The sequence below is a fragment of the Cephaloticoccus capnophilus genome (assembly GCF_001580045.1).
In the GTDB taxonomy this organism is placed as follows: Bacteria; Verrucomicrobiota; Verrucomicrobiia; order Opitutales; family Opitutaceae; genus Cephaloticoccus; species Cephaloticoccus capnophilus.
This window is the reverse complement of record NZ_LSZP01000004.1, coordinates 1-81,009: the sequence shown is the minus strand read 5'-3', so window position 1 is coordinate 81,009 and position 81,009 is coordinate 1. Positions and strand designations below refer to the sequence as shown.

Here is an 81,009-nt window from a genome sequence, read left to right as displayed (position 1 = left end):
GGGGGGGGGGGGGGGGGGGGGGATTTGCGTATGACAGAGTGACAGTAATACACTGCGTAATAAAAAGCATCAGAAAACTTCTGATAGTATGAGCCGTTAGCATGCGCCCAAGAAGCGCCCAGGCCGCCCGATATAAAATCGAAACAGGCTACCTAGTTTAGCTCACTAAATTCTAAAAAACCGCATCGTAGTTCCTGCTCCCGGCCTATCGCCTTTTCCCACTACGCGTGGGGCGGCAGCCGCAGGCTGTTTTATTTGGCGGCGGGCGTTTACTGGTGATTTTTCCCACATCGCCCAAACGGGTTATCACTCTACTTTCCCCTCCCTGTCGCAACGCGACAGGGGGAATGCTTTCAAATTTGGGACTTCGCTTTCGCGCGATAGCGCGATGCGAAATCCCAAATTAAATGGAAGCGGTCACTGACCGCCGCCCCACGCGCAGTGGAGGTCTGTGACCTCTGACATTTACCTGGCGGACAAGATGCGGCGCGCAAATCAAACTAACCCAGCTAGGGTCTGCTCGCGTTTAGAAATCCTGCAAACGCGGCTCGGGGGCGCGCTCTGGCGGGGTGAGACGCGCGAGGACTTCGCCGATGAGGTAAATCGAGCCAGTCACGACAAGCACATCCTCCGCCCTACCTGCCGTGCACTGGCCTGCGGCGGGAAAAAGCTGGGCAACGGTATCGGGAACGACCTTCCCCCGAAAGTCTGGCGGCACTAGGCCCATCAGTTCATCCAGACTGCATGCGCGTGCTTGGTCAGGCACGACGAGGTGGAGTGCGCTCGCGTGCCGCGAAATCGTTTCGAGTAAGGGCCGCGCGCGCGCCGCCCCGAGCACGCCCGCAATCACCACGGGCCGCCGCCCCGTTTCGGCGACGAGCCTGGCGAGGTTGGCGTCGAGCACGCCCGCTCCTTCTGGATTGTGCGAAGAGTCCAAAATTAAAAGCCGCCCGCCGACTTGCACGCGCTGCCAACGCCCCGGCCACGCCACCTGCGCAAGCCCTTCGCTGATGCAGCTAGGGGTGAGTGCCCAGCGCGGGTTCTGCGCCATCAGCACGCGTGCTGCGAGCGTGGCGGTCGCCGCATTCCAGCGCTGGTAATCGCCCTCCAGGTTTGTCTGCGGATATGCCGCCCAATCCCCCCGCCCATCGCCTTCGCCAAAAACTTCGCGCACGCTGTGCACTGGCGCAGCGAGCTCGGCAGCCAGTGCACGGACAACGGCCTCCGCCGCAGCTGGCAGCCGCCCGATAACGACGGGGACTTGCGGCTTAATGACTCCGGCCTTTTCGGCGGCGATTTCCTCGAGCGAGTGCCCGAGCATCTCGCAGTGATCCATGCCGATGGAGCTAATGATACTCAGCTCGGGCGTGACGATGTTCGTCGCATCAAGGCGCCCGCCCAAGCCCACTTCTACGAGCCCGATGTCGCAGCGTTGGCGGCCAAATTGCAGCAAGGCCATCGCGGTCATGAACTCGAAAAAGCTCGGGCAATCTTCAGCGTTTCCGCCGCCTACTCGCTCCGCGAGCGGCCGTAACTCGTCCACATACGCGACGATCTCCTCAGGGCGCAGCGCGTGCCGCTGCACCTGCACACGCTCGCCGAGCATCACTAGGTGCGGCGAAGTATACATCCCCACGCGCCAGCCTGCCGCGCGGAAAATCGAGTCGAGCATCGCGACGACTGAGCCCTTCCCATTTGTGCCCGCGACATGCACGAGCGGAAGCGCCGCTTCGGGATTCCCTAGCGCAGCGGCAAAGCTGCGCATCCGGTCGATTCCAAACTTGAGCCCGTGAGTCGCTTTTAGGCCAAAGAGGTAGGCGCATACTTCCGCATAACGCGCGGTTAAAGAAGCAGAGGAGTCGGACGGCATTTGGGGCGACGCTCGTTAAGAGTGCGGGGACGGGGAGCGGATGCAGGCACGGGTCAAGCCAGGCGCGCGGCCTCACTTCTTGGCCGCTTCCGCCTCAGGCCTTTTCCCCACATAAAGCGCCTGCAAGAGTGCAGCGATCTGTGCGCGCATTTGCGGGCGCGGCACGATTAGGTCGATCAGCCCAAGGTTTAGCAAAAACTCCGAAGTCTGAAATCCCTCCGGCAGCGTGACCTTGGTCGTATCCTTAATCACGCGCGGCCCGGCAAAGCCAATCAATGCCCCCGGCTCGGCGATAATCACATCGCCCAGTGTCGCATAGCTCGCCGACACGCCACCGGTGGTCGGATGCGTGAGCACCGAGATGTAGGGCAAGCCCGCTTCGGCGAGGCGCCCTAGTGCGGCACTCGTCTTCGCCATTTGCATCAGCGAAAGGATCCCTTCCTGCATCCGTGCGCCGCCCGAAGTGCTAAAAATGATACAGGGGATTTTGCGCGAAATCGCCGTCTCGATCGTACGCGTGATTTTCTCGCCCGTGGCCGAGCCGAGCGTCCCGCCGCAAAACCGGAAATCCATCACTGCGATCGCGACCTCAATGCCTTGAATCGCGCCCACTCCGCAAATCACCGCCTCCGAGAGGCCGCTCGCTTTTTCGTATTTGCGCAAGCGGTCGGGGTACGCAATCGAGTCTTTAAACCCGAGCGGGTCGGCACTGCGCAGCTTGGCATCGCTCTCGACGAAGCTGCCCTCGTCCATCAGAAAGCCGAGCCGCTCGCGTGCGCCGATGGGCAGGTGGTGGCCGCTGCTGGGGATCACCATCTGGTTCTCGACCACGTCCTTGGTGAAGAGCGTTTCGCCAGAGACCGGATCCTTAATGTAGAGCCCGTGGCCAATCTCCTTTCGGCGTGTGCGCCGCACCGAGTAAGTGGGCTTGTCGAAAGTCGCTACAATGGGGCTGATCGACTCAGCCATATCGTCTAGGGGAGAGGAAGTCATCAAAGTTAAGCTTCGGGAAAGGCGCGGAACACGCGGGCGCAGGCGGCACCGAGTGTGTGTGTGGCTAGCGGTTTTGGAGGCCCACAGGTGGGCCCAACACTTCGCGCAGGACGACTGCGTATTTGAGTCCAGCAGGATCGCGAAGCTGCGCGCGAATAAAGCCGCCGCGCCGCGCCGAGCCAGAGGCAGCGCCGCCTCTTTGAGGCGAGGTCGCCTGGGCACTTTGTGCGCCGGCCCGGATAGCCTCTGCTTGGAGGCGGGCTTCGGCGAGTCGGCGCTGCTCGGCCGCGAGGCGCCGCTGTTGCTCGGCGAGTGCCGCGTAGAGGTCGGGCCGCGCAGCCGCACTACTGGACACATTTGGGCGAGCGGGGGCGCGTTGCGGTTGGGCAGCGGGGGCGCGCGCAGGCTGGGGACGCGGGGCGGCGGCAGGGCGCCGCGACGGATGGACGACGGGGCCGCCTTGGCGCTCGGCAATTTTGCGCTGGATCTCTTCGCGGATTTGGCGGGCCCGCTCGGCCCGCTCGCGAGCCGCACGTTCTTCGTCGTGAAGCTCGGCTTGGGGCTGCCCGCCCTGCCCCTCCGCTTCGTTTTCGCCAGCAGCTTTCTGATGCTGGCGCGCGCTCAGCCAGTAGGCAAAGCCCGCTGCCACAGCGATGACGAGTTGGAGGTGGTCGAGAATCCAGTCCACAGGAGGAAGGGCGAGAGAGGGCGAGGAATTACGCGGGAAGCAGAGCAGCCAGCGGCTACGGCGTGACCGGAGCGAGTCGCTTATTGCGACTCGCCGTTGTCGGAGGAGATGGACTTACGCATGTCGGTGTCGGCTTGGACGTTTTCCATGCGGAAGTAGTCCATGACGCCGAGGCGACCACTGCGGAAGGCATCGGCCATCGCGAGCGGCACTTCGGCCTTCGCGGCGACGACCTTCGCCTGCATTTCTTGCACTTTGGCCTTCATTTCCTGCTCGAGCGCGACGGCGGCCGCGCGGCGGATTTCGGCCTGGGCTTGGGCCATGTTTTTGTTGGCCTCGGCTTGCGCTTCTTGAAGCTTCGCGCCGACGTTGTCGCCCACGTCTACGTCGGCGATATCGATGGAGAGAATCTCGAAGGCAGTGCCGACATCGAGGCCGCGAGAGAGGACGGTTTTGGAAATACTGTCGGGCGTTTCGAGGACGACTTTGTAGCTATCCGCCGAGCCGATCGTGGTCACGATACCTTCGCCGACGCGGGCGATGACCGTCTCCTCCTTCGCACCGCCCACGAAGCGGTCGAGGTTGGTGCGCACGGTGACGCGGGCCTTTACTTTGACTTGGATACCGTCCTTGGCGACACCGTCGATCGTAGTGCGCCCACCTTCGGGGTTGGGGCAATCAATCACCTTGGGGTCGACGGAGGTGCGGACCGCTTCCTCGACGCTCTTGCCCGAGCCCTTGGTCGCAAGGTCGATCGCACACGCGCGCTGCCAATCGAGCTCGATGCGCGCTTTCTGCGCGGCGATCAGCGCTTGGACACAGGCAATGACATTACCTCCGGCGAGGTATTGGGATTCGATTTCGTTGATTTCGAGTTGGATGCCCGCCTTCACCGCGCGGATGCGCGCCTCGACCATGATACCGTAGGGCACACCGCGCAGGCGCATCATAGCGAGGTTTACCAGGCTCACGTAAGCACCGGATAGCCAAGCCTTTAGCCAGACATTGAAAAACGAGATAACGATACCGAGGACGATCAGACCGGCGACCACCGCCGCGATCATGATGACGAGTGTTAAGTTCATAATTGGGGAAAAACGAAAAGAGAGGGCGAGAGACTGTGGAGGAAAGCGCTAAGGGCTAGGGCGTATTTTCTAAGATGACGATGAGGCGAAAACTCTCGGCAGCGACAACCTTTACCGGCTTTCCCGCCGAAATGAAACCGCTGCGAGAAAAGGCTTCGTGCTGGCGACCGTCAATGAGCACGTAGCCGCTCGGCGCAAGCGTTGTGATCGCCTCGCCACGTGCCCCGACGAGGCTTTGCTGCGGCTCGGCAGTCGCCGTGCCGCTGACGCTGCCTTCTAAGAAGAGGCTTCGCCCGAGTGCCGTCTTCGGAAGGATCTTAAACTCGATAAAGAGCACCGCCACGACGAGCACGAGTGCAGCGACAAAGGCGAGCGCGCCGCCGTTAACTCCGTAGTCGTGAAAACTCAGCCCGACCGCGCAAAGCAGCGCGACGCCGCCAATCGTGCCGAGTATCCCGCCGGGCACTACAACCTCGAAGCCAATCAGGAGCGAGCCGATCGCGAAACAAATTAAAATAGCGGTCATGCGCGCAGGCTCCCTTCGGCGTTACTCGCGGCGGGCGAGGCTGGGGCGGCAGCAGCGTTTTGCGGGCTTTCCGCTTGGGCGAGAGGCTCGGTTGACGGGCTTGCAGAGGCATTTGTCTCGGCAGCGGCGCTTACGTGAAACGGGGGCGGCGAATCGGCACGCTCGACGAGCAGCTCGAATTCGCGCCGCGCGCGGACACGCACGCGTTCGCCCGCATCGACCGTGCCCACGGCGACGCGCGCCTCGTAGCGCCGGCCGTCGATTTCGATTTGGCCGCTCGGGAAAAGCGCGGTGGCGGCCACGCCTTCGCGGCCGATCAAGCTCTCCTCCTCAATCTCGGGCGCACTGGTGCCAGTCGCCGCGGCCGCGAGCACGACACGATCCCAGAACATGCCTTTAGGTAAAAAGCGCAGCAGTGCCAGCCCCCCAAAAATCGCGAGCGCGAGACCGGTGCCGAGGTTCATCAGCGGGCTGAGGAAGACGTCTGCCGAAATCGTCAGCGGCTCGTTTGGCCAAATGTCGGCCATCGACCAGAGCAGCGAGCCGAGCAGCAGCAGGATGCCGCTAAGCGCGAAAACGACTGTGCCGGGGAGGAAGAAAAGCTCGACCGCGACAAGGATTAGCCCGAGCGCAAAAATCAGAACCGGCTCGTGACCTGAAAGCCCGGCGACGAAGTTGCTTAAGAAAACGAGCCCGAGCAGCGTCACCCCCGCGATGCCGAAAATCCCGAAGCCCGGAGTTTTGAACTCGATGAAGAGCGCCAGCAGGCCGAGCCCGAGCATGAGGGGCACAAGCCCCGAGAGCCACACGGCGAGTTGCTCCGACCAAGTCTCGTCGAGCCGCGTGAGGGCGTAGCCCTCTGAGCCGAAACGACTGTCGAGTAACGAAGCGATATCGTCGGCGACTCCAGCGGCGAGTAAGGGCGTGGGCGGATCGCCGTAGAGCGCGATCGCCTTTTCCGCAGTGAGTGTGAGCAGCTCGCCCTTCTCTTTGATAACCTGCCCGTCGAGCTTGAACTCGAATTCGGGGATGCGCATCGCTTTGATCACGTCAGCCCGGCGCGGCGCATGCGTCGTGTAGCTCTCGATTTTGGCGGAAAGATAGCTGTCGATCTTGCGCTTCATCCCAGCGGGGATGTCCCCACCGCTGCCGGTCACGACATCCGCCGCCCCCATCACACCGCGCGGGGCGAAGTAAATCTCTTCGCTCACCGAAGCGATAATCGCCCCCGCCGATATGGCCTCGCTGTTTACGTAAGTGAGTTTTTTCCCAGGGAATTTGTCGAATGCCTCCATGATTTGGAGCATCGCCCCCGCCTCGCCGCCCGGCGTGTCCATGTCGATCAGGACAATGTCCGCGCCAAGCTCGATCGCCTCTTTTAGCCCGCGGCGCACGACATAGAGCACCGGCTTACCGATAGCCTCACGGATGGGAATGACCGCCACTTTGAGCTGCGCCGCGCTCGCCGCCGGGGCGGGCTGAGTTTCGCTCGGCACCGGCTCACCGACTTCGCTTGGCGCGGCCAGTGCAGACGGAGGCGCCGATTCGCTTTCCTCTGCGCGTAAATTCGCCGCACCAAAAACGAGCAGGGCAAAAAATCCGATAAGGGTGAGGGCCTTGGGCAACATGTAGAGGTAGACTAGGCGGCGAGCCTCCCCACGCAAGCGTAGTGACCACAGCGCGCGCACTTTAAATTTACATGTGCCGCCCGAGCCATTCACAGTGCCCGCCCTCCCATGTACGCCCCGTCGTTCACCACTCACCTCGCCTTCATCGAAGGACTCGGCGGCCCCGAGCTCATGATGATTCTCTTTGTGGTGCTGCTCCTCTTTGGCGGGGAAAAACTGCCCGAGTTTGCACGGGGGCTCGGCAAAACCATGCGCGAATTCCGCAAAGCGGCGAGCAACGTCGAAGACGAGTTCAAACGCGCCATCGACGACGTAGAGCGTAACGCGGCGGGCGAGGCCCACTTGGACGACACGCCTGCGCCCCGCCACGCAGTGCCGCCCCCGACTTACGCGTCGCAAAGCAAGGCCCCACCTTCCCCACACCATGACAACCCCAACCCCAGCGACCAAACTCCCCCAGAACGCCGCGCCGCCGCCGCCCCCAGCGACACGCCAAACTGATCAGCCTGCGCTCACTCAACTGCACCTCGGGCTCGGCTCCTTCCACCGCGCCCACCAAGCCGTTTACCACCAACGGCTGCTCGACCTCGAAACAGCCGCCTCCACGGGCACAGCACGCGATGCGCCCGCAAAAAACGGCTTTCCGGCTTGGCAACTCATCAGCGCAAACATTCGCCCCGACCCGAGCGCTGCGGTCGAAGCCCTCGCCGCCCAAGGGGGGCACTACACGCTCGAAACGATCGCCCCAGACGGGACAACGCACTACGAGCGCATTCACGCCCTGCACGAAGTCATCCCCTACGAAGTGGGGCTCGCCACCGTGATTGCACGCGGCAGCGCGGCGACCACGCGCGTCATCTCCTTCACCGTCACTGAAGCGGGCTATTACCTGGATGGCCGCGGCGCACTCGACCCGCAAATGCCCGAAGCTGCCGCCGCAATCGCGCACGCGCGCAACACCCAAGCCCGCGAGCCGGGCGACACGCTTTACGGCGCAATCTGCGCCATCCTCCAAGCCCGCCGCGCTAATGGCAGCGGGCCCGTCACCCTGCTCAACTGCGATAACCTCCGGCACAACGGCGGCAAGTTTCGCGCCGCACTCTTGGAATTCATGCGACTCGCGGGGCTCGACGCGCTGCGCGCGTGGGCGGAGCAAAACACGACTTGCCCGAATGCCATGGTCGACCGCATCACCCCGCGCCCACCGCCCGAGCTGCGGGCGCGCATCCACGCCGCGACCGGCTGGGCAGATGCGTCACCCGTCATGGCCGAAAGCTTTCTTCAATGGGTGATCGAGGACGATTTTATTGCAGGCCGCCCGGCTTGGGAGCGTGTAGGCGCCGAGCTCGTGCGCGACGTCGCCCCGTACGAGGAGGCTAAAATCCGCATCCTCAATGCCAGCCACAGCGCGATCGCTTGGGCGGGCACGCTACGCGGGCTAAGCTATATCCACGAGGGAACGGCGCAGCCCGACATCCGCCAAATCGCCTACGACTACGTCACGCGAGACGTGATCCCCTGCCTTACTTCGCCCTCGGGTGAGCCCAGCCCGGTAGACCTACCCGCCTATCGCGACGTCGTGATCGCCCGCTTCGCCAACCCCGCCATTCGCGACACCAATCAACGCGTCGCCGCAGACGGGTTTTCAAAAATCCCGGGCTTCATCGCGCCCACCGTGCGCGAATGTTTGGCGCGCGGCGCGAGCATTGAGGCGACGGCTAAAGTGCTCTGGCTCTTCCTCGTGTTTTTACAACGCTGGCATCACGGGGCGCTACCCTACCGCTACCAAGACCAAGCGATGGACGAAGTGCGGGCGCACGCGATTTGCGCAGCGGCGGACCCCGTCGCCGCATTTTGCACAGAGCCCGCGTTGTGGGGCGAGCTCGCGGGCGACCCGCGACTCGTCGCTGCCCTGCGCAGCGCGAGCGACGAAGTGAAGAACCCCGGCCTTGCGTCCGGGGCTTCTCCTCCACCAGTTGGCGGAGCCTTCGGCTCCATAGAACAACTGCCTCGCTTGACCTCGCCATGAATGGCGAGGCTTGCGCTTTGGCGCGTGGTCAGCGCCACAGCGGCCAACGCCGGGTAATCCTTCAGCGCCCTCGCGCGGGTAGCGATGGGGAGCACCCGCGCGGGCGATTGGTCGCGTTTACGCGCTCAACTGCGCGGCCCACTCCGCTTGCCTAAACCCGACGAGTGCGACGCAGCGGCCTTCGTGCTCGCCGATCAGGAAGGGCCGTTTAACGAGGTTTCCATTTTGCCCGAGCAAAGCGAGTGCCTCGTCCACGCTCATTTCGGGTAGCTTTTGCGCGAGCCCTTGGGCGCGGTAGTCCATGCCCGAAGTGTTAAAAATCCGGCGCAGTTCGGATGGGCCACCATAGGCCGCAAGCATCGTGCGCAGCTCCGCAGGGCTCGGCGCTGTCTCGCGAATCGCGTGTTCGGTAAAAACGATGCCGCGCTCGCGCAGCCACTTCACTGCATTTCGGCAAGTGCTGCATTTCGCGTAAGTGTAGAGTTTTAGGGACATGGGCACAGAGTGAATGAGCTTAGCGCGCGGACGGCGAGCGGTGAAATCGCGCGGACAGCGAGCCAAGGAGCGAGCCGCGCTGCTGTTCAATAAAAACGCTCTGCGAGCGCTATTTCACCCAGCTCGGGTCGCGAATGACAAATTGCCACCTGCCGCCGTACTGGCCGAGCTCGCCGTAAAACTGGACGCTCGCGCCCGCCCGCCACCGCTGCCGCAGCCGGTCGCGCAGCTCCTTTTCGGGAATCCAGACGTCGAAACTTTCGCCATCGATAAGGACCGCGAGGCGGCTGCCCGCAGCACGCCGACCGACGACGCGAATGATGCGGCCTTTGAGTGCGTCGTCGCGCAGGGCTGCAGCCCCGCCGAGCTCGCTCAAGCGCAGGGCGACGCGCTCGATATCGATTTTAGAAAAATCAACCCAGTTCACATGCCCAATCCCCTCGTTTGCTGAGGGGTTTTTCAGCCAAATGCCGCGTTCTGTGTCGCCGTCATCGACTGTGATAAACTTCGCGTAAATCGGCAGATGGTCGGAGAAGCCCGAGCCGCGCGGCCCTGCGAAACTCCAACGTTTGGGTAGGCCGTTATCACTCACGTTTACGCCGGGGAGCCGCGCGACGCCAAATGAGTTATCCACATACTGAACGCCGCGATAATCGTAGAGCCCGCGCGTGAGTAGCATCTGCATGAGTGTGCCCCACTCGCCTTGATAGGCGTCGCTGGCGCGCTCCTCCGGCGGCAACTCAAACCACAAGTTATAAAGTGCGCGCGGCCAGCGGCGGCGTATCGCAAGCTCGTCGCCCTGCGAGCCCAACACGTCGCCAAGCGCGGTCGTCCCCATCTGCGGGTAACGCTGCTTTTGGTTGTGCTGCGAATTAAAATCGCCCGCCACGATAATGTCCGCACTCGGGTCCTCGGCTAAAATCGCGTCGAGCCGATCGCGTAAGGTTCGCGCGTTGGCGATACGCGTCTGCTCCTCGGCGAGGCTACCCGCGCCGGATTTCCAGTGGTTGTTAAATAAATAAAGCCGCGCGCCATCGACCTCGACTTCCACTTCGAGAATCGCCCGCGCGTTGAGCGTCGGGTGCGAGGCCGCGCGGCGCACGGGGAAGCGCGTAAAGGTGACATTCTTCTGAGCGAGAGCCCGCACAGGCTCCAGTTGCACAGCCTCGCCGCGCACGACGGTGTACCCCGTCATGCCGCGGTCCGCCATTGCCTTGAGCAGGAGTGCTTCGGCAGGCAGATCGGCCACCGCCGCGTCAAAGCGCTCGCCCAACATGTCGCGAATCGTCGTGTGCGCATAACGCCGGAGGATCGCATCGTAGTCGGGCACTGGCTCGCCGTTCGTCTGATCGACCTCAATCTCTTGAAACAAAATGATGTCGGGCCCGCGCCCTCCCTCGAACTGGCTTACGACATGCGTGATTGATTCGAGCTTGGTGAGGACATGCTGGCGCGTGTAATGCGGCGGCTGATAATCGCGAAACAGTGCCTGCGAATCCGCATCGAAGAGGTTTTCGACATTGTAAACTAAGACAATAAAGGGCCGCGCCAGAAGCGCGCACGGCAACACGAACACCAGCAGCGCGAGCCGCAGAAAACAAAGTGCCCGGCGGCTGGTTGGGCATTTTTCGCGAGATGAAATCATGGCGCGCCTCTTTTCCGCCGCCACGCTACTCGCAATCCGCCCAGAGGCCAGGGTCTGTTTCCGTCTCAAACGCGAGCCGCCCTGAAGGCAGATTTCCCACTACGCGTGGGGCGGCAGCGTGTCGCTGCACCCATTTACAGAGCCGCTTGGCTGCTGTGCATTCGCACAGCGGCCAAGCGGCTCTGTAGAAAGGAGCCCAGACTTGGAGGCGGGAGTTTACTGGTGATTTTCTCCACTTCGCCCAAGCGGGTTATCACTCTACTTCCCCTGTCGCAACGCGACAGAGGGGAGTGATTTCAAATTTGGGATTTCGCTTTCGCGCGATAGCGCGTTGCGAAATCCCAAATTAAATGGAAGCGGTCACTGACCGCCGCCCCACGCGTAGTGGGAAATCAGCCCCACGCGCAGTGGGAAAAAGCGCATCAACCAGCCTCTAATGAGCGACTCGCATTTTTGGGGCACGCGTCTTCAGTCCCTGTTTTTTCCTAAAAGCCCAAAGGGCCAGTCCTACTAAGCCGAAAATTGCGCCGTAGGTCGTGGGTTCGGGGAAGGGGGTGATGCGTATGAAATGTTCGTCGAAAGGGGCGAAGCGTGCCGGGCCGTAGTCGGCGAAAATGATTTGCCCGAGGGCCACTGCGCTCGCCGATGTGCGGCGGATGAGCAGGTAGTCGGCTTGCTCGACGTATTTGCGGATAAGAAGCCGCGAGTCCGCGTCGGCAAAGGTCAGGTGGTTGAGGTACAGGTAGTTTGCCCGCGTCACTTCGCCGCCTGCGAAGTTTATGACGCCGCGTCCTTCGATGTGCAGTGTATCAAAGGCCTCGCGCACGCCGGGCAGCACGTTGCCGTTATTCAGCTGCAAGATGCCCTCGTGGAAGCCGCCAAAGTCGGTCGGCTGCTTAGGCCACACGCCGCGTAGCGTCACCTTGGCCGTGTCGGCGATTTGGTGGCTGGCCGCAATAAGGAGGAAGTCTTCGCCGGCGAAATCGCCCACCACGATGTCGCCCACGATCGCGTTTCCGCCGCCGGTCTTGTGGAGGGCGAGGATGCCTCCGTTTACATAGGTCGTGCCGGTGTAGGTGTTGGCCTGCTGGCCCCAGAGGAGGAGTTTTCCCTCTCCGCTTTTTACGAGTTTCGCGCTCCCAAAAATCTCCGACGAGATGTCGAGCTGGGTATTAACGGTCGGCGAAGGGATGTGGATATGAAGCACATCGGCACTGGTGGTCACTCGGCCAAACTGCATGTAGCCGCCGTTTGCGGCGAGGAGCCCACCCGAAATAATATCGAGCACGGTCGATGCGTTGGGGAATTGGAAGTTGAGCTGGGCCCAGTTTCCGAAGCGCAGCGAGTTCACCTTAAGTTGGCCGATACCGTAGTAAAATTGGTCAATCGAGACGTTGTCGGTCGCCGTCCAAGTCGAGGGCGCAGTGGTTTTGTAATCGCTCTCGCTGTAGGCGACGAGGTAGCGGTCGCTAGTCACGGTCGCCCAATGCGTCCCAAAACTACCGTCGGTCACAGTCGCCCAGGGCAAGATGCCGCCGCTGAGTGCGGGCGCAGTGGCGAATCGCAAGCGCGGACCGGGAGCCGTGGCCGTGTAGCGCCCGATGCCCGCCGAGTTCGTAAAGCGAATCGTCGCGGTGTCGTCACTACGGGTGAGCGAGGCGAGGTTAAGCGTCGCCGATCCGCTCGCGCCGCTGCTGCGGTTAACTACGTCTATCGTGTTATCGCCGCCCGCGAGCGTCACCGCGCCAATCGTCTCCGACGAAACCGCGTCCGCGGCATCGCTCCCCCAAAAGCGAAATGAGCCCGCATCGAGCGTCACCGTCGCCGCATCGCGCACGCGGTCAGTCAGGTTTACCCCGCCGGTCGCGGCAGTGTTCGTGCCCGCGTTATCGAGGGTAATGATGCCGCTGCGCTCGGCTCGCAGCGCGCTGATTGCGCTCAAGCTGCCGCCTTCGTTTAGACGCAGCTCGGCGTCCTCGACGGTCACGCTGCCCTCGAGTTCGTCGTTGGCGACCGCCATGTCCGCGCGCCCATCGCCCACGAGTCGCAAGCTGCCGTTTCTCAAGGCCTGGGTAAACTTAAGCTCGGCGTAGAGCGGCCCCGGTCCAAACTGCGCAATCCCATCGATCACGCGAATCGTGCGCTCGCCGCCCGCGAGGTTGAGCGCAGTATCAAGGATGAGTGCCGGCGAGTTATCGCGGTGGCCGAAAATGAGTGTGTTATCGAGCCCGACAAAATACTCCTGCCCCCAAGTAATCTCAGCCTGCGAACCATTGAAGCGCAGCGTCTGCACTAACCCGCCGAAGACGGTAATCCCGCCGTCTCGCCCCGCCTGCCACTGCACTTGCCCCGCCCCCGCACCGAGATTCACAGCAGTCTCGCCTATAGTCCCAGAGCCGGCGAGCATGATTGTGCCGCCCCCGAGCTGAAAGTTGGTGGCGATCGCCTGATTCTCCGGAACGATGAACGCGCCCTCGCGAATCACGGTCGGCCCCGTATAGAGGAGCCCGCCGCGAATCATTAACAGGCCATCGCCTGTCTTAATCAGACCGCCATTGGTAAAGTTGCCGATAAAAGACCCGACACTGTTGCGGTGGACGTTTATCTCGCGCTGGCCACCGGCGAGGTCGACCGCGTTTCTCAACTCCACGGTTCCTGCCGAATACTCCGAGCCAAAGAGAAACGCGGACCCAAACGGCACGAAGCCACCCTGCCCCCACGTGAGCTTTCCTCCTGCGACGCCGTCCTCGTTGGTCAAGGTAAGGTAAGCCGCATTCCCCGTGCCCGTCGCCGAAAACCCGCCGCTGCCCGTCCACTGGATTTGGCCCGGGCCGGTCCCAAGCTGCCGTTTAAATTGATAAGGACTGGTCTGAAACACCAGCACGCCGCCAGCGAGCACGATGTTGGTGCCCGTATCCGTTTTATCGAAACCGCCCGGTAGCGCCGCTTCGCTTTCTATCAACAGCCCGCCCTCGCGGATAATCGTCGCGCCCGTGTAGGCGTTACCCGCATTGGCGAGTGAGACAATGCCCCGGCCAAGCTTCGTCAGCGAGCCGTTGCCCGTCACTGCCCCCGTGAGCCGCAGGGTATCCATGCGCGCGCCAATCGCCGCGTCGCCCATCAGCACGATGTCGCCCGCAAAACTGTTACGCCCGCCGTCGCTGTAGAGCGCACCCACATTCCCAAAGCCCCAACGCCACACGCCCTCACCTGTGAGGTGCAGCGTCTTCGCACTCGTGTAGTTCAACAGTAGCCCTTCGCCCAAATTCGCTTGGCGAAAGGCGAGTGTCGCCCCGTCCGCCACGCGCGTGACAAGGGCGGTGCTGCCGAGTGCGCCGTTGGCCGTGACGACCGCCATACCCGCATCAATGTTAATCGTCCCCGCCCACGCAGAATTATCCGCCGCGAACACTGCGGGCCCGCCACTCATAGCCACGCGCAACTCACCCGCCATCCCCGCGGCCCCCGAAATCGCCCCCGCAAAGCGCAGCCCAGCCGTCCCCTCGACCAGAATCGTGTGCCCGCCCGTGTTGAAGCTCCCGTTAAAACGCAGCCCGCCCAAACTCTCGTTATAAATGCGAAACACGCGCGTGGGGTTGAGCGTGGAAACGTTCACCGCGCTGTTAATCACGATCTCGCTGTGCCGCCCCTCGCGGTTGAGCACCGTGATGAGCCGCCCGTCATCCGCGAGCGTGTCCCCGAGCCAGAGCGACTCGCCGCTAAGCGTATAATCGAAGCCGCTCTCAAACCATAGCGCGCGCAGCTTCCGGTTCGTAAGCGAGTTCTCGACCAGCTTGGCCTCCCCCGCTGCGCCACTCGGCACATTGCCGAAAAGCACCTCCGACTCATCCGGCGGCACCACCCCGCCAAGCCAATTTTGGGGATCCGTCCACGCACTCGTCCCTGCGCCCCCACTCCACTGGTAAGCAGTCGCAGGGGGCAAGATTTGCGCAGAAGTTAGCCCTACTCCGCCGCCCAGAAACACAGCGATCACAGCAACAAAGGCCCCTGCGGAGCCCACGCACTTCCCTCGCGCAACACGATTTCCTAGAGCTGCCGAGGCCCGCTGGGGCTGGGATTGGGGCGTATCCATAATATCACGACACCGCTAGGAGCGCCTATCTTGCCCGCAAGTCTATTGAGCACCTTTTGGCATAAACTAAGAAAAGATACGTATCAAAATCCAACTACTCGTATTCGGAGTGCTTAGTGCCTCGACGAAGCGCCAAATAAAGCAGAGCGGCCAAATGAAGGCACACGACTGTTTTGTGTGGATTTTCCTAAATGCATCTGGCAACAACGGCCGCACTGTGGCCTCGCGAGGCTGCAGAAACACTCGTCGGATGCTTAGCTCAGTTGGTTAGAGCACCTGCTTCACACGCAGGGGGTCACTGGTTCGAGTCCAGTAGCGTCCACGAAGTAAGGAAAGGCCCCGCCACTCGCGGCCGCCGCGCCTCAGCGCCCACTCACCCCATCTCGGCTGCGCCAAAGTGTTTCGCCCCCGAGTCACAGCCCGCGCCAGTCAGTCCCGCCGCGGCCCCAGCCTCCGCGCTTCGCCCCGCCCGCGCCCCTCTCGTGCAGCGCCCCCACCCGCAAGGCACGCGTCCTGCACTCCCCAAAAGCATCATGGACTTTAACAAACTCACCCAAATGTCGCGCCAAGCGATCACCGAGGCCCAATCGCTCGCCCGCCGCCACTCGCACAGCGAAGTCGAGACCTGGCACCTACTCGCCGCGCTCCTCGCCCAAGAAGGCGGCCTCGTCCCCGGCCTGCTCGAAAAGCTCCACATCACGCCCGCCGCCCTCACGCTCGCGCTCACCCGCGAGCTCGACCGCCTCCCCAAAGTCAGCGGCAGCGTAGACACCTCGCGCGTCTACGTCACCCAAGCGTTTAACGAAGTGCTCACCCGCGCCGAGGCCGAGACCGCCGCGCTCAAAGACGATTACACCTCCGTCGAGCACCTCTTCCTCGCACTCCTCGACGTCGGCAAACCCGAGCCCCTCAAAAAACTCCTCGCAAGCTTCGACCTCGACCGCGCCTCCGTCCTACACGTCTTGCGCGAGGTGCGCGGCGCGCAGCGCGTCACCACCGACAACCCCGAAGCCACCTACCAAGCCCTAGAAAAATACGGCATCGACCTCGTCGCCCAAGCCCGGAAGGGCAAGATGGACCCCGTCATCGGACGCGACGAAGAAATCCGCCGCACCATCCGCATCCTCTCCCGCAAGACCAAGAACAACCCCGTCCTCATCGGCGAGCCCGGCGTCGGTAAAACCGCCATCGCCGAGGGCCTCGCCCAGCGCATCCTCCGTAGCGACGTGCCCGAGGGACTAAAGGACAAAACCATCTTCGCGCTCGACATGGGCGCACTCGTCGCGGGCGCGAAGTATCGCGGCGAGTTCGAGGAACGCCTCAAGGCCGTCCTCGCCGAAATCAAACAATCCGAAGGCCGCGTCATCCTCTTCATCGACGAGCTGCACACCATCGTCGGCGCGGGCAAAACCGAAGGCGCGATGGACGCCGGCAACCTCCTCAAACCCATGCTCGCACGCGGCGAGCTCCACTGCATCGGCGCGACCACTTTAGACGAATACCGCAAACACATCGAAAAAGACGCCGCACTCGAGCGCCGCTTCCAGCCCATCCTCGTCCAGCAACCCAGCCCCGAAGACGCCATCTCCATCCTCCGCGGCTTGCGCGAACGCTTCGAGCTACACCACGGCGTGCGCATCCAGGACAATGCACTCGTCAGTGCCGTGCTCCTCTCGCACCGCTACATCGCCGACCGCTTCCTCCCCGACAAAGCGATCGACCTCGTCGACGAAGCCTGCGCCGCCGTCCGCACCGAGATGGACTCCATGCCGCAAGAACTCGACGAACTCAGCCGCCGCGTCCTCCGCCTCCAAATCGAAGAAGCCGCGCTTGCCAAAGAAAAAGACGAGCCCAGCAAAACCCGCCTCGCTGCCCTGCGCAAAGAACTCGCCGAGACCCGAGCCCAAGCCGACGCCCTGCGCCTCCAATGGGAAAAGGAAAAGGCGAGCGTCCAGAAAACCCGCAAACTCCGCGAAGCACTCGACGCCGCCCGGCTCGAGATGGACGCCGCCGAGCGCGCCTACGACCTCAACCGCGTCGCCGAACTGCGCCACGGGAAAATCCCGCAACTGGAAGCCGAGCTAAAGCAAACCGAACAAGCCGAAACCCGTGCGGGCGAATCCCCCGAAACCACGAGTAAAGCCGACGCCCGCGCAGAGGCGCCCGCCTTGCGCAGTGGCGCGGCCACTTCTTCGGGTAAAGCTGCTACAGGCGCGGACACTTCTTCGGGCCGACCCGCCGCCGCCCCAGTCGCCTCGTCAGACACGCCCGCGCCAGCCGCAGAAAGCGCCTCCGACACAGAGACAAACGCCGCGCCGAAAACCCGCAGCACGCTCTTCCGCGAAGAAGTCTCCGAAGAAGAAATCGCCGAAGTCGTCGCCAAGTGGAGCGGCGTGCCCGTGACCCGCCTAGTCGAGGGCGAACGCGATAAACTCCTGCGCCTCGAAGCCGTGCTCCACCAACGCGTCATCGGCCAAGACGAAGCCGTCACCCTCGTGACCGAAGCCATCTTGCGCGCCCGCAGCGGCATCAAAGACCCGCGCCGCCCCGTCGGCTCCTTCCTCTTCCTCGGCCCCACCGGCGTCGGCAAAACCGAACTCGCCAAGACCCTCGCCGAAACCCTCTTCGACAGCGAAGCCGCCATCGTCCGCATCGACATGTCCGAGTACATGGAGAAACACAGCGTCTCCCGGCTCATCGGCGCGCCCCCCGGCTACGTCGGCTACGACGAAGGCGCCCAACTCACCGAAGCCGTCCGCCGCAAAGCCTACGCCGTCGTCCTCTTCGACGAAATCGAAAAGGCGCACCCCGATGTATTCAATGTCCTCCTACAAGTCCTCGACGAGGGCCACATCACCGACTCCCAAGGCCGCACCGTAGACTTTAAAAACACCATCCTCATCATGACCTCCAACATCGGCTCCCGCTTCCTCTTGGAAGGCGTGAGCACGAACGCGGAAGGCACCATCCCCGAAACTGTCCGCGAAAGCGTGATGAGTGAACTACGCGCGAGCTTCCGACCCGAATTCCTCAACCGCATCGACGAAACGCTCCTCTTCAAACCGCTCAACCTCGACGAAATCACTCAAATCGTAGACCTGCTCCTTGCCGACCTAAATGCCCGCCTCGCCGACCGCCGCATCCACGTAAGCCTTTCGCCAAAGGCCCGCGAATGGGCCGCCGAAAAAGGCTACGACCCGGTCTTCGGTGCCCGCCCGCTCAAACGCTTCCTCCAACGCCAAATCGAAACCCGCCTCGCCCGCGCCCTAATCGCCCGCGAAATCCCCGAAAACGCCACCATCCACTTCTCAATCGAAAACGATGAACTCGTGATGCGCACTTCTACAGAGAGGGGAAAGTAGAGTGATAACCCGTTTGGGCGAGGTGGGAAAAATCACCAGTAAACTCCCGCCTCCAAGTTTGGGCTCCTTTCTACCGAACGCTTGGTTGCCGTGCTTGCGCACGGCAACCAAGCGTTCGGTAAATGGGTGCAGCGACACGCTGCCGCCCCACGCGCAGTGGATGGTCTGTGACCTCTGACACTGACCGCGCGGACGGTCGTGAACCGTTTCAAGCGTGGCGGCGACGGCTCGGCTGGCGGCGTTAGCAAAGGGCGGCGGCGGGGGGCTTGGCACTATTGCGCTGGAGTCGGCGCTTCGCGCCCAGCAGGCTGAGCAGCCTATGCAGCTATCCTCTTCCTTGGTTTTGGCAGTCGGGCTCGCGGTTTCGCTAGCCGCTACAGTGTCCGCAGGGGCGCATGGGGTGCGGCACCAAGTCGAGCAAACCCGAGCGACGGTCATCACACTCACTTATGATGACGGGACGCCGCTGGTCGGAGCACGTTTCGAGGCCGGGCCGGCGGGGGCTGCCCAAGCCACACTCAGCGGCCAAACCGACGCGCGGGGCCGCGCCGTCGTCATCGCCGATACGCCGGGGCCTTGGCAGTTGCGCGCATTCGCAACCGATGGGCATGGGGCACGGGTCGAGTTTGATGTGTCAGCAAGTGCGGGTGCAGATCGCGCACAGGCCGGGCTCAACGGCTCGGGCGCGGCGACTCTGCCGAAGTGGCTGGGCTTAGTGCTAATCGCCGCCGTGTTTGCCGCGTTGCAGCAGTGGCTGCGCACGCGGACGCGGCGAAAAAAACCGTGAGCAGGCAGTACCGCACTTCCGCCCCGTTCCGCCGCACGCCAGCCGACCACCCGCTCCGCCACTCTGGCCCCGCCCGCCACTTAGCCCTTTTTTCGCTCACGAGACACATGCACATCCCCGACGGTTTTCTGTCTCCTGCGACCTACTTAAGTGCCGGTGCGGTGGCGGTGGGTGGGTGGGCCTGGGCAGGACGCGGATTGGGGTCGAGGCTGGAGGCAGAGGCGGTGCCACGCCTCGCCGTGCTGACGGCATTGGCTTACGGGCTGGGCTTGGTGATGCTCCCGCTTCCGGGGGCGACCAGTGGACACTTGATTGGCGTGCCACTGCTCGCGCTCGTGTTTGGCGTGCGACAGGCGTTCTTGGCCTACTCGTTGGTGCTGCTGCTCCAGAGTCTGCTGTTTGGCGCGGGCGGCATCACAGCGTTACCGGTCAATGCGCTGGTAATCGGCTTACTCGGGGCACTCACAGCGCGCGGGGTGTTCAGCGCGCTGCGACGCGTAAGCGAAGCGGGGGCGGTCATGCTCGCCGCGTGGTGCGCAGTCGTCATCTCAGCGGCAGCCCTCGGCGCGATACTCGGGCTGCAACCGCTCATCGCCCACGATGCTCAGGGGCGACCGCTTTTCTGTCCGTTTGGGTGGGCGGTGGTGCTGCCCGCTATCCTGCTGCCGCATTTGTTAATCGGTGTAGCTGAGGCGGCGCTTACGTGGATGGTCTGGTGTTTTGCGAAAAAACGCGGCTGGGGACTCGCAGCAGCCCAACGCAGTGCCAAGAAAACGACCCCGACAGCCCCCTCGCCCAGCCCAAGATCTGCACGATGAAGCCAGTCCCGCACCCACGCCACACACTCGGGCTGCTCGCTTACTTGGCCGCAGTGCTCGCGGTCAGTTTTATCCACGCGCCACTCGTCCTCAGCGGGCTGATCGGGGTCGTGCTAGTGGCGGCGGGGCGCGCACGCTGGCGGCTGGGGCGGCGCAGCGTGCTCGCCGGACTCGGCGTCACCCTCTGCGTGGGCGGTGGCTACGTGCTGATGTCGCTGTGGCGAGGCGAGTTTCACGGACTAGTCGTGCTGCGGCTAGCCTTGCGAGTGGGGCTGTTGACCTTTCTGGGATGCTGGTTCGTCAGTCGCGGAAACCTGCTGCGCGCAGTGGCGTTTTCGCCTTCTCTGGCGCGGCTCACCGCAATCGCGGCCGGACAGGTGGCCGTTTTTACGACATTGGTGCGGAATTTCCGGCTCGCCGCGATAAGCCGCAGTGGCGGGCTGCGGCTGACTTGGGCGCAGCGGCTGCGCCAAGGGGCGTCACTCAGTGCGCAGTTGATGGACAAGGCGGTGGCCAACGCAGAGCAAAACACGCGGGCTCTCCGCGCGAGAGGAGTTTTAGATGATTAAGCTAGACGCAGTGGAGCTCGGCTGGCCGGACGCGCCTGCCCTACTCTCGGGGCTTTCGCTACAGATCGCAGCAGGCGAAAAAGTGGCCCTGCTGGGGCCCAACGGCTGCGGAAAATCGACGCTACTGCAGATGCTCGCCGCTTTGGTTTTTGCGCGGAGCGGCGTGTATCGCTACTGCGGGCAGGCGGTCACACGCGCACAATTGCGAATGCGCGGATGGGAGCGGGCTTTCCGGCGAGACGTCGGGCTCGTGTTTCAACACCCCGAAGCGATGTTTTTTAATGCGACGGTGCACGACGAAATCGCTTGGGGCCCACGCCGCCTCGGCTGGCTGGATGCGGAGGAGCGCAGCGCCCGTTGGGCGCAGGAACTAGGGCTCACCGCACTACTCGAACAGCCACCGCACAGCCTTTCTGGCGGGGAAAAACAACGACTCGCCCTAGCCTGTGTTTTGATTCTGGAGCCAAAGCTGCTCCTCCTCGACGAGCCAAGCGCCAATCTAGACCCACAAAGCCTCGGCTGGCTCTGCGACTACCTCCTCAGCCTAGAAACGACGCTCATACTGAGCACACACAGTCTCGGTTTCGCAGCGGAAGTGGCTAAGCGGGTGCTCGTCATCGAGCGCAGGGCGGGCCTGCTGGCCGATGGCCCGAGTGAAGCGGTTTTAGGCAACACCGAGCTACTCATCCGCGCCGGCTTGATGCATCGGCGTAAGCACAGGTCAGTGTAACTCGCATCAGCCCTAAGCTCGGGTCGGTTCCCGTTTCAAACGCGAGCGCGCTGATACGCTTTTTCCCACTACGCGTGGGGCGGCAGGCTGTGCCTGCACCCGTTCAATTTGGGAATTGGCCCCGTCGCTTCGCGACGAAACCAATTCCCAAATTTGAAGCCCCCTTCTCTTGTCGCGTTGCGACAAGGAAGGGAGGAGGGAGACGGAGAGAGCCCCGGCTTCCCGAGACAGGAAGAATCACAGATAAATCCACGTCCCCCACAAATCGCAAACGATAAACACATAATGAGCACTTCGACACAGTAGAGACTACGCCTCCCTACTACACCATAAGCCACGAGCCCGTTGCCTTATTTTCAGCAACTGGTTTCGTTTTAAGTTATAATGCGTATGTATTCTTAGGTACTATATGCTTCACTATAACACCCGTACAATAAGTACTTTTATATTATATATATCTATAACTATCAACACTTTATGTAGCCACCCAAGAACACATAATTAATCACTTTACTGACCAAATCGGAGCTAAATACGAAAGTATATCAGGAAGGTATCGGGCTATATCAAACCGCAGGGAAATTATTAACAACATACAGTTAGATGTTGGACGAGACGGGTTCATTTTAGACCACGATCGTCCCAGTGAAGTGAGTGGGGGACAGTTAACCTCTAGTGCAGGAGTAATCAATATTCATGCGACTGCCTACATGTCGAGTTTTTTCCAAATCAAAAGCAGGATAGTCACTTTAGGCAGTGACCGATTAGAGTTAAATATAACCGCATCGCCAGGGGCTCGCGCACTGGTTGAATTTATAGGAGAGATTGACAATAGTATCCCAGGGGGTGTAAATGTAATAGGAAATGCTCACCTCTATTTGAATAACGACGCCAGACGGTACGCTGTTAGAGGAAATATCAATATCATAGAGGGAGCCTCCGTGAGCATTTTGAACTCCGATCAAATCCTCTCAGGCAGAGTCTCGCTCATCTCTCGCGGAGAAGCCTCTACATTAAAATTCAGAGGGATTTCTTTTCCTAACTCAGCGTTCACCGAAGTGATCTCCTCGCTAGTCGTGGAAGGAAAGGGAGCACTCGACTTTGGCTCAGAGGATAGTGACTACGGACACGGACCGCGATTTTTACTCTTAGACGACTTAGTCATCGGCAACAATAGTACCTTACAAATTAGCGACTGGCAGGATGGACGCGACCACCTACTCGTGAGGAAATACAGCCAGCACCTCGAAGACGCGCTGAAAAAAATCGAGTTCCTCGGCTACGACCGTAGCAGCGTCCACATAAAGGCCCCCCACACAGGGGATTACCACAAAGACAAAGACTATTGGGAAATCTCCGCCACCTACGTCCCTGAACCCGCCACCTACGGAGGCTTCCTCGTGGCCGGCACAGTGTCGCTCAGCCTGCTCCGCCGCCGCCTAAAAGCCTGCCTAGGCAGAAGTCCCGCTTAGGGTCACACCAATTACTGCTATTTAACAAACACAGCGCATTTATAGACGGCTATAAATGCTCCTAAACACACTCCCCAAAGCTACTGTGATGCAGCAGGAGGATTTATCGCGCTTCTATCACTATAAACAGTCGCGGATGGTTTGTGCGAGTGACTCGGCCGCGCGCGAAATCTCGAAGTTCTGCTCAAAACACTTGATTGCCGACTCGCCCATTGCCGCGCGCGCCTCGGGGCTAAGTGCCGCCCAGCGCGTGAGCAGGTCGAGCGCGCCCGCCACGGTATCGGGCGCGACCAGTCCGGCCCGCGCTTCAGCGATTTCACGCCAGATATTGACCTTATCGCTAATCAGAACAGGCCGCCCGCAAGCCAGTGCCTCGGCAACGGCGATGCCGAAGTTTTCCTGATGCGAAGCGAGGACGAACGCCTCGCTCGCGAGGAGTGCCCCCCACTTCAAATCGTCACCCAACATCGGTAGCCAGATTAGGGGGGCGGACTCGCCGGACGGGCCAGCCTCCGGAGCGCCCGCGCCGGCCTCTCGCAAATTGAGCTGAGCGAGCCCGAGCCGCTCGGCGTGGCGCATGAGCGCGCGCAGCAGTTTCGGCTCCCCACAAGGCCCAGCGATAACCAGCGCGCGGGGCGAGGTACTCGCGCCGGCTCCCTGCCCCTCCCGAAACTTCGCAAAGCCCTCAATCAGTTCGTGTAAGCCCTTTTTGTGGTGGAGCCGCCCTAGAAAGAGCAAAAAGTCGCGCCCGCGCAGCACGGGATATTTTTTCAAAAATGCAGCCCGCATCGCCTCCTGCCTCTCTGCTGAGCGAGGCGGCCTGAGCGTCCCATAAGCCACGACGCGCTCCTTAACCGAGTAAGGGCGAAAAGTCCCACGTGCGCGCTCCCGCTCCTCCTCAGAGGTGAAGCACACCGCCGCCGCCTCGCGCAGTGCACGGCCTTCGCGCCACCACCAGTAGAGCTGTTTCTTAATGTGTTTGAGTGGGTATAAGCGCGCGAAAGTCGGGTCGAGCATCCCATGTGGAAACACTAAATAGGGAAGCCCACAGCCACGCAGCGCGCAGCGCACCGTATGCGCCGCCTGCCAAAGCCCTTGAACAATAACCGCATCGAATCGCAGCCGATTTTCCTCCAGCCAGCGCCCCAGCGTGCTACGCCCAAAACCGTCCAAGGGGCGAAAAGGAAACTCCGCGCCAACAGGTGGCTGCGTCCCCAAGGGATCCGCCGTGACGACCTCCACCTGGTGGCCCATTTCGCGCAGCGCGGCACTGGAGCGCAGCACCGACTCCGATGGGCCGCCATCCTCACGTCGCAACGTGTTAATCACCCGCAAAATCCGCAACGGATGCTCTGCCACGCGCAGCGCCCCCGCCCCGCTCATCCCCGCAGCCCTATCCGCAACCGTTTCCGCAGGTCGCGATTGCGCCGCGTGGGGTGCTGTGTTACTGGTGGGCCTCATATTATGCCTGAATTGAATTTCCCGGAGATTATCGAACTCATTTACAAAGAGGACACCCGCTATGCCAAGAAAGCTTACGACTTCGTGCGCCTCGGGCTCGACTACACGGTAAAGGAACTCCGCAAACGCGACCCCAAGCGCGCCGTCAAGTCGATCCACGTCAGCGGCCCCGAGCTCCTCCAAGGCATGCGCTCCTACGCACTCGACCAGTTCGGCCCACTCGCCAAGACCGTGCTGAGCGACTGGGGAATCACCCGCTGCCGCGATTTCGGCGCGATCGTCTACAACCTAATTGAATACAACGTTTTCAGTAAAACACCCGACGACCGCCTAGAAGACTTCGTCGATCTCTACAGCTTCGACGAAGCCTTCACCACGCCCTTCCTCCCCAGCGCAAAACAAGCCAGCGCCACCGCACACTCGCCCGCCGACACGAGCACAACACCCGCTGCCGCCCAAGCAAGCTCGCCCGTCGCCACTCCCCCTCCGTCCTTCCATGCCTAAGCCCACGCGGCCCGCCCGCACTCCCGCAACCCGCGCCCCTCGCGCCGCGTGCCCCCTGCGCCGCGCCGAACTCGCCGCCGCCGCCCTGCGCCCAAAAGGTAATCCTGACCTCGCACTCCTCGCGCCGCTCGCCGCCGAGCCAGTCATCCGCCGCACTCTCCCAAACGGGCTCACGCTCCTCATCAAGCCCGACCACCGCGCCCCCGTCGCCTCCATCCAGCTCTGGGTAAAGACCGGCTCCATCCACGAAGACACGGCACTCGGCAGCGGCCTCTCGCACTACCTAGAGCACATGCTCTTCAAAGGCACGCGAGCCCCGCGCCCCCGCAGCGCTCGCCAAATCTCCGAGCAAGTCCAAGCCCACGGCGGCGCGATCAACGCCTACACCACCTTCGACCGCACCGTTTACTACATCGACCTGCCCAGCGAGCACACGCCACTCGCCATCGACATCTTGGCTAGCATGGCGCTGCGCCCCACGCTCGACAAAGCCGAAGCCGAAAAAGAGCGCGACGTCATCCTCCGCGAAATCGCGATGGGCGAGGACGACCCCGACCAACGCCTCGCCCAAGCCCTCTTCTCTACTGCCTTTCGCCAGCACCCCTATGCGCAGCCCATCATCGGCCACCGCGAACTCTTCGAGCGCATCACGCACGACGAACTCGTCCGCTACCATCGCGCCCGCTACGTCCCGGCCAACATGGTCTTAATCGTCACCGGCGACGTTTCTCCCGAGCAAATCGCCCACGAAGCCGAAACCCACTTTGCCGCCGCGCCGCGCCTCCCGCTCCCGCCGCTGTACATCCCGCCCGAGCCGCAACAACTCGCCCCGCGCACTTGGGAGCAAAGTGCCGATGTCGAACTCACCCGCGCGGGCATCGCTTGGGCAATCCCCGGCCTCAGCCACCCCGACACGCCCGCGCTCAACCTCCTCGCCCTCCTCCTCGGTGGCGGCGACAGCTCGATACTCTGGCAAACTGTCCGCGAGAAAAAAGGCCTCGTCCACGCCATCGATGCCACAAGCTGGGCCCCAGGCTCCAACGGCCTCTTTTACATAGCCTTCACCTGTGACGACGCCAAACGCGACGCGGCCCTCGCCGCCATCCACGCCGAGCTCGACCGCGTAAAACGCAGCGGCTTTCGCCCCGCCCAACTCCGCAAAGCCATCCGCCAACTCGTCGTGGGCGAGATCAACACCCGCAAAACCGTCAGCGGCCAAGCCTCCCGACTCGGTGCCGCCGAAGTCGTCATCGGCGACCTGCACTTTGCGCAAAGCTACTTCGAGCGACTCGCGGCGCTCCGCCCTGCCGATATCCAACACGCACTCCGTCGCTACCTCATCCCACAAAGCTCCAGCACCGTCTCGCTCAACCCCAAGCCAGCTAAGGACGCCAAACCCGCTCTGCCGCAGAGTAAAAAAACACGCCCAAAACCGCCGCCAAGCTCGACGCCCACCCCCGCCTTTACCGCGCACACGCTCCCCAACGGCGCGCGCCTCCTGCTCCGCCCCGACGCCTCGCTCCCCAACGTCCACCTCCGCCTCTGCGGGCTCGGCGGCGGCTACTGCGAACCCGCCGACCGGCGCGGCGCGACCAGCCTGCTCACCACACTGCTCACCAAAGACACGCAGCGAAACAGCGCCGCCCAAGTCGCCCAAAAAATCGAAGAAGTCGGCGGCAGCTTCTACCCCATGTCAGGCAACAACGCCTTCGGCCTCGCGCTCGAAGTCCTGCCCAGCGACCTGCCCCTGGCCCACGAACTGTTGGCCGACGCCGTCCTGCGCCCCACCTTTCGCAAAAGCACCCTAGAGCAAGAGCGCAGCGCCCAGCTCGCCGCACTCCAAGACAGCAACGACAACCCCGTAAGCTACGGCCTACGCCAACTGCGCCGCCACTTCTTCGGCGCACACCCGCTCGCCACTGGCCCCAACGGCAGCGAAGACACGCTTAGCAAGATCACCGCGCGCGACCTCGCCGCCCTGCACACACAGCTCCTCGCGCCGCAAAACCTCGTCCTCGTCGCCACCGGAGACTTCGACGTAAAACGCATGACCCGCAGCGCGGAAAAGCTCCTCAAAAACTTACCGCAAAGCAGCGCATCCCCACGACACGAGCTGTCGCCACTCACGCAGCCGGCGCCCACACACTCGGCACCCCAAAAACAGCCCAAAGCACTCAGCGCCGCCAAAGCGGCGACAACGAACGCAGTGACTGCGCCCCCCAGCCCAAACACCGGCATTTTTTCAGAACGCCGCCCCGGCCAACAAGCCGTCCTCTTCGAAGCCTACCCCGCGCCCTCAATCCGTGACGACGGCTTCTTCGTCAGCGAAGTCTTAGACGAGCTCTTCAGCGGTATGAGCTCCCGCCTCTTTGAGCGCGTCCGCGAAACCCTCGCCCTCGCCTACTACGTGCGCTCCTCCCGTATCATCGGCACCGATACCAGCATGTTTTACTTTTACGCAGGCACCGAACCCGGGAAAGAACCCGCCGTCCTCCGCGAAATCGAAGCCGAAATCGCTAGAGTCGCCCGCGGCGGCGTCACGCCCAGCGAACTCAGCCGCTGCAAAACCCGCCTCAAAGCCGGCCACCAGATGGGCCTGCAAACCAACTCCCAGCGCGCCCTCCAAGCCGCGCTCAACACCCTCTACGGCCGCCCCGCCGACGACTCTGCGGACTACGCCCAACGCATCGATGCCGTCACCCGCGGCGACCTCGCCAGCTTCGCAAAGCACTACCTACGCCCCGACCAACGTCTCCGCCTCACCCTCTCCCCCGAAAACGCGTAAGCCCCCAGCGTCTGTTCCACTACGCGTGGTGCGGCAGCGTGTCGCTGCATCCATTCAATTTGGGATTTCTCATCGCGCTATCGCGCGAAAACGAAATCCCAAATTTGAAAGAATTCCCCCTGTCGCGTTGCGACAGGATTGGAGAGGGGCATTTCAAAATCGCGATTGGGTTCGGACGCGAAGCGGACGGGCACAATCGCGATTTAAATGGAAGCGGTCACTGACCGCCGCCCCACGCGTAGTGGAGCTAGGGAAGCGCCTCGGAGGTGCTTTTTTCAGCCCAAGATGGTTTTCAGAAACAGCTCGGTGTCGGCCAGATTGGCGAGGCTGAGGGTGGGCTTATGAGTCTCCAGCTCGGCGAGGGTGTAGGTGCCCGTGGCTACGGCGATCGCGTTTGCGCCAATCACCCGTGCGCACTCGATGTCGTGCGGTGTGTCGCCGATGATGAAGCAGCGTTCGGGCGTAAAGTGGACGCCGTGTTGCTCATGGGCGCGGCGTAGTGCGTACGGGCCCAGCTCGTTGCGCACGCCGCTGTCATCGGCAAAGGCCCCAAAGGGGAAATAGTGCCACGCGTCATAATGGCCGAGTTTGAGTTGCGCGCCTTGGCGGAGGTTTCCGGTCAAAAGCCCTTGGGCGACGCGCGGATGCGCGTGCAGCGTGTCGAGTAGCTCAATCACACCGGGCAGGATCTCACCCGGACCCACCGCCAGCTCCTCGGCGAGGGCCTCCATATAGGCACTGAGGTAGCGCTGCACGTTTTCCTCGGTCGCGGCCCAGCCAAAGTGTTCTAGGACAGCGCGGGTAATCCACTTATCCGTCCGGCCCGCCCAATCGACCACGCCAAGGTCGCACTTTTGACCCGCGCGCCCGAAGCTTTTTTCAAAGCCGCGCTCCATCGCGCGCACACCCGCGCCGTGGCCTTTGATAATCGTGCCGTCGATGTCCCAGAGTAAAAGGGTATCCATCCGCCCGTGCTTAGTCTGCTGCTGCTGCCGTGTAAAGCGATCCAGCCGGTAGCCGCGCTGCTACAGCGCGTGGATGGCGGTTTTGCTGACGGCGGCGGCGGCTTCTTTCACGGCTTCGCTCATGGTGGGGTGCGCGTGGATGGTGCGGGCGAGGTCTTCGGCACTGCCCGAGTATTCCATGTGTGTAACGACCTCGCTGATGAGTTCGCCCGCGTTTTTGCCCAAAATCTGTGCGCCGAGGATAGTGTCGGTCTCCGCATCCGCGATGATTTTCACAAAGCCCTCTGCCCCGTCGTTGGCGTGGGCGCGGGCGTTGGCCGCAAAGTTGAATTTGCCGACCTTTACCTTGCGGCCCGCTTTCTTGGCGGCGTCTTCGCCGAGCCCGACGGTCGCGAGTTCGGGGTCGGTATAAATGATAGCGGGCATTAGGTCCCAGTTAATGTGTCCGGCCTTGCCCGCAATCCACTCGGCGACGGCGGCCCCATCTTCCTCGGCTTTATGCGCGAGCATGGGACCGTCAACGACGTCGCCTATAGCGCGGATGTGGGGAGCGCTCGTGCGGAGCTGTGCATCGACGCCGATGCGTCCATTTGCCGCGAGGGCGATGCCGGCCTTATCGAGGGCGAGCCCGTCGGTGAAGGGGCGGCGGCCCACGGAGACGAGGACTTTATCGGCGGCAAAGGCGAGTGGCTTTCCGTCGCGCTCGGCGAGGAGTTGCCCGTCTTTAAAGCCGGTGACTTTTGCGCCGACTTCGATTTTCAGCCCTTGGGCTTGGAGCGAGCGCGTGTAGCCGCGCACCACGTCGGCGTCGGCAGCCGGGCCGCCAATCTGCGGGAGAAACTCGACAATCGTGACTTCCGCGCCGAGTCGCGCCCACACGGAGCCGAGCTCGAGACCGATCGCGCCACCGCCCACAACGACGAGTTTTTTAGGGACTTCGGTAAGCGCGAGCGCCTCGGTAGAGGAGATGATCGCTTGCCCATCGAACTTAAGAAAGGGCAACTCGACCGGAGCGGAGCCGGTCGCGATAACGATGTTTCGCGCGCTCAGTTTGCGCTCGCCGACGGCGAGCGTGTGCGCGTCGAGAAACTGGGCTGCGCCGGTGACGACCTCGACTTTCCTCGCCTTGGCGAGCGCGGCGAGCCCGCCGGTCATCTTGGCGACGATGCTTTCCTTCTTCTTGAGCATCGCGGGCAGATCGACCGTGAGCCCCGAAAACGTTAAGCCGTGCTCGGCGGCGTGTTTTTGCGCGAAGGCGACGTGCTCGGAGGAGGCGAGCAGGGCTTTGCTCGGGATGCAGCCGACGTTGAGGCAGGTGCCGCCGAGGGTCGGGCGTTTGTCGATAAGCGCGATTTTCTTAAGCCCGAGTTGCGCCGCGCGAAACGCGCACACGTAGCCGCCGGGGCCGCCGCCGATAACAATGAGGTCGTAGTCCATACAGGTCCTTTTGGGGGAAATTGGCCGTGGGGGGCCGTTACGCACCGATCAGGAGCCGGGCGGGGTCTTCGATCGCCTGCTTTACTTTGACGAGGAAGGTCACGGCTTCGCGGCCATCGACGACGCGGTGGTCGTAGCTAAGGGCCAGATACATCATGGGGCGAATGACGACTTGGCCGTCGATGGCCACGGGGCGTTCGTTGATGGCGTGCAGTCCGAGAATCGCGCTTTGCGGCGCGTTGAGGATTGGCGTGGAGAGCATCGACCCAAAGATGCCGCCGTTGGTGATGGTGAAGACACCGCCTTCGAGGTCAGCGAGGGTAATTTTCCCGTCGCGCGCTTTGGTGGCCGCAGCGGCGATTTGCTGCTCGATGTCGGCCATGCCGAGGCTATCGCAATCGCGAATGACTGGGACCATGAGGCCCTTCGGGGTGGAGACGGCAACGCCGAGGTCGTAGTAGTGGTTTTCCACTAAAGTATCGCCCTCGATGCGCGCGTTGATGGCGGGGACTTCCTGGAGCGCGTGGACGACCGCCTTCGCAAAGAAGGACATGAAGCCGAGCTTGATGCCGTGTTTCTTAACAAAGCTGTCTTGGTATTTCTGGCGCAGAGCCATGACCGCCGACATGTCCACCTCGTTAAAGGTGGTGAGCATGGCCGCTTCGTGCTGGGCCTGCACGAGTCGCTCGGCGATTCGTGCACGCAAGGAGCTGAGCTTTTTGCGCGAGGTCTTCGCCTTTTCTACTGGGCGAGCCGCCGGGGCCGGCGCGGCGGATTTACTCGGTTGCGGCGCGACCGCTTTCGGCGCGGAAGCCGCGGCGAGCATATCGGCTTTGGTCACGCGACCGGCTTTGCCCGTGCCAGTGACGCTCGCGGGATCAATGCCGCTCTCGGCGGCAAGGCGGCGGACTGCGGGAGACTCGTCCTTTTTATTTGGCGACGCGCTCGTTGGCGCGGCGGCAGGCGCGCCCGTGCTGGTAGCAGGCGAAGAGGCGGATGCGGCCTTCTCATCAATCTCGGCGACCGTTTCGCCGATTTTTACTTCGGTGCCTTCGGTGACTTTTAGGGCGATTTTCCCCGAAACTTCAGCCGTGCCTTCGGCGGTGATTTTGTCGGTCTCTAGTTCGTAGAGCGGCTGGTCTTTTTGGACGATATCGCCGTCGGCAACGTGCCATTTGACGAGGAGGCCGGTCGTAATCGATTCGCCGAGGTTAGGGATTTTAACTGCCAGGCTCATGAGAAGATTTGGGAGGGAGTGGGGGGTAGTTATGGGAAACTGCAAAGGCGCGGCAAACCGGGTTAGACGGTGAATGCGGCGTCGAGGAAGGCTTCGAGCTCGATGTGGTGCAAGGCCAAGGAGCCGACTGCGGGCGAGGCACCAGGAGCGCGGCCGGCATAGTGCGGGCGGCGGCCGGTGATGGCCTCAATTAGCGGGGAGATGTAGTTCCACGAGCCCATGTTATGCGGCTCTTCTTGGCACCAGATGAGGCGCGCTTCTGGGTAGCGCGCGGCGACCTCGGCGAGGCGTTCGGCGTTGAGCGGGTAGAGTTGCTCGATGCGGGCAATCGCAACGTCGGTAATCGCGTTTTTCGCACGGTAGTCGCAGAGGTCGTAGTAGACTTTGCCCGAGCAGAAAATGAGGCGGCGGACAGTGTCCGCTTTCATTTGCTGCCCGGCGCCTGACGCTGTGCGCAGGGCAGCCTGAGTCGCCGAGCTGGCGTCAAGTGCTGGCGGCGCGTCACTGCGCGGCTCTCCCCAAATCTCGTCGTCCAAGATTTCTTGAAAATGGCCGCTGGTGAACTCGTCGAGCCGCGAGGTCGCGGCAGGGTTTCGCAAGAGTGACTTGGGCGACATGATGACGAGCGGCTTGCGGAACTTGCGCTTCATCTGGCGGCGCAGCAGGTGGAAATACTGTGCGGGCGTGGTCGGGTTGGCGACTTGGATGTTATCCTCGGCGCAGAGGGAGAGGAAGCGTTCGAGGCGCGCGGAGGAGTGCTCAGGGCCTTGGCCTTCGTAGCCGTGGGGGAGCAGGAGCACGAGGTCGCAGGTCTGTTGCCACTTCGACTCTCCGCTAGCGATGAACTGGTCGATGATCACTTGGGCTCCGTTGGCGAAGTCGCCAAACTGCGCCTCCCAGATGCAGAGCATCTTCTCGTGATAGGTCGCGTAGCCGTAGTCAAAACCGAGGACGGCGGCCTCACTGAGCAGTGAGTTGTAAACGCAAAACATGGCTTGGCCTTCGCGGATGTGGCGCAGCGAGATGTGCGTCTCGTGCGTCTCCATATCGTGGAGGACGGCGTGGCGGTGGCTAAAGGTGCCGCGCTGGCAATCTTGGCCGCTCAGGCGCACATGCACACCATCGAGCAGGAGCGAGCCGATGGCGAGTGCCTCGCCGAGGCCCCAGTCGATCCCCTCGCCTTTGGCAATTGCAGCGGCGCGCTGGTCGAGGAGACGACGGATTTTTGTGTTGGGGCTAAACCCTTCGGGCACGGTCGAGAGCGCACGGGTGATGTCGGCGATGTCTGCCGCAGTCGCGTGCGTCGCCACGGGCTCAAAGTCGAAGCTCGGTTGAAAACGCGCGGCAGGAGCAGAGAGCTCCCGGGTCATCTGCTGGGCAATCGTATCACGGCGGGCCTTACGTTTCTCACTGCGCCCACCCTCGCCTGCCTTCGCTTTTTCGAGGTGGGCTTCGAGCGCTTGGGTATACTCAGCTTTGATGGCCTCGCCTTCCTCCGGAGTGATGGTGCCTTCTTCGATGAGCTTGCGCGTGAGGATGGCGGAGACTTGCGGGTGCTTGCTGATCTTTCGGTAAAGGAGCGGCTGGGTAAAGGCGGGCTCGTCGCTCTCGTTGTGGCCGTGTTTGCGGTAGCAATACATGTCGATCACAACGTCGCGGTGAAATTGCACGCGAAACTCCAGTGCGAGCTGCGCGACCATGCAAACTGCCTCGGGGTCGTCGCCATTTACGTGGAAGACGGGGGCCTCAATCATCTTGGCGACATCCGTGCAGTAACGGCTAGATCGCGCGTCGCTCGGGTCGGTCGTGAAGCCGATTTGATTGTTGATGATGAAGTGCACGGTGCCGCCTGTGCGGTAGCCCGCGAGTTGGGAAAAATTCATCGTCTCGGCGACAATCCCCTGTCCCGCAAAGGCCGCGTCGCCGTGTATCAGTACGGGCATGACACAGGTACGATCGATATCACCACGGATTCGCTGGCGCGCGCGCGCCTTGCCCTCGACGACGGCGTCCACGATTTCGAGATGCGAGGGGTTCGCGACCAAGCGCACATCGACCTTGGAGCCGGTCGTCGTCTTGAGCGTAGCGGTGTAGCCGAGGTGATATTTCACGTCGCCGTCGCCGCCGACGGTGTCGGGGATGTAGTTTTCTGAGAACTGCGCAAAGAGTTCGTCGAAGGACTTGCGCATGACGCTGGTCAGCACGTTGAGCCGCCCGCGGTGCGCCATCCCCATAACGATCTCCTCCACGCCAACATCCGGGCAGTGCTCAATGAGTGAGTCGAGCGCGGCGATGATCGTCTCGCCGCCTTCGAGCGAAAAGCGCTTTTGGCCAACGTATTTGGTGTGGAGGAATTTCTCAAAAAGCTCCGCCTTATGAACCCGGCGCAGGATGCGGATTTTTTGCCCACGCGTGAAGGCTGGCTGGTTACGCGTAGTCTCCATTTTCTCCTGAAGCCAGAAGCGCACGTCGAGGTCTTGGATGTGCGTATACTCGACACCGACCTTACCGCAGTAAGTCTGGCGCAAGCTCCCAACCACGTCGCGCAACTTCATCTGCCCGCCGCCGAGATAGGTGCCCACGTCAAAAACGGTATCGAGGTCGGCCTCGCTCAACTTGTAGTAGGGAAGGCCCAACTTCGGATGCGCGGGCGGCGGCTCGCTGAGCGGATCGAGGTGCGCTTCGAGGTGCCCGATCGCCCGATAGTTGCTAATCAGGTAGTGGACGTGGCTCTGCCTGAGCCCATCGATAATCGAGACGCTCTGCGCCGCCGGGCCACTGATGGGCTCACCTGCGTAGCCGAGCTGAAATCCCTGGAAAAACGCGCGCCAAGTCGGGTCTACCGAGTCGGGATTTTCTAGCCAAGACTGATAGGCTTGTTCGATGAGTGCAGCATTGGCCTGGGTAGGCAGAGGCAGGGAGTTCATTTAATTAGGTAAAAAAAGAAGCACACGGCAGCGAAGAAGCGGCGGCAATGAGCCGCGCAGTCGCAGAAGTGTGCCTTCAGTCGGGGAGAGAAAAGTGGGAGTGCAGAGTTCAAGACTACTGTTCTGTCGCTACTAAGAGAGGCGCCCGAAGCGACGCGAGATTGCAATCCGGCTTATCGCTTCTAGCAAAGAATTAGTAACACCTGCGCTGATGATTGAGCCCCTGATAAAAGATTCTCTGATAAGGCTAAGTACTGCTACGCAAGCGTGCGGAAATCACGTAAACGCGGCTAGCGACCGCGGCCAAAATGCAGACGAGCAAGCGGCAATGATCACCCGCGAAATTGATACGCTCGACTCTCTCTTTGCCGAACACCGGCGCAGGCTCCATCCGCAACTCGCACACTTCCTCGCGAACCGCAGCTACGCCAAGGCACTCGCATTCCTCGGCGGCGAGGCAGAGGGGATACCCGCGGCGGCGAGAGGAAAAAATCATGAGTAAGCGGGAAAAATCGGAACGGGTTGCGACGAATGGCGGCACCGCGCTCGGGCAAAATCCCTTTGGAGCATTGAGTGCTGCTGAGTTGCCAGAGGCCAAAATACCGGCACTCCAAGCGAACCCAGCACCGACAAAACCCAAGTCGAGGGGGCGGCTGGAAATCCGTCGCTTGAAAGCCGGACGCGGAGGGAAAACCGTCACACTGGTCAGCGGTTTTAGTGGCATCGGCGCCGCAGAAAAGGACGCGCTTTGCAAAACGCTGCACCAAGCCTGCAGCTGCGGAGGCACCGTCAATGAAAACGGCGAAATCGAAATCCAAGGCGACCAACGCGAACGCATCGCCGCCCTGCTCCGCGAGAAAGGCTTCCAGCCTGTGTTTGCAGGCGGATGACCCGCGCAAGGACAGTGAGCCTTGCCCGCCAGCGCGCAGGCTCAGACTGAGCCCGCGCATCAAAGAAACCTCTACCTAGGGTTTGTTATGCTTCCGCCAACGCGGCACAAAGCTCCACCGCACTGCGCGCGCGATTGAGCGTGTAGAGGTGGTAGCCCGGCGCCCCGCTCGCGAGCAGTTCACGCACCTGGGCGATCGTCCACTGCGTGCCGATATGCGCCACCTCATCGGGATTGTCCTCCCCCGCCGCGGCGAGCTGTGCCGCAAGTTTTTCGGGTAGCACCACTTCGCACATCGCCGTAAATCGGCGCACTTGAGCGAGCGAAAGCGCAGGCATGATACCCGGCACAATCGGCACGGAGATTCCCGCTGCGCGGCATTTTTCAACGAAGCGGAAGTAAACGGCGTTATCGAAGAAAAGCTGCGTCACCGCAAAATCCGCACCCGCATCAATCTTGGCCTTTAAGTGTGCAATGTCGGACTCCAGGCTTGCAGCTTGCGGGTGCTTTTCTGGATAGGCCGCTACCCCGAGACAAAAGTCGCTGTGCCGCGCCTTCAGTAACGCAACCAAATCAGAAGCATAGCGCGGCGCATCATCCTCCAGTGGCTTTTGCCCAGTGCCGCTCTGCACCGCACTCTTCGGCAAATCGCCGCGCAAGGTCATGATATTCCGGAACCCGCTAGCGTGAATCTCGTCGGCCAGCGCATGGAGCTCCTCGCGCGAATGACCCACACAAGTCAGGTGCGGCATAATCGGGCAACCCAACTCACCGCGCAGCAACTGCGACACCTCTGCCGTCCGCTGCCGTGTGCCGCCGCCCGCCCCATAAGTCACCGAAGCAAAATCGGCCGCGATTTTGACCAGTTCTGAGGCGGTTTTCTTAAGTGCGAGCACATCCAACTCCTCTTTGGGCGGGAAAAACTCCAGCGAACGCAGCGGACGCGACTTTTCGGAAAACAGACGACTAATGGTGGAGTCAGAGATCATTTAGCAAAAACGCATCAACCATCGCAGATATATTGCAAATAAAAATTCAACAAAGTGAACTTTCGCGCAAAACCACGCGATGAAGCGAGCGGACTTGCCGTAAACGGCTCATCCGAGCTAGTTCCTCTGCCCCGCTACTGGCTATGCAGCTGTCCACCCAAAATTGGATCTCAGCAAGTTCCAGTCTTGGTTATGGAGGGCCTTATGTTTCGTACTCTAAACCGGAATAGACACGTTGCGTTGCCTACGAGTTCGCCTCCGTCTTCCTTCAGATAAAGCTGACCCTCACTTACGGTGGGGCGCACCGTAAGTGAAGGCGCTTAACTGCCTTACTCAGAACTCATAGCGCAGCGTAAGCTTTGGGTTGATCGGTGTACTAACGAAGATTGAACGGTTGAAGGAACCAATAATATAGTCCTCATCTAGCAGATTCTTAATCACGAGTTGGGCCTTCCAATGCTCGTTGAAGCGATAGCTAGCACTCGCTTCAACGACTGTATATGAGGGCAGCCAAAACGACGGTTGAATCCGAGCGGGTGTGAACCCTGGAGGTGGAGAAGTGTATTGCCCGATAGTGTCACTCGGTCGTTCACCTACATAACTAGCACCAACTCCGACAGATAGACCGCGCAACGGGCCCGTCTCTGAAAAAGTATAGCTAGCCCAAGCCGCGGCCATTCTTTCAGGAGCGTTGGTATAGCGCTGATTGTCTCGATCGCGACTCTCGTAGTCGGTGTAACTTCCGATTAAGGAGAAGTTTTTCGTGGGTGCCCAAGTCAGTTCGAACTCGAAGCCTTTTGAAGTGCGCTCTGCGAGCACTGGAGGCAGAGGAGGAACGGGGCGGGGTTGTACATAGTTCGCGAAGTTCTGTTCGTAGAGATTCTCCTGCAGGATGTCGAAGTAGGCTAGCGTCGCATAGAGCTTTCCATCGAAAAGCTTTACGCGTATCCCCCCTTCGTGCTGGCGACTCGGCACCGTATGTGGAGGAATCCCTGCATCCTCGTCGGAACCACCGAGCAGCTCTTGCTTTGAGAACCCGTAGTAAACCGAGATACCAGGGGTGATTTTGTAAACTACGCCACCAGAGGGCAGCGTCGCCTCACCTTTATTCTCTGTGCGCGCCCCAGTCAGGTTATTGATACCTTCGCCAAAATATCTATTTTGGGAAAGGCTTCCGCTCAGAACTAGGCGATCATCAAAGAGGCTGAGAACTTCATAAACATAGACTTGATTGCTACGGTTACGACTCGACCAGTTATCACGCCAGTCCGCTTCAAGCGTGTAAGGAGGGGGTACAAAGTTGTCGGTAAGGTCATAGAGTGTCGGGTCAGCAACATAGTTTTTGATCCGCTGGTGTTGGCTATGATAGTTAATCGCGTAACCGGCGACGGTTTGAGACTTCCAGCTCAGCCCCGAGTGCTCGTAGACAAAGTCATTTTGCAGATTTGCGTGGGTGATTTTGGGCCACTCGTTGGCACCGCCAAGGCGATACCTCGGGGAGTCATTACGCGTGACACCGTCCCAACTCCACTGACCCGTGATTGGATCGAGAGTGATGACTTCTCCGGGGGTCCCGTTAACGTCCAAGGCGGCAGTTGGCCCTAGGAAGTTCGTGCGAGTGCTCTGCTCAATCTGGTTCCCCACGAGTCTCATCGAGAGTTTATCGGTAATCTGTGAAGTAAGGAAGAAGCGCGTATTCTGGCCATTCTGATGTCGGCTGATATTGCGCCCCAAAATCTGAAAATCACGCGGCAGGCCATCTTGGAGCCAAACGTTGCTGCGGTTGACTGCGTAAAGGGAAATAGGAACGCCATTGTTCGCGGTGAGGCTAGCGTTGTAAGCGTGAAATTGAACTGTGAGTTCCGTCGATTGGCTGACCCGATAAGTAAACATCGGCATCACCGTAATGTTTTGATGAAACTCACCTCGCCCGTAGTCATCAGAATCGGTGACGGCACCCACCACACGCACTGCAAGCTTGTCTGGTCGCACGACATAATTGGCGTCAAACTCAGCCCGATCAGCATCCCAGCGGCCAACTTGATAAGAAACGGAACCTTTGTTAGTAAATAAAGGCTTCTTGGTAATATTATTCACTACGCCCCCCGGTAGCCCCTGTGGAGCGAGGATAGCATTGGGGCCCTTAACCACTTCAATGCGATCTATAATAATCGGATCTTGGTTAATCCAATTAAATTGATTAAAGCCATCAAGTGTTGCTCCTAGACTAACAAAGCCACGCACGCTCATTATATCGAGCGCATTGGGCTGGGCATTCGAGCTTATCCCAGCCACATACTTCATCGCGTCATTCAAACGAGCAGTGCCAATATCATTTAGAAACTCATTGGTTACGACCGAAATACTCTGGGTAGAGTCCATCAAGTCCATCCTGATTCGGGCACCCGAAGTCGATTCGACCGCTTGGTAACGGCCCACATCTGCGCTCTCTTGCACAGAAAAGGGCGAGAGACGGACGATTTCTTCGTCGCTTTGGTCTGGGGTTTGTTGGGCGTGGAGTGAGCCCAAAGCGAAAGTGCAAAGGCTCAATGCGATCGGGAGTAATTTGGGGGACTTCATTGGGGTATAGGTGTTGGGACTATTCATTGGAATACGGACCTTGGGGTTGTTCATGGTAGCACCCGAAAGCGCGGGCGCCAAAAGCCAGTCACGGACATAGGCCGTAACTGGCTCGAAAAAGCGATTCCCTAATAACGTAAGCTATTTTAAATAAACAGCTTGACATAGATTTGGCGCAGTTTACCTCAGCTTCCGAGCTTCCGAGCTTCCGAGCTTCCGAGCTTCCGAGCTTCCGAGCTTCCGAGCTTCCGAGCTTCCGAGCTTCCAGCGACAGAGCAGACGCGACGCAGTCGCGTCTGCTTGCTCGTCTAAAGTGAGATAATATGCCGGGGTAAGCATCATCTGGGGTAACAAACCCGGGACCCGTGCTCCCATTTGCTCAAAATGCAAATTATAAAGGGCCTTAGGGAGTAAACATACTTATATACTAGCCGCCCCAGAACTTGGGCCTAAAATCCACTACGCGTGGGGCGGCAGCGTGTCGCTGCACCCATTCAATTTGGGATTTCGCAACGCGCTATCGCGCGAAAGCGAAATCCCAAATTTGAAAGCACTCTCCCCTGTCGCGTTGCGACAGAAACGGAGGGCTTATTTCAAAATCACGATTTGTGTTCGGTTGCGAAGCGACCGAGCCAAATCGTGATTTAAATGGGAGTGGCAGCATGCCACCGCTCCACGCGTAGTGGAAAAAACGGGAACAGCCCCCAGGCATTTACGCAGTCGCTATTATCCCCGCTCGATCCGCACGCTTATGATTTTGTAGGGCGAATAGGCGATCAAGCCCTCCTCAAGGGGTGGCTCCTGTGCTTGGCCGTCGAGCGTAGCGGGGCGAGCCCTCCAGCCTTCGGCAAGAGCGAGCCGTGCGGTGCCGCGCGCGCCACCGACTTCGTGCAAACGCAGTACCCAAGCCCCCTTCTCCACCGGCATCGCCCAAGCGGGAATCAAAGTCGGCGCATCCTCCACGCCACGCAGCCCCGCCGAAGCGGGTGCACCACGATAAGCGACGGGAAGGGTAAACAGCGTATCGGCCAAAGCCGCCGGATGCTGCTCTTGAGGCGTAGCCGACGAGTAACTCGTCAACGCGAGCGAGATCGTGTGGTGGCCTTGGTCGGAAAACGGCGATGGAGGCTGGTAACGACTCAGTGACGGAGGCGCAGCATGCATATAAGGATTGGTCTCCGCGGCAGTGATCGAGGCCGAGCGCAGAAGCGAAACCGTGAGTTCGCCATCGCTCGCCGAGAACCCGTACTTCGCCTCTGTAATAAGTGCGAGCCCCTCGCGTTCGCCGTCTAGGCTCACCGTCGCCCAGCGGCTGCCCGGCACCTCCCACTGCGCCTCGGTAATCGGCTCGCCCGGCTGTTGCCCGCGCAGCACACTGCCGTACGGCGCACCAAAACGGACGAAGCGACCTTTGTACTCAGTTGGGAAATGAAGTTTTAGAAGCTTGCAGGTCTCGTGCCAATCGACCTCGGCGGTAATCCGCAAAAGCGGCTCGCCCGCCCGCACTTCGTAGCGCAACACCAGCTCGCTCGCTTCGCCAAGTTTGCGCCGCACGAGAATCGCGGCGGCATGCGGCGAGTCTGCCTCAACCGTCACTGTCACTGGCGTAGTGACCGGCTCCCCGAGGTCGAGTGCATCGCGATCGATATCCCAGGCCTCGAAGTTGGCCGGATTATCGAGATAAATCACGGCTCCAGCAGCCGCTGCGCTAAAGGCGACCGGGCGGCCATCAATCACGAGTTCTGCCAGTCGCCCGTCTGAAGTAAGACGTGCTTGGACCCGGTCGCTGCGCAGCTTCGCCGTGCCAGACTTAGCCACGCTTGCAGTGACTTGCCTGCGCTCACTCGGCACGACGCCTTCGGTAACTGGCACACTCGACAGCGGGGCAATCTCATACCAACGCCCATCGATCCAGCCGCGCCACGGCAACGCGAGCGGGTTAAAGAGTTGTGCAGTCGTGCTTTTCTGCTTCTCGCCCGACCGGGAACTGGCCCTACCCGCTCCTGCCGCCGCCAGCCGCTCGCACACCGCCTGCATCTGGGTTTTAATCAGTGTGCCGAGCTCGGCATTTCCCTCTGCATACACTTCGGCGATCGAGCTGCCCGGGATGAAGTCATGAAATTGGGTAAAGACGAGCCGCCGCCACGGCCCCACCAAGTCGGGCACTTCGCCCGTCGCCGCAGCGACCGCCTCGCGAATTTGCAGTGCGCGCTCCGCGCCTCGAAAGACCGCCTTGAAGTCACCGTGTGTGGTGTAAACGCCCCGATGGTATTCCAGGTAGCACTCACCTTGGTGGACCGGGAGTTGATCGCGCAACGGCTCAAGCCGTGAAAAAAATGCTTCGGGGTGATCCCACTCCAGCTCGGGCAAATCGCACAAGGCACTCAGCCGCCGCACGCGCTCAATATGCTCTTCGGTCGGGCCACCGCCGCCGTCGCCATGCCCCGTCGGATGGAGAAACTCGGGGTGCAAGTGCGACTGGGAGTGGCCGCGCGCGTTGGCCGAGATTTCCGAGATATGCGTGTAGTTCGTATAGCCTACGTTTTGCGTGAGGTGGGCGACGACTTCGCTGCCGTCATTCCCCCGCCATACAAAGCTGCTATACGGGAAACGGTTGATGCTGCTCCACGTCAGCTTCGTCGTAAAAAACCAGTCAATGCCCGTCAGCCGCATGAGCTGCGGCAGGCAAACGCTGTAGCCAAAAACATCGGGCAACCAGACTAAGCGCGATGCGCCGCCCTTCCCCCGCAGCCGAGCAAACTCAGCTTGGCCGAGCATGAAACTGCGGGCCAGTGCCTCGCCGCAGGGCAAGAGGGTATCGCTCTCAACATCAAGCCCGCCGGTCGGCTGCCAAACCCCGCGCGCGATGTGTTTTTTAACCGATGCCGCAAGTTGCGGCGCACGCCGCTCCACCGCGCGGTAACTCGCCGGCTGGCTGTAAGCGAAGCGGAATTCCGGATACATCGACATCAGCCGGTTCATCGTCGCGAAGGTGTGCACCGCCTTCGCCTCGCCCATCCGCTCCGGCCAAATCCACACGAGGTCGATATGTGCATGGCCAGTAAGGGCACCCTTCAGGATGGGCCGCGCATTTTTGAGTTCCTCGCGGGCAGCAATGAGCGCCTCACGCAACGCCGTCGTGCCCTCGCGCTCGTAGGTGGAGCAGGCACCGTTCAGCAAGCGCAGCAACTTGCGATAAATGGGCGTCGCGTCGTTCACCCTAGGCTGTAGCCCCACGCCGTTGAGGTGCGGCGTGGGCTTGGGATCCTGTTGCGAACGCAGCGTCATCATCAGGTCAAAAAGCACGCCCAGCTCCTGCAAACAGTCCCAAACCACGTCGTCGCGATACTGGATAAAACCCCCACCAAAAAGGCTCCCATACGGGGAGAGTCCGGTCGCATCGGGATGCCAAATGCACGACTGGCAACAGTAGCCCTCAATCCACACCTCGCGCGTGCCCTGCGGCAGCGCGACGTAGCGGTGCGCCGGGTCGAAACCGTAATGCGGCAAGCCATCGACATAGAGCGTGGCCTCGCCTTGGTCGCGCCACTCTAGAGTCCACTGGCGGCCCTTGGCGGCAGGAGGGATCTCAAGATGAAACCAACGTTGGTCGTAGAGCTTGCCCCAAACATCGCCTACTTTTACGCGGCTGCGCCGTTCCGTCTGGATTGACTCGAAAGCCCGATGCTCCGGCGTGGGGCGAGTCGCCGTCACCTCTAAGGCGCGACGCTCTAACCAAAGGCTTCTGCGCAACCAGCGCATGATGGCCTCGGTGCGGTTGGGGACAAACTCCAAGAAAGGATTCGCACGGGACATAGCTGTTTAACAAGGGTTGGGGGTTATGGGGTTACAGAAATAAGAAACAGTGCGGACCCTGCGCAGTGCGTGCTAATTGGCACGCACAAAAATAGACAGTGGCGTACGCCATTTGGGGCGGCCGACTGAGGCTAGGGCGGCCAACTGCGGCCGATTTCGGAAACTAACACGCTGTCACCTTATAATGTGCATAAATCCTTTTGCGCGGACGCGACATAGCACCTACTCGCTACCCCGCTTATGTCTTCCGCCGTCGACGCCTCTCCCGCTCCTTCGCCTTCCGCACTTCCCGCAACTGCGCTTCCCTACAAAATCGCCGTCCTTGTGTTTTTGGAAAATGTGCACGGCGAACACTTGCTGCTCCTGCGCGCCAAGCCGCCCAACTTCGGCATCTGGAGCCCTATCGGCGGCAAGCTGGAAACCGCGCTCGGCGAGTCGCCGTTTGAATGTGCGGTGCGCGAAACGCGCGAAGAGACCGGCTTTGAAATCGCAGTGAGCGATTTGCATTTGTTCGCCATGATCGCAGAGAAGGCCTACGAAGGCGAAACGCATTGGCTGATGTTTCTGTTTCGTTGCAAACGGCCCATCCTCGCCCTGCCCGACGCGATCAGCGAAGGCCGATTCGGGTTTTTCAGCCGCGAGGCCATCGACTCACTGCCCGTCCCCGAAACCGACCGCCAAGCCTTGTGGCCCATTTACGATCGCTATCGTGAGGGCTTCGTCGCACTGCGCGCAGACTGCGCGCCGGGCGAGCCGATCCGCGTCGAGGTCGAGCAAATCACCGGCACAAACACTTAGGCAGCCCCTCGACCAAGCCCGCCGCGAAAAACAACGCTCTTGATTTCCCGTATTACCCCCAGAGACTCTGCGCCCTTTAACCCAAAACGCCTTCCCGCTTTGAGCAAAAAAACGAACGCTACGCCGCCACCCCAGCCGCCCTCCACAGGAAACGATTTTGCCTCGGCAGCGGTCAACCAAGCCCTCTCGCACGAGCAGCGCATCGACTTATTCCGCACGATGGTGCGCATCCGCCGCTTTGAAGAACGCAGCCTTCGCGCCTACCAAGCGAAGAAAATCGGCGGCTTCCTCCATCTCTACATCGGCCAAGAAGCAGTCGCCGTCGGCTGCTGCTCGCTGATGGGCAAGGACGACCACATCATCACCGCCTACCGCGACCACGGTCACGCGATCGCCGTCGGCATGGAGATGAACCCGCTCATGGCCGAGCTCTACGGCAAAGCCACCGGCTGCTCCAAAGGCAAAGGCGGCTCGATGCACTACTTCGCCCCCGAGCGCAATTACTGGGGCGGCCACGGCATCGTAGGCGGCCAGATCCCACTCGGCACCGGCCTTGCCTACGCCATCAAATATAAAGGACTCCACGGCGCAGCGATGGCCTTCATGGGCGACGGCGCAGTTAACCAAGGCGCAGTCCACGAAGCCTACAACCTCGCCGCCCTCTGGCAGCTCCCCATCCTCTTCGTCATCGAAAACAACGGCTACTCGATGGGCACTAGCCAAGAACGCAGCTCCGCCGGACAGCTCGCCAAACGCGCCGAAGGCTACGACATGGCCTGGGACGCTTGCGACGGACACGACCTCTACGCCGTGCGCGCCACGATGGATAAATACCTGCGCCGCGCGCGAGAGACCAGCGCCCCTGCCATCATCGAAATCCACACCTACCGCTACCGCGGCCACTCCGTCGCCGACCCCGACAATACCTACCGCACGAAGGAGGAAATTGAGGCGTATCGGCAGACCAAGGACCCCATCCAAAATTTCCAAAACCGGCTCCTCGCCGAAGGCGTTTTAGAGGACGCCCTCATTAAGGAAATTAACGACGCAGCGCGCGCCGAAGCCGAAGCCTCAGTCGCCTTTTCCGAGGCCAGCCCTTGGCCCACCGTCGAAGACATCCAGCGCGACGTGTATTGGGAAGCCGACAATCCCTCGCAACGCACTTCCACTGGGCAACTCTTCTTCGACTAAAAAACGGCCAAACGCCCTGCGTCGGCCTAAGGCCTACAGCCCAGATCGGCCACCGCCAAAAACTCTCCCCTCCTACACACGACCCGCCTTTCTCCCGTGCCCACCATCACCTACCGCGAAGCCGTCCGCCACGCCCTAGCCGAAGAAATCGAGCGCGACGAAGCCGTCGTCCTCCTTGGCGAAGAAGTCGCCCAATTCAACGGCTCCTACAAAGTCTCCGAAGGCCTCCTCGAACGCTTCGGCCCCAAACGCATCGTCGACACCCCAATCTCCGAAGCCGGCTTCATCGGCATGGGTGTCGGGGCCTCCATGCTCGGGCTTCGCCCCGTCATGGAACTCATGTTCTGGAGCTTTTACTCGGTCGCCTTTGACCAAATCCTCAACAACGCCGCCAACGTCCGCTATATGTCCGGCGGACAAATCAACTGCCCCATCGTCATCCGCGGCCCCGCAAACGGCGGCACCAACGTCGGCGCGACCCACTCGCACACGCCCGAAAACGTCCTCGCCAACCACCCCGGCGTGAAAGTCGTCGTCCCCGCCACGCCCTACGACGCCAAAGGCCTACTCAAGTCCGCCATCCGCGATAACGACCCCGTCATGTTCTTGGAAAACACCCTTCTCTACGGCGAGAAAGGCGAAGTCCCAGAAGACGAATACCTCATCCCACTCGGCCAAGCCGACATCAAACGCGAAGGCACTGACCTCACAATCGTGACCTACGGGCGCTGCGTCCTGCACTCACTCGCCGCCGCCGAAACGCTCGCCGCTGAGCACGGCCTCTCTGTCGAAATCGTCGACCTGCGCTCCATCCGCCCGCTCGATATCGACACCGTCCTGCACTCCGTCGCCAAGACCCACCGCGTCCTCATCGTCGAAGAGCAGAAACCCTTTTGCAGTGTCGCCACCCAACTCGCCTACATGATCCAGCGCGACGCCTTCGACGAACTCGACGCCCCCATCAAACGCCTCTCCACCATCGACGCGCCCGCCATCTACAGCCCACCGGTCGAAATCGAACAACTCCCCAACCCCAAGCGCATCATCGCCGCCGCGCTCGACGCGATGGAGTAACCCCCCCGCGCCGCGCCCACTCTCAACCGCCCCACCCGCCCCCCTTTAACCAACAACGACTCCCACAATGGCCGACATCATCGAAATGCCCAAACTCAGCGACACCATGACCGTGGGAACGCTGGTCAAGTGGCTAAAAAAAGAAGGCGATAGCGTTTCCAACGGCGACATGCTCGCCGAAGTCGAAACCGATAAAGCCACGATGGAGCTCGAATCCTTCTTCGACGGCACACTCCTCAAATGCTTCGTCGAGGCCGGAGCCCAAGTCGAAATCGGCTCGCCCCTCTGCGCCATCGGTGAAAAAGGGGAAACCGTCGAAGCCCCCGCCCCAAAAGCACCGGCACCCGCAGAAAACGCGCAGCCCGCGACCGCCGCGCCTGCCACTCCCGCTGCGGCCCCTATAACGCCCGCCGCAATCACGCCCACCCCCGCGAGCTCGCCTATCGTGCCCGCCCCAGCTTCCGCAGCCCCTGCGGCGGCTGGCAGCTCCGCAGCTGGAAAGTTAAGAATCTCCCCACTCGCCAAGAAACTCGCCGCTGAAAAAGGAATCGACCCCACCCGCGTGAAAGGCAGCGGCCCCGGCGGCCGCATCGTCCGCGCCGACATCCTCGCCGCCGAGAAAAACCCAGCTGCCGCGGCCCAATCCGCAGGCGCAGCAGCGGGCGCTCGCCCCGCGAAACCGACTTGGGCCTGGCGCTCTGCCCTCGACAAATCCGCAATCCAAGCCCCCGGCATCGCCCCGCTCTCCAACATGCGGGCCACCATCGCCAAGCGACTCGTCGAGTCGAAGACCCAGTTCCCCCACTTTTACCTAGAAATCGAAGTCGACGCCGCCCCGCTCGGCGCACTCCGCGAGCAACTCAACGCCGGACTCGGCGCCGACGGCGTCCGCCTCTCCGTAAACGACCTCATCCTCAAAGCCGCCGCCCTCGCGCTCCGCGCCGTCCCCGCCGTCAACGCCTCTTGGAGCGACGCCGGCATCGTCTCGCACGGCGCCACACACGTCTCCTTCGCGGTCGCCATCGACGACGGCCTCATCACCCCCGTCATCAAAGACACCGACCGCAAAACCGTCTTTGAAATCAGCGCAGAAGCCAAAGACCTCGCCAAACGCGCCAAGGCCAAAAAACTCGCTCCCGCCGAATTCACCGGCGGCACCTTCTGCGTGAGTAACCTCGGCATGATGGGCATCACCCGCTTCCACGCCATCATCAACCCGCCCAACGCCGCCATTTTGGCCGTCGGCGCGACCGTGAAAAAACCCGTCGTCGTGAAAGACCAAATCACCATCGGCGAACGCATGGTGATCACCCTCTCCTGCGACCACCGCGTGGTAGACGGTGCCCTCGCCGCCCAATTCATGAACGCGGTAAAAGCCCACCTCGAAACCCCCGCCCTCTTGCTCGTTTGAGGGCTGCGGCGAGCGTGCACAGCACACGTGAGTGGCGAGCCGCGAGCCAGATGCCTCGCGTTTGAAACGGGAACAGACCCTAAGCAAAGCCACCCCGACGCCCCGCCAGCAAGCGGGCGCATGATAAAAGCTTCTGCCGACGGGCGGCCAACTGGCCGCCCGCCAAAGAAAAGGCCACGAGTGGCCTTGCTATATCGGCACGGGGATTAAGCGTAGGCGCACCTTAATTATGACAGCACCTACGGTCGAAAACCTCGTCATCATCGGCACCGGCTGTGCGGGCCTCACCGCCGCCATTTACGCAGCGCGGGCAAACCTCAACCCCCTCGTCCTCGAAGGCGCACAACCCGGCGGGCAACTCACCACGACTAGCGAAGTGGAAAATTTCCCCGGCTTCCCCAACGGCGTCGACGGCTTCCAACTCACGCAAAATATGCGCGAACAAGCCGCCCGCTTCGGCACTCGCTTTGAGCAGGCCCAAGTCAGCGGAGTCGATTTCACGAAAATGCCCCGCGAGCTTCACCTCGGTGGCGCAAACGGCAGCCAAGCCGGGCGCACCCTACTCGCGAAAACCGTGATCATTGCCACCGGAGCGTCTCCGCGAATGACCGGCGTGCCCGGCGAAAAAGAATTTTACGGAGGTAAAGGCGTCACCACCTGCGCCACCTGCGACGGCGCCTTCTATCGCGGAATGCCCGTCGCCGTAATCGGCGGCGGAGACAGTGCTGCCGAGGAAGCCCTCTTCCTCACCCGCTTCGCGAGCCAAGTCTTCCTTATCCACCGCCGCGACTCGCTCCGCGCCTCAAAGATCATGGCCGACCGCGCAACGTCTCACGAAAAGATCACGATGGTCTGGGACAGCGTCCCGCTCGAAGTCCTCGGCGACGACACCGGCAACGTCAGCAGCCTAAAACTGCAAAACGTAAAAACGGGAGAGGAGTCCACACTGCCCGTCAAAGGCGTCTTCGTCGCAATCGGCCATATCCCCAACAGCCAAGCCTTCGCGGGAGCTGTCGAGGTCGACGAAGCGCGCTACTTTAAGACCCAACCCGGCTCGCAAGTCCGCACAAATATCCCCGGCGTCTACGTCGCAGGCGATTGCTCCGATCACGTTTACCGCCAAGCCATCACCGCCGCCGGCATGGGCTGCCAAGCCGCCATCGATGCGGAGCGCTGGCTCGCCGAACACGGCAGCTGAGGCCGCAGGCCCTTAACACTCGGCGCGGCGGCGCGGCCTACCGCGTCGCGCCAAAGTTCGCGCTGCGCCCACACACTCGCGACATGACGAGCGGGCCGCTTCAGTTCTAGCGACTGCGCGCGGCCCGCCAAAATGAAACAGCCCACGGCTGCCCCTACAGCCCTTCTTCTCATGCAAATCGGTGTCGATAGCTTTGTTTCTACCTCAAAACGCGGCGCAGTGGGCGACGCCCAGCGCGTCCAAGACCTACTCGAAGAAATCGAACTCGCCGACCAGGTCGGGCTCTCCTCCTTCGGCGTCGGCGAACACCACCGCCCCGACTACGTGTCCAGTGCGCCCGCCGTCCTACTCGCCGCCGCAGCCGCGCGCACCAGTCGCATCCGGCTCAGCAGTGCCGTTACCGTGCTCAGCTCCGATGATCCCGTGCGCGTGTTCCAGCAATTCGCCACGCTGGACCTCATCTCTCAAGGGCGCGCAGAGCTGATGGTCGGGCGTGGCTCCTTCATCGAGTCGTATCCACTCTTCGGCTACGACCTCAACGACTACAACACGCTCGCAGCCGAGAAACTGGGCCTGCTCTTAAAAATCCGAGACAGCGAACACGTCACATGGAGCGGGCGGCACCGCGCTCCGCTCAGCGGCCAAGGCGTCTACCCACGGCCCTTGCAGCAGCCGCTGCCCATTTACGTCGGCGTCGGCGGCTCACCCGAATCGGTCGTCCGCGCCGCTAAACTCGGACTGCCGCTCGCCATTGCCATTATCGGCGGCTCGCCCCGCCAATTTCGCCCACTGGCCGACCTATACCGCCAAACTTGGGCCGAGGCAGGCCGCACACCCGAAACCTGCACAATCGCGATTCACAACCTCGGTTTCCTCGCCGACACGACTGAGCAAGCACTCGACACCTTTTGGCCTGCCTACCGCGAAGTTTTTGGAGGCATCGGACGCGAGCGCGGCTGGGCTCCGCCCTCGCGCCCCCAGTTCGACGCACAGTGCGGACCGCTCGGGGCCCTACAAGTCGGCTCACCAGAAGCCGTTGCGGAGAAACTCGCAAATGAGCACCAATGGCTCGGTGGCATCTCTCGGGTAAACCTGCTGCTCGATAACCGCGTGCTCACTCACGCACAGATAATGCGCTCAATCGAACTGCTCGGCACCAAGGTCGCCCCACTCCTGCGCGACCTGTGATTTGCCGATAGCCTACCCGTTATCAAAATCGACTCGCCCAAACGGAAAACCCGCTTGGGCGAGAAACAAATAGTCGACCCTAGCCTGCGACCATCGGACACACGCAGGAAACGCCAGCCCTGGCTTAGCGCAGCCCCGCGCAGAACTGCGCCAGCCGCCCAACGCCTTTTGCCAGAATCATCTCGGAGGTCGCGTAGCTGATGCGGATGAAGCCGGGCGCACCAAAGGCCGAACCGTGCACTGCAGCCACCTTGGCTTCGTCGAGCAAGCGTTCGCAAAACACGCGGTCGTCGAGTCCGAAGCTCGCCACGTTGGGGAAGAGATAGAACGCACCTTGCGAAAGCAGGCACTTGATCCCCGGGATCCGGTTAAGCTCGAAATGCAGGAACTTCCGCCGTTGGTCGAATTTTTCGAGCATCACAGCAAGTGCCGCCTGCGTCTTCTCAGGCTGGGTGTAGGCCGCGAGTGCGCCCCATTGGGCAAAGGTTGTCGCGTTGGAGGTCATCTGACTTTGCAGCTCGGCAATCGCTTTGGCGATTGGCGCGGGGGCGACGATCGTGCCGAGCCGCCAGCCGGTCATCGCATAGGTTTTTGCAAAGCCGGAAACGATGATCGTGCGGGCGCGGGCCTCCACCGAAAGGCTCGCAGGTGAGACGTGCTCCACTCCGTCGTAGAGCAGGTGCTCGTAAATTTCGTCCGACATCAAGTAGAGGTTGTGACGAAGCGCGACCGCCGTGAGTGCCTCAATCTCGGCGCGCGTGTAAACGGCCCCAGTCGGATTGGACGGCGAGTTGAGAATGAGGAGCCGAGTACGCGGGGTGATTGCCGCTTCGAGCATGGCGGGCGTAAGTTTGAAGCCCGTCTCATCGGTTGCCAGCACGGGCACGGGCACGGCTCCCGCGAGTTTCACCATCTCCGGGTAACTCACCCAATACGGCGCAGGGATGATGACTTCGTCGCCCGGCGAGCAGGTCGCCAATATCGTGAGGTAGCAGGAAAACTTGCCGCCCGGGCTAACGACGACTTGGGACGCCTCGGTCGGGATTTTGTAGAAGTCGTTATACTTGGCGGCAATCGCCTCGCGCAGCGGCGGTATGCCCGGCGTCGGCGCGTATTTGGTTTTGCCCTCACTCAGCGCCTTTGCGGCGGCCTCCTTGATGTGCTCCGGCGTATCGAAGTCGGGCTCGCCAGCAGCAAAGCCGCACACGTCTTCGCCCGCGGCGATGAGCGATTTGGCCTTAGCATCGACTGCCAGCGTTGGCGACGGGGCAATATTGAGGGCCCAAATAGAAAGTGCGGCAGGAGACGGGAGAGCGGATGTGTCAGTCATGTGCGGCGCGCACTACAGAAGAGTCGCGTAGCACTTGGCAAGCGCAGCGGCGGCGCGGCTCAGCGTTTTGCGCGCGACTTGGCCGAGGGTTTCTTCTCTGGAGCTGCCTTCTTCTTCGGCTCACTCGCGGCCTTGGGAGCGGCTTTCGCCTTCGCGCTTCCTTTCGGCACCGGCAGGGCCTCAACCGCGAATCGCAGCAGTTCGCCGATGCTCCTTCCTTTTCGGGCAGCAGTGCGCTTGAGCATGGCGCGTTGTTCGGGGCTCAAGCGCACGGAAATCTGACGGCGAGCCCCCTCGACGGGCAGCGTGCACGACTCGAAGTCGAAGCCGTCAACCACAGCACGTATCATTTCACTGGTCGTGCGCAGCCCAGCCGACACGCGGTTGCGCTCAAGCCGAGCCAGCAGTTCTTCGGGCAGGTCAAAGGTCACGGGCGGAGCAACGGCAGAAGCGGAGGAGTTTTTTTTAGTGCGGGAGGCCATAATCGCAATGAAGAGCTGTGATGAGTGAAAGCTACGGCGAGTGGGAGAAGCCGAACTACGCAGAAAGCAGTAGAAGTAGAACTACGCAGAATTACGCCACGGCTACCCGCAACGCCAAAGTGCTCTAGAATTGCCCGAGCAATGGCATTGACTCGCTAGGCACTTACCCAATTTTTGCGGCTTCTTTTCGCCCCTTTTTCTGAACCCTAAACCCCATCCCCACTATGGCTCATGTTGTAATCAAAGACCTTGTTAAAACCTACCCTGAAAAGCATGGCCCAGGGGTAACCGCGGTGAAGGGGATTAATCTAGAGATCGAAGACCGCGAGTTCATGGTGCTGGTCGGCCCGTCCGGCTGCGGGAAGTCCACTACGCTGCGGATGATCGCCGGACTCGAAGACATCAGCGGAGGCTCGGTCAGCATCGACTCGAAGGTCGTCAACAACGTGATGCCCAAAGATCGCGACATCGCGATGGTGTTTCAAAACTACGCGCTGTATCCGCACATGTCTGTCTACGACAACATGGGCTTTGGGCTAAAACTGCGGAAGTTTCCCAAGAAAGAAATCGATACCCGCGTGCGCGAAGCGGCCGCCATGCTCGGCCTCGAAGAGCTGCTCGACCGCCGCCCGAAAGCCCTCTCCGGCGGCCAACGCCAACGTGTCGCGGTAGGGCGCGCCATCGTCCGCAAGCCCAAGGTCTTCCTCTTCGACGAGCCGCTCTCCAATCTCGACGCCAAGATGCGCGTCTCCACTCGCGCTGAAATCTCGAAGCTGCACTCCCGCCTCGGCGCGACCATGATCTATGTGACGCACGACCAGGTCGAGGCGATGACGATGGGCGACCGCATTTGCGTCATGAAAGACGGCAACATCATGCAAGTCGCCACGCCCATGACGCTCTACAACTCCCCTGAGAACATGTTCGTGGCCGGCTTCATCGGCTCGCCCCCGATGAACTTCTTCCACGGGCGGCTCGAAAAACAAGGCGGCCAAACCGTCTTCATCGAGGCCAACAAAAACGCCACACCGATCCAAGTCACCCTCACTGACGAGCTCGCCACCAAGGCCGCCGCCTATGTCGGCAAGGAAATCGTCTTCGGCGTCCGCCCCGAAGACGCGCAAGATACGCTCACTCTAAGCGCTCCTGCCCCCGAGCACACGATCGAGGTCACAGTCGAAGTCTCCGAACCGATGGGCTCCGAGACTTACCTCTACCTCGACACCGGTGCCCAGTCTTTCATTGCACGTGTGGGCGCGACCGACCGCTTCGACGCCGGGCAAAAAGTCCAAATCACCTTCTCAATGGACAAGGTGCATCTCTTCGATCCGAAGACCGAAAACGTCATCAAGGGGGCCTAGCCCCCTCTTATTTTGCGGGCCGCCTAAAGCCGCGCATGTTGGCGGCCTTCGCTGCCAAGGCTGGCGCACGAGTCGGCCGCCTCGGCTTCCCGCACGAGTCGCCGCCGAGCCGTCCTCCCAAGCGCTGGCATTTCCACTTTTCCCGCCACACCAAAGCCGCTACGCGCCTTCGCACAGCGGCTTTTTTGTTGGCTATATTTACGGCCTTTTCGGTTCGGGCAAAGTAACCGGCTCACCGAGCCATTCGGGCTTAAAAATCCAGGGCTCAAGTGCGAGTCCAAGCTCGGCTTCCCTCACCTCGAAGCGCGTTTTGTCGCGCGTGCGCTCGTTGCGCAGATCAATCGACTTAAGCATCCACTGGCCGGATTTTTTTTGGAGGTCGCGCACGGTAAGCGTCTTCGTCACCGCGCCATCCGGCCCGATAAGTTTCGACTGCAAGAGCGCGTGAAATTGCTGGTCGAAATACGCACGCACGGACAGGCGCTCGCTTGGCGATGTCCCCGCCCCGGACGCATCCTCTGCGCGAACGGGCTCTCGGAACAAAAACCGATACGCCGCCCGGCCCAGCACTTTATCGCCGCCCTCAAAATCGAAGTCCTCCCAGTAGAGGTAAGGCATCAGCAAATCGAAGGCACTAATCTCAGCATCTGCCAAAAGCGGGGCATGCCACTCGCTCTCCGGCAAAGGCTCGGCTGACGCCATTCCCGCTTCATAAACCCAAATCCGAGGCGCAACACCGTTTTGAATGAGCAGCGTCCGAGCCGGAGGTTTCGCGGCCGACACCGCGCCCGCGCCTTCCACCTCCGCCGCCAAAGCTGGCGCACGAGGTGCCGCCCCGGCTTGCGCACGAGGCGCCGCCCCATCGTAAAGCGCAACGCGCGAAACGGGCCCCTCCGCGTTGCGGCTTCCCCAGAGCTCCCCGCTAAGCACCCGGGCCTTACCTCGACGCGGCAGCACCTTTAGCTCAAAGCGCAAGTGGTAATCGCCGTCGATCGCCGCGCTACGCAGCTCGCGCAAAACTTCCTCCCCCTCGCGTTCGGGCCATCCGGCTTCGACTGCGTGCGAACAAATCGCCCCGCCTCCCGCGCTCACAAACGCCAGCACCCAAGCGCACCAAAAAGCCCGCCAAAATCCGGCGGGCGAAAACGAGCGCGAAAAACGAAACACCCTAAGCACTCAGCGCGAAAACAATTAGTTGCCCTCGCCAGCAGCCGCTTCGCCAGTTGGCTCCGCTGCCGAAGCGGCAGGCGCGGCGAGATTCGGCAAGAGTACATTGGCCGATTCGGCTTCGGCACTCACCGCAGCTTCCGCCGCGCTGGCCTCCGCTTCAATCGTCGGTAGCCCGACACCGCCACTCGCGTCGCTATGTCGATTTTGATAAAGGTGCCCGAGGTAGAGCAGAAAACTCAGGACAAAGAAGGCGATGGTCGCATTGATCGTTGTCTTGCTGAGCACATTCCCCGTGTCCGCGCCAAAGGTGGACTCGGTCATCCCGCCGCCCAGCACTGCACCCGCTCCGCCATCGTTCTTCGCCTTCTGCATCAGCACGAGCAAAACGAGCGCGACCGAAATGAGGATCAGGATAAAAGTAAGAATACCGAGTAAAATGCTCATAGCAGGGGGAAGGAAGGGGCGCTGAGCATCAGCCCTCACCCCACTTTGTCAATCTAGGGATATGAGCCCGCACACCCGGAGTGAAAACCGGACACTGCGTAACACGATGTTTCCTTAGTGACCTGTTCCCGTTTCCAACGTGCCCGGGACGAAGTCAGCACCGTAGCCCACGAGTGAGCTGCACTTTTCCCACTACGCGTGGTGCGGCAGCGTGTCGCTGCACCCGTTCAATTTGGGAATTGCCCCCGTCGCTTCGCGACGAAACCAATTCCCAAATTTGAAAGCATTCCCCCCTGTCGCGTTGCGACAGGGAAAGTAGAGTAATAACCCGCTCGGGCGAGGTGGGAAAAATCACCAGTAAACTCCCACCTCCAAGCTTGGGTTCCTTTTCACAGAGCCGCTTGGTTACTGTGCGAATGCACGGCAACCAAGCGGCTCTGTGAATGGGTGCAGCGACACGCTGCCGCACCACGCGCAGTGGAAGCTCAGAGAGAGCGGTCACTGGCCGAGGCGGCACGCCTCACAGTGCGACGCCCAGTTTCCCAAGCACGCGCTGCAAGTCCTCGTTGCCGTGGTATTCGATGACAATGCGCCCTTTCTTCGGCGTGTGCAGCACGGCCACGCGCGCACCGAGTTGCGAAGTGAGCTTCTGCTCAATCGCCGCCACCGCCTCCGCATCGCGTGCCGCGCCACCGCGCTTCGCGGCGCGTCCTCCCGTTCGCGGAGCCGCGCTACTGGTTTTCTCAAGCTCCTGCACAAGCCGCTCAGTCGCTCGCACGCTCAAGCCTTCCTCAATCACCCGCCGCGCCAGCAAGGCGCGCTGCGCCGAGTCTGCCACGCCGAGCAGCACCTTCGCATGTCCCGTCGAAAGCAGCCCCTTGGCGAGGTAGCCTTGCAGCTCCTCGTCGAGCGAGAGCAGCCGCAGCGTATTCGCCACGCTTGCGCGACTGCGGCCCACGCGGTCAGCCGCCGCTTCCTGTGTGAGGTCGAAGTCGCGAATCAAACTCGCAAACCCGTGTGCCTCTTCGATCGGGTTTAATCCGTCGCGCTGAAGGTTCTCAATTAAGCCGAGAGCCGCCGAAGAGGCATCGCCCGCCTCAACCACCCGCGCCGGAATCGCCTTTAGATTCAACCCCTGAAACGCGCGCCAACGCCGCTCGCCCGCCACCAGTTGGTAACGCACTCCCGACGCGCCCGCCTCAGCATCCTCCACACGCCGCACCACAATGGGCTGAAGCAATCCTTCCGATTGAATGCTCTCGGCCAGCTCGCGAAGGGCTTCCGGCGCAAACACGCGCCGCGCTTGGTAAGGGCTCGGCTCAATCTGAAAAACCGGAATCTCCAAGTAAGCCGAGTCCGCCCTCCATTCTTGCGTGCCAGACGGCGTGCTCAGGGCGGCCTTAGCCGACAAGGCAGGCGCACTTGCCGCCGCCAAGGCTTCCGCACTTGGTGCCGCATCGGCTTTCCGCTTTGGCGAAGAGGCAGTTTCTACGGGTCGAGCCGTAGACTTACGCTCTGCCGTGGATGTCGCTGCCGGTTTTGCCGAAACGGATTTCCCCGACTTGGAAACCGGCTTTTTAGCAGCGGCTACCGGTCGAGCGGACACGGGAGCGGCCGCTTGCGCTGGAGCAGGAGCGGCAGGCGAAGACGCTTTAGCGATGAGGCCGCCGAGGCCACGGCCTAGGCGCGATTTTACGGGAGCAGCAGACATGCGTGTGTGCAGAAAAAACGATGGAGGAGATGGAGGGAAATAAGGCGAGGTAGCGGCACCTACTTCGGTTGAGGAATAAAGAGCGTCTGCCCAACTTGGAGCCGCGTCGGGTCGCCTATTTTATTGGCGTTAATGATGTCCCGCGCACGCGCTCCCGTCTTTTGCGCGATGGAGGAAATCGTATCGCCGCGCTGCACTGTGTAGCTCGTCCCTTGCTGCGAGTAATCGTCGCTAAAGCTTGTCTGCACGGCAGGCCGCTGTGCTTGGCCCTTAGCGAGCGAGTCGAGCGCGGCGTTCGTCTGTTTCGCCAGAGCCGAAATTTTCCGGTCAACCTCTTTAAGCACCTCCCCCTTGGAGCTCGAAGCAGCGGCCTTCACGATGCGGTTAAGGTCCGCCACTGCGTCGTTGAGCTGCGAGACGGTCGCGTAGCTTTGCGCCGCAGAATCGCTGCGGCTACGCAGCGTCGCATTTTCGCGCTCAAGCTGCTCCACGCGCAGCGTCAACTCGCCCACTCGCTGCACGAGCCCGCGCATGTCTTCGCGCAAATTGGCCAGTTCGTATTGGAGCGCATTGCCCTGCGCATGAGCACTGAGCCCGAGCGTGGAAAAAATCAAAAAGAGGCGAAGCAACATAACCCCCACAGCCTCTCCCAAATCTTTAGCCAAAAACAAGACTTAGCGATGCCCCACCGCTGGCAATTCATCTCGCGGACACCCTATAGCACGCAACGCGCCCTGCCCTACTCCGGCAGGGGCCGCTTTGGCGCGTGGTCAGGCTTGGCAGGCGAACCTACCAACGGGCCTTCGCCAAAATGGCCGCGATCACTGACCGCACACCGTGCCCGCTAAGATCGGGTTGCCGCGCAGGAAGTCGGCAGCGGGGAGCATTTGGCCGCCGGGGCGCTGTAGTCGCCTCACGCGCAAAATCCCCTCGCCCGTCGAAATCAAAAGCCCCTCCGCGTCTGCGCCGAGGACTGTGCCGGGGCCCGTAGCGTGCGCGGCGACACTCGCCACCGCACTCGGCGCAACATCGGCCAAACCGCACTTAATCGACTTCTCGCCAACCTGGAACGAGCAGGCTGGCCAGGGGAAAAGGCCGTTGATTCGCGCGGCGAGTTCGGCAGCGGGGCGCGTAAAGTCGAGGACGCCGTCGCTCTTTTCCAGCCGACGGCAAAAGGTCGCTCTAGCGTGGTCCTGTTCGTGAAAGACGAGCTCGCCTCTGGCCAACTTCGGCAAGTTTCGCGCAAGGAGCGGCACGCAGGCAGCAGCGAGTTTGGCTTCGACTTCGAGCGCGGTATCGAGCGGGGCGATTGGCACGCGCTCGACATCGGCCACCGCCCCCGCGTCGAGCTCGCGGACGATTCGCATGAGGCTAAGCCCTGTCTCCGTCTCACCATTCGCAACTGCCATCTGAATCGGCGAGGCTCCGCGATACGCGGGCAAAATTGAGGCGTGCAGGTTGAGCGTCCCGAGTCGTGGCGCAGCGATAAACTCGTCCCGCAAGATATGTCCGTAGGCCATAACAAGCGAGAGATCCGCCCGCAGCGAAGCCAGTGTATCGAGCGCAAACGTGTCGAGCGTCTCCGGTTGGTAAACGGGAAGTCCTCGCGCAAGTGCCCACTGTTTTATCGCATTGGCCGTGATTTTTTGGCCGCGCCCAACCGGGCGGTCCGGCTGCGTAAAGACGCCAACTATCTGCGCGACCGCAGGGCCTTCGGTGCTTTCCCAAAGCCAGTTGAGCAGCGGCAGTGCGATTGGGTCAGAGCCCAGAAATACGAGGCGGAGTGGAGCAGCAGCGGTCGTCACAGTGAGTTATCTCTGGCTGAGATCGGCCTAATCTTCGAGCGTCGTGTAGTCGCCTCCGAAATTGTCCGCCCCCAATTCAGCGGCTTCCGCGCTCCGCCACTTAGCCGGAGTCGGAGAGTGCGCCTCCGTGCCTGCCGAGTTTTTCCGTGAAGTGTAGGAGGCCCCGGGCGTGTGCTTTTCTTTGCCGACGAGGTCGAAGTAGACGGGGCAGCCTTCGAGTTTGAATTCGCGTATCACGCCCGACTCGAGGTAACGGCGGTAGCTCTCGGGGAGCCGGTCTTCGCGGTTACAAAAAATCCGAATGCGAAAGGGGCGGCGCCCCGTCTGCGTCGCATAATAAATCCGAAAGCGGCGGCTACCGACAACGGGCGGCGGCGTGCGCTCGGTGAGTTCCGCAAGCAGCCGGTTGAGGCGGCCCGTGGGGAGCTTTTTCTCTAAAGTGCGGTCGAGCTTCACCGCCGCGTTCATCATCCGGTCGAGCGCGAGTTCGCTATGCGCCGAAGCAAAAATGAGCGGCGCACCCGGCGTAAAAAACAAGCGCTCAAAAACGGCCCGCTCATACTTCTCGCGGTAATCTCGCTCACTCGCGAAGCCCTTTAAGCCCTCGGGCTTTTCAAAGGCGGCGTGCACGAGATCCCACTTATTAACGACGACGACGATGGGTTTGCGCTCCTTCACCGCCTCGCCCGCAATCGCCTTGTCCTGCTGGGTGACGCCTTCCAGCGCATCGAGCACGAGGAAGACCACGTCCGCACGCTGAATCGCATCGAGCGAGCGCAAGCGCGAAAAATACTCCACCGGCGCCGCGAGCTTGGTCGCCGCCTTGATGCCCGCCGTATCAATGAGGCTGAACGGGTAGCTGCGGCCATTGCGGCCCGTGAACGTAAAGGGCAACTCGACCGCGTCACGCGTCGTGCCGGGCATGTCGCTTACGATTAAGCGCTCGCTCGCGAGCAGCCGGTTGCTGAGCGAGGATTTCCCAACATTGGGCCGGCCGAGGAAGCAGAGCCGCAGGGGGCGCTTTTCTCGACTTTTATAAGGCTGGGGGGCCGCCTCCTCAGCGTTTTCAACTCCCGCGTCGTCCGCTTCCCCATCCGGCTCTGGTGCTGGCCCAAGTGCGTCTAAAATCGCCTCGCGCAGCCGCCCTTCGCCGTGCCCGTGCTCTGCCGAAACGCTGATCGGCTCGCCCAGCCCGAAGCGATACGCCTCGGCCAAATCGACACGCGCCTCATCGAAGTCTGCCTTGTTGACGACGAGCCGCACCTTTGCCTTTGCGCGGCGCAGTTTGCGCGCGATTTGCTCGTCGAGCGCAGTCGTGCCGCTAAGTCCATCGATGACGAAGAGAATCAGCCCCGCCGTATCGATGGCAAAGTCCACCTGTTGCTCCGCCGCTGCCGTGATCCGCTGCGGCGTATCACTCCCCGTGAGCCCGAGCCCACTCGTATCGAGCAACGTGTAGCGGCCCTCCTCGATCTCGGTCGAAATCACATCGCGCGTGATCCCCGCCTCATCGTGCACGATGGAAATACGCCGCCGCGCCAATCGGTTAAACAGGCGGCTTTTGCCCACATTGGGCCGGCCCACAATGGCGACGATACGGTTCTGTGTGCGTGCGTGGCTGCTCATCGGTTTCCTGTATCTGACTTCCCAAGTTGGGCCGCCACAAATCGCTCCATCCGGTCGCAAGCCTCAATGATTTGGTCGTAGGCGGTGGCGAAGCACGCGCGCACATGGCCGCGCCCGCCCTCGCCAAACGCCGTACCCGGGACGACCGCGACTTTCTCTTGTTTGAGCAACTCAGCGGCAAAGGTCCGCTCGTCGAGCCCAGTCGCCGTGATGTCGGGAAAGGTGTAAAATGAGCCGCGCGGCGAGTGGCATTTTAGGCCCATCTCGTTAAACCGACGCACGAGCAAATCGCGCCGCCGGTGGTATTGCTCACGCATCGCCTGCACGCTATCCCAGCCATGCGTGAGAGCTTCGATCGCTGCCTCCTGTGAGACGATGGAGACACACATCATTGAGTATTGGTGCACTTTCATCATCGCGTCGATGAGCGCCTCTGGCCCACACGCGTAGCCGATTCGCCAGCCTGTCATTGCAAAGGCTTTAGAAAATCCGTGCAGGAAAACCGTGCGCTCGGCCATCCCGGGCAGGCTCGCGATACTCGTGTGCTGGCCCTCGAAGGTGAGCTCCGAGTAAATCTCATCGCTGAAAACCAAGAGATCTTTCTCGCGGGCGAACTCGGCGATTTCGCTGAGCTGATCGCGCGTGCAGGTGCCGCCTGTCGGGTTGCAGGGCAAGTTGAGCATTAGGATTTTACAGCCCGGCTCCCACGCCGCACGGAGCGCCTCCGCGGTCAGAGCGAAGTTATCCTTCGCGTAGGTCGGCACCGCGATTCCCTGCGCGTGCACGAGCGCGATGCTGGGATGGTACGACACGTAGCACGGCGAGTGATACAGCACCTTATCGCCCGGGTTGCAAAACGCGCGGAAGGCCAAGTCCAGCGCCTCGCTCACACCCACCGTTACGAGCACTTGGTCTTCGGGCCGATACGAGACGCCGAAATGCCCGGCCACGTAATCCGAAATCGCGCGGCGCAACTCCAGCATCCCTAGATTCGAGGTGTAGTGAGTCTTTCCCTTTTCGAGCGCGTAAATGGCCGCCTCGCGGATGTGCCACGGCGTGACAAAGTCCGGCTCGCCCACACCGAGCGAAATCACGTCTTGGCCCTTCATCTTGGCGACGAGTTCAAAAAAATCGCGAATCCCGCTCCTCGGCAGTCCAGCAATGTGCGCCGCTACCCAACGTTGTTGCGCTGTGTCATTACTCATGGGGGTCATCTCAGTATTTCGTTTTGTAATAGTTAGCGGACTACGCAGAGCATTACGGGGCGATGCTCAGCCGCTCCGCCTCACCCTGATCAGGGTCGAGGACGAAGCCTTGGTCCTTGTAGCAACGCAGTTGGAAATGCGTAGACGTGGAGAGCACGCCAGAGATCGTCGAAAGTTTTTCGGAGACGAAGCCCGCGACCTTCTGCATCGACTGCCCCTTTACAAAAACGAGCAGGTCGTAGCCGCCCGACATTAGGAAGCACGACTCCACCTCATCGAAGAGGCTTATCCGCTTCGCCAGCCGGTTAAACCCGCCCCCGCGCTCCGGCGTTAGCCGCACTTCGATCACCGCGCGCACCGTACCTTGCGCAACGGCTGCGCCGCCCTCACCTGCCGAGGCGCTGCCGCTAGCCGCACTCACACGCGCCCAGTCCAGCACAGGTCGCCAACCGAGAAAAACGCCCTGCGTTTTAAGCTCATCGAACTGCGCCTTAACCTCCGCCTCCGAAAGCCCAGCGAGCTGCGCCAACTGTGCGACCGAGCCCAGCGCGCTGGTCGCCGCCGAAGCAGCGACTCCGCCACCGCTGCTCTCCATCAAAAGCTTAAGAACAGGATTCATAGGGAAAGCGCACACTGTGTGCCGCCCCCGCTTCGCGAATCCACACTATTATATGACGCCGCAGTGAAATATGAGGCGTAGCTACTGCGCATCGAGCCACCGCAGTGCGGGAAGCGGCGTTGGGTTCTTGCATGCTGTCGCGCCAGCGTGAATGGATGTGCGACTAGCACCATGTTTGAATCCCTTACTGACAAACTCGGCTCCGCCCTCCGCAACCTTCGTGGCGTAGGCCGCCTCACCGAGGCCAACATGGCCGACGCCCTCAAAGAAGTCCGCACGGCACTCCTTGCCGCCGACGTGCACTTCAAGGTTGCCCGCGATTTTATCGACCGCGTCCAAAGCGCCTGCATCGGCCAAGACGTCCTCAAGTCCGTCACCCCCGGCCAGCAAATCGTCAAAATCATCCACGACGAACTCAGCGCCCTCCTTGGCGAAGGCACCACCGCGCTCTCCGACCACCGCCCGCTGCGCCTCATGATGGTCGGCCTCCACGGTTCGGGCAAAACCACCTCCACCGCCAAACTCGGCCGGCTACTCAAAAAACGCGGCTACTCGCCCCTCCTCGTGGCCTGCGATATCTACCGCCCCGCTGCCATCGACCAACTCGAAATCCTCGCCGCCCAAGAAGGACTCGGGTTTTACGCCGACCGCCACTCGCGCGACGTCTCCGCAATCGGCAAGGCCGCACTCGACGCCGCCAAAGCAGGCAACCACGACGCCCTCCTCTTCGACACCGCCGGACGCCTCCAAATCGACACCGACCTCATCGAGGAAATCAAGCTGCTGCGCACCCGCATCCAGCCCGATGAAGTCCTCCTCGTAGCCGATGGCGCCCTCGGCCAAGAAGCCGTCAACGTCGCCCGCGCCTTTCACGACGCCGTCTCCCTGACCGGCCTCATCCTCACCAAACTCGACGGCGACGCGCGCGGCGGTGCCGCCCTCTCCATCAAGGCAATCACCGGCGTCCCGATCAAATTTGCCGGCACCGGCGAAAAGACCGACGCCTTCGAACCCTTCCACCCCGACCGCCTCGCCTCCCGCATCCTCGGCATGGGCGACGTCGTCTCACTCGTCGAGCGCGCCCAAGAAACCATCGACCAAAAAGAAGCCGAGCGCATGGCCGAGAAGCTGCGCAAAGCCGACTTCGACCTCGACGATTTCCTCGCCCAAATGCAGCAGCTCAAAAAAATGGGCCCCATGCAGGGCCTGCTCAAAATGATCCCCGGCATGAGCGGCGTCGCCCTCCCCGACAACGCCGACAAACAAATGAGCCGCACCGAGGCCATCATCCAATCGATGACACGCCAAGAACGCCAAAAGCCCCAAATCCTTAACGGCAGCCGCCGCCAACGCATCGCCAACGGCGCAGGTGTCAAAATCGTCGAGGTCAACCAACTCCTGAAACAGTTCCAGCAAATGCAGAAAATGATGCGGATGATGAAAGGCGGCGGCTCGCGCAAAATGATGCGCCAAATGCAACAAGCCATGCAGGCAAATGGCGGCATGGGCGGAGCCGGTGCAGCGGGCGCGAGCGGCGGACTCGGTGGACTCGGCGGCGGCTTCCTCCAGTGAGCGTTTCACGCTGCGCACGGGCAGCGGCATAGGCGCCGCGTGCTGCCCACGCGAGCGCAGCGGCGGCGGTGCTGTTTTATTTTGGCTGCGGTCACTGACCGCCCTGCCTTCAGCCGAGCCGAGCTTGGATGAGTTTGCTGGCGGTGCCGAAGTCGATTGAGCCTGCGTCTGCGTGTTGTTTGAGTGCGGCCACCACTCGGCCCATGTCGCGCTTCGCCGTAGCCCCGGTCGCCGCGATCGCATCGACTACGAGTGCCTCCAGCTTTTCTAGAGAAAGCGACTGCGGCAGGTATTTCGATAAAAGTGCGATTTCGGCATCATTGGCAGCGACGAGGTCAGCGCGTCCCGCTTTTAGAAAATCCTCCCGCGCGTCGCTCAAGTTTTTGACCGCCTTGCGCAAGGTCGCCAGCACGAGCGCGTCGTCGATTGCCAGATTGCCGTCGAGCTCGGCGCGCTTAATCGCCGCATCGGCAGTGCGCAGCGCAGTGGTCGTCACCGAGTCGCGCGCCTTCATGGCAGTGATGATGTCCGCACGCAATTGGTCGTAAAGTTTTGAGCTCATCGGCACCCACTGTGCCACTGCGACCGGCCTTGTCGAGAGGTCGATCGGCACACAGCTTCCGCACACTATGCCCCGCCAATCTCCCCTGCCTCCCCCACTCTTCCTAGAAACCTTCGCCACGCCAATCGGCCCATTCTCAATCGCGACCGATACAAGCGGCGCAATCCACGCCACCGCTTTCGGCGAGGAAACTGCGCTGCGCAAGCGCCTACCCGCCGCAGCGAAGCCCGCAGGCAGCGCGTTCAAAACGCCCACTCGCCGCAGCGAAGCCCGTAAGCAGGTCGAAGAGTATTTTAGGCAAAAACGCCACCGCTTCGACCTAGCGCTCGCCGCGCGCGGCACCGCATTTCAGCAGCGCGTTTGGGCCGCGCTGCGCGAAATCCCTTTCGGCGAGACTACGAGTTACGGCGCACTCGCCGCACAACTTGGCAGCCCGAAAGCCGCACGCGGCGTCGGCTCGGCCAATGCAGCCAACCCGATTTGCCTCATCGTCCCCTGCCACCGAGTGATCGCCGCAAACGGCACGCTCGGCGGCTTCGCCTTTGGCCTCGAAATCAAGCAAGCGCTGCTCGCGCACGAGCAAGCTCGGCCGTAAATCGCTCCAGCTTGCGCAAATCCTTAACCCCCGGCGCAGCCTCGACGCCGCTATTCACATCGACGAAGCGCGCGCCGCTCGCTCGCACCGCCTCGCCGATATTATCGGGCCCGAGCCCACCGGCCAAAATCCATTGCTGCGTAGGATAGCGCACACGGTGCCGGGCAAACTTCGCCCAGTCGCCCACCTCTCCCGTGCCACCAAATTTATCGGGCGAAAAGGTATCGAGCATCACTGCCGCGCAGAGCGGAAACCACGCCTCCGGCACGTCCTCGCCTGGTGGCAGTTTGGGCGCGAGCCAGAGCCGCTCCCCACGCAACGCCGTCGACCAGTGACGCAGCAGCGCAGGCTCCACCGTGTGCCGAAAGTGCACTTGGAAAAAGTCAAAGCCTGCCTCCAGCATTTCGCCCAACAACTCCTCATCGGGCTCGACTACGACCGCGACTTTCTTCTGCGGTGGCAGGGCGGGCCGCATCTCAAAAAAACGCTCGGGCGACACGAAGCGCGGACTGCGCCGGTGCAGGATGAAGCCCAGGTAATCGGCCCCGCACTGCTCGGCGTAACGCGCGTCGCGCAGCGAAGTTAGCCCGCACACTTTTAGGCGAAATCGTTCCTGCAATCGCTCTTCCCTACCTGCCGACATTTCCCCTGATAAAGTCATCGGGCGGCAGGGTTGAAAGCGTTAACGCTCGCTATGACATGCTCGACCTGCGCATCCGTCAGCTCGGGAAAGATCGGCAAACTCAAGCACTGCTCGGCGACTTGCTCGGCAACCGGAAAACTCCCCTTCGCGTAGCCGAGATCGGCGTAGCACTTTTGGAGATGTAGCGGCAGCGGGTAAATCAAGTCCGTGCCCACGCCACAGGCGGTCAAGTGCTCGCGCAGCGCGTCTCGCTGAGGATGCGTCAGCGTAAATTGGTGCAAGACGCTCTCACCGTAATCGGCAGCGATTGTCGGCAAGGCCGCCTCGCGCAGCCGAATGCCCGCCGCGTAGTGCCGTGCGATTTCACGCCGCCGAGCCGTCCATTGGCGAAGTCGCGGCAGCTTGATATTGAGGACTGCGGCCTGAAAGCCATCCATCCGCCAATTCCCGCCCAGGATCTCGTGCGCGTAGCGGCGCGGCGAGCCATGCACACGCATCAGCCGAGCGCGGGCAAAGCGTTTTTCGTCGCGAGCAACGAGCATCCCTGCTTCGCCGCAGGCGCCGAGGTTTTTGGTCGGGTAAAAGCTAAAGGTGCCCACGTCGCCCAAAAGCCCGACCGGCGTCCCCCGATACTGCGCGCCGACTGCTTGGGCGCAGTCTTCGATAACGAAGAGCCCATGCTTACGCGCCACAGCCATAATCTCGTCCATCCGCGCAGGCAGTCCGAACAGGTGCACTACGACGATTCCCTTTGTACGCGGCGTAATCGCCGCTTCGAGCTTCGCGGGATCTAGGTTGTAGGTCTCCGGCTCGATGTCCGCAAAGACAGGCCGCGCACCGGTGTAACTAATCCCCCACGCCGAGGAAATAAACGTAAACGGCGTCGTAATCACTTCGTCGCCCGGGCCGAAGCCCGCCATGAGGCAGGCCATGTGCAGCGGCGCAGTGCCACTGTTTAGGCCCAGCGCAGCCGGATAGCCGAGTGTTTGGGAAAAGCCGCGCTCAAAGTCGTCGACGTCCTGCCCGAGGCAAAAGCGCGTCGCATCATAAGTCGCTGCGAGCGCGGCCAGTGCCTCCGTGCGAATCGCTTGGTGTTGAAGACTGAGGTCGAGGAAAGGGACTTTCATCAAAAACGGTAAAATTTGGGCCGCGCCCACACGGGTTAGTTCCCGAGTTTTTCGGTAAGTGCGTCAACCAAGCTATCGAGACTCGGCTCACGCGCCTCGAAGGCGAGCGGCAGTCCGCGCTGCAGAAGCGTCTGCGTAGTGAGTTCTCCGATACTGCCAAACAAGGGCGGCTTCGCCCCATCGGCAAGCCTTAGGCTGGCCGCTTGGTCAGCGTAAGAAGTCACCGCCGAAGAGCTGGCAAAGAGCACGCAGTCGGCCCCGCGTGCGCGAAAGTCGGCAATCGCAGAGTCCGTGCCCGCCGCAGCACTGCCGTGCGCGACCTCATCGCTCGCAAGCTGAACCTGCTCGGTTTTGTAAACTTGGAGTCGGTCGACTATGGCCCGCGCCGCTTCGAGCTTCTGCACGAGTTCGTCGCGGTTTAGGTTTCCGGTAATGACGAGCACCTTCGCGTTATCGAGACTGCCGGTTTCGATCAGTGCCTCGGCGAGTGCGCCGCCGGTCGCGCGCTTAGGCTTACACTCGACCTTTAGCCGCAGGGCCTCGATTTCGCGCGCCGTGCCCGCGCCAATCGCCGCAAAACGCAACAGCCCGAGCGAGCGAATGTCGTCGAAGATCCTAAAAAACTCTTGGAAGAAATAGCGGACGCCATTGGCACTGGTGAACACGATCCAGTCGTAGCTGCCGAACTCGAGAAGCACGTCCGCGAGCTCCTGCTTGTCGATAGACTGGCTGATTTTTATCAGCGGCAGCTCTAGGACTTCGGCTCCGAGCGCGGCGAGTTTGGCGGAGAGTTCGCCCGCTTGCTCGCGCGCACGAGTGATAGCGATCCGGCGGCCCGCGAGGGGTTTAGCTTTGGTGTTACGATGGGGAGTGCTGCGAGAGGACGAACTCATGAGAGAAGGCCGAGCGTGTTAAGGATGCGTTTGGCGGTATCTGCGGGGGCATGGACTTCCGCTTCGCTCAGCGGAAAACGACGAAGCCCTGTTTTTTCGTGAAAGAGGTGGAGCGTGTCGCCCGCTGCGTGCGCCGCAAACGCCGTGTGGCAGCCGCCACCGAGTGCGGCTTGAAAGGCACGCTCGACACGCACGGCGCAAGCCGTTCCAGGGTCGAGGATCGGCGCATAGTGCGCGGCATCCTCGATGCGCGTTTGCACGGCAATCGCGCCCTGCCCCACCGCCGGAACCATTTCAGTAAAGGCGAGCGGGCGAAACTCTAGGCCCGGCCAAATCGCAATGCCGAGTCGGGCGAGTCCTGCCGCCGCAAGGACAGTGCCTTCGGCGCCACCCGCTTGGTTTTCGGCAAGCTTTGATAAACGCGTTTCCACGTTGCCACGGATTTCGCAAAAGGTCGCATCGGGGAAGAGCAGCGCGAGTTGACCGCGACGGCGCGGACTGCTCGTCGCGAGGGCCAAAGGGCCGTTTGCTTGGCGCGGACGAGCTGGGCCCTGTCCACAGCTCAATTTAGCCTCGCTTCTGAACACGAGCACATCACGCGGGTCCGCGCGCGGCAGATAGCCGGCGATGATGAGTTGGGGCGAGGTGTGGCCGGGCAGGTCTTTGGTGCTGTGCACGGCGAGGTCGGCCTCGCCGTCGATTACTGCTTGTTCAAGCTCCGTAGTGAAAAGCCCCTTACCGCCTTGTTTTTCGAGCGACCACTGGGCTTGCCTGTCTCCAGTCGTCGTCATCGGCAGTAGCTCAACGCTCGCCCCAAGCTTCTCGCGAAGCCGCGACGCGACGAGTTCGGCTTGGGCGAGGGCCAACGGGCTTTTGCGAGTGGCGAGGATCAAAGGCCCGTTCTTTCTGTGCGGCGTCGTTGCCGCCGCGTCACCGGAAGAAGCAAGCGAATCGGGAAAATGAGAAACAGAGGTCACGGCAGCGCGAGTTGGATGCTTACTTGTGCGAAAAAATCCCTTTCAGAAAAACAAGAATCGGCATCAGTAGCGCGTAGGGGAGCGCGCTGCCGATGCCGATTCAGTCTGTCTCTGAAGCCATGCGTCAAACCGGAGATGGGGTGCTTCTCCGGAGCTGAACGCGCGACTCACAGTAATGAGATAAGCTTACGCGTAGGAGGCTTGTGCGCCTTTGATGTTTTTCTTGCTCATCCAAGGCATCATACCGCGCAGGTAAGCACCGGTCTTCTCGATTTGGTGCTTCTCTCCGGCTTTGAGTAGCGCGCTGTAGTTTTTCAGGCCGCCTTTGTGCTCCTTAACCCACTCTTTGGTGAATTTGCCGGTTTGGATCTCCTTAAGGATCTTCTTCATCTCGGCCTTCGTCTGTTTGTTAACGATGCGTGGGCCGCGCGTAATGTCGCCATACTTGGCGGTCTCCGAGATCGAGAAGCGCATGCCAGCAATGCCGGACTCATACATGAGGTCGCAGATGAGTTTGAGCTCATGCAGACACTCGAAGTAGGCCATCTCGGGTTGATAACCGGCCTCGACGAGCGTCTCGAAGCCCGCTTGCACGAGGGCCGACGCACCGCCGCAGAGGACGGCTTGCTCGCCAAAGAGGTCCGTCTCGGTCTCTTCCTTAAAGGTGGTTTGGAGGACGCCCGCGCGGGTCGAGCCGATGCCTTTTGCCCAAGCAAGGGCGGTCTTTTTCGCGTCGCGCGAGCTGCCCGGTGCCACGGCGATGAGGGCGGGCATGCCCTTCCCCTCGACGTAGAGGCGGCGCACGATGTGGCCGGGGCCTTTGGGGGCGACCATGATGACATCCACGCCCTTCGGCACGGTGATGAGGTCGAAGTGGATCGCGAGGCCGTGCGAGAAAAGGAGGGTCTTGCCCTTGGCGAGGTTGGGCGCGATGTCGGACTCATAAACGTCGGCCTGCACCATGTCGGGCAGCGCAATCATGATGACGTCGGCCTTGGTGACCGCCTCAGCGGTGTCGTAGACCTTAAACCCATGCTCCTCGGCGACGCTGCGCGATTTGCTCCCGGCGTAGAGGCCGATGATGACCTTGCAGCCGCTCTCCTTGAGGTTGAGCGCGTGCGCGTGGCCTTGGGAACCGTAGCCGATAACGGCGAGGGTTTTGTTTTTAAGCACGCCTAGGTCGGCGTCTTTGTCAGTGTAGATTTTAGCAGGCATGATGAGAGAGACAGGGATTGGATGAGGAACGAGGAACTAACGAGAAATAATAAATTAACGCGCGCGAGTGCATCGGTCGCGCACCGGGCAGTGATGAGATAGCATAGCGGTGAGTGGTATCGCGGCAGCGGCGCGCAGTGGAAGCGCGTCAGCGTTTGAGCGCGAGGCGGCCCGTGCGCGCGAGTTCGAGGATGCCAAACGGGTCGAGCAAGTTGAGGAAGGCACTCACCTTTTCGTCATCGCCAGTGCACTCGATGACGAGGTCGTCATGCGACATATTCACGATTTTGGCGCGGAATATGTCCTTGATTTGCAAAATCTCGGAGCGCGTACGCGCGTCGGCACGGACTTTTACGAGCACGAGTTCGCGCGTGACCGCCGAGCCCTCGGCGAAGTCGGTGACCTCAACGACGTTGACCAGTTTGCGCAGCTGTTTGATGCACAGTTCGAGAGCGTGGTCATCGCCCTTGAGCGTCGCGGTGATTCGCGAGAAGGCCGCTTCGTGCGTGGGGGCGACATTGAGCGAGTCGATGTTAAACCCGCGTCCCGAAAACATGCCGGCGACGCGCGCAAGGACGCCAAATTTATTTTCAACGAGGGCAGAAATCGTATGCCGCATGGGCTGCTGCTGTTCGGACTGCTGTTCTACATTCATGGTGTGAGTCACTCGGGGAAAGCCCAGAGGGCTCTAAACTAGGAAGCGCCCAGCGAATGCGCCCACCCGCCCGCTACGCAATCCTCAAATCGCCTGCCACAGGTAGTCCGACTAGAACGCTGTCCACCCGTAAGGTTTCGCCCACGACACGCCTGACCAAAGCGGGCTCTCCGTGCAGGAGAGCCCTTCGTCGCAAGCGCGGGCGGTTTTACTTTGCAGCGGGCCGCTTCACCGCGCGAGTTCGGGGTCGGCGGGGGCAGCGGGTTTTGCACCGCGGGGCTTTCGTTTTGCGGCGGATTTGAAGATGAGTTTCTCGCCGTCGCGGTCGACCCGCACGGAGTCGCCGTCCTTTATCTCGCCTTTCAAAATCGCCTCTGCGAGCGGATCTTCCAGCGAGTTCTCAATCGCGCGGCGCAGCGGGCGCGCCCCGTATTTTTCGTCGTAGCCCTTGTCGATGAGGAGCTCTTTCGCGGGCTTAGTGAACTCAATCGTAATCGCGCGAGGGGCGAGGCGTTTGCCAAATTTCTCCAACTCGATGTCCACGATTTTCACGAGGTCAGTTTTTTCCAGCGGGCGGAAAAAGATGATGTCGGAGATGCGGTTGAGGAACTCGGGCTTAAAAACGCGCTTGGACTCTTCTATGACTTTCTCGCGCATTTTATCCGCGTCGTTGGGGTTCGCGGCGGCGGCGGCAAAGCCCATCGAGGTCTGCCGTTGGAGGAGTGCCGCCCCAATGTTCGAGGTCATGATGATGATCGTGTTGCGAAAATCCACAGTGCGGCCGAGCGAGTCGGTGAGGCGACCTTCCTCGAGGATTTGCAGGAGGATTTGAATGACGTCGGGGTGCGCTTTCTCGATTTCGTCGAAGAGAACGACCGAGTAGGGGCGGCGGCGGACGGCTTCGGTGAGTTGGCCGCCTTCGTCGTAGCCGACGTAGCCGGGAGGGGAGCCGACGAGCCGCGAGACGGCAAATTTCTCCATGTATTCGGACATGTCGACTTGGATGATCGCGTCTTGGTTGCCGAACATTTGCACGGCGACTTGCTTGGCGGTCTCGGTTTTGCCAACGCCGGTCGGTCCGACAAAGAGGAAGGAGCCAATGGGGCGGCGTGGGTCTTTGAGGTCGACGCGGGAGCGGCGTAGTGCGCGGGCAATTGCCGAGGCGGCAAGGTCTTGGCCGACGACGACTTTTTGAATCTCCGCCTCAATGGAGAGGAGTTGTTTGGTCTCTTTTTGCTCCATGCGGGTAAGCGGGATCCCCGTCCAAGTGGAGACGACCTCCATCATGAGGTCTTCGTCGATAGTGACGCGCTGCTCGTCGCGCTCTTTGCGCCAAGTGGCGGTGATTTCGTCGAGCTGGGTGCGAAGCTGCTTCTCCTCGTCGCGATATTTGGCGGCTTCCTCGAAGAGCTGGCCGGTGATGGCTTTTTCTTTTTCCGCGCAGACGGCCTCAATTTTCGCGTTGAGTTCTTCGATGTTGGGCGGGCGAACCATCGAGTTAATGCGGGCACGGGCTCCCGCTTCGTCCATAATGTCGATCGCTTTATCCGGCAGAAAGCGGCCTGTGATGTAGCGCTCGGAGAGCTTGGCGGCGGCTTCGAGCGCGGCGTCCGTAAAGACCGCTTTGTGGTGGTCTTCGTATTTGCTGCGAATGCCTTTGAGGATGGTTATGGTGTCCTCGACGCTGGGTGGCTCGACTTTTACGCTCTGGAAACGACGGTCGAGCGCGGCGTCTTTTTCGATGTATTTGCGGTATTCGTTTAGTGTGGTCGCGCCGACGCACTGGAGTTCGCCGCGAGAGAGTGCGGGTTTAAAGATGTTGGAGGCGTCCATCGCGCCTTCCGCGCCACCTGCGCCGACGATGGTGTGCAGCTCGTCGATGAAGAGGATGATGTTTTTGGCGCGGCGAATCTCGTCCATCACGGCTTTGATGCGCTCCTCGAATTGCCCGCGGTATTTCGTGCCGGCGACCATGAGCGCGAGGTCGAGGGTAATGACGCGTTTCTCGGAGAGGATGTCGGGGACTGCGCCGATGGCGATTTCTTGGGCGAGTCCCTCAGCGATTGCGGTTTTGCCCACGCCTGCCTCGCCGATGAGGACGGGGTTGTTTTTGGTGCGGCGGCAAAGGATTTGGACAACGCGGCGAATCTCGTTTTGGCGGCCCACGACGGGGTCCAGTTCGCCTTTGCGGGCAATCTCGGTGAGGTCGCGGCCAAAGGCTCTGAGCGCGGGCGTCTTCACGGTGTTGTTGCGCGGGTCGTCGCCCGGGCCCCCGGCGGCCGCCATCGAGGGGCCGTCCGCGTTGTCTCCCGCCCCGTCGCCGGAAAATTGCGGGTCGAGTTCCTTGAGGATTTCTTGGCGGGTGCGCTCGATGTCGATGTCGAGTTCCTTAAGAACACGAGACGCGACGCCTTCCCCCTCTCGCAAGAGGCCAAGCAGCAGGTGCTCGGTGCCGATATAGGAATGCTTGAGGGTCTTCGCCTCCTTGGCCGCCAGCGCGAGGACTTTGCGAACGCGCGGCGTGTAGGGGATGGGGTTGGGCGCGCCCTCGCCTGGGCCGGTGCCGACCTGTTTCTCTATTTCGGCGCGCACGCTTTCGAGGTTGATGCCCATCTTTTGGAGCACGCTCACGGCGACGCCTTCGTCGAGGCTGATGAGTCCGAGCAGGACGTGCTCGGTGCCCACGTAGTTGTGCTTGTAGCGGGCGGCCTCCTGCTTGGACATGGCGAGGACTTGCTGGGCGCGCGGGGTGAAGTTGTTCGTCGGGTCTTGTTGGGACATGGCGGCGTTTTTTTGAGTAAAGGGTTGATTAGCTGGGGGAGCTGGGCCCGTGCTTGGGTTGCGAGAAACGCGGCGGTGAGGGCGGCGTTTTTCTAAAGGGTTTCGGGCTCGGGCGTGGGCTGGTCGGACGAGGGAAGCGGCGCACTGAAAGCGGGAGCGGCGACCTTGGCAAACTCTGCGCGAAGGAGAGCCGCGCGGAGCAGGTCGCGCTGCTGCGGGTCGAGCTCGCCTTTGCGGGCGCGTTGGAGGTGGCCGGGCTGCGTCTCCATAAAAAGGCGATCGATGCGCGAGCGTTCGGTCGCGGGGAAATTGCCCAAGTCGACGCCGAGCCGAAGCAGCGAGAGCAGGTTCATGGCCTCGGAGGAGTTGAGCAGGTGGCTATTGCGCAAGATACCGTAGGCGCGGCCAATCTTGTCGAAGAGCGTGCTGGCGTCGCTTTCGAGGAGGCGGGCGCGGGCGTTGCGTTCGTGGCCGCCAATCGTGCTGAGGACGCTGGAGAGGCGGCTAAGGATGTCGGTCTCAGACTCGCCAAGCGTGGTCTGGTTGGAAATTTGGAAAATACTGCCGCTAGCCTCCGAGCCTTCGCCAAAAAGCCCGCGCACGACCATCCCGAGCTGGTTTACGGCGCGGACGATTTTTTCCATTTGCCCGCTGATGACGAGGCCGGGCAGGTGCATCATAGCCGAGGCGCGCATGCCGGTGCCCAGATTCGTCGGGCAAGCGGTCAGATAGCCGCGCTCTTGCGAAAACGCGTAGTTGAGGTGCTCTTCGAGCGCGGTGTCGAGGTCGTTGATCGCGCTCCAGGCTTTGGCAAGTTGGAAGCCCGGGCGCAGAGATTGGATGCGCAAGTGGTCCTCCTCGTTAATCATTACCGAGAGGGATTGGTCAGCACTGATGACCACACCTGCACTGGCCTTTGTGTCGCTGAGCTCGCGGCTGATGAGGTGCCGCTCGACCAAGATTTGTTTTTCGAGGTCGCCAAGCTCGGCAACGCTAAGGCTGAGCCCGCGCCGCATCGGGGACACGGCGTTGAGCGCGGCGCGGCAAGTCTCGTAGGCGTCCTCGCGCTGCTCGGCCCCCGCCCAGCCCGGGAAGGGCGTTGCGGCGAGGTTTCGCGCGAGGCGGATGCGCGTCATGAGCACGACGGACTCGCTGCTCGCGAGGTCGGTCGCGAGTTCGGAGGGCGCGTCGAGGAGCGTCTCAAGCGTGAGCGGCTTAACGCGGCGGCTCTTGCCCGAAGGCCTGTTTGACTTCGTTGATTTCATCGCGGCAGCGGGCGGCGTCTTCGTACCGCTCGGTTTTAATGGCTTCGCTGAGGGCATCGTTGAGTTCGTTTAGGCGACGGTGCAGGTTTTGGCGGGCGAGCGCACGTTGCGGGGCTTTGCCGAGGTGGGCGGTGCCTTTGTGCATCTTTTCGAGCATGCCCTCAATGTGCGGCTCAAAGGTCTCGTAGCAATCGGGACAACCGAGGTGCCCCGTCTTCTTAAACTCGACCTCCGTATAGCCGCACTTTTCGCAACGCAGAATGGCGGGCGACGGGGCAAAGGGATGAGTGAGCGCGGCGGCGGCGCCCTCGCTCGTGCTGGCGTTAGCAAGCGACGCTCCGAGAAGGAGATCCGAAAGCGAAAGGCCGGTCGGATCAGTGACGCCCTTGGCCTTGGCGCACTCCTCGCACAGGTCCACCTTGTGAACTTTGCTGTTCACGATCTGCGTCAAGTGCACAGTGGCGGGCTTTTCGCAAAGATCACATTTGAGAGGGTTAGCCATAGGGAGAAGGAGCGCGTTATACCGCCTAAGCTGCCAAGATGTAACAATCTAGCAAGCGCACATAGCCAGGTAATCCCGCGCCAATGTCGCCCGTTGGGCACAGCAGGCCGCGACAGAGTGGCACAGGAGTTATAAGTGTAACTCGAGCTGCGTCGCCTCCCTGTTCGGCCTAGCAGTCCGAGTAAAACCAAAGACGCGCCGCAACGCGCGACGCGCCCAAATGCCCGAAGTGGCTCAGCGCTTAAATACGCGTCCCCTCGACGAGCACACGGCGACGGAAAGACGCCAACACATCGCGCGTAATCGGCCCGGGCCGCCCGTCGCCGATCCGCCGCCCGTCGAGCGCGATCACCGGCACGACCTCCGCACCCGAGCCAGTAAGGAAGCACTCGTCAGCACACCACACGTCGTAGCGCGTCATGTTTGCATCGCGCAGCGGCACGCCCAGCTCGGCAGCGATATCGAGCACCGCATCGCGTGTGATGCCCTTGAGCGCACCTTGGCTCGTGGCGGGCGTGATGAGTTCGCCCTTGTGCACGATAAAGATGTTATCCGCCGTGCACTCGGCGACGTAGCCCTGCTCGTTGAGCATAATCGCCTCCAACGCGCCAAACTGCTTGGCCTCAATCTTGCCCAAAATATTGTTCAGGTAGTTGAGCGACTTAACCGTCGCGGGGAGTGCCCCGGGGGCGATACGGCGTGTGGGCACGGTGACGATTGCTAGCCCGTTATCGTAGTACTCTTGAGGATACAGGGAGATCTTGCTGGCGATAACGAAAACCGAGGGCTTTGGGCAAGTCCACGGGGCCAGCCCGAGGTCGCCAATGCCGCGCGTAACGACTAGCCGGATATACGCATCGGTGAGCTCGTTTTGCCGACATGTCTCGCAAACGATTTCGCTGAGCTCGGCCCGCGTATGCGGGATATCGAGCATGACGGCGCGCGCCGAGTATTCGAGCCGCTCCAGGTGCTCCTCTAGTCGAAACACATTCCCTCCGTACAGGCGGATGCCCTCGAACACGCCATCCCCATAAAGCAAACCATGATCGAAAACGGAGATTTTGGCATCAGCAGAATCCACAAACTGCCCATCGAGGTAAATTTTCATAAGTCAGCAAAAGGAGGCGGGACGCTAGGGCGCGGCGCAACGCTTTGTCGAGTCCGCTAAGTGCACGATGGCACACATTCGTTTCTTTAATGCGCATTTGCGTAAAATGCCTCTCGGGCGACGTTGCGCGGCACCCCCTGTTCCCCATGATTGACGCACCCAAATCCCCCCAAAGTAACGCGGCGAAAAACGCCGAAAAACAGCCTGCCGCCTCGTCCGCGACCGCGGGCTTTACGCTCATTGAGCTACTCACCGTGATCGCGATCATCGGCATCTTGGCCGCAATCATCATCCCCACCGTCAACGGCGTACGCGCGCGCGCCCAACGCTCGGTTGATGGCAGCAACCTGCGCCAAGTCATCCAAGCCGCCCTCACCTACGCAGCGGATAATAACGACCGATTACCCAACCCCGATGTGCCCGGGCTGCTCTCCGCAACTGAGAACGTCTTCCTATGGCCCGGGCTCCTCGCGCGCGCCGGTTCGCTCAACGAGCCGAGCATGTACTTCTCGCAAGTCGACCCCGCCTTCGATGGCACAATGCCGCCCACCATCCTCAACCCGCAAAACCGCAACCTCGTCGACGCTGCCTTTAGCACCGGGCGCGAGCTGAGTTGGGAATTCGTAGGCGGCTTGCGAATGAGTGACCCGGCAACCACGCCAGTGGCCTTTACTCGCGGACTCTTGCCCACCGGATCCTGGGATCCGGCAAACGGCGTTTACGGCGACACGGGCGGCTACGTCGTCTTCCTCGGCGGAAACGTAGAGTTCTTCTCCGACACCGCCTCGGCCAAGTTTATCAACACGCAGACCGGCCAGCGCACCGACAACCTCTTGGAAGCCCTCCCTCGCCGCCCGGGAATAAAAGTCTGGGCGACCAGTCGCGGTGGCATCGGCCTACCCAGCGGCACGCCCGCGCCTTCTTCGTAATCACTCAGTCGTAGTTTCAATATAGATACATAAAAATGAGCACGGCAGGCCGTGCAGTAAATCTCATGTGCCCGGCCCGCGGCAAACGGCCCGCAGCAAAATTTCAGCGCGCGACTTAATTCTCACCCGCAATTGAGCTTCCCGTATCCCGCTAACGTGGCATGCGTTATGCCCGCCTCCTCCCTGTACACAACACACCCATGTCCCCTGCCACTCCTGCCCCTGCCGCACCAACCAACTCTCGGGAAATCACCTACGTCATCGGGCACAAGAACCCCGATGCCGACGCTATTTGTGCGGCGATCGCTTATACGGCGTTTAAGGAACAACGCGGCGAGCCAAACTTCGTCGCCGCCCGCTGTGGCAATTCCAACGTCCGAATCGATACCATCCTACATCGCTTCAACCAGCCGCTCCCTCTCTACTTGAGCGACGTGTTCCCGCGCGTGCACGACCTCATGACTAGCGACGTCGTCCACATAAGCGACGACGCGACGTGCTTCGAAGCGCTCGAAGTCTTCGAGCGGCGCGGCGTGAGTGTGCTGCCCATCACCGACAAAGACCGCAAAATTCTCGGCAGCCTCTCCCTCGCGCAAATGGGCGGCTTCTTCGTCCCGCACACCCAAGACCCGCGCCGGATGCGCGAGGTGCACACCAGCCTTAGCCGCATCGTCCGCTCGCTCTCGGCGACCATCCTCACCGCCACCGACATTGACCGGCTCGAAACCCTCTACGTCCACATTGCGGCAATGGACATCGCCAGCTTTTGGAAAATGTCCGAGCGCGAGAATATCCCCGCCTCCCAATCCATCACAATCGTCGGCGACCGAAAAAACGTGCAGCTCCGCGCCATCGAGATCGGCAGCCGCGCGCTCATCGTTAGCGGAGGCCGCGCCGTCGATCCCGAAGTCGTCGCCCTCGCTACCGAGCGCGGAACATGCATCCTCTCCAGCCCACACGACACCGCCACCACCGCTTGGATTGTCCGCACTGCCTCGACCCTAGAACGGATTATCGACCGCGATTTTAAAACCCTCAGTGCCGACCTGCCGCTCACCCTCGCGCGTAAACAGTTCAGCCCGCACTCCTCGCACGCGCTCCTCGTCGCCGATGCAAACGGCACGCTCCAAGGCATTCTCACCAAAAGCGACCTACTGCGCCCCGTGGGTAAACGCCTCGTCCTCGTCGACCACAACGAAATGACGCAAGCCGTCCCCGGTGCCGACCAAGCCCGCATCGTCGAAATCATCGACCACCACCGACTCGGCCCCATCAATACCCAGCAGCCCATCCTCTTCATCAACGAGCCCGTCGGCTCCACCTGCACCATCGTCGCCGACCTCTACCGCCGCGAAGGGCTCACCCCCACGCCCGACCTCGCCGGCATCATGATGTCCGGACTCATCACCGACACGCTCCTCCTCAAAGGCCCGACCGCCACTGCCAAAGATGCCGAAATCCTCCGCTGGCTCTCGGGCATCGCCGCCGTGGATCCCAACCAGCTCGCGGACCAAATCTTTAGTTCCGGCTCGGTCATTCTCGGCAACCCCGCGAAGCAAGTCGTCCGCGCCGACTTTAAAATCTACACCGAGGAAGGCGTCCGCTTCTCCGTTTCTCAAGTCGAGGAACTCGGCTTCCGCAACTTCTGGAAGCACGCCACCGCAATCGAACAAGCCCTGCAAGACCTGCGCGACACCGAAGCCCTCGCCTTTGCCTGCCTGCTCGTCACCGACATCAACACACAAAACTCCGTCCTCCTCGTCAAAGGCGACCCCAGCGTCATCAGCCGCATCACCTACCCCCATGTAAAAAACGAGGAAAGCTTTGAGCTCCCCGGCATCGTCAGTCGCAAAAAGCAACTCATCCCCTACCTCGGCAGCCTGCTCCGGGAAATGGCCGATGACGACGAGCTCCCCGCAAACCCCGCCCCACACAGGTAAGCCAAGCGTCCGCAACGCACTCCGGCCCAAAAGACGGAACAAGCAGCAGGCTGCGGCACACTCCCAGCAAACCCATACTTTAACGAATGATCACTCCAACCGACACTGGCTTAGAAAGCGACAGCTCAGCAGCGACACCTGCGCCAGCCGCGGCGGCGACAAGTGCGTCAGCCTTGGCGGCTGACGCCGCCCTGCGCACCTCCCCCACCGATTTCATCCGCGACATCGTCGCCGCCCACGTCGCGGAAAACCGTTATCCGCAAATCGTCACCCGCTTCCCTCCCGAGCCCAACGGCTACCTGCACCTCGGCCACGCCCGCGCCATTTGCCTAAACTTCGGCATCGCCCGCGAAAACGCCGGCCGCTGCCACCTACGCTTCGACGACACCAACCCTGCCAAAGAAGACGCCCACTACGTCGCCGCCATCACCCGCGACATCCGCTGGCTTATCCACGACTGGGCCGACGCCCAGCTCACCTTTAAGCCACGCGGTGCAGGCCCCGCCGCCCACCGCAGCGCCGACGGCCACCCCGACCACCTCGTCCCCCACGCCCCCGCCGACGCGCCCGACACCGAGCCCTACGCCGCCAGCGACTACTTCGACGCCCTCTACGACTACGCCCTCGAACTCATCCGCCGTGGCAAAGCCTACGTCTGCGACCTCAGCCCCGAAGACACCGAGCGCTATCGCGGCACGCCCACCACTCCCGGCCAAAACAGCCCCTACCGCGACCGCTCAGTTGAGGAAAACCTAGACCTCTTCGCCCGCATGCGAGCAGGCGAGTTCCCCGACGGCGCGCGCACCCTCCGCGCCAAAATCGACATGGCCTCGCCCAACCTCTGGCTGCGCGACCCGCTCCTCTACCGCATCCGCCACATCACCCACCACAACACCGCCGACCGCTGGTGCATCTATCCGCTCTACGACTACGCGCACTGCCTCAGCGACTACCTCGAAGGCGTCACCCACAGCTGTTGCTCGCTCGAATTCGTCGCCCACCGCCCCCTCTACGACTGGGTGCTCGACTCCCTCGACCTCCCTCGACCGCGCCCTTACCAATACGAATTCGCAAAGCTCATCCCCAGCTACACCCTCATGAGTAAGCGCAACCTCCTGCGCCTCGTGAAGGAACGCGCCGTAAACGGCTGGGACGACCCACGCATGCCCACGCTCGCCGGTCTGCGCCGCCGCGGCATCCCCGCCGCCGCACTCCGCCGCTTCGTCATCGAGACCGGCATCACCACCCACGACGGCGGCCTCACCGACATCGCCCTCTTCGAACACACCCTCCGCGACGAACTCAACAAAACCGCCCCCCGTCGCCTCGCCGTCCTGCACCCGCTCAAACTCATCCTAACCAACCTCCCCGAAGGCGAAGTAATCCCCTGCCAAGCGACCAACGACCCGCAAAACGACGCGCCCAGCACCCGCACTGTCTCCCTCACCCGCGAAGTCTTCATCGAGCGCGATGACTTTGCCGAAGTCCCCCCGCCCAAATTCCACCGCCTAAAACCCGGCGGCGAAGTCCGGCTAAAATACGCCTGCATCATCACCCTCGACGAAATCGTAAAAGACCCCGCAACCGGCGCAGTGACCGAACTGCGCGCGACCGCCCAACTCGACACCCGCGCGGGCCAGCCCAACTCCAACAAAAAAGTAAAAGGCACCATCCACTGGGTCAGCGCGCCCGAATCGATCGAAGCCGAAGTCCGGCTCTACGAACGGCTCTTCACCGTGCCCGAACCCGCCGCCGAAGACGATTTCCTAAAAGTCCTCAACCCGCACTCACTTGAAACCGTTTACGGTGCCCGCCTAGAACCCGCACTTGCCAGCGCCCAGCCCAACGAACCCGTCCAGTTCGAGCGCCTCGGCTACTTCACCCTCGACGTCGCCGAAAACGAAGACGCCGCAGCAGACGGCGACGCTCGCCTCATCTTCAACCGCACCATCACCCTGCGCGACACTTGGGCCAAATAGTGAAGAACTCCGCCCCTGTGGTCGGAGCTTCTCCTCCACAAGCTAGGGGAGCCTTCGGCTCCATATGACGATGACCTCGCTTGACCTCGCCGTGAACGGCGAGGCCTGCGCTTTGGCGCGTGGTCGGACACGAAAACCCGCTCCCCCTTTTGTTCTGCAAGCGGCCCCAACGACGCGTTTAATCGGCAGCCTTCATCACGCGCGGACAAGTGCGCCGAGCTCCGGGAAAAGCAATCGGCTATTCCACGCAAAGCCCTAAACTAAGGCCCCACTTGGCTGCGCCGTTTTCGGCGGGCCCTCCACGCCGAAAGCCCGAGCCCAAGCGCACCGAAAATCGCTCCGTACGTGCTTGGCTCCGGCGTTCCGCTGATCTGCCAATAATCCTTGTCATAAGACTCCAAATGCGTCCTCCCCGGCAGCCAGCCTCGGAAGTGAATTTTCCCCATCAGCGCATCGAGATCTTCCTTATTCATTGTCTTCTTCACCAAAAAGAAGTCCCGCCCCGGTGCCCACTCATTGACCTCGATACGTGCCTTATCCTCAATCACTAGCTCGTCAATATACAGGTAACGTTTATGGGAATGTGTCCCCCCACTTCCGAAAGAAACTACTCCCCTACTACCAGAAACGGTCAGGCGATGAAACTTATTCCTTATTTCTTTTTTTTCGACAGAATGGTAAAGTGTGGCATTCTTTAGCGTTACATTCGACGTAAAGCGCAGCTGCTGGCTCGCATCAAAGCGCAACACTGCCCCGCTACTCACAAAAACATTCCCCAAAACCGCAATCGCTCCATTCGTTTTCCCCAAGGCCAGATAATTGCTTCCACCGGAAACCTCCACATTTCCAGTAAACGTATTATTCTGATTTCCCTGTAAATAAACGATGGCAGTCCCCTCATGCTTCCCACTCATCCGAAGCCCCATCTTCCCTGAAATAACCGACTCTATTCTGAGCCCATAGTGTACTCTCTTCCCGGGAGGAACCACTCCCGTAGTGTCCACATGAGCGACAATATCTAAAAACTTCTGGTTAGACGTTAGTTGCCCAGGCCCACGAATCTCAGACCACTTGCCATTATAAATATGAATCCCCCCAGCATCAATCGTCGCAACCCCACTATCTATATAAAGACGTGCTCCTGAGCTTGAAGGATTAAATTTCACTCCTCCTACAAAACCATTGTTAATATGTTCCTCACCAGAGATATTCAAAACTGCACCATAAGTGCTACCTAACTTATCTTTATAAGTAATCTCCGGCTGGGGGGGGG

The 81,009-nt window shown here is 61.3% G+C and carries 63 protein-coding genes and 1 tRNA gene; 25 read left to right on the top strand and 39 right to left on the bottom strand.

Annotated features, from left to right (window positions below):
- Positions 1-526 precede the first annotated feature (526 nt).
- The 6 genes from AXK12_RS00780 to AXK12_RS00755 all read right to left on the bottom strand — a co-directional run bounded on the left by AXK12_RS00780 (position 527) and on the right by AXK12_RS00755 (position 6,790).
- Complete coding sequence (locus AXK12_RS00780; protein WP_068710868.1) at positions 527-1,870, bottom strand: bifunctional folylpolyglutamate synthase/dihydrofolate synthase; 1,344 nt, start codon at positions 1,868-1,870, stop codon at positions 527-529.
- Between the two features lie 72 nt (positions 1,871-1,942).
- The gene (accD, locus tag AXK12_RS00775; protein WP_231863464.1) at positions 1,943-2,863 is read right to left on the bottom strand and encodes an acetyl-CoA carboxylase, carboxyltransferase subunit beta; all 921 of its coding nucleotides are present in this window, start codon (positions 2,861-2,863) and stop codon (positions 1,943-1,945) included.
- A 64-nt stretch (positions 2,864-2,927) separates the two neighbouring features.
- Positions 2,928-3,551 carry a hypothetical protein gene (locus tag AXK12_RS00770; RefSeq protein ID WP_068710867.1) on the bottom strand — a complete coding sequence of 208 codons (624 nt, stop codon included), beginning with the start codon at positions 3,549-3,551 and terminating at the stop codon, positions 2,928-2,930.
- A gap of 80 nt (positions 3,552-3,631) precedes the next feature.
- Entirely contained in the window at positions 3,632-4,636 is a 1,005-nt protein-coding gene (floA, locus tag AXK12_RS00765; RefSeq protein ID WP_068710866.1) for a flotillin-like protein FloA, read from the bottom strand.
- A gap of 55 nt (positions 4,637-4,691) precedes the next feature.
- Positions 4,692-5,162, bottom strand: coding sequence for an NfeD family protein (locus AXK12_RS00760; protein WP_068710865.1), 471 nt, complete (start codon positions 5,160-5,162; stop codon positions 4,692-4,694).
- Positions 5,159-6,790, bottom strand: a complete 1,632-nt coding sequence (locus AXK12_RS00755; RefSeq protein ID WP_082782531.1) for an NfeD family protein — start codon at positions 6,788-6,790, stop codon at positions 5,159-5,161. The genes AXK12_RS00760 and AXK12_RS00755 overlap by 4 nt, the downstream gene beginning before the upstream one ends.
- A 108-nt stretch (positions 6,791-6,898) precedes the next feature.
- Here AXK12_RS00755 and AXK12_RS09560 point away from each other — a divergent pair, with 108 nt between their 5' ends.
- Both AXK12_RS09560 and dalD read left to right on the top strand, forming a co-directional pair.
- A complete protein-coding gene (locus AXK12_RS09560; protein ID WP_068710863.1) occupies positions 6,899-7,291 on the top strand; it encodes a Sec-independent protein translocase subunit TatA/TatB in 393 nt (130 codons plus the stop codon).
- Positions 7,215-8,819: a D-arabinitol 4-dehydrogenase gene (dalD, locus tag AXK12_RS00745; RefSeq protein WP_068710862.1), complete on the top strand. Its 1,605-nt coding sequence runs from the start codon at positions 7,215-7,217 to the stop codon at positions 8,817-8,819. The genes AXK12_RS09560 and dalD overlap by 77 nt, the downstream gene beginning before the upstream one ends.
- A 117-nt stretch (positions 8,820-8,936) precedes the next feature.
- Here the strand turns inward: dalD and AXK12_RS00740 are convergent, their stop codons facing one another.
- The 3 genes from AXK12_RS00740 to AXK12_RS00730 all read right to left on the bottom strand — a co-directional run bounded on the left by AXK12_RS00740 (position 8,937) and on the right by AXK12_RS00730 (position 14,953).
- A complete protein-coding gene (locus AXK12_RS00740) occupies positions 8,937-9,314 on the bottom strand; it encodes a Spx/MgsR family RNA polymerase-binding regulatory protein (protein ID WP_068710861.1) in 378 nt (125 codons plus the stop codon).
- A gap of 109 nt (positions 9,315-9,423) precedes the next feature.
- Positions 9,424-10,959 (bottom strand): endonuclease/exonuclease/phosphatase family protein, encoded by a 1,536-nt coding sequence (locus AXK12_RS00735; protein ID WP_068710860.1) that lies wholly within the window; start codon positions 10,957-10,959, stop codon positions 9,424-9,426.
- A gap of 433 nt (positions 10,960-11,392) precedes the next feature.
- On the bottom strand, positions 11,393-14,953 hold the full coding sequence (locus tag AXK12_RS00730) for an autotransporter-associated beta strand repeat-containing protein (protein WP_231863463.1): 3,561 nt from the start codon (positions 14,951-14,953) through the stop codon (positions 11,393-11,395).
- Between the two features lie 347 nt (positions 14,954-15,300).
- On the opposite strand from AXK12_RS00730, the gene AXK12_RS00725 reads away from it, so the two are divergent.
- The 7 genes from AXK12_RS00725 (at position 15,301) to AXK12_RS09205 (ending at position 22,790) form a co-directional block, all read left to right on the top strand.
- Positions 15,301-15,374: transfer RNA gene (locus AXK12_RS00725), tRNA-Val, on the top strand.
- 160 nt (positions 15,375-15,534) lie between these two features.
- Positions 15,535-18,414 carry an ATP-dependent Clp protease ATP-binding subunit gene (locus tag AXK12_RS08420; RefSeq protein WP_197456937.1) on the top strand — a complete coding sequence of 960 codons (2,880 nt, stop codon included), beginning with the start codon at positions 15,535-15,537 and terminating at the stop codon, positions 18,412-18,414.
- 319 nt (positions 18,415-18,733) lie between these two features.
- Positions 18,734-19,201 (top strand): ABC transporter permease, encoded by a 468-nt coding sequence (locus AXK12_RS00710; RefSeq protein WP_156468745.1) that lies wholly within the window; start codon positions 18,734-18,736, stop codon positions 19,199-19,201.
- 107 nt (positions 19,202-19,308) lie between these two features.
- Entirely contained in the window at positions 19,309-20,019 is a 711-nt protein-coding gene (locus tag AXK12_RS00705) for an energy-coupling factor ABC transporter permease (protein ID WP_068710876.1), read from the top strand.
- A complete protein-coding gene (locus AXK12_RS00700) occupies positions 20,016-20,588 on the top strand; it encodes a hypothetical protein (protein ID WP_068710857.1) in 573 nt (190 codons plus the stop codon). Before AXK12_RS00705 ends, AXK12_RS00700 begins: the two co-directional genes overlap by 4 nt.
- The gene (locus tag AXK12_RS00695) at positions 20,581-21,318 is read left to right on the top strand and encodes an energy-coupling factor ABC transporter ATP-binding protein (protein WP_068710856.1); all 738 of its coding nucleotides are present in this window, start codon (positions 20,581-20,583) and stop codon (positions 21,316-21,318) included. The genes AXK12_RS00700 and AXK12_RS00695 overlap by 8 nt, the downstream gene beginning before the upstream one ends.
- 1,058 nt (positions 21,319-22,376) lie before the next feature.
- Positions 22,377-22,790 carry a PEP-CTERM sorting domain-containing protein gene (locus AXK12_RS09205; RefSeq protein ID WP_197456936.1) on the top strand — a complete coding sequence of 138 codons (414 nt, stop codon included), beginning with the start codon at positions 22,377-22,379 and terminating at the stop codon, positions 22,788-22,790.
- A 120-nt stretch (positions 22,791-22,910) separates the two neighbouring features.
- Here AXK12_RS09205 and AXK12_RS00685 read toward each other — a convergent pair whose 3' ends face one another.
- The gene (locus AXK12_RS00685; RefSeq protein WP_197456935.1) at positions 22,911-24,251 is read right to left on the bottom strand and encodes a glycosyltransferase; all 1,341 of its coding nucleotides are present in this window, start codon (positions 24,249-24,251) and stop codon (positions 22,911-22,913) included.
- Positions 24,252-24,254: 3 nt separating this feature from the next.
- On the opposite strand from AXK12_RS00685, the gene AXK12_RS00680 reads away from it, so the two are divergent.
- Both AXK12_RS00680 and AXK12_RS00675 read left to right on the top strand, forming a co-directional pair.
- Entirely contained in the window at positions 24,255-24,755 is a 501-nt protein-coding gene (locus tag AXK12_RS00680) for a Minf_1886 family protein (protein WP_068710854.1), read from the top strand.
- Positions 24,748-27,540, top strand: a complete 2,793-nt coding sequence (locus AXK12_RS00675; protein WP_082782524.1) for a M16 family metallopeptidase — start codon at positions 24,748-24,750, stop codon at positions 27,538-27,540. Before AXK12_RS00680 ends, AXK12_RS00675 begins: the two co-directional genes overlap by 8 nt.
- Before the next feature lie 275 nt (positions 27,541-27,815).
- Here AXK12_RS00675 and AXK12_RS00670 read toward each other — a convergent pair whose 3' ends face one another.
- The 4 genes from AXK12_RS00670 to AXK12_RS00655 all read right to left on the bottom strand — a co-directional run bounded on the left by AXK12_RS00670 (position 27,816) and on the right by AXK12_RS00655 (position 34,106).
- Complete coding sequence (locus AXK12_RS00670; RefSeq protein ID WP_068710853.1) at positions 27,816-28,505, bottom strand: HAD family hydrolase; 690 nt, start codon at positions 28,503-28,505, stop codon at positions 27,816-27,818.
- A 60-nt stretch (positions 28,506-28,565) separates the two neighbouring features.
- Positions 28,566-29,942, bottom strand: a complete 1,377-nt coding sequence (gene lpdA / locus AXK12_RS00665; RefSeq protein WP_082782523.1) for a dihydrolipoyl dehydrogenase — start codon at positions 29,940-29,942, stop codon at positions 28,566-28,568.
- A gap of 37 nt (positions 29,943-29,979) precedes the next feature.
- A complete protein-coding gene (gene odhB, locus AXK12_RS00660; RefSeq protein ID WP_068710852.1) occupies positions 29,980-31,179 on the bottom strand; it encodes a 2-oxoglutarate dehydrogenase complex dihydrolipoyllysine-residue succinyltransferase in 1,200 nt (399 codons plus the stop codon).
- Between the two features lie 62 nt (positions 31,180-31,241).
- On the bottom strand, positions 31,242-34,106 hold the full coding sequence (locus AXK12_RS00655; RefSeq protein ID WP_068710851.1) for a 2-oxoglutarate dehydrogenase E1 component: 2,865 nt from the start codon (positions 34,104-34,106) through the stop codon (positions 31,242-31,244).
- Between the two features lie 328 nt (positions 34,107-34,434).
- Here AXK12_RS00655 and AXK12_RS08680 point away from each other — a divergent pair, with 328 nt between their 5' ends.
- Positions 34,435-34,608 (top strand): hypothetical protein, encoded by a 174-nt coding sequence (locus AXK12_RS08680; RefSeq protein WP_156468744.1) that lies wholly within the window; start codon positions 34,435-34,437, stop codon positions 34,606-34,608.
- A complete protein-coding gene (locus tag AXK12_RS00645) occupies positions 34,601-34,996 on the top strand; it encodes a translation initiation factor (RefSeq protein ID WP_068710849.1) in 396 nt (131 codons plus the stop codon). Before AXK12_RS08680 ends, AXK12_RS00645 begins: the two co-directional genes overlap by 8 nt.
- An 85-nt stretch (positions 34,997-35,081) precedes the next feature.
- Here AXK12_RS00645 and metF read toward each other — a convergent pair whose 3' ends face one another.
- The 3 genes from metF to AXK12_RS00630 form a co-directional block, all read right to left on the bottom strand.
- Entirely contained in the window at positions 35,082-35,984 is a 903-nt protein-coding gene (gene metF / locus AXK12_RS00640) for a methylenetetrahydrofolate reductase [NAD(P)H] (protein ID WP_068710848.1), read from the bottom strand.
- Between the two features lie 333 nt (positions 35,985-36,317).
- On the bottom strand, positions 36,318-38,618 hold the full coding sequence (locus AXK12_RS00635; RefSeq protein ID WP_082782522.1) for a TonB-dependent siderophore receptor: 2,301 nt from the start codon (positions 38,616-38,618) through the stop codon (positions 36,318-36,320).
- Positions 38,619-39,290: 672 nt separating this feature from the next.
- On the bottom strand, positions 39,291-42,380 hold the full coding sequence (locus AXK12_RS00630; protein WP_068710846.1) for an alpha-mannosidase: 3,090 nt from the start codon (positions 42,378-42,380) through the stop codon (positions 39,291-39,293).
- Positions 42,381-42,620: 240 nt separating this feature from the next.
- Between AXK12_RS00630 and AXK12_RS00625 the strand changes: the two genes are divergently transcribed.
- The 6 genes from AXK12_RS00625 to AXK12_RS00600 all read left to right on the top strand — a co-directional run bounded on the left by AXK12_RS00625 (position 42,621) and on the right by AXK12_RS00600 (position 49,240).
- Entirely contained in the window at positions 42,621-43,178 is a 558-nt protein-coding gene (locus tag AXK12_RS00625) for an NUDIX hydrolase (protein WP_068710845.1), read from the top strand.
- A gap of 99 nt (positions 43,179-43,277) precedes the next feature.
- On the top strand, positions 43,278-44,369 hold the full coding sequence (gene pdhA, locus AXK12_RS00620) for a pyruvate dehydrogenase (acetyl-transferring) E1 component subunit alpha (protein WP_068710844.1): 1,092 nt from the start codon (positions 43,278-43,280) through the stop codon (positions 44,367-44,369).
- A 96-nt stretch (positions 44,370-44,465) separates the two neighbouring features.
- Positions 44,466-45,443 (top strand): alpha-ketoacid dehydrogenase subunit beta, encoded by a 978-nt coding sequence (locus AXK12_RS00615; protein WP_068710843.1) that lies wholly within the window; start codon positions 44,466-44,468, stop codon positions 45,441-45,443.
- A 67-nt stretch (positions 45,444-45,510) separates the two neighbouring features.
- Positions 45,511-46,854, top strand: a complete 1,344-nt coding sequence (locus AXK12_RS00610; RefSeq protein ID WP_068710842.1) for a pyruvate dehydrogenase complex dihydrolipoamide acetyltransferase — start codon at positions 45,511-45,513, stop codon at positions 46,852-46,854.
- A 229-nt stretch (positions 46,855-47,083) separates the two neighbouring features.
- Positions 47,084-48,052, top strand: a complete 969-nt coding sequence (gene trxB, locus AXK12_RS00605; protein WP_068710841.1) for a thioredoxin-disulfide reductase — start codon at positions 47,084-47,086, stop codon at positions 48,050-48,052.
- Between the two features lie 171 nt (positions 48,053-48,223).
- Positions 48,224-49,240 carry an LLM class flavin-dependent oxidoreductase gene (locus AXK12_RS00600; protein ID WP_068710840.1) on the top strand — a complete coding sequence of 339 codons (1,017 nt, stop codon included), beginning with the start codon at positions 48,224-48,226 and terminating at the stop codon, positions 49,238-49,240.
- Between the two features lie 124 nt (positions 49,241-49,364).
- Here the strand turns inward: AXK12_RS00600 and AXK12_RS00595 are convergent, their stop codons facing one another.
- Entirely contained in the window at positions 49,365-50,570 is a 1,206-nt protein-coding gene (locus tag AXK12_RS00595) for a pyridoxal phosphate-dependent aminotransferase (protein ID WP_068710839.1), read from the bottom strand.
- A gap of 59 nt (positions 50,571-50,629) precedes the next feature.
- Positions 50,630-51,052 carry a hypothetical protein gene (locus AXK12_RS00590; protein WP_068710838.1) on the bottom strand — a complete coding sequence of 141 codons (423 nt, stop codon included), beginning with the start codon at positions 51,050-51,052 and terminating at the stop codon, positions 50,630-50,632.
- A 224-nt stretch (positions 51,053-51,276) separates the two neighbouring features.
- Here AXK12_RS00590 and AXK12_RS00585 point away from each other — a divergent pair, with 224 nt between their 5' ends.
- Positions 51,277-52,413 (top strand): ABC transporter ATP-binding protein, encoded by a 1,137-nt coding sequence (locus AXK12_RS00585; RefSeq protein WP_068710837.1) that lies wholly within the window; start codon positions 51,277-51,279, stop codon positions 52,411-52,413.
- A 198-nt stretch (positions 52,414-52,611) separates the two neighbouring features.
- On the opposite strand, the gene AXK12_RS00580 is transcribed toward AXK12_RS00585, so the two are convergent.
- From AXK12_RS00580 to AXK12_RS00545, 8 genes are all read right to left on the bottom strand, one after another.
- Positions 52,612-53,580 (bottom strand): LolA-like protein, encoded by a 969-nt coding sequence (locus AXK12_RS00580; RefSeq protein WP_068710836.1) that lies wholly within the window; start codon positions 53,578-53,580, stop codon positions 52,612-52,614.
- A gap of 24 nt (positions 53,581-53,604) precedes the next feature.
- Positions 53,605-54,027 carry a preprotein translocase subunit SecG gene (secG, locus tag AXK12_RS00575; protein WP_068710835.1) on the bottom strand — a complete coding sequence of 141 codons (423 nt, stop codon included), beginning with the start codon at positions 54,025-54,027 and terminating at the stop codon, positions 53,605-53,607.
- A gap of 520 nt (positions 54,028-54,547) precedes the next feature.
- Positions 54,548-55,738 (bottom strand): ParB/RepB/Spo0J family partition protein, encoded by a 1,191-nt coding sequence (locus tag AXK12_RS00570; RefSeq protein WP_082782521.1) that lies wholly within the window; start codon positions 55,736-55,738, stop codon positions 54,548-54,550.
- Between the two features lie 59 nt (positions 55,739-55,797).
- A complete protein-coding gene (locus tag AXK12_RS00565) occupies positions 55,798-56,370 on the bottom strand; it encodes a LysM peptidoglycan-binding domain-containing protein (RefSeq protein WP_068710834.1) in 573 nt (190 codons plus the stop codon).
- Between the two features lie 189 nt (positions 56,371-56,559).
- Positions 56,560-57,543 (bottom strand): methionyl-tRNA formyltransferase, encoded by a 984-nt coding sequence (gene fmt, locus AXK12_RS00560; protein WP_231863461.1) that lies wholly within the window; start codon positions 57,541-57,543, stop codon positions 56,560-56,562.
- A 27-nt stretch (positions 57,544-57,570) separates the two neighbouring features.
- The gene (der, locus tag AXK12_RS00555; protein ID WP_068710833.1) at positions 57,571-59,169 is read right to left on the bottom strand and encodes a ribosome biogenesis GTPase Der; all 1,599 of its coding nucleotides are present in this window, start codon (positions 59,167-59,169) and stop codon (positions 57,571-57,573) included.
- The gene (locus tag AXK12_RS00550; RefSeq protein ID WP_068710832.1) at positions 59,166-60,374 is read right to left on the bottom strand and encodes a pyridoxal phosphate-dependent aminotransferase; all 1,209 of its coding nucleotides are present in this window, start codon (positions 60,372-60,374) and stop codon (positions 59,166-59,168) included. The genes der and AXK12_RS00550 overlap by 4 nt, the downstream gene beginning before the upstream one ends.
- Before the next feature lie 52 nt (positions 60,375-60,426).
- On the bottom strand, positions 60,427-60,993 hold the full coding sequence (locus AXK12_RS00545) for an Lrp/AsnC family transcriptional regulator (RefSeq protein ID WP_068710831.1): 567 nt from the start codon (positions 60,991-60,993) through the stop codon (positions 60,427-60,429).
- A gap of 171 nt (positions 60,994-61,164) precedes the next feature.
- Between AXK12_RS00545 and ffh the strand changes: the two genes are divergently transcribed.
- Positions 61,165-62,565 carry a signal recognition particle protein gene (gene ffh / locus AXK12_RS00540; protein ID WP_068710830.1) on the top strand — a complete coding sequence of 467 codons (1,401 nt, stop codon included), beginning with the start codon at positions 61,165-61,167 and terminating at the stop codon, positions 62,563-62,565.
- A 109-nt stretch (positions 62,566-62,674) separates the two neighbouring features.
- Here ffh and AXK12_RS00535 read toward each other — a convergent pair whose 3' ends face one another.
- A complete protein-coding gene (locus tag AXK12_RS00535) occupies positions 62,675-63,127 on the bottom strand; it encodes a GatB/YqeY domain-containing protein (RefSeq protein WP_068710829.1) in 453 nt (150 codons plus the stop codon).
- Between the two features lie 67 nt (positions 63,128-63,194).
- On the opposite strand from AXK12_RS00535, the gene AXK12_RS09475 reads away from it, so the two are divergent.
- The gene (locus AXK12_RS09475; protein WP_068710828.1) at positions 63,195-63,722 is read left to right on the top strand and encodes a methylated-DNA--[protein]-cysteine S-methyltransferase; all 528 of its coding nucleotides are present in this window, start codon (positions 63,195-63,197) and stop codon (positions 63,720-63,722) included.
- On the opposite strand, the gene AXK12_RS00525 is transcribed toward AXK12_RS09475, so the two are convergent.
- The 10 genes from AXK12_RS00525 to ilvE all read right to left on the bottom strand — a co-directional run bounded on the left by AXK12_RS00525 (position 63,682) and on the right by ilvE (position 74,888).
- Positions 63,682-64,383, bottom strand: coding sequence for a phosphoribosylanthranilate isomerase (locus AXK12_RS00525; protein ID WP_231863460.1), 702 nt, complete (start codon positions 64,381-64,383; stop codon positions 63,682-63,684). The two genes, AXK12_RS09475 and AXK12_RS00525, sit on opposite strands and share 41 nt — an antisense overlap.
- Positions 64,380-65,492: a DegT/DnrJ/EryC1/StrS family aminotransferase gene (locus AXK12_RS00520; RefSeq protein WP_068710870.1), complete on the bottom strand. Its 1,113-nt coding sequence runs from the start codon at positions 65,490-65,492 to the stop codon at positions 64,380-64,382. The genes AXK12_RS00525 and AXK12_RS00520 overlap by 4 nt, the downstream gene beginning before the upstream one ends.
- A gap of 35 nt (positions 65,493-65,527) precedes the next feature.
- Positions 65,528-66,385: a uroporphyrinogen-III synthase gene (locus AXK12_RS00515; RefSeq protein ID WP_068710826.1), complete on the bottom strand. Its 858-nt coding sequence runs from the start codon at positions 66,383-66,385 to the stop codon at positions 65,528-65,530.
- Positions 66,382-67,278, bottom strand: a complete 897-nt coding sequence (hemC, locus tag AXK12_RS00510) for a hydroxymethylbilane synthase (RefSeq protein ID WP_068710825.1) — start codon at positions 67,276-67,278, stop codon at positions 66,382-66,384. The genes AXK12_RS00515 and hemC overlap by 4 nt, the downstream gene beginning before the upstream one ends.
- 270 nt (positions 67,279-67,548) lie before the next feature.
- Positions 67,549-68,577, bottom strand: a complete 1,029-nt coding sequence (gene ilvC / locus AXK12_RS00505) for a ketol-acid reductoisomerase (RefSeq protein WP_068710824.1) — start codon at positions 68,575-68,577, stop codon at positions 67,549-67,551.
- Between the two features lie 148 nt (positions 68,578-68,725).
- Entirely contained in the window at positions 68,726-69,196 is a 471-nt protein-coding gene (gene ilvN, locus AXK12_RS00500; RefSeq protein WP_068710823.1) for an acetolactate synthase small subunit, read from the bottom strand.
- A 264-nt stretch (positions 69,197-69,460) separates the two neighbouring features.
- The gene (locus AXK12_RS00495; protein ID WP_068710822.1) at positions 69,461-72,013 is read right to left on the bottom strand and encodes an ATP-dependent Clp protease ATP-binding subunit; all 2,553 of its coding nucleotides are present in this window, start codon (positions 72,011-72,013) and stop codon (positions 69,461-69,463) included.
- Positions 72,014-72,105: 92 nt separating this feature from the next.
- Entirely contained in the window at positions 72,106-73,278 is a 1,173-nt protein-coding gene (locus AXK12_RS00490) for a protein arginine kinase (RefSeq protein ID WP_068710821.1), read from the bottom strand.
- Complete coding sequence (locus tag AXK12_RS00485) at positions 73,229-73,780, bottom strand: UvrB/UvrC motif-containing protein (RefSeq protein WP_068710820.1); 552 nt, start codon at positions 73,778-73,780, stop codon at positions 73,229-73,231. Before AXK12_RS00485 ends, AXK12_RS00490 begins: the two co-directional genes overlap by 50 nt.
- Positions 73,781-74,021: 241 nt before the next feature.
- The gene (gene ilvE, locus AXK12_RS00480) at positions 74,022-74,888 is read right to left on the bottom strand and encodes a branched-chain-amino-acid transaminase (protein WP_068710819.1); all 867 of its coding nucleotides are present in this window, start codon (positions 74,886-74,888) and stop codon (positions 74,022-74,024) included.
- A gap of 146 nt (positions 74,889-75,034) precedes the next feature.
- On the opposite strand from ilvE, the gene AXK12_RS00475 reads away from it, so the two are divergent.
- From AXK12_RS00475 to glnS, 3 genes are all read left to right on the top strand, one after another.
- Positions 75,035-75,817 carry a type II secretion system protein gene (locus AXK12_RS00475; RefSeq protein WP_082782529.1) on the top strand — a complete coding sequence of 261 codons (783 nt, stop codon included), beginning with the start codon at positions 75,035-75,037 and terminating at the stop codon, positions 75,815-75,817.
- Between the two features lie 200 nt (positions 75,818-76,017).
- A complete protein-coding gene (locus tag AXK12_RS00470) occupies positions 76,018-77,757 on the top strand; it encodes a putative manganese-dependent inorganic diphosphatase (protein ID WP_068710818.1) in 1,740 nt (579 codons plus the stop codon).
- Positions 77,758-77,843: 86 nt separating this feature from the next.
- The gene (glnS, locus tag AXK12_RS00465; RefSeq protein WP_068710817.1) at positions 77,844-79,736 is read left to right on the top strand and encodes a glutamine--tRNA ligase; all 1,893 of its coding nucleotides are present in this window, start codon (positions 77,844-77,846) and stop codon (positions 79,734-79,736) included.
- Between the two features lie 260 nt (positions 79,737-79,996).
- Here the strand turns inward: glnS and AXK12_RS00460 are convergent.
- The coding region (locus AXK12_RS00460) for a PEP-CTERM sorting domain-containing protein (RefSeq protein WP_156468742.1) at positions 79,997-81,009 on the bottom strand (1,013 nt) is incomplete at its 5' end.

Coding starts and splice junctions, on each gene's coding strand:
- AXK12_RS00780 (WP_068710868.1), bottom strand. CDS start 1,870: ATGCCGTCCGACTCCTCTGCTTCTTTAACCGCGCGTTATGCGGAAGTA.
- accD (WP_231863464.1), bottom strand. CDS start 2,863: ATGACTTCCTCTCCCCTAGACGATATGGCTGAGTCGATCAGCCCCATT.
- floA (WP_068710866.1), bottom strand. CDS start 4,636: ATGAACTTAACACTCGTCATCATGATCGCGGCGGTGGTCGCCGGTCTG.
- AXK12_RS00760 (WP_068710865.1), bottom strand. CDS start 5,162: ATGACCGCTATTTTAATTTGTTTCGCGATCGGCTCGCTCCTGATTGGC.
- AXK12_RS00755 (WP_082782531.1), bottom strand. CDS start 6,790: ATGTTGCCCAAGGCCCTCACCCTTATCGGATTTTTTGCCCTGCTCGTT.
- AXK12_RS09560 (WP_068710863.1), top strand. CDS start 6,899: ATGTACGCCCCGTCGTTCACCACTCACCTCGCCTTCATCGAAGGACTC.
- dalD (WP_068710862.1), top strand. CDS start 7,215: ATGACAACCCCAACCCCAGCGACCAAACTCCCCCAGAACGCCGCGCCG.
- AXK12_RS00740 (WP_068710861.1), bottom strand. CDS start 9,314: ATGTCCCTAAAACTCTACACTTACGCGAAATGCAGCACTTGCCGAAAT.
- AXK12_RS00735 (WP_068710860.1), bottom strand. CDS start 10,959: ATGATTTCATCTCGCGAAAAATGCCCAACCAGCCGCCGGGCACTTTGT.
- AXK12_RS00710 (WP_156468745.1), top strand. CDS start 18,734: ATGCAGCTATCCTCTTCCTTGGTTTTGGCAGTCGGGCTCGCGGTTTCG.
- AXK12_RS00705 (WP_068710876.1), top strand. CDS start 19,309: ATGCACATCCCCGACGGTTTTCTGTCTCCTGCGACCTACTTAAGTGCC.
- AXK12_RS00700 (WP_068710857.1), top strand. CDS start 20,016: ATGAAGCCAGTCCCGCACCCACGCCACACACTCGGGCTGCTCGCTTAC.
- AXK12_RS00695 (WP_068710856.1), top strand. CDS start 20,581: ATGATTAAGCTAGACGCAGTGGAGCTCGGCTGGCCGGACGCGCCTGCC.
- AXK12_RS00685 (WP_197456935.1), bottom strand. CDS start 24,251: ATGAGGCCCACCAGTAACACAGCACCCCACGCGGCGCAATCGCGACCT.
- AXK12_RS00680 (WP_068710854.1), top strand. CDS start 24,255: ATGCCTGAATTGAATTTCCCGGAGATTATCGAACTCATTTACAAAGAG.
- AXK12_RS00675 (WP_082782524.1), top strand. CDS start 24,748: ATGCCTAAGCCCACGCGGCCCGCCCGCACTCCCGCAACCCGCGCCCCT.
- AXK12_RS00670 (WP_068710853.1), bottom strand. CDS start 28,505: ATGGATACCCTTTTACTCTGGGACATCGACGGCACGATTATCAAAGGC.
- lpdA (WP_082782523.1), bottom strand. CDS start 29,942: ATGGACTACGACCTCATTGTTATCGGCGGCGGCCCCGGCGGCTACGTG.
- odhB (WP_068710852.1), bottom strand. CDS start 31,179: ATGAGCCTGGCAGTTAAAATCCCTAACCTCGGCGAATCGATTACGACC.
- AXK12_RS00655 (WP_068710851.1), bottom strand. CDS start 34,106: ATGAACTCCCTGCCTCTGCCTACCCAGGCCAATGCTGCACTCATCGAA.
- AXK12_RS08680 (WP_156468744.1), top strand. CDS start 34,435: ATGATCACCCGCGAAATTGATACGCTCGACTCTCTCTTTGCCGAACAC.
- AXK12_RS00645 (WP_068710849.1), top strand. CDS start 34,601: ATGAGTAAGCGGGAAAAATCGGAACGGGTTGCGACGAATGGCGGCACC.
- metF (WP_068710848.1), bottom strand. CDS start 35,984: ATGATCTCTGACTCCACCATTAGTCGTCTGTTTTCCGAAAAGTCGCGT.
- AXK12_RS00635 (WP_082782522.1), bottom strand. CDS start 38,618: ATGAACAACCCCAAGGTCCGTATTCCAATGAATAGTCCCAACACCTAT.
- AXK12_RS00630 (WP_068710846.1), bottom strand. CDS start 42,380: ATGTCCCGTGCGAATCCTTTCTTGGAGTTTGTCCCCAACCGCACCGAG.
- AXK12_RS00625 (WP_068710845.1), top strand. CDS start 42,621: ATGTCTTCCGCCGTCGACGCCTCTCCCGCTCCTTCGCCTTCCGCACTT.
- AXK12_RS00610 (WP_068710842.1), top strand. CDS start 45,511: ATGGCCGACATCATCGAAATGCCCAAACTCAGCGACACCATGACCGTG.
- trxB (WP_068710841.1), top strand. CDS start 47,084: ATGACAGCACCTACGGTCGAAAACCTCGTCATCATCGGCACCGGCTGT.
- AXK12_RS00600 (WP_068710840.1), top strand. CDS start 48,224: ATGCAAATCGGTGTCGATAGCTTTGTTTCTACCTCAAAACGCGGCGCA.
- AXK12_RS00595 (WP_068710839.1), bottom strand. CDS start 50,570: ATGACTGACACATCCGCTCTCCCGTCTCCTGCCGCACTTTCTATTTGG.
- AXK12_RS00590 (WP_068710838.1), bottom strand. CDS start 51,052: ATGGCCTCCCGCACTAAAAAAAACTCCTCCGCTTCTGCCGTTGCTCCG.
- AXK12_RS00585 (WP_068710837.1), top strand. CDS start 51,277: ATGGCTCATGTTGTAATCAAAGACCTTGTTAAAACCTACCCTGAAAAG.
- secG (WP_068710835.1), bottom strand. CDS start 54,027: ATGAGCATTTTACTCGGTATTCTTACTTTTATCCTGATCCTCATTTCG.
- AXK12_RS00570 (WP_082782521.1), bottom strand. CDS start 55,738: ATGTCTGCTGCTCCCGTAAAATCGCGCCTAGGCCGTGGCCTCGGCGGC.
- AXK12_RS00565 (WP_068710834.1), bottom strand. CDS start 56,370: ATGTTGCTTCGCCTCTTTTTGATTTTTTCCACGCTCGGGCTCAGTGCT.
- der (WP_068710833.1), bottom strand. CDS start 59,169: ATGAGCAGCCACGCACGCACACAGAACCGTATCGTCGCCATTGTGGGC.
- AXK12_RS00550 (WP_068710832.1), bottom strand. CDS start 60,374: ATGAGTAATGACACAGCGCAACAACGTTGGGTAGCGGCGCACATTGCT.
- AXK12_RS00545 (WP_068710831.1), bottom strand. CDS start 60,993: ATGAATCCTGTTCTTAAGCTTTTGATGGAGAGCAGCGGTGGCGGAGTC.
- ffh (WP_068710830.1), top strand. CDS start 61,165: ATGTTTGAATCCCTTACTGACAAACTCGGCTCCGCCCTCCGCAACCTT.
- AXK12_RS00535 (WP_068710829.1), bottom strand. CDS start 63,127: ATGAGCTCAAAACTTTACGACCAATTGCGTGCGGACATCATCACTGCC.
- AXK12_RS09475 (WP_068710828.1), top strand. CDS start 63,195: ATGCCCCGCCAATCTCCCCTGCCTCCCCCACTCTTCCTAGAAACCTTC.
- AXK12_RS00525 (WP_231863460.1), bottom strand. CDS start 64,383: ATGACTTTATCAGGGGAAATGTCGGCAGGTAGGGAAGAGCGATTGCAG.
- AXK12_RS00520 (WP_068710870.1), bottom strand. CDS start 65,492: ATGAAAGTCCCTTTCCTCGACCTCAGTCTTCAACACCAAGCGATTCGC.
- AXK12_RS00515 (WP_068710826.1), bottom strand. CDS start 66,385: ATGAGTTCGTCCTCTCGCAGCACTCCCCATCGTAACACCAAAGCTAAA.
- ilvC (WP_068710824.1), bottom strand. CDS start 68,577: ATGCCTGCTAAAATCTACACTGACAAAGACGCCGACCTAGGCGTGCTT.
- ilvN (WP_068710823.1), bottom strand. CDS start 69,196: ATGCGGCATACGATTTCTGCCCTCGTTGAAAATAAATTTGGCGTCCTT.
- AXK12_RS00495 (WP_068710822.1), bottom strand. CDS start 72,013: ATGTCCCAACAAGACCCGACGAACAACTTCACCCCGCGCGCCCAGCAA.
- AXK12_RS00490 (WP_068710821.1), bottom strand. CDS start 73,278: ATGAAATCAACGAAGTCAAACAGGCCTTCGGGCAAGAGCCGCCGCGTT.
- AXK12_RS00485 (WP_068710820.1), bottom strand. CDS start 73,780: ATGGCTAACCCTCTCAAATGTGATCTTTGCGAAAAGCCCGCCACTGTG.
- ilvE (WP_068710819.1), bottom strand. CDS start 74,888: ATGAAAATTTACCTCGATGGGCAGTTTGTGGATTCTGCTGATGCCAAA.
- AXK12_RS00475 (WP_082782529.1), top strand. CDS start 75,035: ATGATTGACGCACCCAAATCCCCCCAAAGTAACGCGGCGAAAAACGCC.
- AXK12_RS00470 (WP_068710818.1), top strand. CDS start 76,018: ATGTCCCCTGCCACTCCTGCCCCTGCCGCACCAACCAACTCTCGGGAA.
- glnS (WP_068710817.1), top strand. CDS start 77,844: ATGATCACTCCAACCGACACTGGCTTAGAAAGCGACAGCTCAGCAGCG.